72 protein-coding genes and 2 pseudogenes (1 of these 74 running past the window's edge) are annotated in these 85,249 nt (G+C 63.1%); 31 read left to right on the top strand and 43 right to left on the bottom strand.

Annotated elements, in window-relative coordinates; translation table 11 throughout:
• Nucleotides 1-195: 195 nt before the first annotated feature.
• Both A3AI_RS0113240 and A3AI_RS0113235 read left to right on the top strand, forming a co-directional pair.
• Nucleotides 196-813 (top strand): annotated as a pseudogene (locus tag A3AI_RS0113240) (arylsulfatase); the annotation flags it as partial.
• A gap of 866 nt (nt 814-1,679) precedes the next feature.
• A complete protein-coding gene (locus tag A3AI_RS0113235) occupies nt 1,680-4,007 on the top strand; it encodes a tetratricopeptide repeat protein (RefSeq protein WP_024516041.1) in 2,328 nt (775 codons plus the stop codon).
• 1 nt (nt 4,008) lies between these two features.
• Here the strand turns inward: A3AI_RS0113235 and A3AI_RS0113230 are convergent, their stop codons facing one another.
• Together A3AI_RS0113230 and A3AI_RS0113225 are read right to left on the bottom strand one after the other, a co-directional pair.
• Nucleotides 4,009-4,830: an LssY C-terminal domain-containing protein gene (locus tag A3AI_RS0113230; protein ID WP_024516040.1), complete on the bottom strand. Its 822-nt coding sequence runs from the start codon at nt 4,828-4,830 to the stop codon at nt 4,009-4,011.
• 264 nt (nt 4,831-5,094) lie between these two features.
• The gene (locus A3AI_RS0113225; RefSeq protein ID WP_024516039.1) at nt 5,095-6,186 is read right to left on the bottom strand and encodes a SphA family protein; all 1,092 of its coding nucleotides are present in this window, start codon (nt 6,184-6,186) and stop codon (nt 5,095-5,097) included.
• 386 nt (nt 6,187-6,572) lie between these two features.
• On the opposite strand from A3AI_RS0113225, the gene A3AI_RS42625 reads away from it, so the two are divergent.
• The 11 genes and pseudogenes from A3AI_RS42625 to A3AI_RS0113175 all read left to right on the top strand — a co-directional run bounded on the left by A3AI_RS42625 (nt 6,573) and on the right by A3AI_RS0113175 (nt 16,641).
• Nucleotides 6,573-6,806, top strand: a complete 234-nt coding sequence (locus tag A3AI_RS42625) for a hypothetical protein (protein ID WP_063615462.1) — start codon at nt 6,573-6,575, stop codon at nt 6,804-6,806.
• Between the two features lie 283 nt (nt 6,807-7,089).
• Nucleotides 7,090-8,988, top strand: a complete 1,899-nt coding sequence (locus tag A3AI_RS0113215) for an adenylate/guanylate cyclase domain-containing protein (RefSeq protein ID WP_024516037.1) — start codon at nt 7,090-7,092, stop codon at nt 8,986-8,988.
• Entirely contained in the window at nt 8,985-10,277 is a 1,293-nt protein-coding gene (urtA, locus tag A3AI_RS0113210) for an urea ABC transporter substrate-binding protein (protein ID WP_024516036.1), read from the top strand. The genes A3AI_RS0113215 and urtA overlap by 4 nt, the downstream gene beginning before the upstream one ends.
• 108 nt (nt 10,278-10,385) lie before the next feature.
• Nucleotides 10,386-10,613: a porin gene (locus A3AI_RS0113205; protein ID WP_198030107.1), complete on the top strand. Its 228-nt coding sequence runs from the start codon at nt 10,386-10,388 to the stop codon at nt 10,611-10,613.
• Between the two features lie 53 nt (nt 10,614-10,666).
• Nucleotides 10,667-10,804: a hypothetical protein gene (locus A3AI_RS47485; protein ID WP_156927752.1), complete on the top strand. Its 138-nt coding sequence runs from the start codon at nt 10,667-10,669 to the stop codon at nt 10,802-10,804.
• A 140-nt stretch (nt 10,805-10,944) separates the two neighbouring features.
• A pseudogene (locus A3AI_RS50225) lies at nt 10,945-11,220 on the top strand (thiamine pyrophosphate-binding protein); the annotation flags it as partial.
• 210 nt (nt 11,221-11,430) lie between these two features.
• On the top strand, nt 11,431-12,639 hold the full coding sequence (locus tag A3AI_RS0113195) for a thiamine pyrophosphate-dependent enzyme (protein ID WP_245286877.1): 1,209 nt from the start codon (nt 11,431-11,433) through the stop codon (nt 12,637-12,639).
• 306 nt (nt 12,640-12,945) lie between these two features.
• Complete coding sequence (gene dctP, locus A3AI_RS0113190; protein ID WP_036048106.1) at nt 12,946-13,950, top strand: TRAP transporter substrate-binding protein DctP; 1,005 nt, start codon at nt 12,946-12,948, stop codon at nt 13,948-13,950.
• Nucleotide 13,951: 1 nt separating this feature from the next.
• Complete coding sequence (locus A3AI_RS0113185) at nt 13,952-14,530, top strand: TRAP transporter small permease (RefSeq protein ID WP_036048103.1); 579 nt, start codon at nt 13,952-13,954, stop codon at nt 14,528-14,530.
• A 30-nt stretch (nt 14,531-14,560) separates the two neighbouring features.
• On the top strand, nt 14,561-15,841 hold the full coding sequence (locus A3AI_RS0113180; RefSeq protein WP_024516031.1) for a TRAP transporter large permease: 1,281 nt from the start codon (nt 14,561-14,563) through the stop codon (nt 15,839-15,841).
• Nucleotides 15,842-15,846: 5 nt separating this feature from the next.
• Nucleotides 15,847-16,641 (top strand): enoyl-CoA hydratase/isomerase family protein, encoded by a 795-nt coding sequence (locus tag A3AI_RS0113175; protein WP_024516030.1) that lies wholly within the window; start codon nt 15,847-15,849, stop codon nt 16,639-16,641.
• 29 nt (nt 16,642-16,670) lie between these two features.
• Here A3AI_RS0113175 and A3AI_RS0113170 read toward each other — a convergent pair whose 3' ends face one another.
• From A3AI_RS0113170 to A3AI_RS0113150, 6 genes are all read right to left on the bottom strand, one after another.
• The gene (locus A3AI_RS0113170; RefSeq protein WP_024516029.1) at nt 16,671-16,889 is read right to left on the bottom strand and encodes a hypothetical protein; all 219 of its coding nucleotides are present in this window, start codon (nt 16,887-16,889) and stop codon (nt 16,671-16,673) included.
• Between the two features lie 198 nt (nt 16,890-17,087).
• Nucleotides 17,088-17,756: a hypothetical protein gene (locus A3AI_RS0113165; protein ID WP_198030106.1), complete on the bottom strand. Its 669-nt coding sequence runs from the start codon at nt 17,754-17,756 to the stop codon at nt 17,088-17,090.
• A gap of 126 nt (nt 17,757-17,882) precedes the next feature.
• Nucleotides 17,883-19,865: a phospholipase C gene (locus tag A3AI_RS0113160; protein ID WP_198030105.1), complete on the bottom strand. Its 1,983-nt coding sequence runs from the start codon at nt 19,863-19,865 to the stop codon at nt 17,883-17,885.
• A gap of 69 nt (nt 19,866-19,934) precedes the next feature.
• Nucleotides 19,935-20,213: a hypothetical protein gene (locus A3AI_RS47480; protein WP_156927751.1), complete on the bottom strand. Its 279-nt coding sequence runs from the start codon at nt 20,211-20,213 to the stop codon at nt 19,935-19,937.
• A 66-nt stretch (nt 20,214-20,279) separates the two neighbouring features.
• Nucleotides 20,280-21,659, bottom strand: a complete 1,380-nt coding sequence (locus A3AI_RS0113155) for a cytochrome c peroxidase (protein WP_024516026.1) — start codon at nt 21,657-21,659, stop codon at nt 20,280-20,282.
• On the bottom strand, nt 21,656-22,441 hold the full coding sequence (locus A3AI_RS0113150; protein ID WP_024516025.1) for an EfeM/EfeO family lipoprotein: 786 nt from the start codon (nt 22,439-22,441) through the stop codon (nt 21,656-21,658). The genes A3AI_RS0113155 and A3AI_RS0113150 overlap by 4 nt, the downstream gene beginning before the upstream one ends.
• A gap of 380 nt (nt 22,442-22,821) precedes the next feature.
• Between A3AI_RS0113150 and A3AI_RS0113145 the strand changes: the two genes are divergently transcribed.
• On the top strand, nt 22,822-23,292 hold the full coding sequence (locus A3AI_RS0113145) for a prepilin peptidase (protein ID WP_024516024.1): 471 nt from the start codon (nt 22,822-22,824) through the stop codon (nt 23,290-23,292).
• A 112-nt stretch (nt 23,293-23,404) separates the two neighbouring features.
• Here A3AI_RS0113145 and A3AI_RS0113140 read toward each other — a convergent pair whose 3' ends face one another.
• Genes A3AI_RS0113140 through A3AI_RS0113095 form a run of 10 tightly spaced genes read right to left on the bottom strand, consistent with a single transcriptional unit; the run spans nt 23,405 to nt 31,677 of the window.
• Entirely contained in the window at nt 23,405-24,088 is a 684-nt protein-coding gene (locus tag A3AI_RS0113140) for a hypothetical protein (protein ID WP_024516023.1), read from the bottom strand.
• Nucleotides 24,085-24,642: a type II secretion system protein GspM gene (gene gspM / locus A3AI_RS0113135; RefSeq protein WP_024516022.1), complete on the bottom strand. Its 558-nt coding sequence runs from the start codon at nt 24,640-24,642 to the stop codon at nt 24,085-24,087. Before gspM ends, A3AI_RS0113140 begins: the two co-directional genes overlap by 4 nt.
• Nucleotides 24,639-25,709, bottom strand: a complete 1,071-nt coding sequence (locus tag A3AI_RS0113130; protein ID WP_024516021.1) for a PilN domain-containing protein — start codon at nt 25,707-25,709, stop codon at nt 24,639-24,641. The genes gspM and A3AI_RS0113130 overlap by 4 nt, the downstream gene beginning before the upstream one ends.
• A gap of 5 nt (nt 25,710-25,714) precedes the next feature.
• Nucleotides 25,715-26,638, bottom strand: coding sequence for a type II secretion system minor pseudopilin (locus A3AI_RS0113125; protein WP_024516020.1), 924 nt, complete (start codon nt 26,636-26,638; stop codon nt 25,715-25,717).
• Nucleotides 26,638-27,375 (bottom strand): PulJ/GspJ family protein, encoded by a 738-nt coding sequence (locus tag A3AI_RS0113120; RefSeq protein ID WP_024516019.1) that lies wholly within the window; start codon nt 27,373-27,375, stop codon nt 26,638-26,640. The genes A3AI_RS0113125 and A3AI_RS0113120 overlap by 1 nt, the downstream gene beginning before the upstream one ends.
• Complete coding sequence (locus A3AI_RS0113115) at nt 27,372-27,788, bottom strand: PulJ/GspJ family protein (protein WP_245286876.1); 417 nt, start codon at nt 27,786-27,788, stop codon at nt 27,372-27,374. Before A3AI_RS0113115 ends, A3AI_RS0113120 begins: the two co-directional genes overlap by 4 nt.
• Entirely contained in the window at nt 27,775-28,221 is a 447-nt protein-coding gene (locus tag A3AI_RS42620; protein WP_036048196.1) for a type II secretion system protein, read from the bottom strand. Before A3AI_RS42620 ends, A3AI_RS0113115 begins: the two co-directional genes overlap by 14 nt.
• 12 nt (nt 28,222-28,233) lie before the next feature.
• Nucleotides 28,234-28,725 (bottom strand): type II secretion system major pseudopilin GspG, encoded by a 492-nt coding sequence (gene gspG / locus A3AI_RS0113105; RefSeq protein ID WP_024516017.1) that lies wholly within the window; start codon nt 28,723-28,725, stop codon nt 28,234-28,236.
• Nucleotides 28,726-28,742: 17 nt separating this feature from the next.
• Nucleotides 28,743-29,954: a type II secretion system F family protein gene (locus A3AI_RS0113100; protein ID WP_024516016.1), complete on the bottom strand. Its 1,212-nt coding sequence runs from the start codon at nt 29,952-29,954 to the stop codon at nt 28,743-28,745.
• A gap of 10 nt (nt 29,955-29,964) precedes the next feature.
• Nucleotides 29,965-31,677: a GspE/PulE family protein gene (locus A3AI_RS0113095; RefSeq protein WP_024516015.1), complete on the bottom strand. Its 1,713-nt coding sequence runs from the start codon at nt 31,675-31,677 to the stop codon at nt 29,965-29,967.
• A 270-nt stretch (nt 31,678-31,947) separates the two neighbouring features.
• Here A3AI_RS0113095 and gspD point away from each other — a divergent pair, with 270 nt between their 5' ends.
• Both gspD and A3AI_RS0113085 read left to right on the top strand, forming a co-directional pair.
• Entirely contained in the window at nt 31,948-34,311 is a 2,364-nt protein-coding gene (gene gspD / locus A3AI_RS0113090) for a type II secretion system secretin GspD (RefSeq protein WP_024516014.1), read from the top strand.
• Nucleotides 34,283-34,816 (top strand): tetratricopeptide repeat protein, encoded by a 534-nt coding sequence (locus tag A3AI_RS0113085; RefSeq protein WP_084800900.1) that lies wholly within the window; start codon nt 34,283-34,285, stop codon nt 34,814-34,816. Before gspD ends, A3AI_RS0113085 begins: the two co-directional genes overlap by 29 nt.
• A gap of 133 nt (nt 34,817-34,949) precedes the next feature.
• On the opposite strand, the gene A3AI_RS0113080 is transcribed toward A3AI_RS0113085, so the two are convergent.
• The 4 genes from A3AI_RS0113080 to A3AI_RS0113065 all read right to left on the bottom strand — a co-directional run bounded on the left by A3AI_RS0113080 (nt 34,950) and on the right by A3AI_RS0113065 (nt 39,392).
• Complete coding sequence (locus A3AI_RS0113080; protein WP_024516012.1) at nt 34,950-35,732, bottom strand: alpha/beta fold hydrolase; 783 nt, start codon at nt 35,730-35,732, stop codon at nt 34,950-34,952.
• 5 nt (nt 35,733-35,737) lie between these two features.
• The gene (locus tag A3AI_RS0113075) at nt 35,738-37,033 is read right to left on the bottom strand and encodes an O-acetylhomoserine aminocarboxypropyltransferase (RefSeq protein ID WP_024516011.1); all 1,296 of its coding nucleotides are present in this window, start codon (nt 37,031-37,033) and stop codon (nt 35,738-35,740) included.
• Between the two features lie 210 nt (nt 37,034-37,243).
• Entirely contained in the window at nt 37,244-38,758 is a 1,515-nt protein-coding gene (locus A3AI_RS0113070; protein WP_024516010.1) for a Do family serine endopeptidase, read from the bottom strand.
• Nucleotides 38,759-38,927: 169 nt separating this feature from the next.
• Nucleotides 38,928-39,392, bottom strand: a complete 465-nt coding sequence (locus tag A3AI_RS0113065; RefSeq protein WP_024516009.1) for an Lrp/AsnC family transcriptional regulator — start codon at nt 39,390-39,392, stop codon at nt 38,928-38,930.
• Between the two features lie 160 nt (nt 39,393-39,552).
• Here A3AI_RS0113065 and A3AI_RS0113060 point away from each other — a divergent pair, with 160 nt between their 5' ends.
• Nucleotides 39,553-40,566: a 1-aminocyclopropane-1-carboxylate deaminase gene (locus tag A3AI_RS0113060; protein ID WP_024516008.1), complete on the top strand. Its 1,014-nt coding sequence runs from the start codon at nt 39,553-39,555 to the stop codon at nt 40,564-40,566.
• A gap of 53 nt (nt 40,567-40,619) precedes the next feature.
• On the opposite strand, the gene recQ is transcribed toward A3AI_RS0113060, so the two are convergent.
• The 4 genes from recQ to A3AI_RS0113040 form a co-directional block, all read right to left on the bottom strand.
• Nucleotides 40,620-42,461: a DNA helicase RecQ gene (gene recQ / locus A3AI_RS0113055; RefSeq protein WP_024516007.1), complete on the bottom strand. Its 1,842-nt coding sequence runs from the start codon at nt 42,459-42,461 to the stop codon at nt 40,620-40,622.
• Between the two features lie 111 nt (nt 42,462-42,572).
• Nucleotides 42,573-43,553: a homoserine O-succinyltransferase MetA gene (metA, locus tag A3AI_RS0113050; RefSeq protein ID WP_024516006.1), complete on the bottom strand. Its 981-nt coding sequence runs from the start codon at nt 43,551-43,553 to the stop codon at nt 42,573-42,575.
• Between the two features lie 14 nt (nt 43,554-43,567).
• Nucleotides 43,568-44,869: an O-acetylhomoserine aminocarboxypropyltransferase/cysteine synthase family protein gene (locus tag A3AI_RS0113045; protein WP_024516005.1), complete on the bottom strand. Its 1,302-nt coding sequence runs from the start codon at nt 44,867-44,869 to the stop codon at nt 43,568-43,570.
• Between the two features lie 198 nt (nt 44,870-45,067).
• Nucleotides 45,068-46,009: an alpha/beta hydrolase gene (locus A3AI_RS0113040; RefSeq protein ID WP_024516004.1), complete on the bottom strand. Its 942-nt coding sequence runs from the start codon at nt 46,007-46,009 to the stop codon at nt 45,068-45,070.
• 157 nt (nt 46,010-46,166) lie between these two features.
• Between A3AI_RS0113040 and A3AI_RS0113035 the strand changes: the two genes are divergently transcribed.
• A complete protein-coding gene (locus A3AI_RS0113035) occupies nt 46,167-47,054 on the top strand; it encodes a branched-chain amino acid aminotransferase (RefSeq protein WP_024516003.1) in 888 nt (295 codons plus the stop codon).
• A gap of 56 nt (nt 47,055-47,110) precedes the next feature.
• Here A3AI_RS0113035 and A3AI_RS0113030 read toward each other — a convergent pair whose 3' ends face one another.
• From A3AI_RS0113030 to A3AI_RS0113020, 3 genes are read right to left on the bottom strand one after another with little or no spacing between them, the layout of a single operon-like run.
• Nucleotides 47,111-47,995, bottom strand: a complete 885-nt coding sequence (locus tag A3AI_RS0113030; RefSeq protein WP_024516002.1) for a hypothetical protein — start codon at nt 47,993-47,995, stop codon at nt 47,111-47,113.
• Between the two features lie 27 nt (nt 47,996-48,022).
• Nucleotides 48,023-49,003, bottom strand: a complete 981-nt coding sequence (locus A3AI_RS0113025; RefSeq protein WP_024516001.1) for an amino acid--[acyl-carrier-protein] ligase — start codon at nt 49,001-49,003, stop codon at nt 48,023-48,025.
• Between the two features lie 28 nt (nt 49,004-49,031).
• On the bottom strand, nt 49,032-50,198 hold the full coding sequence (locus A3AI_RS0113020; protein WP_156927763.1) for an acyl-CoA dehydrogenase family protein: 1,167 nt from the start codon (nt 50,196-50,198) through the stop codon (nt 49,032-49,034).
• A 403-nt stretch (nt 50,199-50,601) separates the two neighbouring features.
• Here A3AI_RS0113020 and A3AI_RS0113015 point away from each other — a divergent pair, with 403 nt between their 5' ends.
• From A3AI_RS0113015 to mtnA, 3 genes are all read left to right on the top strand, one after another.
• Nucleotides 50,602-50,871: a phosphopantetheine-binding protein gene (locus A3AI_RS0113015; RefSeq protein ID WP_024515999.1), complete on the top strand. Its 270-nt coding sequence runs from the start codon at nt 50,602-50,604 to the stop codon at nt 50,869-50,871.
• Nucleotides 50,872-51,032: 161 nt separating this feature from the next.
• The gene (locus tag A3AI_RS0113010) at nt 51,033-51,935 is read left to right on the top strand and encodes an S-methyl-5'-thioadenosine phosphorylase (RefSeq protein ID WP_024515998.1); all 903 of its coding nucleotides are present in this window, start codon (nt 51,033-51,035) and stop codon (nt 51,933-51,935) included.
• Nucleotides 51,932-53,038 (top strand): S-methyl-5-thioribose-1-phosphate isomerase, encoded by a 1,107-nt coding sequence (mtnA, locus tag A3AI_RS0113005; protein ID WP_024515997.1) that lies wholly within the window; start codon nt 51,932-51,934, stop codon nt 53,036-53,038. The genes A3AI_RS0113010 and mtnA overlap by 4 nt, the downstream gene beginning before the upstream one ends.
• Before the next feature lie 104 nt (nt 53,039-53,142).
• Here the strand turns inward: mtnA and A3AI_RS0113000 are convergent, their stop codons facing one another.
• Nucleotides 53,143-53,775, bottom strand: a complete 633-nt coding sequence (locus tag A3AI_RS0113000) for an HAD-IA family hydrolase (RefSeq protein WP_024515996.1) — start codon at nt 53,773-53,775, stop codon at nt 53,143-53,145.
• Between the two features lie 119 nt (nt 53,776-53,894).
• On the opposite strand from A3AI_RS0113000, the gene A3AI_RS0112995 reads away from it, so the two are divergent.
• Entirely contained in the window at nt 53,895-54,653 is a 759-nt protein-coding gene (locus A3AI_RS0112995) for a S1 family peptidase (RefSeq protein ID WP_024515995.1), read from the top strand.
• 117 nt (nt 54,654-54,770) lie between these two features.
• Complete coding sequence (locus A3AI_RS0112990) at nt 54,771-56,273, top strand: flavin-containing monooxygenase (protein ID WP_024515994.1); 1,503 nt, start codon at nt 54,771-54,773, stop codon at nt 56,271-56,273.
• Nucleotides 56,274-56,487: 214 nt separating this feature from the next.
• Here A3AI_RS0112990 and A3AI_RS0112985 read toward each other — a convergent pair whose 3' ends face one another.
• The 11 genes from A3AI_RS0112985 to A3AI_RS0112935 all read right to left on the bottom strand — a co-directional run bounded on the left by A3AI_RS0112985 (nt 56,488) and on the right by A3AI_RS0112935 (nt 73,966).
• A complete protein-coding gene (locus tag A3AI_RS0112985) occupies nt 56,488-57,993 on the bottom strand; it encodes an HWE histidine kinase domain-containing protein (protein ID WP_024515993.1) in 1,506 nt (501 codons plus the stop codon).
• Between the two features lie 15 nt (nt 57,994-58,008).
• A complete protein-coding gene (locus A3AI_RS0112980) occupies nt 58,009-64,293 on the bottom strand; it encodes a HAMP domain-containing protein (protein WP_024515992.1) in 6,285 nt (2,094 codons plus the stop codon).
• A 334-nt stretch (nt 64,294-64,627) separates the two neighbouring features.
• Entirely contained in the window at nt 64,628-65,467 is an 840-nt protein-coding gene (locus A3AI_RS0112975; protein ID WP_036048095.1) for an MlaD family protein, read from the bottom strand.
• A 124-nt stretch (nt 65,468-65,591) separates the two neighbouring features.
• Nucleotides 65,592-66,314, bottom strand: a complete 723-nt coding sequence (locus tag A3AI_RS0112970) for an ABC transporter ATP-binding protein (protein ID WP_024515990.1) — start codon at nt 66,312-66,314, stop codon at nt 65,592-65,594.
• Complete coding sequence (locus A3AI_RS0112965; protein ID WP_024515989.1) at nt 66,311-67,060, bottom strand: ABC transporter ATP-binding protein; 750 nt, start codon at nt 67,058-67,060, stop codon at nt 66,311-66,313. The genes A3AI_RS0112970 and A3AI_RS0112965 overlap by 4 nt, the downstream gene beginning before the upstream one ends.
• A complete protein-coding gene (locus A3AI_RS0112960; protein WP_024515988.1) occupies nt 67,057-68,010 on the bottom strand; it encodes a branched-chain amino acid ABC transporter permease in 954 nt (317 codons plus the stop codon). The genes A3AI_RS0112965 and A3AI_RS0112960 overlap by 4 nt, the downstream gene beginning before the upstream one ends.
• Nucleotides 68,007-68,876 carry a branched-chain amino acid ABC transporter permease gene (locus A3AI_RS0112955; RefSeq protein WP_024515987.1) on the bottom strand — a complete coding sequence of 290 codons (870 nt, stop codon included), beginning with the start codon at nt 68,874-68,876 and terminating at the stop codon, nt 68,007-68,009. The genes A3AI_RS0112960 and A3AI_RS0112955 overlap by 4 nt, the downstream gene beginning before the upstream one ends.
• Before the next feature lie 72 nt (nt 68,877-68,948).
• The gene (locus A3AI_RS0112950) at nt 68,949-70,202 is read right to left on the bottom strand and encodes an ABC transporter substrate-binding protein (RefSeq protein WP_024515986.1); all 1,254 of its coding nucleotides are present in this window, start codon (nt 70,200-70,202) and stop codon (nt 68,949-68,951) included.
• Between the two features lie 161 nt (nt 70,203-70,363).
• Nucleotides 70,364-72,583, bottom strand: a complete 2,220-nt coding sequence (locus A3AI_RS0112945) for an acetate--CoA ligase family protein (protein WP_024515985.1) — start codon at nt 72,581-72,583, stop codon at nt 70,364-70,366.
• A 166-nt stretch (nt 72,584-72,749) separates the two neighbouring features.
• On the bottom strand, nt 72,750-73,466 hold the full coding sequence (locus A3AI_RS0112940) for a DUF1614 domain-containing protein (protein ID WP_024515984.1): 717 nt from the start codon (nt 73,464-73,466) through the stop codon (nt 72,750-72,752).
• Nucleotides 73,467-73,762: 296 nt separating this feature from the next.
• Nucleotides 73,763-73,966 (bottom strand): hypothetical protein, encoded by a 204-nt coding sequence (locus tag A3AI_RS0112935; protein ID WP_024515983.1) that lies wholly within the window; start codon nt 73,964-73,966, stop codon nt 73,763-73,765.
• Nucleotides 73,967-74,154: 188 nt separating this feature from the next.
• Here A3AI_RS0112935 and A3AI_RS0112930 point away from each other — a divergent pair, with 188 nt between their 5' ends.
• The gene (locus tag A3AI_RS0112930) at nt 74,155-74,928 is read left to right on the top strand and encodes a helix-turn-helix domain-containing protein (protein WP_024515982.1); all 774 of its coding nucleotides are present in this window, start codon (nt 74,155-74,157) and stop codon (nt 74,926-74,928) included.
• 66 nt (nt 74,929-74,994) lie between these two features.
• On the opposite strand, the gene A3AI_RS0112925 is transcribed toward A3AI_RS0112930, so the two are convergent.
• Both A3AI_RS0112925 and A3AI_RS0112920 read right to left on the bottom strand, forming a co-directional pair.
• A complete protein-coding gene (locus tag A3AI_RS0112925) occupies nt 74,995-76,218 on the bottom strand; it encodes an ABC transporter substrate-binding protein (protein WP_156927749.1) in 1,224 nt (407 codons plus the stop codon).
• 71 nt (nt 76,219-76,289) lie between these two features.
• Nucleotides 76,290-77,840 (bottom strand): acyl-CoA synthetase, encoded by a 1,551-nt coding sequence (locus tag A3AI_RS0112920; RefSeq protein WP_024515980.1) that lies wholly within the window; start codon nt 77,838-77,840, stop codon nt 76,290-76,292.
• 277 nt (nt 77,841-78,117) lie between these two features.
• Between A3AI_RS0112920 and A3AI_RS0112915 the strand changes: the two genes are divergently transcribed.
• The 7 genes from A3AI_RS0112915 to A3AI_RS0112885 form a co-directional block, all read left to right on the top strand.
• Nucleotides 78,118-79,254, top strand: coding sequence for an acyl-CoA dehydrogenase family protein (locus A3AI_RS0112915; protein ID WP_024515979.1), 1,137 nt, complete (start codon nt 78,118-78,120; stop codon nt 79,252-79,254).
• Between the two features lie 80 nt (nt 79,255-79,334).
• Nucleotides 79,335-80,489 carry an acyl-CoA dehydrogenase family protein gene (locus tag A3AI_RS0112910; RefSeq protein ID WP_024515978.1) on the top strand — a complete coding sequence of 385 codons (1,155 nt, stop codon included), beginning with the start codon at nt 79,335-79,337 and terminating at the stop codon, nt 80,487-80,489.
• Nucleotides 80,490-80,499: 10 nt separating this feature from the next.
• On the top strand, nt 80,500-81,156 hold the full coding sequence (locus A3AI_RS0112905; RefSeq protein WP_024515977.1) for a glutathione S-transferase family protein: 657 nt from the start codon (nt 80,500-80,502) through the stop codon (nt 81,154-81,156).
• Nucleotides 81,157-81,364: 208 nt separating this feature from the next.
• Complete coding sequence (locus tag A3AI_RS0112900) at nt 81,365-82,183, top strand: helix-turn-helix transcriptional regulator (protein ID WP_024515976.1); 819 nt, start codon at nt 81,365-81,367, stop codon at nt 82,181-82,183.
• Between the two features lie 54 nt (nt 82,184-82,237).
• A complete protein-coding gene (locus A3AI_RS0112895) occupies nt 82,238-83,104 on the top strand; it encodes a beta-keto acid cleavage family enzyme (protein WP_024515975.1) in 867 nt (288 codons plus the stop codon).
• 117 nt (nt 83,105-83,221) lie between these two features.
• Complete coding sequence (locus A3AI_RS0112890) at nt 83,222-84,838, top strand: acyl-CoA carboxylase subunit beta (RefSeq protein ID WP_024515974.1); 1,617 nt, start codon at nt 83,222-83,224, stop codon at nt 84,836-84,838.
• A protein-coding gene (locus A3AI_RS0112885) for an acetyl/propionyl/methylcrotonyl-CoA carboxylase subunit alpha (protein ID WP_024515973.1) crosses the window boundary here: on the top strand, nt 84,835-85,249 show its 5' end (the start). It continues 1,556 nt past the right edge of the window; 415 of the gene's 1,971 nt are visible here — the first part of the coding sequence; its start codon is at nt 84,835-84,837; its stop codon lies beyond the right edge, outside the window. The genes A3AI_RS0112890 and A3AI_RS0112885 overlap by 4 nt, the downstream gene beginning before the upstream one ends.

Genomic DNA, 85,249 nt, shown 5'->3' with positions numbered 1-85,249 from the left:
CCCTGGCGAGCAGGTCGCGCGCCCCGGCGCGGAGGATATCGGTCAGTGGATCGTCAACCGCGGAGGGCTGACGAAAAGCAAAAACGTTGGTAGTCTCGGTCATGGCGTATCGCTCTCCTTGAGGTTCTGGCAGGCTCGACACCCGCCTCGATACGCCGCCTCTCTCAACCCGTCATCACCCAGTTTCGGCCATAGCTCGTCATCAAGTGGCCGGGCGTCATCAAGCCGGGCACAGTGAAGAACCAGCTGTTCGCCGCGCTCGACTGGGTGCCCACCTTCGTCGATATCGCAGGTGGGCCCAAAGGCGATGAATTGAAGCAGCAGATCGAGGCGGGGAAGTACCCCGGCATCGTCAAGACGACCCTCGATGGCTTCGACCAGCGCGATTACCTCGAAGGCAAGTCGGAGAAATCGGCGCGCGACCATTTCTTCTATTTCTCGGGCGCAACACCGTCTGCGGTGCGTTACAAGAACTGGAAGATGTATTACACGATGTCGCAGCCCGGCCCGGCGGGTTGGCTCATGCCGCTGATCCCATTCCACTTCACCCTGGTCCAGAACATCAAGCGTGATCCCTTCGAACAGAACGTTGGCATCGACCAGAAATCGGCCATGAGTCTGGGCGGCGCACTCGGCGCCCCAGCGACCGCTATGCAGTACGACTGGAACATGCTGCCGATCGGTCAGCGGCTATGGGAGGCGCACTTGGCCTCATACGAGAAGTTCCCGCCGCTGCAGGCGCCGGAGTCCTATAACCTCAGCCAGGTCCTGGAGGAGGTCAAAAAGGCCAATGCCAGCCAGGCAAGCGACTAGGTTCTTGCGACGAAAATGATGCGATGAAGCGGGCGCTCCTGGCGGGCGCCCGCCTCTTTTTTCGGGGTAGTGACGGAGACGTCAGCGCTTGCTGGGGGCGCATGGCCCGGAAGATGTGCTTCGGCCAACCTTCCGCCGGCGTGGCTGCTCTTCGGGGTTTGCCGAATGCGCATAGCGCGTCCGGGATATTTCGACCAGCCTTCCTTCCATGAAACGCCTTCTGGGTACCTTCGGTCGCCCTCCGATTTCTAATCGTTCAGGGAGAGCACGATGAAGGCAACACTCGCATCGCGGCTAAAGGAAGTTCGGTCATGAAATGCAGCAAGCGGCCGTTTGCCGTCGTCTCCCTGCTCTTCGCGGCGCTTTTGTCGTTGAATATTGAATCACTCAATGCGCGCGACGCCGATCTCGCCTCTCGCACCTTCGCGGCAGCCCAGACGGCTAGACAGCAATGCACAAATACCTGTCGTGCGCGATATCGCGACTGTCTTCATCAGAAAAAGATACCGTCCTACGAGTGTCGGGGTGTTTATCAGGACTGCATCCGAAACACTTGTGCGGGTTTAGGACCAGGATAATCAACGTGCCTTTCTGGCGCCGTCACGGACGGCGCCAGAGCGGTGAAGGGAGCGAATTGCCGAAACTGCATAGCTCGCGCTGGCCGGATTGGTCATCTTCCCTTCGAAGCAGTTCGGCAGGTCTGACAGGCAGAGCCAGTGCCGCGCAACAAGGGACGGAACGGCAGAAGCGACAAGAGGCGGTCCGTCAAATCGTCGCCCGCCGGGATCGCAGCGAGCACTGAAACCGGCGGCGCCAGGAACCAACCCGTTCACCCGTGGAGGTCGATGCCGCGCGTAGCCGTACTCATGGCAATCGCAGCTGTCGTGGTTGGCGGTTTGGCCTGGTTGTTCGCCAGTGGCGGACTCGGCCTGCCGGAAATGCTGCGGACCACGAGCGTGGCGTCTGCCCCTGTATTCGTCGGCAGCGAAGCTTGCGCCGGATGTCACCAGACCGAAACGGCGCTCTGGAAGCAATCCCAGCACCAGCGCGCCATGCAGCACCCCAGTGCAGCTTCCGTGCTCGGTGATTTCGACAACGCCGGTTTCGACTATTACGGCGTCCATTCCCGTTTTTTCAAAACTGACGGCAAGTTCTTCGTCGAGACTGATGGTTCCGATGGCACGCTTGCAACCTTCGAGGTGAAATACACATTCGGCATCGAACCCTTGCAGCAGTATCTGATCGAATTCCCGGATGGCCGGATCCAGGCGCTTTCCATCGCCTGGGACAGCCGGCCGAAAGACCAGGGCGGCCAGCGCTGGTTTCATCTCTATCCCAATGAGGAGATCAAGCACGACGACGTGCTGCACTGGACCAAACTCAATCAGAACTGGAATTTCATGTGCGCCGAGTGCCATTCGACAGGCGTGCGGAAGAACTACGATGCGGCCAATAATCGCTTCCATACCACCTGGGCGGAAATCAGCGTCGGCTGCGAGGCCTGCCATGGCAAAGGCTCACGGCACGTCCAATGGGCGGACGATCAGCGGAGCTGGTGGCCGTTCGGGAAGGATCGAGACCCTCTCAAGGGGCTCGCCGTCTTCCTGAACGAACGGGATGGCGTCACCTGGCAGCGCGATCCAAAGACCGGCAATCCGCAACGCAGTGCCGCGCCGGCAGCGACGCGCCGGGAGGTCGAGACCTGCGGCCTGTGCCATGCGCGACGTGGACAGTTTTCCGAGGACTGGATTCCAGGGCGGCCGTTATCCGACACCCACCTTGTCTCACCTCTTGCCCGTGGCCTCTATCACGCTGATGGGCAGATGCTCGACGAGGTCTACAACTACGGCTCGTTCAAGCAGAGCAAGATGTTTGCGGCCGGCGTCACCTGCAGCGATTGTCACGAACCACATGCAGCCAAGCTCCGCGCTGAAGGCGACGGCGTCTGCCTGCAGTGCCACGCCTCCGACAAATACGAAGTTGCCTCACACAACCGACACGAAGGCGTGACGCCAAAGGTTACTTGCGTATCGTGCCATATGCCGGTCAGTACCTACATGGTGATCGACAAGCGGCACGATCACAGCTTCCGAATTCCGAGGCCTGATATCTCTGTGACGCTTGGCACGCCAAACGCCTGCAACGATTGTCATGCCGACAAATCCGCGCAATGGGCGGCCGACGCAATCGCGCGTTGGCACGGGCCGGTTCGAAAGGGCTTCCAGAATTATGCCGAGGCATTGCAGGCATCCTGGGCCGACCGTCCCGATGCCGCAGCCCTTCTTGCGCTGGTTGCAGCCGGCGCGACAACGCCGGCGATCGCGCGGGCGAGTGCGCTGAGCGAACTACATGCGCGGGTTTCGCCAGCCAACATCGATCTCGCCCGCAAGGGATTGGCTGATCCGGATCCGATGGTTCGCATCGGCGCGCTGGACATGCTCGACGGACTGCCGGGCGACCGGCTCTGGCCCGTCGTCGCCCCGCTGCTTTCCGACCCGAGCCGCGGCGTTCGCATCAGGGCGGTGTCGGTGCTGGCGGCCGTGCCGACTGCCAATCAACCCGCCGCCGATCGCGCAGCCTTCGAGCGGGTGGCCGCCGAGTTCATTGCCGCACAGCAGTTCAATGCGGATCGGCCGGAATCCCGGGCGACGCTCGGAAATTTCTATGCGCGGCGCGGGCTCACCGGCGAAGCAGAGAAGGAATACAAGGCGGCGCTGAAGCTTAGCCCGCAATACGCGCCGGCAGCGATCAATCTGGCGGATTTGTATCGGCAGCTTGGCCGGGATGGTGATGGAGAGGCCGTGCTGAGGACGGCGATCGGATCGTCAGGCCGGGACGCAGGACTGCACCATGCACTCGGGCTCACCCTGACCCGCGAGAGACGGCCAGATGACGCGCTGGCCGAATTCCGCACAGCGACCGGACTTGAGCCCGAGCGGTCTCGATACGCCTATGTTTATGCGGTGGCGCTGCATTCGTCGGGTCGCGTCGATGAAGCGATAAAAGTCCTGAAAGAGAACCTGGCTCAGCATCCCGAAGATCGCGACACCCTGTCGGCTCTGGTGACGTTCAGCCGCGATGCTGGAGATATCGCTGCTGCTCTTCAATATGCCGAGCAACTTTCCCGCATTGTTCCGAACGATCGTAATCTGGCTCGTCTCACCGACGAACTCCGCGCGCGCTTGAAGCAATAGATCAGCGGACAGACGATGATTGCGGACTGATCACGTTGCCGATCCCGTGCCATACCTCGTCCTTCGCGGCGATCAGAGGCGGCGGAGGCAGAGTCGCGGGCGGTTCGCTGCTCCTGGCGCCATCGATCACCAGGGTGGCGATGTAGATCTCGCCGTCCGTGTAATACGGATCGCCCTCACCATTTCGGCCGAACAGGGTCGGGCCGGTTCCGGAAATCTGGAAGAAGTTTTGGACCATTCCGGCGTCGCGCAAATCGTGCATCAGCAGGTCGCGCTCGGCATCAATGTCGGGTGCAATGTGATGGGTCACCTGCCCTGTATCGTGGCTCAGGCCGACCCGGCGGTCGAAGGTAACCGAACCGAGCCAGACCGGGCGACCGTCTGTCCCCTTATCCAGCACCTGCCAGAAGCGGACATGATGCCGCCGGTCCGCGCTCCTGCCATCGGGCTTCTCGAACGCAAGCTGTTCCTTCTTTCCTTCGTAATAGAGCGGACTGACAGGCGCGTCGTGGTAGGGTCGGTCAAGGACGACGCTGCCGACGATCTCGATGCTCGTTCGCAAGGTGATCGGATCAGCAGGAAACCAGCCCGCCGCCTGCATCGCACGTACAACGTCTTCCTTGCTGCCGACGAGCCCCACATTGAGAGCGTCACCCGGGATATCGCTCGCCGTGCGCGTCACCATTGGCAGGGAAGCAAGACCTGGCTCGTGTTCGTGATGACTCCACAAACGCGGCAAGACGACGTAAGCAAGAGCAAGGTAGACGGCAAGAACACCCGCAAGGACAATCCACCATCGTCGCTTGCCCGCAATCCGCTTCATGGCCGCATCCTGACGCTTCGCTTAGTGCGGTATGGACCTCATTAGCGTGGCCGTCTGGCGGAGCACGTCTGCGCCATAGGGCCTTCAAAGATAGTGTGGCTCGGCTCCAAAGAGATATATCGACGGCTGTCATAACGTTCAGCCGTGATGCCCCATCGAGCATGCTGAACGACCCGCGCGTTGTCCCGAGCGGTTGCAACAAACCCCGATCGATGGTCTTCGCAGCCCGCGCAAAGCAATGAATTCACGCGAGAGCCGGCGCCTCTACTTCGTGAACATGGGCTTAGAAGGCGTGGGCGGCGTTGCTGCCGCTGGCGAAAGATTGAATGTCAACCAGAGGTTCCAGCCCGCTGGACGATTTTCGTTGGCGAATTCGCCGTAAGCCTTCAAGTTGAGATAGCCCTGCAGCTTGTCTCCGATCGGAAAGATGTAGCCGACCTGCGGGCCGACGCCGACCACCCGCGACTGGAAACAGCCGACGCGATCGCCGGAGCCGCTGTCGCAACCGAGCTCCTGATACAGGTAACCCACGAGGCCGACCTGCCACTGCTTGGTCAGGAATTGCGACGCGGCCCAGTCGAGGTGCATGTCAACGCCGCTCTGATATTGGGTAGACGGATTGATGAAGTTGTATGTGAATCCGAGCACCGCCGAAAATTCATGCCCGGTCTTTGGGTCGAAATAGGTGTAGCCACCGCCGGTATCGAAAGCCCAGTGCCCGATACCCAAGTTCGCAAGACGCATCGAGTCGTACATGCCGGCCGGGATGTCTCCGGTGACGTAAAACATGTAGTTGTTGACGCCGGCATTCCATTTCATCTGGTAGAATGGGATCAGGTCGCCAAATCCCACGATGTTGCTGTTGATGGCATCGGTGCGCGAGAATGGAACAGTGCCGCCGAGCGGTCCTGCCAATGTCCCTGCGAGCGTTCCCGAGAGTGAGGTCGAGTTGGCGCCGTACAGTCCTAAGAGTGCGACAGAGACCTGAGCACCCAAGACCGGCGTCGCGAAAGTGTAGGTCGGGACCATCAAGTCAACATTTATGCTTGCATTGACGTTGCCGGTGAAGCTGGCCGTCAGACTGCCAGGAACGTTGCGAATCTCGAATTCTCTCGCCAGCGCCACGTTACCCGCGGCGGAGACCGTGTCATGGTAGTAGATTGAAGTGACGGACCATCCAGGGGCCTGCGAAGGGGTAGCCGCAAGGCTGCCGAAGAATCCAGGGATCCAGAAGCTGACGCCGCCTTCATCGGCGCGAGCGGTTTGAACAGGAAGCGCCAGCAGAGCGGCAATTGCTCCAAGACGCAGATTTCGCTGTAAAAAGCTGAGCCCTGACCTCGATCGAATCCACCGCATCCGCCGGCTCCCTGATTTCCCCGACGCTCTGCTGCGAGCGCCAAATAGTCGGATTCGGACACCTGTGAATAAGATGGACATCACCCCGAAACGTCTATGCAAAATCGGCAAACAAGCGGCTCCTCGTGCGCTTATTGGACAACTGTGTCTTCGGCATCACGGTCGGCGGCCGGGCTGCCTAATTGCTGGAGCCGTCGGCTGCGGCTCAAGCCTCATCCGCCGTTTCTGCATAGCGGTGTATGGTCAATCGTCGCAAAGTCAGTAGAGTGGACAAACTTGGCCGGTTTGGCCGCAAACTTTTCGGATGCAGTCGATGTGGAGCGCCTGCCATGGCAGCGTGTCGATACCCCGCAATTCTGTCTGTCGTTGTTTCCGTTGGGGCGCTATTGAGCGAAACTCATTTGTTGCCCACCGCCCTGGCGGCTGGGGAAACGCCCAAGGACGTGCTGGCAGCCCAGATCCGCACGCAGGGGTTCGCCTGCGACAAGCCGCAACGGGCGACGCGCGACGCAAAGCAGTCCCGGCCGGACCACGATGTATGGGTCCTGAAATGCGAAAACGCCACCTACCGCATCAGCCGCTACCCGGATCTCGCGGCGAAGGTTGAGCTGGTTCGATAGCATTTTCAGCACCTCGGGCCGGGAGCTGTCATCAGCCGAGGCGGCGCTTTCGACCTGAAGCGGACTGTATCGTCGTTGTTGGCGTATGACCGTTAGACCACAGTCATCCAATGTTGCCGAAGCTGCATAGTGCTGCATGCAAACTCGGCCTTAGGTTCAGATCGCATGGGTGGCCCAACTGGGGCGCCGGGGGGCCTGCTCTTGGCCCTCAGCCCGACGGACGAGTTTGGTCCCCGCGACGAGACTTGGCAGCTGCATCCTTTGCAATTGAAGAGCACGCGGGATGTTGACATTTCGAACTTCAATCACGTTCGCGGTGATGGCGTTTGTCGTCGCTCTCGCCACGTTGCTGATCGCGATTCAGGACCGGGCTCTTCGCTGGGCCACCCAGGACGCGGCGTCTGCCTACATGGACGCGTCCAGTGCGAAAGCCTTCGGGCGGCTTCAGACGCAGCTGACTGCTCTGGCTTCCCTGGTGCATGTGCTGGCGACGAGTTCCAGCTTGGCCGATTCAAACGAGAGGACCGAGACCGGCCCCGCGATTCCCCTGTTCAAGGCCGTCCTGCAGGAGCTGCCTCAATTGGACAGTGTTTATGCCGGCTTCGAAAATGGCGCCTGGTTGCAGGTGCGGCGCATCGGCGAGCTCAACGATGAACAGCGCGAGAGGTTACGTGCGACGCCTGGCGCCAGCACCGCGATCAACCTGGTTCGTCCCACCCCTGACGGCCAGCTGCCCATGCGGCGTATCTTTGAGGATCAGCAGGGCAACGAGGTCGGACAAATCGATCTATGGAAATACGGATACGACACCCGCAGGCGGTCCTGGTATCGCGACACGATGAAAGCCGACCGGTCGCTGGTCTCGTCGCCCTATCTTTCGTTCAGCATTGGCGCACCGGTGATCACGGTCAGCGCGCCCTTGCGGGGCAAAGTGCCCGGCGTCCTTGCTGCCGATCTCAAGCTGGACACCTTCAGTGATTTCGTTCAGGCGCAACGCCCCGGAGAGCACGGAATCGTCGTGATGTTCGACTCGACTGGTGCGCTCATAGCCCACCCGGATTTTGCCGAATTCATCGTCAGTGCGTTGACACATCCATCCGAACCGCAATTGCCAAACATCAAGGAGATCAAGTCCGGGATTGTGGCGGCCGTCTTGCGGAGGTCACGGGGACGCGACCAGTACGATGGAAGTATCCGTGATGACCAAGGGCGGGATTATCTGTTCAAGGTGGTGAAGTTCGCTTTGGGCGACCAGTACAGTGCAGGCATCATGTTGTTGGCGGCCCAGGAAGACTTCGCCAAAGATGTGAGGAGGCTCCACTTCACCGGACTGGTTCTGGCAACAATTGCCAGCGCCGCCTTCCTTCCGATCGTTTGGATATTCGGCAATGGGATGTCCCGGGCCCTGAAAAGGATCACGGCCGAGGCCGTTAAGCTTCAGACGCTCGCCGAGCCCGGCCCCTCACCGGTCCCGTCGCGCATCAGGGAGCTTCACGAGCTTGGTAGTGCGATGACGCTCGCGCAGCGAGCCATTTGGTCATTCGCCCACTTTGTCCCCAAAGAGCTCGTCCAGCGGGTCGTCGATAATTCCATCTCCACGGAGCTTGGTGGAGTCCGAGAGGAGATCACCGTCGTCTTCACCGACGTTCGGGATTTTACGACCATCGCGGAGTCTGCCGACCCCGACATCCTCATGCACCAAACGTCGCGCTATTTCTCCGTGCTCACCGACGCGTTCCTCGCCGAAGGCGGAACAATCGATAAGTTCATTGGCGACGCCGTGATGGTGTTCTGGAACGCGCCCAATCCACAGCCAGACCACGTCGAGCGAGCCTGCCGGGCAGCCCTTGCGGCCAGATCGGCAGGCGAGAAGCTCAACGCCGAGTTTGAAACCGAGGGTCTGAAGTCGTTCTTTACCCGGTTCGGGATTCACGTCGGGGAGGCCGTGGTCGGCAACCTCGGATCAACCGAGCGGATGAACTACACGGCGCTCGGCAATACGGTGAATCTTGCAGCGCGCCTCGAAGGCGTAAACAAGCAATTTGGGACAGCTATCCTTGTGAGCGAAGCCGTCTATTTGCGCGTTCGGCACTGCTTCCAGTTCAGAGCCTTCGAATCGGTCGTTGCCAAGGGGATGACCAGGGAAACCCGTATTTTCGAGCTCGTGGGGACGGCGACATGACATCAGCTTCGATCTCACGGGGTATCGTGCTGGGTCTACTCGCCTTGCAGTTCCTGCTCGCCTTCGTTCGCGCGGCCGGCGCGGGCGAAGATACCATCAAAATCGGCATTCTGCATTCTCTGTCCGGCACCATGGCAATCAGCGAAGCGGTACTTAAGGACACGGTTCTCATGTTGATAGCAGACCAAAACACGAAGGGTGGGCTGCTCGGACGGAAGCTGGAGCCGGTCGTCGTAGATCCGGCATCCGACTGGGACGTCTTTGCGGAAAAAGCCCGCCAGCTGCTCGCGACCGAAAAAGTCGCGGTCGTGTTCGGGTGCTGGACCTCCGCCTCCCGTAAATCCGTTCTGCCAGTCTTCGAGGAGCTGAACGGACTGCTCTTCTACCCGGTGCAATACGAGGGTGAAGAAAGCTCGCGCAACATTTTCTACACCGGAGCAGCGCCGAATCAGCAGGCAATCCCCGCCGTTCGATATCTGATGAGCAAGGAAGGAGGAGAAGTTCGCAGATGGGTTCTGCTCGGTACTGACTACGTCTATCCGCGCACGACCAACAGGATACTGAATGCGTATCTCACCGCGCAGGGGGTGTCGCAAGACGACATTACGACGATTTATACGCCATTTGGCTATTCCGAATGGAGAGACATCGTCGCGAAGATCAAGGCCTTCGGCTCGGCGGGAAAAAAGACTGCGGTGATATCAACCATAAACGGGGATGCGAATACGTACTTCTACAGGGAGCTCGCAGATCAACAGGTAGACGCCAATGCAATTCCAGTCATGGCTTTCTCCGTTGGCGAGCGCGAATTGCTCGACGCGGTCATTTTCCCCGTCGGGCACCTCGCGGCCTGGAACTACTTCCACACGATCAAGTCGCCAGAAAACGAAGCGTTCGTGAAAATGTGGGCGGACTTCACCGAGCAACGGGACAAAATAACGAATGACCCGATGGAGGCCACCTTCATTGGCTTCAGGATGTGGGCGCAAGCCGTTGCCCAGGCGGGCACCACCGAGGTAAATGCAGTCCGGCAGGCCATGTACGGTCAAAGAATTAAGGCGCCGAGCGGCTTCGAGGTGGTGATGAACACCAATCATCATCTTTCCAAGCCAGTCATGATAGGCAAAATCAATTCTGCCGGGAGCTTCGACGTCATTTGGCAGTCGATCAATCCTGTCAGGGCGGATGCGTGGAGCAGGTATATCCCCGATAGTGCCAAGCGTACGGCCGATTGGACCTTTCCCTGGGTCTGCGGGGGGTGCATAGAGCCGAGATTCAAGGATTGGTGACGGTCTCGACGGTCTTTTCCGATCGTGCGCGCCGACGCCGATCAAAAGTCGGTGGCGAAATCAGCCGGCAGGCGATAAAGAGCGGCAATGCGGACCTGCTTCCTCGCCATGCTCGTCGCCGTCCTGTCGGGTTCAGCGGTTCTGGCCGATCCGGTCAAGCGCCCGAAGCCAGATCACGCCACTCCCCTTGATCGGCTTCCGCCTGCAAAGAGCGCCGCTGATAATCGCTGCGCCGCGTTTGGTCCCGGTTTTGTGAAAATCGAGGGCACTGACAGCTGCATGAAGGTCGGCGGCTCTGTCACTGTCGATATCGGCGGCACCGTCCGGCCGCGTTGAGAGCTGGACAATTACTGTCTAAATGCTTCGCGAGCGGCGGAAGCCATCGGCAAATGGGGACATTCGCCGCGATTGTTGTGCGCGAGATCGATCGTAAATCCAGGCGCTATATTGCCCGGTTGCACGGAAAGATAGCGGTCGACACGACGCCGAGCATGCAAAAAGATGTCAAGCCGCGTTGCGAGCCGTGAGATTTCGCTTTCACAGGCGAGAAATCTCCCAGAGCAACGCGCAGAACGCCTTTGGCACACGAAAGTTACTAGCGCAATTCGCGCGGTTCGGTGAGTCTATTGCGCCAGATGTCGCAGTCGTTGGAACGAAAGGAACGCTCATGTCTCGGACAGTGGCACAAATGATTGTCGACGTGTTGGAGCAGGTCGGCGTGAGGCAGATTTTTGGATTGATCGGCGATTCGCTCAATCCCTTGGCGGATGCAGTTCGGCGCAGCGACATCGAATGGATCGGAGTCCGGCATGAGGAAGGCGCGGCACTTGCAGCAGCCGGCCAAGCGCAGTTGACCGGCCGGCTTGCGGTTTGCGCGGGCACCACGGGCCCAGGCAGCAATCATCTTGTTGCAGGACTCTATGAAGCAAGCCGCCATCATGCGCCGGTGCTGGCGCTTTCTGGCGAGATGCCGCGGCGGCTGAAGGGAATCGAGTTTTTTCAAAGCAGCGAGCCTGATCTGTTGTTCCGCGATGTGTCGCTTTACACCCAGACCATCTCGTCGGCTGCACAGGCCGCGAGCGTGGTACACCAGGCAATCGCGACAGCCTATGCGGGGCCCGGCGTCGCGCACTTGACGCTTCCGCAGGATGTGTTGTGGGAAGCGGCGCATGGCGCGCCGACGAGTCTTGCGACACTGCGGCCGCGAAATGAGGTGTCGCCTGGAGAAGCGGAAGTTGATGAGTTGGCTCGCCGCATCAATGAGGCACGCAACGTTGTTGCAATGTGTGGCTTCGGCTGCCACGGCGCCGCCGACCTGGTGCGGCAACTGTCAGATCGGCTGAAGGCGCCGCTGGTCCATACGGTGCGTGGCAAAGACATCCTGCCCTACGATGATCCGCGATGGATGGGTGGGCTTGGCATGATCGGCACTGAACCGGTTTACAGCGCTGTGCAGCACTGCGATCTACTTCTGATGCTGGGAACGGATTATCCCTATTCAAACTTCCTGCCCGCTCACGGTAATGTCGTGCAGGTCGATGAGCGCGCGGCTGCGTTAGGTCGAAGAACGCGAACCTCCTATGCGGTCGTCGGGTCGGTCAGACCTACGCTGGAACTTCTGCTGGCGAAGCTGAAGCCGAAGAATGATGCGACTTTCTTCGATCGCGTGAACAAGGAGCGGGCCAGGTGGGATGACATGCTGGACCGGCAGGCCAATCCGAGCAGGAGCCAGCACACGATTCACCCTCAGGCCGTAGCAAGAACCGTCAGCGATCTCGCAAAGCAGGATGCGGTGTTTGTTCTGGACACGGGCCTGAACACGCTTTGGTCCGGCAACTGGATTCGGCAAAGCGGCAGCCAACGAATTGTGGGCTCGTTCAACAATGCGGCCGTCGGCACCGCACTCGGTCAAGCCAATGGAATTCAAGCGCTTGATCGAGGCCGACAGGTCATCGTGCTGACCGGCGACGGTGGCTTTAACATGCTGATGGGCGAATTCATGACAACCGTTCACCACAAGCTGCCTGTCAAGGTCGTGATCTTCAACAATGCGGCACTTGGCCTTATCACGCTGGAAGCGGAAAGCGTTGGGATCGTCCCCTTCAAGGAAGCGATCGAATTTCCCAATCCCGATTTTGCCGCGCTCGCGCGAGCCTGCGGAGCGAAAGGCTTTTCAGCCAAAACGCCGGACAACCTGCTTGCTGCGATCGTCGAGGCGCTGAACTGCGAGGGGCCGGCGATCGTCGATTGCGTTGTTGCATCGGATGAGATGCCAAATATTCCGCATCTCGAATTCGAGCAGATCACGGGCTACGCCAAAGCCAAGATAAGGGAAGCCATCGCAGCCGTGATAGGCGGATGATCATGTGCCGCGTCATGGACGATACCTGCGCGATGCTGACCCCCGGTCGCCAGCGCAGGCCGTGTGGGTTCAAAAGCGGGTTGAGCCCCCGATGTTTTCCCTGAGATGTGCCACACCAGGTCAGCGGCCTGGGTCGGCCGCACCGCAGCATCATACCCGATTGGTAAAGGTCGTTTGGCCTAATGGACGATAGCGTGGGCGCCTGAATTTGGTTGTAAATTGGCGCCAGCGGCGCAATCGTTGAAAAAGCGCGAAAAGATCGTCGGGAGGAGAGCAATGGTTTCGAGATGGAATCGGCGTGCTTTCATGGGGAGCGCAGCAGGGGCGCTGGCGATGCCCTACCTGCTCCGCAACGCCTGGGCGGACGATGCGATCAAGTTGCGCTGCTCGCTTGATACGGCGCCATCGCATCCGCGCAATCGGGCGATTGTCGACTATCTGGCCAAGGTGGACGAGGCGAGCAAGGGCAAGATCAAGTCGGAAGTGTTTCATTCCGGCCAGTTGTTCGCCGATCTCAACGTGTCCAAGGCGTTGATCCAGGGGCAGGTCGACATGGCCGCTCCGGGCACCTGGACCATCACCGGGCTGGTCCCGGATGCGGATTATGCCCAGCTGCCCGCCCTCTATGGCCAGCCGATCGATGTCATTCGCCGCTGTGTCGACGGCCCTCCCGGAGAACTCGTCGAAAAGCAGATCGAGGCCAAGGTGCGCTCGCACATTCTCGGTCATTGGCTCGATCTCGGTAACGAGAATTGGTACACGACGAAAAAGGAGATTCGAACGCTCGAGGATTTCAGCGGACTGAAGATCCGCAGCCCCGGAGGTGCGGGCATTTCCTGGCGCATAGGCTTCGTCCACGCCATTCCCAACGTGACACCCTGGCCCAACGTTCCGCTCGCGCTGTCGCAAGGGACGTTCGATGGATTTGTGAGCTCAGACGAGAGCTGCACTTCGGCCAAACTTTGGGAGGCGGGCGTCAAATATTCCTACGCCGACCATCAATTCTTCGCCAATTACATCCCCATGGTCAGCGACGCGTTCTGGTCGAAGCTCGGAGAGGCGGAGCGAAAGCTGATGCGCGATGTCTGGTCGGACAACGTTGAGGGTTACCGGGCGATGTCGGCTAAATCGCAGGCCGACGCGCGCGAGACGATGACGTCGCACGGCGTTACCTTCGTCGACCCCACGCCAGAACAATTCGCCGCCGACCGCAAGCGCATGATCGCGGCGCAAGCCGACCTGATCCGCGACGCCAAGCTTTCGACCGACATGGTCAAGCTCGTGAACGATGCCGTCGGCAGTCACAGCTGAGATGGAATCCTCCGAAAGCAAACCGTTGTTGCGTGACGCGTGGTGGGACAAGGCCGAGCGCTTCCTCATCGGCCTGCTCGGCCTCTCGGCGATGCTTGTCGGCCTGGTGCAAGTGGCAGGCCGTTATATCGCTCCGCGCTACGCCATCTCCTGGGCCGAGGAGGTGATCGTCTATTTGATCGTCTGGGGCATCATGCTTGCAGCATCGCAACTGGTGCGCACGGACGGACACGTGCGGCCCGATCTCGTGCTCAGAGCCGTTCCTGCCGGTGCGCAGCGATGGATGGAAGTCCTCAACTGCATCGCTGCGCTGGTGTTCTGCATTGGACTTGCCTGGTATGGTTGGAGCATCGTTGCGACCTCCTGGCAATTGGACGAGCGCAGCTCGTCGGATCTGCAGTTTCCCATGTGGCTCTATTCCGCGGCGATCCCGACCGGGGCTTTGCTGATGACCGGACGTTACCTGGCCAGACTGTACCGCTACCTCTTCTACTTCGATTCCGAGACGATGACCGTCGGCCATATCCCCGAGCATGAACGAACCGGCGGATCGGGCGCGTTGCCGCCAGCGACAGACTGAGCGCGTTGGGGCGGACGGGGCACAGCAGTCATGTCGGTCATTCTGTTGTTGCTGTTGTTCTTCGGCCTCCTGGCCGTCGGAATGCCGATCTTCCTGGTGCTCGGACTGTGCGCGGCGGTTCTCTACATCGCGTCCGGAGAGCCGCTTGTCGGCGTCGCGCAGATTGTCATCGATCATCTCAATTCACCGACATTGATGTCGCTGCCGCTGTTCGTCATGGCGGCCACCTTCATGCGCCATGGTGGTGTCGCCAAGGCGCTGGTCGACGTATCCGCCGCCTGGCTCGGTGGTATCAGGGGCTCGCTCGGCCTCGTGACGGTCGTGGCCTGCACGCTGTTCGCGGCGATCTCGGGCTCTTCGGTTGCGACTGCGCTCGCGATGGGAACGATCCTGCTGCCGGCGATGATCGACAAGGGCTATCCGCGCAGCTTTGCGCTGGGGGTGGTCGGCGCGTCGGGCACCATCGGCATCGTGATCCCGCCGTCCCTGGCGCTCATCCTTTACGGCATCGTTGCCGAACAGTCGGTGCCGCGCCTATTCCTTGCCGGCTTATTGCCCGGTCTGTTACAGGCTGCGGTGTTCTTCTGCTGGGTCTGGTATGACGCGCGACGGCGGAAATTCCCTGTCGAGCCGAAGCTTCCGCTGGCCGAGCGCTTGCGGGTCACAGTGAGGGCGATACCGGCCCTGATCGTTCCGGTCATCGTACTCATTGGTATCTATGGCGGTATCGTCACCGTGACCGAAGCGGCGGCCATTGCCGCGGTGGTGTCGCTCATGGTCAGCCTCGTCTACTACCGCGGTTTTCATTGGTCGGAAACATTGTGGGTGGTTGCGGACGCGCTGAAAAGTGCCGGTGCGATCATGTTGATCGTCGCCGCCGCGCTGGCGTTCGGCCACTGGATGACGGCCTCGGGCGTTCCGGCCGAGCTCGTTAAATGGGTCTTGGCGCGCAATCTGGCGCCCTGGCAGTTTCTGTTGACCATCAATGTGCTGCTGCTCGTATTGGGCTGCTTTCTCGAGGTGATCGCAACGCTGCTGCTGGTGCTGCCGCTGCTCGCGCCGGTCTTGCCGGCGCTGGGCGTCGACCCGGTGCACTTCTCGATCATCTTCACCCACAATATGGAGATCGCGCTGGTCCATCCTCCGGTCGGATTGAACCTGTTCGTGCTGTCGACGATCTCGCGCGCGCCGATTGGTGAGGTCGTGCGTGGCGTTCTGCCGTTCCTGATCTTGCTGCTGATCGTCCTGATGATCATCACTTACGTGCCCGCCCTGACGCTGTGGCTGCCACACGCGGTATACGGAGACTAGAGCCGATGCGGAGCGAATTCGAGACGATCACCGTCGAGCGGCGCGACAACCACGTCCTCATCGTCACCTTGAACCGGCCGGAGGCGGCCAATGCGTTGAACACCCAGATGGGCCTTGACCTGATGGAACTGTTCGAGCGGTTTACGGTCGATCTCGAGGGGCTGAGAGCGGTCGTGTTGACCGGGCAGGGAGCCAAGGCGTTCTGCGCTGGTGGCGACTTGAAGCAGCGCAACGGCATGACGGACGAGACGTGGCAGGCGCAGCATCTCGTCTTCGAGCGCATGTTGCGTGCGATCCTGGCCTGTCCCATTCCCGTGATCGCCGCGGTGAATGGGGCGGCCTATGGCGGCGGCTGCGAGATCGCTGCTGCGGCCGACTTTGTCTATGCCTCGACCAATGCCCGATTCGCGCTGACTGAGGTGACGCTCGGCATCATGCCCGGTGCCGGCGGCACGCAGAATTTGCCGCGCGCGATCGGCGAGCGGCGCGCGAAGGAACTGATCCTTTCCGGCTTGCCGTTCTCGGCCGAGGAGGCCGAACGCTGGGGATTGGTCAACCGGGTGCTGCCGCCGGACGAGTTGCTGCAGGCAACGCTTGAGATCGCCGGCCGCATTGCCGGCAATGGTCCGATCTCCGTACGTCAGGCCAAACAGGCCATCCATCGCGGCCTGCAGATGTCCCTCGCCGATGGTCTCGCGTTCGAGATCGAGGCCTACAATCGATTGATTCCGACTGCTGATCGTCGCGAAGGCGTGCTCGCATTCAACGAGCGGCGCAAGCCGAACTTCCAGGGCAGATAGCAGGGCGCGGCATCAGCCCGCCACGCTGCTTACGGCGAAATCGGTGCGCGTGCAGAACGCGCGGCTGGCGACATCACGAAGCGGAAGGCGCGGAGCTTGCCGTCGCTGCGGCTCGCAAAGGTCTTTCCGCAGATCGTGCAGGCCTCGTTGCCGGTGGGGCCGTCAACAGGGGAGCTGTCGACCGAGGCGGACTCGGCCAACAGATACAGCGCGCCACAATGGGCGCACGTCACGTCGGAAATTTTCATGGGCCTGCACGCAAACGGAGGATCGATGCAGCGCAATTCTTATTGGAATTGTGACAATTGTTCAAACGTCCCCAGGCAGCAAGTCGGAAAGACAAGTTTTTATTGTTTGAACGTTGATTTGGGGAACATTTTCATTGGCATGCACCGGAATATGGGAAGGATTGTCACGCCGGCTGATGCGTGACCGCATCGCTCATCTCACGGCGCCGAACCGGGCGCTGCTACCCAGACGTCGCTCTGCTTGACCAGTTCGATCAACGCCTGCGGATCGAATTTGCGCGCGCCCTTCGGCAGTTCGAAGAGGCCTGACGCCTGCTGCTCGTTACGAATGCTCTCGGCGGTGATGCTAGCGCCGTCGTCGGTCCTGATACGCAACGGGAATCTGTGGACGCGGTCGATCCAGCCGACGAAGGGACGACCCGACGCGGGGGTGGCGCGATAGACCATCGTCTCGCGCGCGCCAATGGTCTCCGCTGGTGCCGGCTCGCAGTGCCAATCGCCTTGATCCGCCAGTCCCGCGACCTGCGCCATTGCCTGCCATTGCCTGCATGGATTGTCTGGATCGACCGGTACGAACAGCCGCACCAACGCGGTTGATTGCCTGGCATCCATGAATACGCCTGGTGCCGGGCGCACCAGATAGGCGGCAGGTTTGGAGCCGTCGATCAGGAAGAAGGCGTCAGGGAAGTCCGGGCTGTCAAGCCGGACCTTGTCGCCCGAAACGCGCAAGTGACCCGCCGCGGTCGTGACGCCATCCTGGGTGCGCGTCAACTCGGCAGAGAATTGCTGGGCCCGGCTCGGCGTACCGGCCGTCCACGCAACCATCAGCGCCAGCAGGCCCGATCGCAATCCGGGCGTGGCGGACATCTTCCTGGATCCGTTCTGCTTGAACATCTGGTCGTTCTCAATGAGCATCAAAAAAGCAGCGCCGGCTGAACCCGTGAAGGTCCAGCCGGCGCCAACTCAACTCACGTTACGCACGTCCCGTAGCCGTTACTCGGTGTAGGGAACGTTGACCGAAGTCGAGAAGTCGAACGCGTCGAACAGATCGGAGAGCGCCGGGCTGTTGGTCGGCACGTACTTGCTGCCGCTGGCGTAGGTCGGGTTCGGCAGGTTGTCACGGCTGCGATCCGAGAGCGGCTTCAGGTTCCAGTTGCGCTCGATGAACTTCAGGATCGAAACGTGATCGCCGTAGTTGTGGTAGATCTTGCCGCCAGTCGACCAGGGCGAGAGGATCAGCATCGGGATGCGCGGTCCGTCGCCGAAGAAGTCGATCGACTGGATGTAGCCGCCGTCCCAATAGCCGCCGGCCTCGTCCCACGTGATGATGACAGCGGTCTCGGCCTTCAGCTTGGGATTGGCTTCCAGAGCATCGAGCACGTTCTGCACATAGGCCTCGAACAGGTCGACCTTCGAGCTCTGCGGATGACCGTCGAGCAGGCCGTCAGGCTTGCCGAAGGACACCGCGGGCAGGTTGGTGTTCTTGATGGCCGAGATCAGGTTGGCTGTATCCTGGATATGAGCCTTGCGGACATTGGCGTTGGCCATGATCGAGGTCGCATACTGGAACGGATTGCAGATCTGGCAGTACATCACGCCGAGCGCGTGGGTCGGATCGGCAAGCGCCGCGGCCGACAGGTTCGGGTTGGTCGGGTTGGCGGCGACCGCCGCATCCGAGAGCGCCACGGCGTCGTTATAGGCGCCACCGTAATAGGCCCACGAGATGTTCTTCGTGATCAGCGCGTCGCCGATGGTCTTCACCGTCTGCGGCGGTAGGTTGCTGCCACCCGAGAGCGCTCCGTTCGGCAGGTATCCCGGGTTGACGTTGTTGAGCATGTAGTAGTGGTTGGGCTGGCAGTTTGACACCGCCGGGTAGGGCAGCTTCGAGAGGTAGGTCACGATCGGCCCGACGCCGGGCTGGGTCGCGTCACTGCACATGCTGAAATTACCGTCGACCGTGTACCGGTTGATGGTGCCCTTGACCGGGTTCGGGTTCGCGATCGCGTTCGAGGGCGGCACGGTCGCATTGCCCTGGCCGTCGCTCCAGTAGCCTGCGTCGCCGGTGCCGAGCATGAAGTGGTTGGCGCCGGTGCCGCCATGGAACGACTGATGGAAGTTGTCGCTCAGGGTGAAACGGTCCGCCAGCGTCTTGAGGAGGGGGGCCTCGCCCTGCTGGGCGTTATAGAAGCCCATCGAGTTGCCCTCGCTCTTGTTCGACGCCGAATAGGTCGCCATCACGAACGGGAACAGGTCGTTCATGCAGCCCGAGTTGTTCGTCGCGTTCGCGCGGTTGGTGTTGCAATCGTCCTGCTGCCAGTCCTGGTAGAAGCGATGTGTGGTGTCGCCGGTGTAGTCGTCATCGGTGATCTGCGCGCCCTGCAGCGGGAACGGGCCGGTGAGCGAGCCCGCGCCGGGGATGCGGGTGTCGGTCACGTTGGTGGCGAGACCGCTGGCGCCGGTGGTCAGGATCTGCAAGTCAGCCTTGTTCATGTCCTTCTCGACGCTCGCTTCCGCGATGGTCTTGAAGGGAGCGCCGGTGTCGCTTTGCCCGCTGGGCGTGCCGCTGGTGTTCGGCTGCGGCATCACGTTGGTCGGCGTGTAAGCGAACTTCTGCGCCACCGTCGCGCCGATATAATACGTCGACTGCGCCGGGACCGAGTATTGTTGGCCGCCGAGATAATGCGGGCCGGGCGTGCCGTCTTCATTGACGATGCCACGGGAGAGCAGGTTGTAGATGGTCTCGCCCTTGCCCTTCGGCTTGTAGACGCCGAACGTGTGGTCGAGGCCGCGGTTTTCGCCGATCAGCACGATGACATGCTTGATGGGAGAGGCGGTTGTCAGCTTGGCTGCAGCGTCCGTTCCGCTGGCCGGGCCAGAGTCGGGCCCGGCGGCATAGGCCACGTTGGTGATGGCGATGGTCGAGGCAACACAGAGTGCCGTTGTTGCTCGCAACGTCCTCTTAAAATTCAGCGTCATTTTTGACCTCAGAGATTTGCGTTAGCGCCGCGCTGTGTAGTCTGCCAACATGACGCAGACGTATCGGTGCTATGAAACAATCGGAAAAAACTGGATCGATTCCAAATTTCTGCGGAAGTGGAATCGGCGAACAGTCGTCGGACGATGCGCGCGCTTCAAACACGGCGCATGAGCTGATCTTGCAGCGGACGCTTGCTGCAAAAATAAGTCTTTGCGAGTGTCAGGAATAAGCCGCAGCGGCGTGTATTGCTGTTCGTCAGATGCGCGCGCCTGCATCGCAATCATCGTGAGCCGATGCGGCGCATGCGCGCCTGGTGACAGGGTGAGCAAAGCGATCGCGAGCCGCACGCGTAAATCTGAGTTGCTTCGCCGCTTTGCTCCTCGCAATGACCGCGGAGAGGACGCTAGCTCCCGTCAATGCGTGACGTGCTTCGACTGCAGCACCTGGCGCAGCGCTGCGTAGTGCGAGTCGTGTACAGACGGATTGAACAGCGACCATGGCTCCGCACCGGCGAGCACGGCCGGAACGGCGGCCGCCATCAAATAGCGGTAGTTCTTGAAGTCCGCTGCGGCGTCGTCGGTGCGGCCTTCTGCAACCGCCATGTCGATGCGGCGCAGCGTCAGCACCAGCTCCTTCAGGGCACTACGCGCCGTCATGCGCTGCCGCTCGCCGCCCGAAATGCTGGTGTCCTTGCGGTCGGGATATTGCTCGGTCAGCTCGCGCAGCTCATTGCCGATGGTGTCGACGGCGAGCGAAACCGTCTCCTTGTCCTGGGCGGGTATCGCGGTGGCCAGGACATTGTTGAAATCGGTGATCTCCTTAATGGTGGCGCCGGCCGCCTCGCGCTCGTAGGGCTGGGCGCCATCGCCGACCGCGGTGAGATAGGCGGCGAGGTCCTTCTGGTCTTGCGCGGACAGGCCGAGATCGAAGACGCGGTCGAAATGCGTGACCACTTGGTCGAACGTGTCGAAGCGGCCGTCGTGGAAATAGGGCGCGTTGAAATCGGCGTTGCGCAGCGTCGGCGTCTTGAACAGTCCGCCGGAGCCGACATCATGCTGCTGGTGATCGACAAAGCTGGCAGACGGAATGTGGCAGCCGGCGCAGCTCAGGCCGGGGTCGTGCGGAAACGGCCTTGAGAACAGCGCTTCGCCCCGTCGTTCGGACTCGCTGATGTTGCCGACCAGGCGTCCGGTGGGACCGAGGCTTTGGTTGGGCAGGAAATCGATGTCCTGGATGTAGGCGACGAGGGCATCGAGGATTTCGGACGACGGCTCGCGCCCGGCGAACTCGTTGACGACCACGTTGCGGACGAAATCGCGCAGCGAGGCCATGCGTCCGTCCTGGCCATAGGGGAACAGATAGCGTGCCCCGCGCAGACTCGGGATACGCACCGGGTCGAGCACGAAATTGTTGGCCTTGGGATTGAACAATGGCCCGGTGGTGTCGAAATTGCCCGGCCGCGTGGACATCTTGGGCATGAAGAATTTGGCATTGCCGGCGCCGTTGACGTGGCAGGTCCCGCAGCTGACATTGCCCTGGCGTGCAGGTCCGCCGAGTATGTTCGGCGAGTTGAAGGCAAGGTCGCCAAGACTGATCAGATAGGATTTGCCGCCGGTGATCTCGGAGCGGAACAACTCGCGCGGTTTGTCGAGCGCGTCCTCGTTCAATTCCGTTCTCGTCGGCAGCACGGTCTGGTCACCGTCGATCGGAAAGGCGACCGCCGATCCCAGCAGCGAAAGGCTCAATAGCGTGGGCGCGAGCGCGGTGGCGCAGCGGTAGCGGATGCGTGTCATCGGCTCTGGGCCTCCAGCGTGGGCCGCCGCAGGCCGAGGCGGGCCGAGGCCACCTGCAGCGCCACCACCAGCTCCTCGCTGGCGCGCCGCAACCGCAATGTATCGACATGAGGCAGGTCGGGCGCGGCAACGACCGCTTTGAGCTCTCCGATACGGTGTTCGACCTGAGCATCGAGCTTGGCGTCGATCGCCTTCAGCGCATCGGCAAACAGCGTGTGGTACGCAAAATCGATGCCGGCAACGTTGTTGCGCATGTCGTCGAGTGACGTGCCGCTGATGCGCGACTCGCCGCCGTCGGCCTTGCTCTCACCGACCTCATAGGTCAGCCGGACCGTGCCGTCCAACAGGCCCTGCGCAGTCAGCGGCATCGCACGCAGCTTGCCGTGAAGATCATCGAGATTGGTAACGAGGGCGGTCGCGTCCTTGCCGACGTCGGTCTGTCCCGCGCCGAACAGTCTTGCCTCGATGGCGTGGAATCCCGAGTCGGCGTTCGGCCAGGCGTCGATCAGCGCGTCGAGTTCGGGAACGAATCCGGCAGTGAAGACTTCCGAGCGCTCCCACCCCGCACGCGCGGCGATCCAGGCCGCTCTTGCGCCGGCGAGATCGCTTGCCGCCGCCCGCTCACGCAGCATCCTTGTCCCAGCGAGTGCGTCGCCGATTCCGTCCATGAGATAAGGCCTGTAACGCTCGACGGCATCGTCAAGCTCGCCGGCGACTGACGGGCGCGCACCGACAAGGACCGTCAGCAGGGCGAAGCACGCCGCTGCTCTCATATTGATCATTGTCGTCCATCCCCAAGTCGCGACAGCAGAAACAGTCTTCTAACGAAACTGCAATCTTGTAGTGAGGCTGCATTATTGTCGGCGTCTCTCTAAGGTTTTGTGACGAGAGGATTGCACGGGGTGATTTCCCTCGAAATCCTTCCCCTGGGGAGTCGGTGACGCGACGAACACCGACAATGAAAGAATCTGCGAACATTCAACATAGCGTCACGCGCATTTCATCGCACGATGGTCATAGTCGGGGCCTCCAGGAGCTCTTCGGTTACAAGAAAGAGTGAGTCCGATTGCCCCCGGGGTTCGGCCCCGGGGACTTTTTTTGCTGTTCTTCTTGCCAAGGACCCTGGCAAAGTGGACTCTCGCTTTGCCTCGTCGAATTCCCTATGCTTGCCGCCGCGCTCCTCGCTCTGCTCGCGTTTGCCAGCCTCGCGCTGGCCTGGATTGATTTCCGCCGCGGCATCATCCCGGATTGGCTCAACCTCCTGATCGCGTGCGGCGGCCTCGCATGGGCCTTGCTATCTGACGGCTGGGACGCGGTGCCTGCCGCGACCAGCGAGGGGCTGATCATCGGCGCCGTCGTGTTCGGGTTGCGTTGGCTCTATTTTCGATTCCGCGGGCATCACGGGCTTGGACTCGGCGACGTCAAGCTGCTCGCGGCCTCCGCCGTCTGGATCGGGGTAACAGGCGTTCCCGTGCAACTGCTGGTGGGATCGATCACGGCGTTGCTCGCGGCCGTCGCGCTGCATGTCACCGGCCGCACCATGACGCGGCAAACCGCGCTGCCGTTCGGCCCGTTTCTCGCGCTGGGACTTTTGGTGACGCTGGCGCTGCAGACGCGGGGGTGGGCGATCTAGTGCAGTCGCCAAAGTCCAGCCGAACCGCAAGCGTTCTTGCCCTCGCTCGGCTTGAGGGTGAGGCGAATAGAGCCGCTCTCCCGGCAAGACGGGGAGAGGGAGGGCGCTAAGCTTATCGCCTTGCGCCGCGTAGCCGTCGGGGCTCCGTGATTGCGTCGGTGTTTTCCGCTTGCACGGTGACCGACTGGGCCGCGTTCGCGTCCGGGGGCGGCAGGGTCAGCACCGTGGTCTGCTCGTCGTTCTCCAACGTTACCTCGCGCGGCGCCACCGCGCTCAGGCGCCAGCCCTGATAATCCTCGCCGATCTTCAATCGTAGCGCCGTCTTGGTGGTCTGGTCGACAAAGATGCCAAAGCTCTGCTCGGGGCCCGCGATGGTGCCGACCAGCGCCAGTTGCGGCCGCTCGACTTTGACGGGCTTCGGCCGCGGCGGCGGCGCAGCCACCGCAGCTACCGGCGCGACAGCGGGCGGCGGCGGCCGGCGCGACGGCGAGAAGATCGGCCGGTCGCGCGTGGTCGTGAGCGTCGCAAGCGGGATCGCCCACAAAGGATTGGCGCTTTGAACGCGCTCCGATTTTGCGGGTTTTGCCGGTGCAGCCGCGTTGACCACGACGGGAGCCGGTGAGACGGGCCGATCCCACAGCGAAGGCGCGTCCGGCGTGTCGGCGTGGCGCGGCGGGGCGTCGAGATCGCCAGCGCCGGTGGGCACGGCCGCGGTCGAGCCGGGAATGGCGAGCGCGCAAGCAAGCAGCGATGCAGCGGTGATCGCGCGCCAGTGCGTGGTGTTGCGCAGTTTCATTTGCCACCCTTCCACTGTCCGGACACGGTCAAGAGCACGCGCAGCTTGCCGTCCGTGGATGTCCCGAGGCCCGAGGATGACTGCACCACGAGCTGATCGATGAACAGGAACGGCATGCCGGCCTCGACAGCGTACAACAACTGCTGGAGACCCGGCTGGTCGATCTCGCAGCTCGCAATTACACTCAGGAAGCCGGCCTTCGCCTCGGTGCCCTGCAAGTCAACCTGCGACGACAGCACGCTGCCGCCCAGCTTCGTCACGGCCGTCGTCACGCGCTGCAGCAGGGCCGCACCTGCGACCGTGACGGTTGCGCCTTCGAGAAAGGGCGAGCCGGTCGGCGCCCCGACGTCCGTTTCGCTGCGCGCCGTTGCAGCGTGGCGGCCATCAAATTGTTCGAGCATTGCGGCGGAAGCGGTGACCTCGGCACGCTTGGAGAGCACGTCCGCCAGTGAAGAGATGACTGCAAACACCAGCAGCGCCATGACCGCGGCGAAGCAGGCGGCGGCGGCCAACGGCTGGGTCAGGAAATTGCGTAGGGTTGCGACCTGGTTCATGAGCCTGATCCGAAATAGGGCGTAATATGCGCCTCGATGTGAAAGCGTTCGCCTGGATCGTTCTGGCTGCGCGTGGTCGGCGCGAAGAAGGTTGCCCGGCTGAATTGCGGGGACTGCTCGATCAGCTTGATCAGTGACGGCGCGTCCTGGGTCAGCCCGGCCACCTGCATCTTGTCGCCCTCGACATGAAGCTCGGTGACATAGGTGGTGTCAGGCAATGCGCGGGAGATTGCCTCCAGTACCATGACGCTGGATGGCGAGGACTGCTTGCGCTTGGCGAGGAGCGTCTCCGCCGTGCCGTCGGAACGGTTGATGCGCAGCGCCGCCCGCCGCTGCGAGATCTTCTGCTGCAGCTCCTGCTGCTCGGTGGCGTATTCGCCGCCGATATAGGTCGAGATCAGAAGCGAGGCAGCAGCGGCAAGGCCCGCGCCAAGCAGTGATATGCGCAACAGCCGCGCCACATCCAGCGTGCCGCCTGCGACGCCACTCAGCGTCCTGTCGAACAGCTTTATCGACGCGGCTCCGGGCTCCGGTTCAGGTATCTGCACCAGGCCCGTGACAGAAGCGGCGCGCCAGTCGATGGCGAGTGCAAGCAGCGGCTGGATTTTCTGCCGCGAGGTTGCGGCGAGCGTCAGCGCGATGCGTTCGTTGGCGATTGGGATCGGTGCCGTCGTGCCGAACAGCGCGTCGCCGGCAACCCAGGGCGTCAGCCGGTCGATCTGCGCGCGCACCATGCCATCGAGGAAGTCGGCGGCCTGCTTGGGGAAATCGATCGCGCGGAACAGCACGTGGTCCGGGCGCACGATGACGTCGATGCGGCTGCCGCGCAACGCCGCTTGCCAGTCGGCGGTCGGCGCCGGTTGCGGGCGCCCCTGCGCCAGCTCGAATGCGAACGGCGTCAGAGTTGGACCCTGGCGCGCGGAGACCAGGCGGGCCGTGAAGTGCCCGCCCTCGCCTTCGGTCAATTCGATGCGCCGTTGCGGCACGATGCGGGCCATGATCGCCTGGATCGCCGCGGTCACGGCGACAATCCACACGCCGAACAGCTCTTTCAGCTCCGCCAACATCGCCGTCAAAACTCCGCTCGCGCGCGTTGTATCCGGGGTACGTCGTTCTGCCAGGACAGCATGCGGTAGGGATCATCCTTGGCTTTCAGGCCGATCACGACTTCGGATGTGGTCTCGCGGCCGTCCGGAAAGCGCAAGTGCACCCGGAGACGGTAGGCCTCGCTCTTTGCCACCCCGGCGCCCCCGTTGGGGCCGCCAAGCGCCGCTGACATCGCCGCGGTGTCATTGACCAGCGAGCCCCGGTCGCCGAGAAACTGCTTCAGTTTCAGCGGCGTCATGCCGGGTAGCGCCGCGATCACCTCGGGCGGGGCGACCATGGCATCGACGTCGGCGGCGCCGGAGAAAACGGTGAGATAGGGCAGCGCGCGCTCGACCATGGCCGGGCTCATGCCGAGCACCAGCGCGAGCTCGTTGACATGGGCGAACGGCGCCTGGCGCGGCGGATAGGTTCGGCCCGCGGTCTGATAAAGCGCGGTCTCCTTCGTCGCGTCACCATCGGATGCCTTGCTTCGCCAGCCGACGATGCGGTCGGCGGCTTCCTTGGCGTCGTCATCGCTGGCGCCGAGCACTGTGAGCAGGCCACTCAACAGCTCTTTCGGCGCGGCATTGAGATCGACCCGCGCCGCTTCTGTGATGAAGGATACCGATATGTCGGTGCCGCTCAGCCGGACATGGAACGCGCCCTCCGGCGGCCGCTTCTTCTCGTCGGCAGACTGCAGCCGAAAGGCCGCGAGCTCGACGCCGGCCGAGATCAGCGCCTCCGTCTTGAGCGCATCGTCATTGAGCGACACCGCGCGCGCCGATGCCGACAAATGGACGGCGAAGATTGTCACCAGCAGCGCTAGCGCGGCCAGCAGCCACAGCACGGCGACGAGCACGAAGCCTTGCTCGGAGCAAGACGCAAATCTTGAGCGGAACGGCGCTGCCATCACGAGCCCCCTCGCTTGCCGGGGCCGTTCACGGGGTTGTTGTCGTTGTTCTGAGCATCGCTGTTGTCGCCCGTGCCGTCGTCATCGGATTTGCCCGCCGGCGTATCGACATGAACCGGCGTGACGGTGGACACCGCAAGCACATGCTGGCTCGTCGTGTCGCGAACCGTGAGCCGGATCGCGACCGGCAGCTTGTCCGCGCCGTGCCAGTCGTCGTGAAACACTTTGTCGGGGCCGGCATAGGCGAAGGACAGGCGTAGCGGTGCGCGCAACAGCACCACCGGATCGGCCAGATGAAGCTGCTCGGACGGCGAGACGCCCTCGGGTAGCGGCGTGAAGCCGGTGCGCGTGCGCACGGTCACGAGCCGGCCGCGGTCGGTGGTCTCGCCGATCCTGACTACGTCGAGCCCGATGCCCGCGTTGGGACCGATGGCGGTACGCACGAAGGTGACCGACAGGGGCGTTCCCTCGAACAGCGGCTTCTTCTTCTCGTCGCTACCCGGCGGGATGAATTCGGCGGCAGCAAGGTCGGCGGCGATCCGCTGCATGGAAATGCCGATCAGCTCGCTATGCTGGATGCGGTCGATGCCGCGATTCCAGTTGGGCAGGAATTGCGCGGTCAGCGTCGCCAGCGCCGACAGCACGAGGCCGGTCAGCGCCAGCGCAACCAGCGTCTCGAGCAGCGTGAAGCCACCCTCACTGTTGTCATCGCGATCTCGGCGATCCCGCGCCGTCATTGCTGCGGCCTCGGCATCAGGCGGACGGTGGAAAGATCGAGCTGCGCGCCGGTCGGGGAACGGACATGGATCTTCACGAGTTCGGGCGTCCAGCCGACTTTGGAATCGTTGGATGGATCCCAGTCGCCGCCGACGGGTGAGACGTCGATCTGCCAGCGATAATTGCGGAGCCGGCCGGCCTTCGTCCCCGGCGCAAGTTCCTTGCGCGGCGGGATTTCGGTTGCCAGCACCGTTTGCGCGGTCTCGACCAGTGCGATGTGGTTTTCCAGCGCGGTCACGCCGCGGGAATTGGTCGACATCACCGATCCAATCGCAACAATCGACACGGCGACGATCGCGAGCGTGATCAGCACCTCCAGGATGGTGAAGCCGGCATCCGGCCGCTCACGCAGCGCTCTCTCAGCGTGAGGCAATCTCGACCCTCCCGGTCAGCCAGTTGACGCGAATTTCGTAGACCGTATCAAGCCTCGCCAGCGTAATGGCGCCACCGCAGGACATGCCGTCACCGAAGAAGTTGATGCTCGACAGTGCCGGGTGGCGCCGGCAGCTCTGCGGCAACAGCGCATCGAAACGGACGTCCGCGGGAATGCGCAGGATCTGCCCCGACGCGCCGGAGCGGATCGCGCGCGAGGGCGCATCGACCAGGGTCGCGACGTCGGCGCGGCGCGCGATCGCGGCGTTGCGGTCGTCCTTCAGCAGCGTTGCCGCCTCCAGCGCATAGGCCTGCAGCCGCGCGCGCGAGGTCTGGCGCGGCACGAGCGGCAGCAGCACGGCGGCGATCATCGCGATCAACGCGATGACACACACCATTTCCAGTAATGTGAAGCCGCGCTGCGCCTCGTTCATCGTCATCAGGTCCTAGTTGGCACTCGCGCTGGCGATGGTGTCGAGCGAGATGTCGGCAGCAACTCCGCTGCCGCCTTCCGCGCCGTCGGCGCCGAGCGAGATGATGTTAAAGGCGCCGTGCTCGCCGGGCGCGCGGTAGATGTAGTTGTGGCCCCAGGGATCGTTGGGCACATTGCCGCCCTTCAGATATGGCCCGTTCCAGGCGGCGGCGCCGGGCGTGCGATGCACCAGCGCATCGAGGCCTTCCGACGTCGACGGGTAGCGGCCGGCATCGAGATTGAAGAGATCGAGGGCGCTGGCAAAGCTCTGCATCTGGATCCTGGCCGCCTTCACTTTGGATTCGCTGAGATAGTTCAGCACACGCGGGCCGATCAGCCCCATGATGAGCCCGATGATGGCGATCACGACCAGCATCTCGACCAGCGTGAAGCCGTGCTCGCCCTCGCGGTTTGCGTTCTTGCGGCTGCGCAAGTTGAAAGATCCGCTTCCGTTCTTGTTCGACATTGTTCTTGTCCTTCGACTTACCCGACGAGTTGCGTGACAGACAAAAGCGCCGTCATGACCGAGACGATCAGCCCGCCGACGACGGTTGATATGGTGATGATGGCCAGCGGCCCGATGATGCCGACGATGCGGTCGAGGCTGCGTTGCAGCTTGGCTTCGTAGAATTCGGCGACGCGGCCGGCGAGCACCGGCAATTGCCCGGTCTCCTCGCCCAATCTCAGCATGCGCAGCGCCATTGGCGGCAGGCTGGACGAGGCGGAGAGTGCTTCCGACAGTTTGCCGCCATGCCGGACCCGGTCGGCGGCGAGCGCCCAGGCGTCGAGGCGGCCGGTCACCGCCATGATGTCGACGAGGATGCGCAAGGTGGCGGTGAGGCTGACGCCGCTGCCGAGCAGCACGCCGAGATTGCGGCAGAACAGGCTGGTCCGGTAGAACTGGAACACGCTCGACAGGCCCGGCAGCCGCGCAGCCGCGCCAACGAGCGCGGCGCGCGCCTCGCGCCGGCGCAGCACCATCCACGCGGAGACGATCGCAGCGATCGCGGTCAGCGACAACACGGTGCCGTTGGCGCGCATGAAGTCGGACAGGCGCAGGAAGTAGCTCAGCGCCGTATCCGAACTGGCGCCGAAATCCTGCAGCACAGAGGAGAATTGCGGCAGCACGAACAGGATAAAGAACAGCATCACGCAGGCGGCGGCCACCAGGACGAAGGCAGGATACTGCATGGCGTCCGTCAGCTTGCGGCGCATCTGCTCGGAGCGTGCCCGCTCCGCGCCCAGCATTTCCAGCACCTGGTCAAGTGTGCCGGAGATCTCGCCGACCTTGACCAGCGCGACATACATCGGCGGAAACAGGTCGGGATGCGCGGCGAGCGCCTCGGCAAGGCTCTCGCCGGCGAGAAGCGAGTTGCGCAGCTTGCCGACCACGGGACGCAGCCGCCCGACATCGGCATCGGCAGCAAGCAGCTCGAGCGCGTCGTCGAGCCGTGCGCCGGCTTTCAACAAAAGCGCGAGATCGCGGGTGAAGACCGTGACCTCCGCAGGTCCGGGCCGGTTGAACAGGCTGAGGCCGCCGGCGCTCGCAACGCTGCGCCTCTCCTCGACGGTCTCGATCGGCAACAGGCGCAGATATTCGATACGCGCCGCGACCTCGGCGAGCGTCGGCGCCGCTATGGTGCCGTTAACGATCTCGCCGTTCTGGGTGAGCGCGCGGTAGCGGAAATTCGGCACGGCTCACCTGCTAGCGGGTGGTGGTGACGCGGAGGATTTCCGCGGGCGAGGTCAGCCCGGCGCGGCATTTGGCGATGCCGTCGTCGAGCATGGTGGTCATGCCGTTTTTGATCGCGGTCTGGTCGATCTTCAAGCCGTCGGTCCGCTCGCCGATCAGTTCGCGCAACTCGTTGTCGAGCTCGAGCAGCTCGAACACGCCGAGCCGACCGCGATAGCCCAGTCCGCCGCAGCGCTCGCAGCCGCACGGTGCGTGGACGGTATCGTTCGCCTTGAATCCAAGCGCGCCCAGCCGCGGGTCCTCGGCGAGGTCGCTCGCTGTCAGTTGCTTCGGCGTCTTGCAGCGCTCGCAGAGCTGGCGCACCAGGCGCTGGGCGATCACCGCGCGCAAGGTCGAGCGCAGCAGATAGCCCTCGATGCCGAGATCGAGCAGGCGCGGCACTGCGGCGGCCGCAGTTTCCGTGTGCAGCGTGGTCAGCACCAAGTGGCCGGTCAGGGCCGCATGAACCGCGACATGGGCTGTCTCGGAGTCGCGCACCTCGCCGACCATGATCACGTCAGGGTCCTGGCGCACGAAGGAGCGCAAGGCGCTGGCAAAGGTCAGCCCGATCGCCGGCTTGACCTGCGATTGGTTGATGCCGGGGATCTCGTATTCGACCGGGTCCTCAATCGTGAGAACCTTGCGGGTCGGCTCGTTGAGGATCGACAGTATGGTCGCGAGCGTGGTCGTCTTGCCGCTGCCGGTCGGGCCCGTGATGACGATCATGCCATGTGGCAGCTTCAGCAGCCGCTTCAGCTTGGTTTCGTCCGGGGGGGAGAAGCCGAGCTTGTCCATGATCAGCAGGCCGCGATCCTTTGGCAGGATGCGGATGACGGCGGATTCGCCGTGCTGCGTCGGCATGATGGCGACGCGGATGTCGATGTCGGTTCGGCCGGCCCGCAATCGCGCCGCGCCGTCCTGCGGCAGGCGCCGCTCGGCGATGTTGAGGCTTGCGATGATCTTGATGCGGGAAATCACCGCCTGCGGCAACACGCCGGCGGGCGCGGCGACCGGTCGCAACAGGCCGTCGATGCGCATCCGCACGACGAGGCCGGTAGTGAACGGCTCGATATGGATGTCGCTGGCGCGCAGCTCGACCGCTTTTTCCAGGAGATCGTTGACCGCACGGACGACAGGCGCGCCGCTGGCGAGGTCGCGCAGGCTCTCGATGTCATCTTCGCGGAGTTGGGAAAAGCCGTCGGCGTCGGCGTTCGTTTCGGCGCTGTCCTCGGCCAGGCGCTGGTCGAGCACCGTGCCTAGGTCATCAAAGGCGGCGATGCGGACCTCGATATCCGGTCCGAGCACGATCTCGGCGGCGCGCTGGGTCGCGAGATCGGCCGGATCCGCCATCGCCAGCGCCACGCCATTGCCAGGGGTGCGAAAGGGGAATGCCAGGCTCTCGCGCAGGAAGCGGGGTGAGAACGATGCGGCAAGCGAAGCCGCCTGCAGCATGTCAGGCAGAGTCACGCGCGGAAGCCCGTAGAAGCGGGCCACCTCGTCAGCAAGATCGTTTGGCGAGAGTTCGGTCAGCTCCCACAACTTTCCGTTAGTCGTGGGCGGTCCGTTGCGCTGGCTGTTGCCTGACGATTGGTCAGGTGCGGCCGCGTCGCGCTTCTCATCCGTCCGTTTCAGCTGCCCGGCGCGGCGAAGGTGCTCCACGAACTGCGCCGACTGCGGACCGGTCATGCGTCCTTCGCGTTTTTCCGTTGAATGGGCGGTCGATGCGGCGAGGCGTCCAAGCCCGCTGCCCGCGGACGCGTTATCGATCCGGAATATGACACCCGTACGAAGCGGACCCGTGGCGCGCGGCACTTATGACAAAGTTGTCATCAAGTCATCAAACAGCATCGCTAAGTACGGTCCGCTGCCGCCGTTGCGTGAGCGCTGGGCCTGCCCGGGCCTGCGCGCGCGATCGGCTGCGGGTGTTGAAGTATCAAAAGTTGGATCGGCAATAACATGGTGTGCGTCGGCAAACAGGGCCGATCCCGGGCAGCCGCACGCGGCTTTGGCGCGACTGTGATCGCGCTCTTTTTGGTCGGTCTTCTGACATCCTGCAACCTGGCGACGATGAATGGGTCAACGGCGCCCGCCGACATCGACGTCCTCGACAAGGTGCGTTCCACCGACATCATGCCGCGCCAGCCCGAGACTGTCGGCGGCGTGCAGAGCAATGTGGGCCAGCGTGCCAGGGCCGCCGTCTATGAGGGGACCGAGGTCACGGATGTCGGCGATAGCAGGCTTGTGACGCAGCCGGCATCGGGCGGCCCCGGCTATGACCTCAATTTCGAGAACACGCCGGTGGCGACCGTCGCCAAGGTGGTGCTGGGCGATATCCTCAACACCGGCTACACGATCGACCCGCGGGTGCAGGGCACCGTGAGCCTGGTTTCGGTGCGTCCGGTGGCGAAATCCGACATTGTCTACGTGCTCGAAAGCGCCCTGCGCCTCTCTGGCGTCGTGCTGCTGAAGGATGCCGCCGGCTACAAGCTGACGCCGCTGGGCGACGCAGTCGGCGCCGGCCGCGTCGACAGCGCGGCGGCAACTCCCGAGCCGGGCTACGGCGTCTCGGTGGTGCCATTACAATATGTGTCGGCGCAGACCATCCTGAAGCTGATGGACTCGTTTGCCACCAAGCCGGGCAGCGTCCGCGCCGATCCGACCCGTAATATTCTTTTGATCCAGGGCACCGGTGCGGAGCGGCGCACCGCGGTCGACACGGCGCTCTCGTTCGACGTCGACTGGATGCGCGGACAGTCGGTCGGCATCTATCCGGTCTCCAACAGCGCGCCCGAGCCGATTATTGCGGAATTGGAAAAGATCATGGATTCCGGCGACGCTGGCATGAGCGCGAGCCTTGTGAAATTCCAGCCGATGAGCCGCCTCAACGCCATTCTGGTGGTCAGCCGCAAGCCTGCGCTGTTGCACACCGCGGCGACATGGATCAAGCGGCTGGATCAGGCCGACACAGCCCGCACCAGCGTCCATGTCTATCGGGTGAAATACGGCGAGGCGCGCCAGATCGCGAAGGTCCTCACCGACATGTTCATCGGCGGCTCGTCCTCCTCGCTCGACAGCGCAGACAACCAGCTCGCGCCGGGTTCGGGCCTGAGCTCGAGCTCGAGCGTGGCCGATCGCCTGTCGCTGAACTCGAACTCCGGGTCGGCTTCGAGCAATGGTTTTGGCTCGACCGGATCATCCTCGACGGGCGGCACCTCGCCTTTCGGCGCGATGCAACAGACGAGGGCAGGTGCCGGCAATAGCGGCAGCACCGGCAGCAACAACAATAACAACAACTCCGGCGCGCTCGATAGCCATACCGCAGGCAGCAACGGCCAGCCGATCATGCAGAACGTGCGCATCACCCCCGATATCGTCAACAACGAGCTCCTGATCTACGCCGATCAGCCCAATTACAAGATCATCGAGGCGACGCTGGAGCAGGTGGACCGGCCGTCTCTGCAGGTCGCGATCGATGCGACCATCGCCGAGGTCACGCTCACCAATGAATTGAGCTATGGCGTGCAGTTCTTTCTCCAGAAGCAGGGTGTCGGTTCGCTTCTGAATACGCAGTCGACGTCGGCCCCAGCCTCGGGCACGACGACGACGACTGATAGCAGCGGCAATTCGGTCGCGAGCACCGTGACCAGCGCGTTAATCAATCGCGCCTTCCCGGGCTTCAATTTCCTGCTCGGGTCGGAGACCAACCCGCACGCCATTCTCGATGCCCTGCATACGGTAACTTCGGTGAAGGTGCTGTCGAACCCTTCGCTGGTCGTCATCAACAATCAGGTAGCGACACTGCAGGTCGGCGACGTCGTACCTGTCTCGACCGGCAGCGCCACGGTGCTGACGACCAGCAACACCGTGGTCAACACCATCGACTACCGCAACACCGGCATCATCCTGCGTGTTTCACCACGGATCAGCGTCAACGGCACGGTCCGGCTCGAAGTCGAACAGGAGATCAGCAACGTCACCCAGACGACGGCCTCGAGCCTGACACCGACCGTGTCGGAGCGCCGGGTGAAGAGCTCGATTTCGGTCGCGAACGGGCAGACCGTTCTGCTTGCAGGTTTGATCAGCGAGGAGCAGGACGGCAACCGCACCGGCATTCCCGTACTGGACGAGATCAAGGGCCTTGGCGACGCGTTCTCGCATCAAGACAAGAAGGGGACCCGCACCGAGCTGATCATCTTCATTCGGCCCCAGATCATTCGCGATGGCACCGATGCGCATCACGTCGCTGAGGAACTGCGGTCGAAGCTGCGTGGCAGCGTGGGAGCGAGCACCGATGATCTCACGATTCATACCGTGCATTGAGCGCAAGGCGGTGCCCCGTGTCCTCGTCGCGGCGTTTGCGCTCTGCGCCTGCCTTGCGCTCTCGCTGCCCGCTGCACGCGCAGACACGCTCGCAAGCGCCAACGCGGCTTACGCGCGCGGCGACTACATCGGCGCCGTCAAACTGCTGACGCCGCTGGCGCTGCGGGGCAACGCCCGTGCTCAGTCCTTCCTCGGCTTCATGTACGAAAACGGCTACGGCGCTCCGCAGGCCTATACCGAGGCGGCCGATCTTTACGTTCAGGCCGCGATCAGCGGCAATCCGTTCGGCCAGGCCATGCTCGGCCTGATGTACGACAAGGGCCACGGCCTGCCGCAGGATTTCGTGCTCGCCTATAAATGGCTCAATCTCGCGGCGGCACGTGCCGCAAAGCACGAGCGCGATTATTTCCTGCGGTTGCGCAATGCAGTGGCCTCGAAGATGTCGCCGGCGCAGATCGCGGAAGGCCAGTATCTCGCTTTGTGCTGGACGCCGGGATCGCCGTAGGCGATCACGCGCGGTTTGGAACGCGAGCCCGAGAATCGTGGCGCACCAGGATCGCCTGTGTCTTCGCATCCGAGCGTGTGCCGCCGATCGCCTCGATCGCGAAGGGGCGGGACTGTGATCCCGCAGCGCTACGTCAGCCCCTGATCGCCGCCAGCAGCGCATCCGGCCGTTCCGACATCATCATATGTCCGGCGCCCGCGAGCACCACTGTGCGTGCATTGGGGATCGCTGCGGCCAACGCCTTGCCGGCCTTTGCGGGTGTCATCATGTCGCGCTCGCCGAGGATCACGGTGGTCGGCACCTTGACCATCGCGGCCGATACAGGCGCATCGAGATAGGCGTTGCATGCAGCCAGGTCGGAATAGAGCACGCCGGGCGCGCAGTATTGCAGCGTGCGTTGCGCGCCGCCATGCATCCACAGGCCCGGCGCCAGGCTGCCGCCGAGTTCGGCGGAAAACCCCAAGCCCCAGATCGAGACCATGTCGATGGCGGCCTGGTCATTGGCTTCCGCGGCTTTCAGCAGGTCGGGGCCGACGGTCATGGCCGCCGCGGTGCCGATCAGGCTGAGCGCCGACACCTTGTCGGGATGCCGTGCCGCGGTATCGAGCGCGATCAGCGAGCCCATGGAATGGCCGATCAGATGCGCCTTGCTCGCGCCGGCCGCATTCAGCAGTGCCGCCGTCCAATCGGCCATCTCGGCGATGCTGCCAAGCGCGGGGCCCGCCGAGCGGCCATGGCCTGGCAGATCGGGCACCAGCACCGAAAAGCCGTTATGCGCAAACCAGCGGCTGTGCAGCGCCCAGGCGGTGTGATCGAAGCCGGCGCCATGGATCAGCACGACGGCCGGAAGTGATCTGTCGAATTCGCGGCCGCCTGTCGCAACAAAAGCCTGCTTGCCGTTCACCTGGAGATTCATGGGCATCAAACCTTTTGCGAGGCGCGCAGCGCGAGGCCGAGATCGTCGATGATGTCCTGGGCGGCTTCGATGCCGACGGACAGCCGCACCAATTCCTCGCCGATTCCGGCCGCCTTCAACTGTGCGGCGTCCATCTGCTGATGCGTGGTCGAGGCGGGGTGGATCACCAGCGTCTTGGCGTCGCCGACATTTGCAAGGTGGCTGATCATGCGCAGGGACTCGATGAATTTGCGGCCCGCCGCTCGGCCGCCCTTGATGCCGAAGCTGACGATGGAGCCGGCGCCGCGCGGCAGCAAGCGCTTTGCCAGTTGATAGTCCGGGTGATCCTCCAGCGAGGGATGCAGCACCCATTCAACCGCCTTGTTGCTCTTGAGAGCATCCAGCACCGCGTGGGTGTTCTGCATGTGCCGGTCCATGCGTACCGCCAGCGTCTCGACGCCCTGCAGGAGCTGGAACGCATTGGTCGGCGAGATGCAGGCGCCGAAATCGCGCAGGCCTTCGGTGCGGGCGCGCATGATGAAGGCCGCCGGGCCGAACTGCTCGTCAAAGACAATGCCGTGATAACCGGCATAGGGCTCGGTCAGCACCGCGAATTTCTCCGACGCTCGCCAGTCGAAGCGGCCGCCATCGACGATGGCGCCGCCGATCGCAATGCCGTGGCCGCCCAGCCATTTTGTCACGGAGTGCATGACAATATCGGCGCCATGGTCGATCGGGCGGCTGAGATAAGGCGTCGCAAAGGTGTTGTCGATCAGGAGTGGAATCTTTGCATCATGCGCGATAGCAGCGACCGCGGATGTGTCGAGCACTTCGAGCCCGGGATTGCCGATGGTCTCGGCGATCACGAGCCGCGTGTTTGGCCGGATTGCGGCGCGGAAGGCCTGGTGATCGCGCGGCTTTACGAACGTCGTGGTGATGCCGAAGCGCGGCAGCGTATGTGCAAGCAGATTGATGGTGCCGCCATAGAGCGAGGCGGAGGCGACGATGTGGTCGCCGGCATTGAGCAAGGTCGCAATGGCCAGATGCAGCGCCGCCATGCCGCTCGCGGTGCAGATCGAGCCGACGCCATTCTCCAGCGCCGCCAGCCGCTCCTCGAGCACGGCGGTCGTCGGATTGGAGATGCGGGTATAGATGTGGCCGGCGCGCTCCAGATTGAACAGCGCCGCGGCGTGCTCGGAATCCTGGAACACATAGGAGGTCGTCTGGTAGATGGGCACCGCGCGGGCGCCGGTCGTTGGATCCGGGTGCTGGCCGGCGTGCAGGCTCAGGGTCTCGAACGCGGGTGGTTTGGGCGCGGGCATTGTGAACTCGCTGATCGGCAGGGCGCGGCGTGACCGCCCTTGTGCCACAAATTGCCGCGCGGTGGCAGCCCTTCCAGCGCCTCTGGTCTTTGGCCGCACATTCTTTGTCCGCCAGCTCTTCCCAGCGGGGAGAAGTCAAAAAAGCGCCCGCCGCCCGCGCCTGGAGAATGCGCGGACGACGGGCTCGTTTCGCCTACCTGATCGGACCGATCAGCCGATCGGCATGGCGACGAAGTGGGTGTTGTCGGCGGTCTTCACCTGCATCAACACCTGGTGCTTGCCTGCGCTCTTGGCATCGGCCAGCGCCTTGCGCAGCTCGGTGACGTTGGAGACGCTGTTGCCTCCGACGGAGAGGATCACGTCACCTGACTTGAAGCCGTGCTCAGCGGCCGGACCTTCCGGATCGACATTGGTGACGACTACACCCTTGCTGCCGGCGCCGGCGACTTCACCGGCCGGTGCGACCGAGAGCCCGAGATGCGGGGTCGACGCGGAGCCTTCCTCCTTGCCCGCATTCGCCTCACGCTGGTTCGGCATGGTGGCGAGCGTCACGTCGAAGGTCTTCGAATCGCCCTTGCGCAGCACGTCGAGCTTGACCGTGGCGCCGGGCGTCATGGTCGAGATCTCGCGGGCGAGCTCGCGCGAATCCTTCACCGCCTTGCCGTTGACTGCGGTGATGACGTCACCCGGCTGGATGCCGGCCTTCGCCGCGGGCGTGTCGGATTGCGCCTCGTCGACCAGCGCGCCTTCGGCCTTCTTCAAGCCGAGGCTTTCGGCAATTCCTGCCGTGACCGGCTGCACCTGCACGCCGATATAGGCGCGGGTCACCGAACCATGCTCCTTGAGCTGTGCGATCACGGCCTTGGCCGTCGCCGCCGGGATGTCGAAGCCGATGCCGACCGAGCCGCCGGAGGGCGAATAGATCGCGGTGTTGACGCCGATCACATTGCCATTGATGTCGAAGGTCGGGCCGCCCGAATTGCCCTTGTTGATGGGCGCGTCGATCTGGATGTAGCTGTCATAGGGGCCGGAGCCGATGTCGCGGCCTTCGGCCGAGATGATGCCGGCGGTCACGGTGCCGCCGAGCCCGTAGGGATTGCCGACCGCGACGACCCAGTCACCGATGCGCGGCTTCTGATCCTCGAAGTTGACGTAGGGAAAATCCTTCTTGCCCTTGTCGTCGACCTTGATCAGCGCAAGGTCGGTTTTCGGATCGGTGCCGATCACCTTGGCGGTATAGATGGTGCCGTCATCGGTCGTCACCTTCACCGAGGAGGCGTGATCGACAACGTGGTTGTTGGTCACCGCATAACCGTCGGCGGAAATGAAGAAGCCGGAGCCGAGACCGGTGATCTCGCGATGCTGCGGCGCCATCCGCATGCGCGGGCCGTTCTCGCCATATTGATGGAAGAATTTCTCGAACGGCGAGCCGGAGAACGGCGAGGCATCCTCATCGTCGCTCTGTCCCCCGTGCGAAGACACAGCGTCGGCGTCCACCTTGACGCTGACGGCGATCACGGCAGGCTTCACCTTGGCGACGAGATCGGCGAAGCCGGTCGGGCCTTGTTGTGCGCTCTGGATCGCGGCATGGGCGGGCGAGGCGAGGTGGTTGCCGGCGAGCGGGCCGCCCAGCATCAGGGCCGAACCGAGCACAGCGACCGAGCCGAGCAGCGCCAGGCGCCGCGCCGACAAGATCTTGCGAATGGGATGGGCGTTCTCTGTCATTTGGCTTTTGTCTCCAAAATTGGGTTGAGGCTCGTTGGCCTTGTTCGGAGAGTTAACGCGCGTGGCCTTACCGCAGCCTGTCGGCGTCATTAAAAGGTGCTTGCCGGGGAATTAATTCGAATTAATGCTCGCAAAGAGCTGCGACGGTTCACCGCAGTACATTTACGTATCAGAAATCCAGCGGCGCGTTGTCGACGACTTCCTTCATCACAAAGAAGGTGCGCGTCTGCCGGACACCGGGCAGCGCGATCAGCTGCTCGCCGTGGATGCGGTTGAAATCCTCCATGTCGCCGACGCGGATCTTGAGGAAGTAGTCGAAATCGCCGGCGACGAGGTGGCAGTCGAGCACGAATTTCAGTTTTGCCACCGCCTGCTCGAAAGCGGCAAAACTCTCGGGCGTTGAGCGGTCGAGCACGACGCCTACCATCACCAGTGCGCCCTTGCCGACGTTGCGCGGGGCGATGATGGCTCTCGCCTCGCTGATGAAACCCTCTTCGAACAGGCGCTGGGTGCGGCGATGGCAGGTGGCGGGGCTGACCCCGGCCATCCCGGCCAGCTCCGCGTTGCTGAGCCGGGCGTTATTCTGCAGCAAACGCAGCATCTTGAGGTCGATGCGATCCAGCTTGGCCGACATGGAAGATTCTTCCATCATTAGGTAGGAAGATGGCACTAGTGGCAGAGATTGTGTAAAATACTGCAAGTATTCAGGACTTTCGAGCGTAAAATTCGGGAGCACCTTTCCAGCACTTAGTGCTAGAGCTCCGGCCAGCAACCACTCATTCGGGGCAGCCAGCATGCTGGAAAAATTCGCGCGCTATCCGCTCACCTTCGGGCCCACTCACATCGAGAAGCTGGACCGGCTGTCGCGCCATCTCGGCGGCAAGGTCGAACTCTATGCGAAGCGGGAGGACTGCAACTCCGGTCTCGCTTTCGGCGGCAACAAGCTGCGCAAGCTCGAATACATAATTCCCGACGCCATCGCCTCCAACGCCGACACGCTGGTGTCGATCGGCGGCGTGCAGTCGAATCACACCCGCATGGTTGCGGCGGTTGCGGCCAAGCTCGGCATGAAGTGCCGCCTGGTGCAGGAAGCCTGGGTACCGCATGAGGACGCAGTCTATGATCGCGTCGGCAACATCCTGCTCAGCCGCATCATGGGCGCGGACGTGCGCCTGGTCGAGGACGGCTTCGACATCGGCATCCGCAAGAGCTGGGAAGAGGCGATCGAAGAGGTGAAGGCCGCGGGCGGCAAGCCCTATGCGATCCCGGCCGGCGCCTCCGTTCACAAGTTCGGCGGGCTCGGCTATGTCGGCTTTGCCGAAGAGGTGCGCGCGCAGGAGAAGGAGCTCGGCTTCAAATTCGATTATATCGTCGTCTGCACCGTCACCGGCTCGACCCATGCCGGCATGACGGTCGGCTTCGCCAAGGACGGCCGCGCGCGCCGGGTGATCGGCATCGATGCATCCTTCACGCCCAATCAGACCAAGGCGCAGGTGCTCGATATCGCGCGCAACACCGCGGCACTTGTCGAGCTTGGCCGCGACATCGAGGACGACGACGTCGTGCTGGTCGAGGATTACGCCTACCCGGCCTATGGCGTTCCCTCCGACGAGACCAAGGACGCCATCCGTCTCTGCGCGCGGCTGGAGGGCATGATCACCGACCCCGTCTATGAAGGCAAATCCATGCAGGGCATGATGGACCTGGTGAAGAAGGGCTATTTCCCTGCCGGCTCCAAGGTGCTCTACGCCCATCTCGGCGGCGCGCCCGCGATCAACGGCTATGCGTATGCGTTCAGGAATGGGTGATGCTTGAAGTTCACCTCGCGCCGCAAGCGGGGCGAGGTGAAGCGCGTTCCGCCTCACGGCTCGGCGCGATGCGCGTTGATCACTTCCATCAGCTCCGTGCCGTAGTGCTCGAGCTTCCTGTCGCCGATGCCGGCAACGCCGCGTAGTTCGGTGAGCGTGGCGGGGCGCGCGGCGGCGATACCGTCGATGGTGGAATCGTGCAGCACGACATAGGCCGGCACGCCGCGCTTCTTCGCGGTCTCGGTGCGCCAGGCCTTCAGCGCGGTATAGAGCACGGCGTCGGTCTTGCTCTGGCCGGGGGAGGCGGGCGCGAGCTCGCCGCGCCTTGACTTCGCCCGGATGGTGCGGTTGCGCGCGCCCTCCGCTTCCTCGCGCAGCCGCACCTCGGTCTCGCCACGCAACACGCCGCGCGCTGATTCAGTGAGCCTCAGCGCGCCATAGGCCTCGCTATCCGCGTGCAGATGCCCCATCGCGATCAGTTGCCGCAGCACCACGCGCCATTGCTTTTCGTTGAGCTCGCGCCCGATGCCGAACACCGAGAGCTTGTCATGCCCGAATTGCTGCACCTTCTCGGTCAGCCGGCCGACCAGCACGTCGAACACATGCATGGCGCCGAAACGCTGTCCGGTGCGATAGACGCAGGACAGCAGCTTTTGCGCCAGAATCTTGCCGTCGCGGACGCGCGGCGGTGTCAGGCAGTTATCGCAATTGCCGCAGTTCTCGGACGCGAAAGTCTCGCCAAAATACGACAACAATCGCGCGCGCCGGCAATTGACAGTTTCGGCAAGGCCCACCAGCGCATCGAGCTTCTGCGCCGACACGCGCTTGAAGCTGTCGGATGCATCCGAATCGTCGATCATGCGCCGCTGCTGCACGATGTCCTGCAGGCCGTACGCCATCCACGCCGCAGAAGGTTTGCCGTCGCGCCCGGCGCGGCCTGTCTCCTGATAATAGGCCTCGATGCTCTTGGGCAGATCGAGATGGGCGACATAGCGCACGTCGGGCTTGTCGATGCCCATGCCGAAGGCGACGGTCGCCACGATCACCACGCCGTCCTCGTTGATGAAGCGGTCTTGATGGCGCGCACGAACGCCGGCATCGAGCCCGGCATGATAGGGCAGGGCGGCAATGCCGGCGTCTTGCAGCGCGCGCGCGACGTCCTCGACCTTGGCGCGCGACAGGCAATAGATGATGCCGGCGTCGCCGGCGTGGCGCTCGGCGATGAAGGTCTTGAGCTGACCGACTGCGTTCTTCTTGTCGACGATCTCGTAGCGGATGTTGGGGCGGTCGAAGCTCGAGACGAATTGCGGCGCGTGATCGAGCGACAGCCGCTCGACGATCTCCTGCCGCGTCAGCGCATCGGCGGTTGCAGTCAGGGCCACGCGCGGCACGTCGGGAAAGCGTTCGGCGAGCACCGAGAGACCGATATATTCGGGGCGGAAATCATGCCCCCATTGCGAGACGCAATGCGCCTCGTCAATGGCAAACAGCGCGATGCGCGCCTGTTCCAGCAGTGACAGGCAGCGCGGATTGAGCAGCCGCTCCGGTGCGACATAGAGCAGATCGAGGTCGCCCGCGATCAGCCGCCGCTCGACCTCGGAAGCCTCCTGGTAGGACAGGGTCGAGTTCAGCACCGCGGCATTGACGCCGGCTTCGACAAGCCCCGCGACCTGGTCTCGCATCAACGCGATCAGCGGGGAGACCACGATACCGCAGCCATCGCGGAGCAACGCGGGCAACTGATAGCAGAGCGACTTGCCGCCGCCGGTCGGCATCAGCACCAGGCAGTTGCCGCCATCGGTGACATGCCGGATGATCGCGTCCTGCGCGCCACGAAAGGCGGTGAGTCCGAAGACGGAGCTGAGGGTCGAGTGGAGGCGGTCGGTTTCGGACACGCGGGCGGAACGGCTTGCGAAAAGGAGAGCGCGACGGGGGATTGCGGATCGCCCCCAATGTAGCGGGCTTTGCGTGCCGCCGCCACCCCGACCGGGATAAAGACGGCGTGGTTATCCCGGCTGTCGCCCGAGAAAAGCCAGCCAATTTCGCAAGATCACATGTGCGGCGACGCCCGCGGCGATATCGACGCGCAGCGTCAGACCGGGCAGTTCGGCTGCGAGGGTCGGGTCGCGCCCGGATCTGGCGCGCTTTTCAAAGCTCGTGAGCTGGGCTTCGGTCGCTGCATCGAAATAACTCGCCGGGATTGCCGGATAGTCCTCCCGCTCGCCGGCGAGGTATCGGGCGAGGTCGCGCATATATTCTCGCTGCAGCGACAGCGCGTCATATTCCGGGTGGCCCTGGAAGAAGATGAATCGGCTGTCGAATTGCTTGGCGAAAATGTCGACGCCGGCCGCGTTCGACCGGGTCAGGACCCGGTAGCCGCGATTCACAAGATCGCTCTCGCGTACCTCGTTGAGGCGCGAATGCGGGACCTTCAGCGGTCCACGCAGGCCGCGGGTCAGCCAGTCGTCAGTGGCCTTGATGCAGGTCTGGACGCCTGAGCACTTTGCCGGCAGGCGCTGCCGCTCTATGCCGTCGAGATGCAGCACGGCCGCATGCGCGGCGAGGCAGGACCAGATCGTCGATCGCGTGTTGATCTTGGCCCAATCGATGATATCGGTCAGCTCGCGCCACAAGGTTTCCTGCGGAAGAGTACAGCCATTCGGCTCGGCGCCCGTGACGATCAGGCCGTCGAGCTTCAGCCGGCCGAGATCGGCGATATCGCTATATTCCTTCTCGATATGTGCGCGCGCTTGCGAGGAACGGTTGACCGAGGGCAGCGAGAAGAAGTGGAAGTGGATCGTGGCCTGTCCCGCCGCGCCGCTCAGCAGACGCGAGAATTGTCTCTCGGTCGGTTTCAACGCGCTGTCGGGCATGTTGTTGACGAGGCCGATGGTGAGCTCGCTTCGTTCGCCGTGATCGAACGCGTCCTGCCCCGGCGCCAGCGTCGGGCTTGCGATCGACTGCTTCTTGTCGAACAGAAGGATCATGATAATCCTGCCGTCTATTCGGCGGCCTCGAGCCGGCCCCGGTCCGGGCAGGCTTTCGCCAATGCCTGGTCGATATCCTCGATGATATCGGCGACATGCTCGATGCCGACCGAGAGACGAATGGTCTCGGGAAGGATGCCTGCGATCCTTTGCTGCTCGCGCGACATCTGCCGGTGTGTGGTCGAGGCCGGATGGCAGGCGAGCGACTTGGCGTCGCCGATATTGACGAGACGCGTGATCAGCTTCAGCGCGTCATAAAAAGTCTTGCCCGCCTCCATCCCGCCCTTGATGCCGAAGGTGAACAGCGACGAGGCATTGCCGTTGAGATATTTCTGCACGAGCGGGTAATAGGGGCTGTCGGGGAATCCCGCATAGTTCACCCAGGCGACGCGCGGATCGGCCCGCAGGAATTCCGCGACCTTGCGCGCGTTTTCGACATGGCGCTCGACGCGCAGCGCCACGGTCTCGATGCCCTGCAACAGCAGGAAGGCGTTGAACGGCGACAGCACCGCGCCCATGGTGCGCTGATAGACGCTGCGCGCGCGCTCGATATAGGCCTTGGGTCCGAAGCGGTCGGCGTAGACGAGGCCGTGATAAGACACGTCTGGATCGTTGAACGCCGGGAAGCGGGCATTGCCCTTCCAGGGAAAGCGGCCGCTGTCGACGATGGCGCCGCCGAGCGTGGTGCCGTGACCGCCGAGGAATTTTGTCAGCGAATGCGCGACAATGTCGGCGCCGTAGTCAAACGGCTTGAGCAGAATCGGCGTTGCCACTGTGTTGTCTATGATCAGTGGCACGCCGTGGCGATGCGCGACTTTCGCCAGTGCCTCGATGTCGCAGACATTGCCCGCGGGGTTGCCGATGCTCTCGGCAAACACGGCCTTGGTGTTCTCGTCGATCAATCTCTCGATCGCCTCGGGACGGTCGCTCTCGGCAAAGCGGCCAGTGATGCCCTGGCGTGGCAGGATATGCGCCAGCAGCGTATGGGTCGTGCCATAGAGCTGCGGCACGGAGACGATATTGCCGCCGCCGTCGGCGACATTGACAAATGAAAAATGCAGCGCAGCCTGGCCGGTCGCGACCGCCAGCGCCCCGACGCCGCCCTCGAGCTCGGCGATGCGCTTTTCCAGCACAGCACTCGTCGGGTTGGCAATCCGGCTGTAGCGAAAACCTTCGGCTTCAAGGTTGAAGAGCGCGGCGCCGTGGTCGGCGCTGTCGAAAGCATAGGATGCGGTCTGGTAGATCGGGACGGCAACCGCCTTGGTGGTCGGGTCGGTATCGTAGCCGGCGTGAATAGCAATCGTCTCGTTGCGCATCATCGACCTCCACCTGAGCGCCTCGCTTTTCTTTCAAGGATCGCGTTTGGCGCTGGCCCCTGATTAGGAGCGAGGGGTGAAGGGAGCAATAATTCGCATAGAGATCGATGAAATAACCCTAATGAATTATCGCGGGATAGGTAAAAATTGATTCAAATTCTACCGTCGCCCCGGCGTTCACCGGGACGACGGCGAGAGCTACACCGCCCCTACCGCGCGCCTGACCTGCTCGCCGATCTGCGACAACACGAGCTGCGCCTGCGGGAGCAGGGCGCCGAGGCAATGGAAATTGTGAATCATGCCGTCGTGGCAGATGTGTTCAACGGCAACGCCGGCGGCGAGCAGCTTTCGTGCATAGGCATTGCCCTCGTCGCGCATCGGATCGTATTCCGCAGTATGGATGATCGCAGGCGCCAGGCCCGCGACATGGAATGCGCGCAACGGCGAGATGCGCGGATCGGCGGCATCGGCATCGTCAGTGACATAATCGGCAAGATCGGCCTGAAGCGTCGCCCGGTCGATCAGATGATTTTCGGCAAATTCCCGTCGCGAGGGCGAGGTCTCCTCGAAATCGAGCACCGGGCAGATCAGGCATTGTGCGGCAATTTGTGGCCAGGCATTTTGCAGCGCGTGCTGGCAGACCACGGCGGCCAACGTCGCGCCGGCGGAATCGCCGCCGACCACGATACGACCGGAATCGATGCCGAGTCTGGCGGCATTGGTGAGCACATATTGAGTCGCCGCAATCGCATCCTCCACTGCGGCCGGAAATTTGTGCTCGGGCGCGAGCCGGTAATCGACCGAAAGCAGCCGGCAGCCAGTCGCCTGCGTCAACGCCGCCGCGACGTGGTGGTGGGTCTCGATGCTGCCGGCGACCAGGCCGCCGCCGTGGAAGAACACGAAGCCGGGCGCGGGATCGCGCGCGGGTGCAGCCGGCGAATAGAGACGATAGGCGATGTCGCCGGCGGGACCCGGCAAGGCGTGGTCTTCATTCGTTACATCGGCGTGATCGGCACGGGCAAACTGCATCAGTTTTGCCAACGCCTCCCGTCGCTCATCTGGCGTCGGTCTTTTGCGATCGGCGGTCGAGGCTGCCGCCATCATGGCGAGCAGGCGTTTGGCGAGAGGATCGAGTGGCATGGCTGCACCAATTAACCAAATCGACGATCGTGACTATTCATCAAGTATAAATGGATCACCATTGCTGCGGGACAGGCAAGGGAATCCTTAAGTCTCCCATGGCGATAATGATGACACATTGTGCAGCGCGCAAGTTGCTTACGCATGGAGCGTCGTCGTGGTTTCCAAGAGCAAGCCGGTCAGCTATTCGCCCACCTGGACTTTCTTCGAGGGCGAATGGCACGAAGGCAATGTGCCGATCATGGGTCCGCGTACCCATGGGCTCTGGCTCGGCTCGACCGTGTTCGACGGCGCGCGTGCCTTTGAAGGTGCGGTGCCGGATCTTGATCGTCATTGCGAGCGCGTCAATCGGTCCGCCATCAATTTCGGGCTGAAGCCGATGGTCGATCGCGACACCTGGCTCGGCCTTGCGCGCGAAGGCGTCGCGCGTTTCGGCGCCAGGGCGGAGCTTTATATCCGCCCGATGTACTGGCCGCAGCATGGCACCGGCGGCGGCGTGCTGTTCGATCCTGAGACCACCAACTGGTGCCTGTCGATCTACGAAGCTCCGATGCCGCAGCCGACAGGCAATGCCATCACGCTGTCCCCGTTCCGCAGGCCAACCATGGAATGCGCGCCTGTCGATGCCAAGGCCGCCTGCCTCTATCCCAACAATTCGCGCGCGCTCCGCGAAGCGGCCTCGCGCGGCTTCAACAATTGCCTGATGCTCGATCTGCTCGGCAATGTCGCCGAATTTGGCAATGCCAATGTATTCATGGCGAAGGATGGTGTGGTTTATACGCCGGTGCCGAACGGCACTTTCTTGGACGGCATCACACGGCAGCGCGTGATGGAGCTGCTACGCGGCGACGGCGTCGCCGTGATCGAGTCGACGCTGTGCTATGCAGATTTTGCGCAAGCGGATGAGATTTTCTCGACCGGCAATTTCGCCAAGGTCGCGCCGGTGATCCGGATCGACGAACGTGAGTTGAAGCCGGGTCCATTCTATATGCGTGCACGGAAGCTGTATTGGGATTTCGCGCACGCGGGGAAGCTTGCGGCGTGAGAGGGTGATTCCGGGCTCAATGCTGGCGCATCGCCCCGGAATGACGCCGGAGAAAGCTACGGCCCGTAAATCACAAGCTCGGTATCCGACAAATCGCCCAGCCGCGGGCAATGCGGGCCCTTGAAATACTTGCGACCGCGCCTCTCGGTGTAGAAGCCGACCAGATCGTCCACGCGCTGATTGGCATCGAGCACCACCGAGATCTTGCCCCGCAAGAGCAGGCAGCGACCGATGGTGCCGGCGCAGGTGATGTAATCGGCGATGTCACGGCAATAGATGAGCTGCATCGCCGGCGGTGAGAGCCGCCCACGGTGGATGCGCATCGGCTGCAGGATGAAGGGGAACGCGTGGCCGTCGGCCGTCCGGCAGAGAATGCTCAGGCAGCCGCTCGCTGCATGACGCGTCAGCAGTGCGGTCTCCTTCGCGGACAAGCCCCCGAGTTCGCGGACATGGCGCGAGACGATCTCGACCGTCATGCCGCCTGCGGGCCGCGACAGCGCCGGAAGGGAAACGAACATGCCGCTGCAGTAGGGCCGAAAGCCCTGGGCTTCGATGATGCGCCAGGTCCAGCTCGCCGGGCTGATATTGACGTAGGTGACTTCCTTGTGGCGCTGCGCGATCTTGGTCAGCATCGGCGCATAGTTGCGGAACGCTGACTCCACATACCAGCTCGAAAGATTGCAGCGGATGGCGGCCTCGCCGTCCTCGTCGCGCGCGCAGTAGAGCAAGAGCAGCACGCCGACCGGCGCACCCTCATGGTCGAGCATGTAGCCGAAGCGTGGATAGCCCTCCGGCACGTCGCGCGTGGCCTGGCGCTTCAATCCGCTCATCCAATGGTCACGCGAGCGGCCGGCGAAGCCGCGCGTCAACAGCTCCGCGACCGCCTCCAGATCAGAGGCGCCGATCTCGCGGCAGCGGATCAAGGGCCTGAGCTCGGTCACGGCGTCTGCTTCGTTGATCCGGTGCTCTCAGCGCCAGCCTTCGACCTGGCCGTCGGCATGCGAATGCGGGGAAAGCCCGAGCGCCTCGCGCACCTTTGCCGGCCATTGTGAGAGATCGGTGCCGTGGGTATGGAACATTGCGACTGCGAGCCGGTCCATGCCGAAGGCGACGCAGCCGGTGTGGGCGGCCTCACCATTGGCATCCTTGATGTCCCAGGTGATGCCGAAATGGTCGCGGTGATAGTTGAAGCTCATGCAGGCGGTCGGCTGCTCCTCCGAGCGCAGCGGCACCAGCAGCTCGAACTTCAGTGACTGCTGCTTCTGGCTGACCGCTTTCATCTGGCCGACGCGGCCGAAGAAGGGATCGCTGGCGTGGTCGACCTTGAAAGTGAGGCCCAGGTCACGCGCGATGCCCTGCGCGCGTACCATCCAGCGCTCGCGGAAGGCTGCGACATCATCAGGGCTGCCGATGCAGACATATTCGCGCATCCGGAACGACTGTAGTCGGTCGAGATGACGCGACGGTTCGCGGCGGAAGCAGTCGGCGGCGACGTCGAAGCGCAGGCCGCCGGCGGGCAGCTGCCCGCGGCTCGCCGCGATCGGGTAGACCGGATAGCAGGCGGCCGGCGACAGCACGAGATCGGCCGGCGACAGCGAGGAGGTCCAGTCGCCGCCGGCATCGAAGCGGCTCACGGCAGCATGAATCTCACGCTCGGTGCCATGCAGGCCGCAGACGCAGCCGAGCAGGTTGGGAAAGCTCTTCAGGTAACCCGATTTCTCGAGCTGGGCGCGGCTCATGACCGGCGGAAAGCGCATCACCTCGGTGTCGGGCTCGCGATGCCTGGAGATCAGCGCGGCGAGCCGCTCCACCACGTCCTCATAGCGCGCGGTGCGGGCATAGACGCCATCGCTCCCCATCCTGAAAAAAAGGACATCGGCGAGATGATCGAGCGGATCGGCCGATTGCGGCGCGAGCTCAGGCGAATCGGTTTGAACGGCAATGTTCATGGCTGTCATTCCCAAATGATTTTGAGGATCAATCGCGGAGCGATGTGGGCACGCCGCTCATCAGGCTGGCTGTTGCGATATTGGCGAGGATGCGGTCATTGTTGATCATCAGCGGTGCCGACAGCGCGTCACGGAGATGGCGCCCCACGGTGAACTCGCCGTCGTTGCGATAACCCGATAGCCCACAGGCGCGCATCGCATGCATCGCGGTCTCCACGGCAAGCTCGGAGGCCTGAACTTTCAAGAGATTGATCGCCGACTGGAAGTCGAGGGACGATAGCGCGCGCTCGTCATATTCATGCGCGGCATAGAGGTCGAGATTGGCGGTGATCATGGCGCGGAGCTTGGTCAGCGCCATCTTGGCGGCGGTGTAATGCGCCGCGCCAGGAGGCATCTGGCCACCGGCGCCGCGCGCCGCCTTGCGGATGAAGCGCTGGGCGCGCTCGACCGCGGCCGCGGCAATGCCGGCCCAGGCCGACGACCAGCAGAGATGGGCGACCGGGGTCATGGTCTGGGCGTGAATTTTGTCATAGCTCTCAGGGAAGATCATCGCGGCGGGGCCGTTGATCTTCAGCTCGAAGCCCGCGCTGCAGGTGCCGCGCATGCCGAGCGTCTCCCAGCCCTGGATTCGCTGAAGCGTGTAGTTGTCCTTGGTGACGGCCAGGAGCACCTGGTCGGAGGCGGCCGCATCGTCGGCGCGGCGGGCGATGCTGACGATGCCATCGGCCTCGGCGCCGTAGGAAATCACGGTGGCGTTGCGCACCAGGGAAATCTCGGCATCGCTGTGCGCGACGGCCGCTGCGCTGGAGCGGATATTGCCGCCGTTCTGTCCCTCGGTGGTCGATGATGCGAGCAGCATTTGCTCCGCCGCCACGCGCCGCATCAACGCCTCATGATAATCGCTGCCGGTGCCATGACGGACCAGGCAGGCGACCTTGGTCTGGTGCATGGCGAAGATCATGGCGCTGGAGGCGCAGGCGCGGCCCAGCGTGTAGCAGACCTCGGTGACGTCAGGGATCGAAGCGCCGAAGCCGCCGAAGGCAACGGGGATCAGCATGCCGAGCAGCTTTTGCTCGCGCGCTGCGTCAATGGCGGCCTTGGGAAAGCGAGCCTCGCGATCGACGTCCTCTGCCTCTGCCGCAGCTGCGCTGGCGACGGCCGCCGTGCGTTGCAGAAACAGCGACCCCCCATCCATCGGCAAGCGATCGAGGTCCTTGTCGGCTGCAGGTTGTTGCTCGAACCTGGCATCCTGGACATTCATGCTCGACCTCCGTTGCTACTGGTTTGAAATCCGCGGTCAGGATATCGCCCGACGCGGATATCGACTTTCTTGATGGCGTGATTGAACCAAAAGGGTATGGATTTAACTTAAATTCGTCGATGAAATTCAGGGAATGCCGCCTCACATCGCCATGGAGAGTTAACTGCAGGTATCTCGAAACGATGAAAAAGGTGAAGGCGCGTTAGCCTTAACGACAAACGCGGCCTTTGAGGACAAGCAGCGTCAATATTTTTCAGGATTTGCCGCTATGCTCGCGGCGTGGACAGTGGCCGTCATGTCAATTGATTTTGATTTGGAAAAGCCTGGAAGGTCGGGAATGCAAAGCTTCGAAGTCGATGTGCACAGCCGAGTCACGGCTCTGGTGCAAGCGATCCTTGCGCAGAACGCGTTGTCCACTGAGCTCGGTCCCGATGCAAAGCTGGTTGATGCCGGGCTGACCTCGATGGACATGGTCAGTCTGATGCTGTCAGTCGAAGCCGAATTCGATTTCACGATTCCGCAAAACGAGATTACGCCCGAGAATTTTCAGTCGGTCGAGACGTTGCGGCGGATGGTCATGGCGCAGCTGCAGCCGACGGCGGCTTGACAGCGCTGCCATTCCGGGGGGCGCGCGCAGACGCGAGCCTGGAATCCAGAGATTGTGGCGCGAGATTCCGGGCTTCGCCTGCCCTGAAATGACGGAACCCAACAATATCGCTGGCGTCGCAAAAACCCGCTACACTGTCGCCGACAGTTCGCGGGGAGATCATGACAAAAGCAGTCCTTGGCATCATCGGCGGTTCCGGCATCTACGATCTGCCGGGCCTGGAGAACGCGCGTGACGAGGCAATCAAGAGCCCGTGGGGCGAGCCCTCGTCTTCCGTGCGGCGCGGCAGCATTGCGGGGCGGCCGATCGTGTTCCTGCCCAGGCATGACAAGGGCCACCGGCTGTCGCCGTCCGACATTAATTATCGCGCCAATATTGACGTGCTGAAGCGCGCGGGCGTGACCGACCTGATCTCGCTGTCGGCCTGCGGCTCGTTCAAACAGGAATTGCCGCCGGGCACATTTGTGCTGGTCGACCAGTTCGTTGACCGCACGCATAAGCGTGAGAGCTCGTTCTTCGGCCGGGGCTGCGTGGCGCATGTCTCGATGGCGCATCCGGTATCGCCGCGGCTGCGCATCCATCTTGCCGCCGCCGCCGAGGCGGAAGGAATCAAAATCGCGCGAGACGGCACCTATGTCTGCATGGAGGGCCCGCAATTCTCGAGCTATGCCGAGAGCATGACCTACAAGAATCTCGGCTATTCCGTGATCGGTATGACCAACATGCCCGAGGCCAAGCTCGCCCGCGAGGCCGAGATCTGCTACGCTACGGTGGCGATGGTGACGGATTTCGATTGCTGGCATCCGGACCACGATGCCGTCACTGTGCAGGACATCATCCGCGTCTTGAGCTCGAACGCCGACAAGGCCAAGGCGCTGGTGGCACGGCTTGCGCGGGATTTCCCAGGGGAGCACGAGCCGTGCCCGATCGGCTCCGACCGCGCGCTCGATACTGCGTTGATCACTGCGCCCGAGGCGCGTGATCCGGAGTTGTTGAAGAAGCTCGACGCAGTTGCTGGACGGGTGCTGGGCGTAAAGCCCGCCACGGAGATAGGCGTACCATGAAGGTCGACGGCAGGCATTATCGCAGCATCTGGCTCGAAGAGGACGGCTGGTCGGTCGGCGCCATCGATCAGCGGCGGCTGCCGCATGAGTTCGTGGTGGCGAGGTTGACCAATTGCACGGAGGCTGCGGACGCGATCAGCTCGATGCTGGTACGTGGCGCGCCGCTGATCGGCGCCACTGCCGCCTTCGGCATGGCGCTCGCCATGCGCGAGGATGCCTCCGATGCAGGGCTCGATCGCGCCTACAAGACGCTCATCGCCACGCGACCGACCGCGATCAATCTGAAATGGGCGCTCGATGGAATGCGCGGGGTGCTGCGGCCGCTCAATTCATCAACACGCGCGGATGCGGCCTATGCCCGCGCCGACGAGATCGTGGAGGAGGACGTCACGATCAACCAGGGCATCGCACAGAACGGGCTTGCGCTGATCGAGGCGATCGCCGCGCGCAAGAAGCCGGGCGAGACAGTCAATGTGCTCACCCACTGCAACGCGGGCTGGCTCGCCACCGTCGATTGGGGCACGGCGACCGCGCCGATCTATCTGGCGCATGACCGCGGGCACAAGATCCATGTCTGGGTCGACGAGACGCGCCCGCGCAACCAGGGTGCTTCACTCACCGCCTGGGAGCTCGGCCATCATGGCGTTCCGCATACCGTGATTGCCGACAACACCGGCGGGCATTTGATGCAGCATGGCATGGTCGATCTCGCCGTTGTCGGCACCGACCGCGTTGCCGCCAATGGCGATGTCTGCAACAAGATCGGCACCTATTTGAAGGCACTTGCGGCTTTCGACAATGGCGTGCCGTTCTATGTCGCGCTCCCGTCGCCGACCATCGATTTCAATATCGGCGACGGCAAGCAGGTGCCGATCGAGCAGCGTGGGGCCGAGGAGGTCGCGACCATGACCGGCCGTACCGCGGACGGGCGGATCGAGACGGTGCGCATCGTGCCTGACGGCTCGCCAGTCGCGAACTACGCCTTCGACGTGACGCCGGCGCGTCTGGTCACGGGACTTATTACCGAGCGCGGCGTGCTGAAGGCAGAGCGAGCCGCGCTGGCCGCGGCATTTCCAGAGCGGCTCGCGAGCGCGGCGGAGTAGGGCGCTGCCTCCGTCATTGCGAGGAGCGAAGCGACGAAGCAATCCAGCCTGCTCTTGCGGAGAGATTCTGGATTGATTCACTTCGCTGGCAATGACGGCCGATCTCAATCCAGCTTCAACCCTGTCGCCGCCTCGAGCTCCGCAATCGCTTGCGGGCCGCTTGCCACCTTGATCGTGGTCATGCCCATGGCGCGCGCCGGCTTCAGGTTGATGCCGAGATCGTCAAGATAGACGCAGTTCTTCGGATCGGCCTGCAGCGTCTCCACCATCATATGGTAGATGCGCGGATCCGGCTTGCGCAGGCCGATCTTGGCGGATTCGATTACATGGTCGAACAGCGCCATCACTTCGGCAATATAGAGCGTCCGGCCGGCGGCGCTGCCGATGGCATTGGCTGGCAGGTTATTGGTGATGCAGCCAGTCTTGAAATTGTCGCCGATGCGCTTCAATGCCGCAACCATCTCCGGCCGCAGATCGCCGGCGAGCAGCGGCAGCACATCCTTGCCGCGGACCTCGGCACCGAGTGCCCGGGACTCATCGGCGAATAATCGGTCGAACGCCTCAATATCGACTTCGGCGCGCTCGAATTTCGCCCAGGCGTTTTCCAAGTGATTGGCGGCATTGGTGCGGCGGATGATGTTCGCCGGCAGGCCCCGCTCGCGCTCGAACCGCGCAAATGCCTCGAAAGGTGAGGTGGTCAGCACCCCGCCGAAATCAAAGATCACCGCCTCGACCATTCAATCCCCTTGCAAATCGCCTGCGACTTCAAACGCTGTTTCAAACGGGCCAACATACGTGCGCAGAAGCGGTTCGTCCCGCCTTGGCGTATCGCCCGCGACCAGCTATGGCATGCGTCATGCGCGCTTTTCCTGCCATGATCGCGAGCGCGGCGCTGCTGGCCTCGCCCTGTTATGCCATCGTCGGCGGTGCTACGCCATCAAATGATGGACTCGCGCGTGCCGTGGTCACCATAGTCGGCTCGCGCGGTAATTTCTGTACCGGCAGCCTGATCGCGCCGGCGCTGGTATTGACCGTCGCGCATTGCGTGCAGCCGGGCGCCGAGTACAAGATCGTCGAATACGATGCCGCGCGGACGCCCGAGCTGAAGGACGTCAAGCGCGTCGCTATCGATCCCGGGTTCCAGATGCAGGCAATGCTGGCGCATCGCGCTACCGCCGATGTGGCGCTGCTGCAACTCGAAATCCCGGCGAAGGGAAAAATCCCGGCGCAGCTTGGCGCGCCGTTACAGCCCATTTCGCCGGGCGCAAAATTCACCATTGCCGGTATCGGCGTCACCGTGCGCGGCGACGGCAAGAGCGGCGGAATCATCCGCGCAGCACGCCTGGTCGCGACGGGAAATCCAGGTAGCTTGCAGATTCGCCTGGTCGATCCCGCAACGAACGGCACGCGCGAGGGGCTTGGCGCCTGCACCGGCGATTCAGGCGGGCCAGTGTTCGAGGATCAGCAGGGTGGGCCTGCGATCGTCGGGGTGATCAGCTGGTCCACCGGGCCGAACGGCAGCGGCGGTTGCGGCGGCCTGACCGGCGTCACGCCACTGACCCTCTATCGCGACTGGATCCTGCAAACCGCACGGCAATGGGGTTTTGCGCTGTGATTCCGTGAGCGGTTGATCTATGTCATTTGTCAAAGCGTGGTCGCTGGCCGACCATAGCGGAGGATGAGGCCCTCTAAGAGGCCGATCTCAAGGATTGGACAAGGACCAGAAGCAACAATGAATGTCGAAACCGCCCGCTCGATTTCCGCTTCCACCGCATCAGAACATTTCGACGTCCTGATCGTCGGTGCCGGCATCTCCGGCATCGGCAGCGCCTATCATCTGACGAAGCAGCTTCCCGGCACGAGCTTCGTGATCCTGGAGACGCAGGAAAGCTTCGGCGGCACCTGGCTCACGCATAAATATCCCGGCATCCGCTCCGACTCCGATCTCCATACTTTCGGCTACAGCTTCAAGCCCTGGGTCGGTCCGCCGATCGCGACTGCCGCGGAAATACTGTCCTACATGGGCGAAGTGATCGAGGACAGTGATCTCGCCCGGCACATCCGCTACAAGCACCGCATCCTGTCGGCGGATTGGTCGAGCAAGACCAGCCTGTGGACCATCGATGCGGAGAAGATCGACAGCGGCGAGCGCGTGACCTTCACCGCGAATTTCCTTTGGATGTGTCAGGGCTACTATCGGCACACCGAAGGCTACACGCCGGAATGGCCCGGAATGAAGGATTTCGCCGGTCGCATCGTGCATCCGCAGCTGTGGCCTGACGACATCGAACTCGCTGACAAAAAGGTCGTGGTGATCGGCTCTGGCGCGACGGCCGCGACGCTCATTCCGAACATCGCCGACAAATGCGCCGGCGTCACCATGCTGCAGCGCTCGCCGACCTATTTCAGGACCGGACGCAATGCCATCGAACTTGCCGAAGAATTGCGGAAGCTCCAGGTCAAGGAAGAGTGGATCCATGAGATCGTGCGCCGCAAGATCCTGTTCGAGCAGGATGCCTTTACCAAGCGCTGCCTCGAGGAGCCGGAAAAAGTGAAGAAGGAGCTGATCGGCGCCATCAGTGCGGTGGTCGGTCCGGACTATGACGTCGGCACTCATTTCACGCCGAGTTACCGGCCATGGCGGCAGCGCATTGCTTTCGTGCCTGACGCGGACCTGTTCCAGAGCATCAAGAGCGGCAAGGCATCCGTCGTCACGGACGAGATCGAGCGTTTCACCAAGGACGGCATTCTGCTGAAATCAGGTAAGACGCTTGCGGCCGACATCATTGTCACCGCGACCGGTTTCAATCTCAATGTGCTCGGCGACATCGATTTCGTCATTGACGGCGAGCGGCTGGATTTTTCCAAGACCGTCACCTATCGCGGCATGATGTTTACGGGCGTTCCGAACATGGCCTGGGTGTTCGGTTATTTCCGCGCGAGCTGGACGCTGCGCACAGACCTGGTCGCGGACTTCGTCTGTCGCCTGCTTGGGCACATGAAGGATAAGGGCGCGAGCAAGGTCAGGGTGGCGCTGCGGCCCGAGGACCACAACATGCCGCTGCTCACCTGGATTGATCCGCAGAATTTCAATCCCGGCTATGTCATGCGCAACATGCATCTTCTGCCCAAGCGCGGCGACAAGCCGGAATGGCAGCACAGCCAAGACTACTGGACCGAGAAGGACGCGATCCCGGCAACGGATCTGGATGACAAGGCATTCGTGTACAGCTGATTGTTGACGTCTGTGCTTGCCACAAACTCCGCCGTCGCCCCGGCGCCGGGACGACGTGGCGAGACACACTATCGCCGTCGCCCTGAGGCGGCCGCGAATCGGGGTCGTCTCGAAGGGCGGCGGCGAGCTCTCGCAACGGGGCCGTGTATCCTTCGAGGTTCGCTTCGCGCGCACATCAGGATGACGGATCGACAGACGGTCCGCCGCGTCCCGGCTACTCCGCCGCGCCGGCGGATCGCAACATCGGCTCGGCATCGCTGACCTTGAAGCTGGCTCGCGCATCGACTGCTCGCACGTCGAGCTCCCTGCCGAGTGGCACAGTGAGCCGGCAGATCAGTCCTTCCACGCGCCAGTCGAAATCGGCGCGGCCGCCGAGCTGCGATTCGATCGAGGCAATGACGCTGCGTGTGCCGAAGCCCCGCGCGATCGGTTGCTCGACCTTGGGTCCGTCGCGCTCCTCCCAGATGAATTGCAGGCCGTCGCCCTGCACCTCCCATTTGACCCCGAGCCGGCCCGCATGCGCTGAGAGTGCGCCGTACTTGGCGGAATTGGTGATCAGCTCATGGACGGCGAGCGCAAGCGTCTGGGCAGTCGCAGGTTCGAGCTGGAGTTCGGGACCATGGAGTGTGATCTGCGCGCCGCTGGCATAAGGCGAGATTTCCTCCTCGACCAGCCGCCATATCTCCGCGCCCTGCCAGTTGGAAAGTGACAGAATGGTGTGCACGCGTGCCAGCGCGCTGATCCGCCCCTCAACCGCCTGCGTGTAGTCCTTGATGCTGCCGGCGCGTGTGAGACGGACGATGGATTGCGCCAGCGCCAGCGCATTTTTGGCGCGATGATCGACCTCACGCGCCAATAGATTCTGGCGCTCCTCGGCGCGTTTGCGCTCGGTAATGTCGATGGTGACGCCGCTTAATCGCACAACGCGGCCGTCTCTGTCGGTGCTTGCGGCCGCCGTGCCGGTGCACCAGCGTTCCTCGCCGTCCGGCAGCCTGATGCGGAATTCTGTTTCAAAGGAGCGCGCGCCGCGCTCCAGATCCGGCATTGCCTTGCGGAGCTGTTCGGCATCGTCGGGATGCAGCAACTTCCTTATGTTCTCCGAGGTGACTTCGAATGTCCCGGGATCGACGCCGAAAATCCGGTACTGGCCCTCGTCCCACATCCAGTCGCCATTGACCCAGTCCCAGTCCCAGGAGCCCATCTTGCCGGCGGCAATCGCCATGCTGCGGCGCTGCTCGCTCTCGACGAGCTTGGTAGTCGAACGTTCGAGCTCGGCGGTGCGGGCGCGGACGCGGTCCTCAAGCTCGGTGTTGAGCCGTTCGAGCTGGCGCGTCTTGCGATAGAGCTCGGCGAAGACCTTTATCTTGGCCCGCAGCACTTCGGGCACCACGGGCACCGGAACATAATCCACTGCGCCCATCTCGTAGCCGCGCAGGCGGTCGATATCGGAGACCTGGATCGCCGAGATGAAGATCATCGCGGTCTTCTGGAAGCGTGGATGCTCGCGGATCATGGCGGCAAGCTCGAAGCCGTCGAGTTCCGGCATGCAGACATCGACCAGGATGACCGCGACTTCGTTCTTCAGCAGGTACTCCAACGCCTCGCGCCCGGATGTGGCGACCGCGAGGTTCTCGCCGAGTTCCTTCAGGATGACTTCGTAGGCGAGCAGCTTTGCCGGTTGATCGTCGACCAGGAGAATGTTCACCTTTTCATGGTCCATCGGGGAGGCCATTGCTCAGCGGTGCAGCCACATGCGGATCGCAAGGAGGAGTTGCTCGGTGTTGACGGGTTTGGCGAGATAGTCGGAGGCGCCCGCCTCCAGGCATTTCTCGCGGTCGCCCTTCATCGCCTTGGCGGTGAGCGCAATGATCGGCAAGCGTCCGAAGGACGGGTTCTGCCTGATCGCGCCGATCGTCTGATAGCCATCCATCTGCGGCATCATGATGTCCATCAATACGATCGCAATTTCCGGATTCGATTCGACCAGCGCCACTGCTTCGCTTCCAGTCGTAGCGGTGAGCACCTTCATGCCACGGCGCTCCAGCACGCTCGAGAGCGCAAAGATGTTCCGCGCGTCGTCGTCGACGAGAAGTGCGGTCTTGCCGACGAGGTCCTCGTCGGAACTGTTGAGCTTCTCCAGCATACGCTGCTTTTCGAGCGGCAGTTCCGTGATCACCCTGTGCAGGAACAAGGCGGTTTCGTCCAGGAGTCGTTCCGGCGATTCGACACCCTTGACCACGATGCTGCGCGCCATGGTGTGAAGTTCCGCATCCTCCTCCGCGGACAGTTCGCGTCCGGTGAACACGACAACCGGAACGTTGGAAAGTGACTCGTCATTGCGGATATGGTCCAGTACCTCGAACCCGCTCATGTCGGGGAGCCGCAAATCGAGAACCACGCAATCGCATGACTGTTCCCGCAGCATCGACAGGGCACTGGCGCCGGTGTCGGTGGCGAGTATCTCGATGTCGTCGTGATGCAGGAGCTCTCGGATCGAGAGCTGCTCCGCCTCGTTGTCCTCGACGATCAGGAGCCGCTTGCGGCGCGGCTTTGCATATTCCTTGATCTGTGCCAGCGCCGCCGCAACGCCTTCGGTGGTGGTCGGTTTGTTGACAAAGGAGAAGGCACCGCGCGCCAGCGCATGCTGACGATCCTCGTCGAGCGTGATGATCTGCACCGGGATGTGACGCGTCAGCGGGTTGTGCTTGAGTTGGCTCAGCACCGTCCAGCCGAGCATATCGGGCAGGAACACGTCGAGCGAGACCGCCGCCGGCTGGTATTGCTTGGCCAGATCCAGCGCCTCGGCGCCGCGTGCCGCGACCAGCACCTTGAAGCCCTTGTCGCGCGCAAGATCGATCAGCACACGCGCATAATGCGGGTCGTCCTCGACGATCAAAAGAATTGTGTCGCCGGGCTCGAGGTTGAGCCGGTCATCGGGCAGCTGCTCGATGATCCGCTCGTCCTTTGCGGTCTGCAGCACCGGCGTCAGATTGTGCGACGGCAGCGCGACTTGCGTGCGCGGTGCGATCGTCGGGCCGGAATATTTCAGCGGCAGATAGAGCGTGAAGGTCGAGCCCTTGCCGGGCGCGCTCCTCAGGTGAATTTCGCCGCCGAGCAGGCTTGCGAGCTCGCGGCTGATGGCGAGCCCGAGGCCCGTGCCGCCATATTTGCGGCTCGTGCCGGCATCTGCCTGCTGGAACGCCTCGAAGATCAGCTTCTGCTTCTCGAGCGGAATGCCGATTCCACTGTCCGTCACTTCGAAGGCGATCACGGCAGGTGCGGAGTTCAGCACCGGATGATCGCTGCTCCAGCCGGCATGCACAGCTGCGACTTTCAACCGCACGCCGCCTTCGGCAGTGAACTTGAAGGCGTTGGAGAGCAGGTTCTTCAACACCTGCTGCAGGCGCTTGGAGTCGGTAACGATACTCCGCGGCAGGCTGGAATCGACGTCAATGGTAAAGGTCAGCTGGCGGTTTTCCGCCTCGTGCCGGAACGGCCGGCCCACGGTCTCCAGCAGATTGCCGGTGAGGATTTCCTCGGCGTCCACCGTCACCGTCCCCGACTCGATCTTGGAGAGATCGAGAATGTCCGAGATCAGGTTCAACAGATCGGTGCCGGCGCCGTGGATGGTGCGGGCGAACTCGACCTGCTTGAGCGTGAGGTTGCCGTCGGGATTTTCCGTAAGCTGCTGGCCCAGGATGAGGATCGAGTTGAGCGGCGTACGCAGCTCGTGCGACATGTTGGCCAGGAACTCGGACTTGTATTTCGAGGTCAGCGCCAGCTCGGTCGCTTTTTCCTCCAGCGCGCGCCGCGCCTGCTCGATTTCCTGGTTCTTGCGCTCGACCTCGACATTGCGTTCGGCGAGCTGCTGCGCCTTCTGCTCGAGTTGTTCGTTGGTCTGCTGCAATTCCCGCTGCTGCGCCTGCAATTCGCCGGCGAGCTGCTGCGACTGCTTGAGCAGACCCTCGGTCTGCATCGTCGCTTCGATCGAGTTGAGCACGATGCCGATGGAATCTGTGAGCTGCTCGAGGAAGGTCATCTGCGAAGTCGTGAAGCTCGACAAGGAAGCGAGCTCGATTACCGCCTTGACCTGGTTCTCGAACAGCACCGGCAGCACGACCAGGTTTCGCGGCACCGCGTGCAGCAGTGCCGAGCGGACCGGCACGGTATCGGTCGGGATGTCGGAGACCAGCCGCTGGCGCTTGTCCACCGCGCATTGGCCGACCAGGCCCTCGCCGAGCTGCAATACCTCGGGATGCGGATGGTTGCCGCCGCTGGCATAGCCGGAAAGCAGATGCAGTCGCGGGCTGTCCTCGTTCTCGACCTGATAGATCACGCCCACATGCGCATTCACCAGCGGCGTCAGTTCGGTCAGTAACAGTCGGCCGACGGTCGTGAGGTCGCGCTGGCCCTGTAGCATGTTGGTGAAGCGGGCAAGGTTCGTCTTCAGCCAATCCTGCTCGGTATTGAGGTCGGTGGTGAGCCGCAGGTTGGTGATCATGGTGTTGATGTTGTCTTTCAGCTCGGCGACTTCGCCGCGCGCATCGACCTGGATCGATCGGGTGAGATCGCCCTTGGTCACGGCGGTCGCGACCTCGGCGATCGCTCGTACCTGCGAGGTCAGGTTGGCCGCCAGCAAGTTGACGTTGCCGGTCAGGTCCTTCCAGGTGCCGGCGGCGCCGGGCACGTTGGCCTGGCCGCCGAGCCGGCCCTCGACGCCGACCTCGCGCGCGACGCTGGTCACCTGATCGGCGAAGGTCGCCAGCGTCTCGGTCATGTTGTTGATGGTGTCGGCAAGTGCCGCGACCTCGCCCTTCGATTTCACCGTGAGGTTCTGCTTGAGGTCGCCGTTGGCGACCGCTGTAACGACCTTGACGATGCCGCGTACCTGCTCGGTCAGGTTGGCGGCCATGAAGTTCACGGTGTCGGTCAAGTCCTTCCACGTACCGGCGACGCCCGGCACTTGGGCCTGACCGCCGAGCTTGCCTTCGGTGCCGACCTCGCGCGCCACGCGCGTGACTTCGCCGGCGAAGGCGTTGAGTTGGTCCACCATTGTGTTGATGGTGTTTTTCAGCTCGAGGATCTCGCCCTTCACGTCGACCGTGATCTTGCGCGACAGATCGCCGCGCGCCACGGCGGTGGTGACTTCGGCGATGTTGCGCACCTGCGTGGTCAGGTTCGCTGCCAGCAGGTTGACGTTGTCGGTGAGGTCCTTCCAGGTGCCGCCGACGCCGGGCACGACGGCCTGGCCACCGAGCCGGCCTTCGGTGCCGACCTCGCGCGCCACGCGGGTCACTTCGGCGGCGAAGGAGCGCAGCTGCTCCACCATGGTGTTCAAGGTGTCCTTGAGCAGCAGGATCTCGCCGCGCACGTCCACGGTGATCTTCTTGGAGAGATCGCCGCCGGCAATCGCGGTCGCGACCTCCGCGATGTTGCGCACCTGCGCGGTCAGGTTCGATGCCATGAAGTTGACGTTGTCGGTCAGGTCTTTCCAGGTGCCCGCGACTTCCGGCACCTGGGCCTGTCCGCCGAGCTTGCCCTCGGTGCCGACCTCGCGCGCCACGCGTGTCACTTCGGAGGCGAAGGCGTTGAGCTGGTCCACCATGGTGTTGATGGTGTTCTTCAGCTCCAGGATTTCGCCCTTCACGTCCACCGTGATCTTGCGCGACAGGTCGCCGCGTGCCACGGCAGTGGTAACTTCGGCGATGTTGCGGACCTGAGCCGTCAGGTTGCCGGCCATGGAGTTGACGCTATCAGTCAGGTCCTTCCAGGTGCCGGCGACGCCGGGCACGTTGGCCTGACCGCCGAGCCTGCCTTCGGTGCCGACCTCGCGCGCGACGCGCGTCACCTCGCCCGCGAAGCGGTTGAGCTGGTCGACCATGGTGTTGAGCGTTTCCTTCAGCTGAAGAATCTCGCCGCGGACGTCCACGGTGATCTTGCGCGACAGGTCGCCGTTGGCAATCGCGGTCGCGACCTCCGCGATGTTGCGCACCTGTGCGGTCAGGTTGCCGGCCATGGAGTTGACACTGTCGGTGAGGTCCTTCCAGGTGCCGGCGACACCGGGCACCTCGGCCTGACCACCCAGCTTGCCGTCGGTACCGACTTCGCGGGCGACGCGCGTGACTTCGCCGGCAAAGGCGTTGAGCTGGTCGACCATGGTGTTGAGCGTTTCCTTCAATTGAAGAATTTCGCCCGACACGTTCACCGTGATCTTCTTGGACAGGTCGCCCTTGGCGACCGCGGTCGCGACTTCGGCGATGTTGCGAACCTGGCCGGTCAGGTTGGAGGCCATGGAGTTGACGCTGTCGGTGAGGTCTTTCCAGGTGCCGGCGACGCCGCGCACGTTCGCCTGGCCGCCAAGCTTGCCCTCGGTTCCGACCTCGCGCGCGACGCGCGTGACTTCGCCGGCAAAGGCGTTGAGCTGGTCCACCATGGTGTTGATGGTGTTTTTCAGTTCGAGGATTTCGCCGCGCACGTCGACCGTGATCTTCTTGGAGAGGTCGCCGCCGGCGACCGCGGTGGTCACCTCCGCGATGTTGCGCACCTGCGCCGTCAGGTTGCCCGCCATCGAGTTGACGCTCTCGGTCAGGTCTTTCCAGGTGCCGGCAACGCCGAGCACGTTCGCCTGTCCGCCCAGCCGGCCCTCGGTGCCGACCTCGCGTGCGACGCGCGTAACTTCGCCGGCAAACGCATTGAGCTGGTCCACCATGGTGTTGAGCGTTTCCTTCAGCTGAAGGATCTCACCCGACACGTTCACCGTGATCTTCTTCGAGAGGTCGCCGCCGGCGATCGCGGTCGCGACGTCGGCGATGTTGCGCACCTGCGCGGTCAGGTTGGACGCCATGAAGTTGACGTTGTCGGTCAGGTCCTTCCAGGTGCCGGCGACGCCGGGCACCTGGGCCTGTCCGCCGAGCTTGCCTTCGGTGCCGACCTCGCGCGCGACACGCGTCACTTCCGAGGCGAAGGAGTTGAGCTGGTCGACCATCGTATTGATGGTGTCCTTCAGCTCCAGGATCTCGCCGCGCACGTCGACCGTGATCTTGCGGGAAAGGTCGCCGCGGGCGACCGCGGTCGTGACGTTGGCGATGTTGCGCACCTGTGCGGTCAGGTTGCCGCACATCGCGTTGACGGAGTCGGTCAGGTCTTTCCAGGTGCCGGCGACGCCGGGCACGATGGCCTGTCCGCCGAGCTTGCCGTCGGTGCCGACCTCGCGCGCCACGCGCGTCACTTCGGACGCGAAGGAGCGCAGCTGGTCCACCATGGTGTTGATGGCTTCCTTGAGCTGCAGGATCTCGCCGCGCACGTCGACGGTGATCTTTTTCGACAGGTCGCCGTTGGCGACCGCGATCGTCACCTCGGCAATGTTGCGCACCTGGTTGGTCAGGTTGTTGGCCATGGAGTTGACGCTCTCGGTCAAATCCTTCCAGACACCCGTCACCTCGGGCACCTGGGCCTGTCCGCCAAGCTTGCCTTCGGTGCCGACCTCGCGCGCCACGCGCGTCACCTCGGACGTGAATACCGAGAGTTGCTTGATCATGGTGTTGACGATGTTTGCCGACTGCAGGAACTCGCCGCCGAGCGGCCGGCCGTCGACATCGAGCCGCACGGTCTGCAAGAGGTCGCCTTGCGCCACCGCGGCGACCGCGCGCGTCACCTCGCGGGTCGGCCAGAGCAGGTCGTCGATCAGGGTGTTGACGGAATCCTCCATGTCGGCCCAGGAGCCGGAGGACAGACCGAACTTGACGCGCTGGCGGGTCTTGCCTTCGCGTCCCACCGACTGGCCGACGCGCTCGAGCTGCTGCGCCATGCGCTCGTTCTCGGCAACGATTTCGTTGAACAGATCGGCGATCTTGCCCTCGACGCCCTGATGGTCGCCGGTCATGCGCACGGAAAAGTCGCCGCTGCGCATCGCCTGCAGCGCGTGCAGCAGTTCCTGCTCGGAATCACGGCTTCCATTGCCGTTTGGTCGGGGTCGAGCGCGCTTGGTGCCCGATGGTGCTCCCGGATCGAGGTCGCTCATGATATCCCCCCAGCAATTGCGCGAACCGATGCGGGATCGTCGCAGGAGGCGCGCATGAAAGCTTCAGCAGCAATCCAAATCAAGCAACAACGGGACTAGGCAAAAATGGAACTCGGTCGATTTGCCCTAATTGCGATAAGCACTTAGCGACCATTCGGTTCCGTAAGCATTTGTAAAAAGCTTGCGCCTATTCCACCCGCGCACAGCGGCCCTGACGAAGGCGAAGAGAGATAACTGGCGACGCAGTTGTTAGTTCCCGCGTCTTCCAAAGGAATTTTGAGGCCAGTGGGACGGTCCGCCCGCGGGCCGGCGCTCGCTCGCCGACCTCGCGTCTCTATTGCGGCTTCGAACCCTGCCGGCGCGGGGCGGCCGGGGAGGAGGGAGCGGTGGCCGCTTGCGGGTTGAGCTTCTGGCTCATCTTGCTGGCGGCGTCGCTGACCTCGAGCAGTGTCTGGCGAGCGTCTTCCATCACGGTCGCCGATTTCTTCCTGAAGCTGTCGGCCATTTCGCGGATCGATGTGATCCTCTCAAACAGCGCGGAGGCTTTGCCGTCGGCGAGCCCTGGGATGAGCCTGTCGACCTTGTCGACCGCGTTGTTGAAGCCGTCGAGGCCGTTCTCGGCCTTGGCAATGAGGTCGTCGATCGCCTGGCCCTTGCTCTTGAGCGACGCCGTGTAGGTTTCGAAGGACAACAGCGTGTCCTTGATCGCCCCTTCATTATCGACAATGGCCTTGTCGACATTGTGCAAGGTATCGGTCATCGACTGCTGCTCGCTCAAATCGGCGGTCAGCATGGGAACGCCGTCCTGGTCCGGCGGCACCGGCGGAGCACTGGCGGCGCCGCCGACCAGCGAAATCGCCGCCACACCGGTCAGGCCCTGGAACTCGATGCCGACGGCGGTGTCTTTTCGGATCGGCGCGGAGTTGTCCAGCATCACCAGCGCGACAATCTTGCGCGGGCTCTCCAGCTTGATCGAAGTGATCTCGCCGGCCGGCACGCCGTCGAAATTCACCGGGCCGCCCTTGCGCAAGCCGCTGGCCGAACCGTCGAACACAATCCGCAACGGACTGCGCGCCTGCGCGGTGCGCAGTCTTTCGACGGTGAGCATGCCGACAAAGCCCGCGGCGATTACCGCAAGGGTCGCTGTTCCCACCAGAAGGTTCGTGACGCGCATCAGGCTTTCCGTGAATTCTCGTGCCGTACCGGGACTGCAGATTCAGGCCGTCCGTATGGTCCGATTTTACGGTTAAAGCAGGGTGGACGGAAGACGGCGGGCCGGCCGGAAAACCCCGAGCTAGCTACGCCAGCGTCCATTCTTCCGCGCTGGCGCCAGCCAACGAGCGGACGCGCGCCTCGTCCGCGGCGAGTTCCTGCGCGCCCCCCGAATAGACGATCATGCCGTCGTCCAGGACATAGGCATCGTCGGCGATCTCCAGGCTCATCCGGGCATTCTGCTCCACCAGCAGAATGGAGATACCTTCCGCCTTCATCTGCTGGATGATGCGAAACACCTCTCGCACGACCAGCGGCGCCAGCCCCTGCGACGGCTCGTCGAGGATCAAGAGCCGGGGATTGATCAGGAGCGCGCGTGCAATCGACAGCATTTCCTGCTCGCCGCCGGAGAGTTGGCGCCCGCGGTTGAGCTTGCGCTCTTCGAGGCGCGGGAACAGCTTGAAGATGCGCTCGATGGTCCAGGGACCGCCGCGCTCGAGCGGCACCTTGAGATTTTCCTCCACGCTCAGATTGGCAAAGATGCGCCGTCCTTCCGGCACATAGCCCACGCCTTGGGCGGCGATCCGGAATGTCGGCCAGCGCGTCGTGTCCTCGCCGAAGATCGTGATCTTGCCCTGGCGTGCCGGCGTCAATCCCATCAGGCTCCGCAGTGTCGTAGTCTTGCCGGCGCCGTTGCGGCCGAGCAGCGCCGTGATCCGGCCTTCGGCGACAGCAAGGCTGACGCCCTGCAGGATATGGCTCTTCCCATAATAGGTGTGCAGGCCTTCGGCGGTGAGCGCGGCGGTCATGCGGCGTTGCCCAGGTAGGCGGCCTGGACGGACTCATTGGCGGCTATTTGCTGCGGGGTACCCTGCGCCAGCATCCGACCCTGGTCGAGCACGCAGATCCGGTCCGCCAGGTTGAATACCACGCGCATGTCGTGCTCGATCAGCACGATGGAATATTGATCGTTGCGATGCAGGCGCCGGACCAGCTGCGTGATCTGGTAGGTCTCCTGGTCGCCCATGCCCGCGGTCGGTTCGTCCAGCAGCAGGAGATGCGGCTTCAGCGCCAGCGCCATGGCGATCTCGGCGGCGCGCTGGTCGCCATGGGCGAGTTCGCCGACCAGACGGTCGGCCTTGGCCTCGAGCGCGACCAGTTTCAGGGTCGTTTCGACATTGTCATGGATCTTGCTGGCCTCGGCGCGGCTGATCCACGGCCGCAGGCGGTATCCGCCGGCGACCTCGGCCGCGATCCTGATATTTTCGAACACCGTAAGCTCCGGAAAGATCTCGGTGATCTGAAAGGTTCGTGCCATGCCGCGGCTGACGCGCTCATGCGTCGATAGCCTGGTGATATCCTGGCCGTCGAACATGATCTTGCCTGAGGTCGGCGGAAAGTAGCCGCTGATCAGGTTGAAGAAGGTGGTCTTGCCGGCGCCGTTCGGTCCGATGATCGCGCAGAGCTCGCCCTTGGCCACGGTAAGCGAGACGTCGCGCACGGCGACCAGATTGCCGAAGCGCTTGGTGACGGTGTTGATCTCGAGGACGTTCACGCCTTGCTCCGTTGAAAGAAGCCAAGCAGGCCGCGTGGGAAGAACAGCACCACCAGGATGAACAGCAGGCCGACGAAGGACATCCAGTTCACCGTGATGCTGGAGAGATAGTCCTGCAGCACCACGAAGACGGCGGCGCCCAAGAGCGGTCCCCAGAAGCTGCGCATGCCGCCCATCACGGCCATCATGACGAAATCGCCGGACTGGCTGTAATGCAGTCCTCGCGGGTCGGCGAAATTGTTGACCAGTGCGTAAAGCGCGCCAGCAAATCCCATGAAAAAGCAGGACAGAGTGAAGGCGATCCAGATGTGCCGTTCGACGGGAATGCCGAGGAAGCGCGCGCGGCGCTCGTTCTCCCGGATCGCGATCATGGTGCGACCGAAGGGCGAGCGCAGGATGAAGCCCATGGTGCCGACGACGAGCGCAAAGCAGACCAGGACGAAGTAGTAGAAGATGTTGGCGTCGGAGAGGATGTCGAGCTTGAACAGGCCGAAATCGAGCGGCTGCCGGGCAAAGCCGCGCAGGCCGTCATCGCCGCCGGTCAGCGAGCTCCATTGGAAGGCGATGTAATAGAACACCTGGCCGAAAGCGATGGTCACCATGGCGAAATAGACGCCGCGGCGGCGCACCAGCAATGTGCCGAGGATTGCGCCGCAAAGGCCGCCGAGCAGCATGCCGGCGATGACCGCAAGCGGGGTGCTTAGTGCAAGATATTTCAAGGTCAGTCCCGCGCCATAGGCGCCAAGGCCGAACCAGGCCGCATGGCCGAACGACAATACGCCGGTAAATCCCAGCAGGAAATTCACCGACATCGCGGCGAGCCCGAGCACGAGCACGCGGGTCGCGAGCGCGGTGTAGCCGCCCAGCGGCGCCATCCAGTAGGGGGCCAGCAGCAGGACAACCCAGATCGCCGCCAGGACGATCAATTTGCGTGACGATGCGGCGGTCAACCCATCATTCCTTCTTCGCCGAACAAGCCGCGTGGCCGCGTCAGCAGGATCACAGCCATCAGCACGTAGATCACCGCTTCGCTCGCCGCCGGGAAGAACACGGCGGTGACGCCCGAAGCCACGCCGATCAGGAGCCCGCCGACCAGCGTTCCCGGCAGGCTGCCGATGCCGCCGACGATGATGGCGATGAAGCTCGGCATCAGAAGGCCAGTGCCCATGGTGGGTTCAAGACCGAGCTGCCCGGCGGCCAGCACGCCGGAGAGACCGGCGAGAAAGATGCCGACCGCGAAATTGAGCGAGCGCAGCAGCCGCACATTGATGCCGAGCGCTGCGACGGTCTCCAGGTCAAGCGTGCCGGCGCGGATGCGGATCCCGAGCCGCGTGTAGCGCAGCAGCACGAACAAGAGCGCAATCGCGACGAACACCATCGCCACCATGAAGAGACGATAGCCGGTGATGAAGAACAGCTCGTTGCTGAGCGGTTGCGCCAGGAAGGCCGGTATGGCGAACGGCTTGCCCTGCGGGCCGAAGATGAAACGGGTCAAATCTTCGATCATGAAAGCAAGCCCGAAGGTCAGAAGCAGGCTGTAGAGCGGATCTCGCCCGTAGAGCGGCCGGATCAGGACACGCTCGACGACCAGGCCGATCACGGCCGTCAAAGGCGGGGCGAGCAAGAGCGCACCCCAGAACCCGACATAGGGCGAGATCGCATAGGCGATATAGCCGCCGATGACGAGAAATCCGCCATGAGCGAAGTTGATGACGTTGCTTAAGTTGAGGATCAACGAGAGGCCGAGCGCCATCAGGACATAGAACGCGCCGACGATGAGACCATTGGTAATGTTGAACAGGAGTAGCAGCGTCATAATTCACCGAGGCCACATCGTTGTGCGACGCGACGCCCGGTGCCTGATGGCACCGGGCGGACGGCAATCCTGTCACGCCGGCCACTGCATCTTGCAGCCGGTTTCTTCCACCGAGCCGGCCGCCTTCTCGCCCGGCACCGGATTCCTCACCGTGAACATGTTGTCGGGGTCGCCTTGCGGCGGATGCGCCTCGCCGACGAAGACCGTGCTCATCAGTTCGTGGTCACCAGCGCGGTATGACGGCGAACCCGGCTGCAGCGCGATTTGTGGCGGCAGCTTGAAGCCGGACAGCGCGCGCGCAAGCTTGGGCGCATCGAGCGTCTTCTCCTGGTTGGCGATCAGGGCGAGCGTCTGCACCGAGGCGTAGCCGAACCAGTTGCGTGCCGTCGCAGCACCCCCGGTGATCTTCTTGATCGCGGCATTGAATTCCGCAACATGCGGAACGCCCGGCTGGTCCCACCACCATTCCATCGTCCACCAGCCGATGCGCGCGGCGTCCGGCACGGCACGAATGCTCTCGAGCTCGAACAGGGTGCCGCCGACCGCCATCTGCTTGTCCAGACCGAATTGCACGAATTGCTTGAGGCTCGCGACCTGATCGCCACCGCCCATTACGTTGATCAAGACCTGCGGATTATAGGCCTTGGCCTGGATCAGATAGGAGGAATAGTCCGGCGTTCCCAGCGGCACGAGCGAGCCCCCAGACGTGCCGCCCGCGGCTTTCAAGACTTTCTCGAAGCTCGCCTGCACCGAATGGCCGTAGGCATAGTCGGGCGTGAGGAAATACCACTTCTTGCCGAACTTCTCGATCAGCGTGGAGGCGATCGCATTGGCGTCCATGGCGGTGGCGTTGCAGACGCGAAATACGTTCCAGGAACAGCTCGTCCCGGTGACGGGATCGGTGTGGCCGCCCGAGACGATATGCAGCACCTTCTTCTCGCTGGTGACCTGCGCCATCGCGATGGCGATGCCGGAGTTGACGTCACCAATGATGAAACTGACCTGGTCGCGCTCGATGAGCTTGCGGGTCTTTTGCACGCCGGTACCGACGTCGTTGGCGGAGTCTTCGACCAGCAGCTCGATCGGCCGGCCGAGGATACCGCCGCTTTTATTGATCTCCTCGACGGCGTATTTGGCGCCCACCACCTCGCCTTGTGCGATCGCAGCATAGACGCCGGTCAGCGGATCGACCAATCCGATCCGGATTGGCGTCTCGCCGCGGGCCGTGATGATGAAGGGAGAGGTAATTTGCGCCGCAGCAATAGCGGCGCCCGATGTGAGAATGGTCCGCCGGTTGACGGACCAGGGGCGATTTCCAGTAGCCATCATATCCTCCCAGGCAAGATTGTGTTGGTCTTGTTGGGGCGGCATTCTCCGATGCCTTGTGGTGTTCCGAGGCTAGCCGTTCCTGTTCCTTTTCGCCATTGAGAAAGCCTGCAACCTTTGACCAAGTTGACCAGGCCGCGATCGTTAACGGGCGGGGCGGGTCAATGCCCGGCCGCTGCTTTGGCTGCTTCATTGTTCAGCACCACCAGCGCATCGACTGCGACCCCGGTCTTGGCGTTGATCAGGAACGGGTTGACATCGATCGAGGCGATGCGGCCATTGGCATCGGCGATCAGGTTGGACAGCCCGACCAGCGCCTTGACGGCGGAGGCCTCGTGCATCGCGGGCTTGCCACGATAGCCTCTGATCTTCACGCCCGCCTTGGTGCGGCTGATCAGCTTTTTCGCCTCATTGGCGTCGACCGGCGCGCCAGCGAGAGCCACGTCCTTCACCAGCTCGATATCGATGCCGCCGGTTCCGAACAGCACCACCGGTCCCATCTCGGCATCAAGCGAGGCGCCGACCACGAGCTCGAGATCGGCCTTGACCTGCTGCGCAATCAGAATGCCTTCGAGCTTTGGCTTGGTCTTCAGCTTCTTGACCCGCGCAATGATGTCGCTGAACGCCTTCTTCACCTCGGCCGCGCTGTTGAGATTGAGCACCACGCCGCCGATGTCGGATTTGTGCAGGATATCCGGGCTGACCACTTTTGCGACGACGGGAAAGCCGATCTTTTTGGCGATCGTTGCGGCTTCAGCAGCGGTCTGCGCAATCGCCTCCTTCGAGATCGGGATGCCATAGGCCTTGAGCAGCTTCTTCGAGGCGACCTCGTCGAGCGCGGCGCCGCTGGCATTCTTCAGCGTCTTTTCCAGCAGCGAGCGGGCCTGCGCGGTGGAGCTCGAGACGAGGTCCGGCACGTTCTTGTCGAGCGCGGCATAGTCGATCAGTTCCCTGATCGCGCCGACCGCGCGGTCCAGGCCCTGCATCACCACGATGTTGGGCACGGATTTGCGTAAGCCCTTGGTGTGCTCGGTAAAACCGACGGACATCGTACTGATATAGATCACGGGCTTGGACGCCTCGCCCGCCATGTCGTTGACGATGCGGATGTTGCGCTCGCGCAATTCATGCGGCGCCTTCGGAAACTCGGAATCGACGATGACGATATCGGTGTCGGGATCGTCGATCATGATCTTGATCGATTTCATGTAGACCGACGGATCGACCACCGCGGCAAAGCCGGCGTCGAGTGGATTGCCGACGATCGAACCCGGTCCGAGCATTGCCGCCAGCTTTCCGCTCGCATCCTCGCTGAGTGGTGCAAAATTCAGTCCCGCCGAATAGAATGCGTCGATCAGAAGCCCGCGCTTGCCGCCCGACAGCGTCACCCCGGCGAGCCGGTTGCCCTTGGGGACCTCGGTATGAACGAAGCATTCGGTGGTCTCGATGAGTTCATCGAGCCCGCGTACCCGGATCACGCCCTCGCGGGTCGAGATCGCGTCGAAGGTTTCGATCGAGCCGGCCAGAGCGCCGGTATGCGCCATGGCGGCGGCGCGCCCGCCTTCGGACGTCCCGAGCTTGAGCGCGATCACGGGCTTGCCGGCGGCACGTGCGGCCTTGCAGGCATCGCGGAACGCCTTGGTGTTGCGCACGCCTTCGAGATAAACCACGATCACGCGAATGGAGGGATCGGCGGCGAAATAGGCCATCAGGTCCGGTGTTTCCAATCCGGCCTCGTTGCCCGTCGTGACCATGTAGCCGACGCCGATGCCGCGATCCTCGAGTGCCTGCCGGATCGCCATCACGATGGCGCCGGACTGGCCGGCGATCGCCACCGCGCCCTGCTCCATGCTGACGGCGCGGTCGTCGATGTTGGTGAAGAGCTTTTCGCCCGCGCTCAAGTTTCCGAGGCAATTGGGCCCCGTGACCGCGAGCCCGGTCTCCCGCACCGCGGCCTCCAGCTCGGCGGCAAGCCGCTGGCTCTCCTCGTCCTGCAATTCGGAAAAGCCTGAGGTGACGATCGTCGCCGAGCGCGCGCCCGCGGCGGCCGCCTCGCGCACCACCTGGACGGCGAAGCGCGCCGGCACCAGCACCAGCACATGATCGGGCTTTTCGGGCAGGGAGGCAAAATCCTTGTAGCAGGCCACGCCCCAGACCGTGTCGCGCTTGGCGTTGATGGGATAGAGCCCGCCTTCGTATTTGTACTTGATCAGATTGTTCCAGATGCGCTCGGCATAGTTGCCCGGCTTGTCAGTGGCGCCGACCAGCACGATGTTGCGCGGATGCAGCATCGCGTGGATGCCGGCAATGACCGGGCCCGCGTCGGGGGAAGGTGACCACGTTTCAGATAAGATGGAGCCGGTCGAGACATGCGCTTCCATAGGCGAACTCTTCCCTTTGTTATTTGATTATTGGGCCGTGTCGTTTTTCCGCTCGACGAATTATGCGATCGCCGTCTACAGCGATGTTCCGAGGTTTTATGGGCAGATGAATGACGTGGCAACTCACGTCATGCCATGGCAGGCATGGCTGTGCGTCGTTTTCGCATTACCAGGACGGTCGTGGTCGCGCGGGAGATGCGATGCCGGCAAGCAGCACGGCCAGAATGCCGGTCAGGAAAATACCGTCGAACGTTCCAGCGCCGCCGATCGAGGCGACCGGTGCGCCGAGCCCATTGATCTTGCCGAGATTCATCAGGTCGGCGCCGATCAGCGTGCCCATGGAGCCGCCGATATAGGCGAGTGGCGCGGCATATTCGCGCGACAGGATGAAGGCGAGGATCGCGGTGACCACGACCGGCACAAACACGGGTACGGCGATGCCGACGCCCCGCACGGGTGTCGCGCTGGAATGGATGACGAGGGCGATGACGATCACTGCGATCGCCGCGCGCAGGAACAGCTGATAGCGCAGCACCAGGTAGATCGACATCAGCGTCGGAATGACGGCGCCGCCGACATTCACTGCCAGCACGGTCCCGGGATAGGACGTCACCAGCGGTACGACATAACGCATGCCGAAGAAATCGACGATCTCGCCGGTGTGCACTGTCTGACCCGGCAGCACGCTGATCGGGATGTTGAAGTAGCTGCCGACCAGCGAGCCGAACAGCAGGAGCAGGGCGGCGCCTGGCCCGACGCCGAGCTTCATATAGGCGTAGCGCAGGATGCGAAGCTGGATCAGCACGATCAGTACGGCAAACAGCAGCACCAGGACCGAGAACGGGCCTGGCGTCAGCGGCAGGTAATGAATCTGCGGGTCCATTATCGCAACAATTCGATTGAACTTGTGGTCCGGGTTCGACCGTCAGCCAGGCAAGCATCTCACGGGACGGGCCGCAACACAAACAACGAAGACAGGGCAAGCGCGTAGCGCAACATGCGATCACGAAACAGCCGCGATCATCGTGGCGTGCAGCAGACAGCGCTCCGGTTAGACGTAAGTAGCTTTCATCCAATTCTGCGTCGGGTTGCGGAACAGCTGGGTGACGCGGGCGCGAGGCGTCGGGCCGGGGACCGTGATATCGACGTCTATGCCGAGCCGGGAATTGTCGCGGTCCTTCAGGAGCAGCGAGCCGGCCCGGGCATCGCCGGCTTGACGAGCGCGGCGCGCTGGACTTCCGCCGCCTGCGTTGGGCTTATCGCCAGCGCCACGGATCCGATCAAGAGCGCGGCCACGACTTGTGCCAACAGGAAAAGGAGGACGGTTATGAGTTTCGACGGGACCGAAAAACGCTCGATCTCGGTGTGGTCGCGGGTCGTCATTTGAGTAGCTCCGGAAAGTCAGTTTTCCGGTCACCATTTCTTTAGAAACCGCCTCTCCGCCGCGAGCAGAATGATCGACAATGTTCGGCCGCCCGCCGTCCGGCCGCGCCGCGACCCGGGCGCCGATGTGCGGTTTTGTGCCGAATTGTGCGTCTGCTACAGTGATGGCGAGTCGAGCAGGGATCACGATGACAACGCCGGACCACCAGCTTTCCGCCGGGCAAAGCCGGCAAATCGCAGAGACCATTCGTGAGGAGATCGCGCGGCGCCGGATCTCCCGGCAGACGCTGGCCGAACAGGCCAAGCTCAGCCTGTCGACTTTGGAAAAGGTCCTGGGCGGGCGTCGGCCATTCACGCTCGCCACGACCGTGCGCCTGGAGCAGGCGCTCGGCGTCTCCTTGCGCAAGGGCGGAGATAAGGCCGAGGTCGCGACGGTCAAGCCGGCCGCTGGCGGAGATATCGCGCCCGACAGTTTAGGTGCCTATTCGCACCGTGCGGCGAGCCGGCTGGAAGGCGTCTACCTGACGCTGCGTCCCTCTTTTGGTGACAAGGACGCGGTCTACGCCTATCGCACCGAGATCGTCTGGGACGCCGCGGCCTCATCGCTGGTGTTTCGCGAGGGCGAACGACAGGATTCGGCCTACACCCAATGGGGCGAGGTGGCTCTGCCAAACGAGTCCGGCTTCATCTATCTCGTCACCAACCGCAATGGGCAGCACCGGCTGATCACGGTGTCGCGTCCGACCATCACCGGTGAGATGTACGGCATCATCACCACACTTCTCGCCGGACGCGGCTCGACCCTGACCCCGATCGCCGCAGCCATCGCCTTCCTGCCGATCAAGACCGTTGCAAGCCCCACCATGGGACGGATTTCGGCAAGCGATCCGAACTACGAACTCTACCGCCGGCACCTGCGCCGCACGACCGAGGAGCCGTTCGCGTTGTTCTTGCCGGGGTAGCGTATTCCGTCATTCCGGGTCTGCGCCTTGCGGCGCATCCCGGAATGACGTCACTGCGGCTAACTACTAGCCCCCCGTCTCGGCGCTGATGATGTCGCCGAAGAGATCCCACTTACCGTTGGTGAAGCGCATCATCTTGAGCTGCTCGATCGGCGCGAAGTCGGTCGGGCTGGTCGATACGGTGATGCCGGGGATCAAAGTGTCAGGCGCAAAGCCCTTCAGGCTCGCCGCCTGCTTCATGACATTCTCACGCGTGAGATTGTCGCCGCATTGCTGCAACACCTGCACCATGGTCTGCGCCGCCGCAAAGCCGTAGACCAGGTTGGCGTCGGAGACGTTGGCGCCTGGCATGTACTTGTCGATAAAGGCCATGAACTTCTTCATGCCGGCGTCGTCCTTCCATTGCGGATCGGAGGCGTCCTTGAGGTAGCCGGCCGACAACACGCCCTCGGACGCATCAAGCCCGGCAGGCTTCATCACCGCGCCGATCGAGATGGAAACGTCCGTCATCAGGTGCATCGGCTTCCACTCGAGCTCCGCCATCTTCTTGATCGCTTGTGCTGCGAATTTCGGCGTCGAGATATTGACGAACACGTCGGCGCCGGTGCCCTTCAGCTTGACGATATGGGAATCGATCGAAGGCTCGGTGGTCTCATAGCTCTCTTCCGCCACGATCAGGCTTGAGGCCTTGTCGCCGAAGACATCCTTGAGGCCTGCAACATAGTCCTTGCCGAAATCGTCGTTCTGGTAGAACACCGCGACCTTGGCGTTCGGCTTTTCCTTCAGAATATATTTGGCGAAGATCCGCGCCTCGACCCGGTAGCTCGGCTGGAAGCCCATGGTCCAGGGGAAGTCCTTCGGATCATTCCACTTGCTGGCGCCGGTGGCGAGGAAGAGCTGCGGCACCTTCTTGGTGTTTTGATATTTCTGCACCGCGGTTTGCGTCGGCGTTCCCAGTGCATTGAACACGAGGAATACCTCGTCGCTCTCGATCAGCTTGCGGATCTGCTCCACGGTCTTCGGCGGGCTGTAGCCGTCGTCATAGGAAATGAAGTTGATCTTGCGGCCGTTGATGCCGCCATTGTCGTTGATCATCTTGAAATAGGCGTCCTCGGTCTTGCCGATGATGCCGTAGGCGGAAGCAGGGCCGCTATAGGCTTCGACATTGCCGATCTTGATCTCGGTGTCGCCGGCGCCGGTGTCGTATTTCTTTTGCGCAAATGCGCCCTGGGTCGTGAGTAGCGTGAAAGCGGCGGCCGCCGCGAGCAAAGTGATTTTGTTGTTCTTCATCGAGAGCATTCCCTGGACTTTCATTGTTGTTGAGACAGGCATCAAAAAACGAAACCGGCGGGATACGCCGGTCACGAGGCAGCTCCGGCCAGGTCGGTGGCCGAGGCAATGGAAAAATTCTTGCGCAAGGTGGGCTTGTGAATCTTGCCGGTGGCGTTGCGCGGCAGCGCATCGACAAAGCGGATCAGGCGCGGGCACTTGAAGCGCGCGAGATTTTTCGCGCAATGCTCCAGGACCTCGGTTTCCGTGACCGACTGTCCCTGTTTCACCGCGACGATGGCCATGCCGATCTCGCCCCATTGCGCATCGGGCACGCCGATCACGGCGGCCTCGGCAATCGCACCAAGTTGGTGCAGGACGCTCTCGACCTCAGCCGGATAGACGTTCTCGCCGCCGGAGATGTACATGTCCTTCCAGCGGTCGACGATGTAGTAGAAGCCCTCGTCGTCGACGCGCGTGGCGTCACCTGTGTGCAGCCAGCCGTCGGTGAAGGAGGACTCATTGGCGTCCGGCCTGTTCCAGTAGCCGGGCGTGATGTTCGGGCCCTTCACCCAGAGTTCGCCAAGTTCGCCGACCGCGCAATCGGTGCCGTCGGGGCGCACCACGCGCACTTCGGTGTGCAACACCGGCTTGCCGGCGGAGCCGGCCTTGCGTGCGGCGTCTTCGCGGTCGAGGGCAAGCACGGCGGGCGAGGTCTCGGTCATGCCATAGCCCTGCTGCAGCGCGACGCCGCGTGCCTCCCAGACCTGCAACAGCGGCACCGGCATCGGCGCGCCGCCGACGCCGCCGATGATCAGCCGGCCGAAATCGGCGGCTTCGAACGCGGGATGTTGTGCCATGAACTGGTAGATCGAGGGCACGCCGAAGAACACGTTGATGCCCTGCGCGGGATCGCTGATCAGTTTCAGTGCGAGCGCCGGGTCGAACTGGCGCATGATCAGCACGGTACCGCCGGCATGCAGCACCGGATTGGTGTAGCAATTGAGCCCGCCGGTGTGAAACAGCGGCAGCACGGTGAGCAGCACCGAGGACGGGCTGATATAGGCGGGGCCGCCGAGATTGACGCAATTCCAGAAGGTCATGCCATGGTTGATGATGGCGCCCTTGGGCAGGCCTGTGGTGCCCGAGGTGTACATGATGGTCGAGATGTCATCGAGCGTGACCATTTCGCTTGCAGCGAGCGGTGTCGCCGATGCGATCGCACGCTCGTAGCTGCCGTCAGGTCCGAGCTTCAGCGTCGAGGCTGTATCGCAGAGCTTGGCGACTGCAAGCGCCGTCTCGGCGAGATCGGCGTCATGCACCATCACCTTGGGCGCGCAGTCGCCGACGATGAAATGCAGCTCGGGCACGGTGAGCCGCGTGTTGAGCGGCACGAAAACCGCGCCTAACCTGCCGCAGGCGAACTGGATTTCCAGCGTGTCGGTGGTATTGAGCGCCAGCACCGCGACGCGGTCGCCGCGCGCGACCTTGAGCTCCTCGCGCAGATGAGAGGCGAGACGCGAGATGCGCGCGTCGAACGCGGCATAGGTGAAACGGCGTTCGCTGGCGAGATCGACCGCAGCCACCTTGTCAGGCGTCCGGCGGGCAAAATGCGCAATCCAATCGTAGTGTCGAACCGGCAAAATTCTCTCCCCTCCATGACCGCGATCTTGCGCCGCGTTATGGGCCCTGCAGCATGCCTAAGCCGGGCAAAACCCGCCAGCCGGACTTTTGGGCATGGTCAACGACGTTGGCGCGGTTTGGCCCAAAGCTGTCTTGCGTTGAGTGGCTGACGCGAGCGCGTTCCGTCACGCGGAATGTGTGGTTAAGAGACCAGCCACTGGACGCAAGTTGGTCCGGCCCTTGCCGGCGCATGTTGCGGCCGGATTCGTCAGCTTGAGCTGAAGAGGCGCGCGATCGATGAACAGCCCATTCTATACCGCCGAACATGAGGCCTTTCGGCAGGTCATGCGCCGCTTTGTCGCGAAGGAGATCGAACCTCATGCCCATGAATGGGACGAGGCCGGCGAATTTCCACGCGCGCTTTATGGCAAGGCCGCCGAGATCGGCCTTCTCGGCCTCGGCTTTCCCGAAGAATTCGGCGGCAGCCCGGCCGACCAGTTCATGAAGATCGTGGCGAGCCAGGAGCTGGCGCGGGCCGGGGCCGGCGGCATCTCCGCGAGCCTGATGAGCCACACCATCGGCTCGCCGCCGATTGCGCGCGCCGCACGGGACGAGGTGAAGGCGCGGGTGCTGCCGGAAGTGCTGTCGGGCAGGAAGATCTCCGCGCTCGCCATCACCGAGCCGAGCGGCGGATCGGATGTCGCCAATTTGCGCACGTGCGCTCGCCGCGACGGCGACCATTACATCGTGAACGGCGAGAAGACCTTCATTACCTCGGGCGTGCGTGCCGATTATCTGACGGTCGCCGTGCGGACCGGCGGCGAGGGCGCCGGCGGCGTCAGCCTGCTCCTGATCGAGGGCGACACGCCGGGGCTGTCGCGGACCAAACTCAAGAAAATGGGCTGGTGGGCGTCCGACACCGCGACGCTGCATTTCGACGATTGCCGTGTGCCGGCGACGAATCTGCTCGGCCAGGAGGGGCAGGGCTTCAAGCTCATCATGCGGAATTTCAACAGCGAGCGGATGGGCATGGCGGCAAGCTGCACGGCCTATGCCCGCGTCTGCCTGGAAGAAGCTATTGCGTACGCCAAGGAGCGCAAGACCTTCGGCAAGCCGATCGCCCAGCACCAGGTCATCAGGCACAAGATCGTCGACATGGCCCAGAAGGTCGCAGCGTCGCAGGCGATGCTCGAAATGCTGGCCTGGCGGCTGGAGCAGGGCGAGAGCCCGGTCGCGGAAATCTGCATGATGAAGAACCAGGCCACGCAAACCATGGCCTTCTGCGCGTCGGAAGCGGTTCAGATTTTCGGTGGCGCCGGCTTCATGCGCGGTGTCAAGGTCGAGCGCATCTACCGCGAGGTCAAGGTCAATGCGATCGGCGGCGGCACGGAAGAGATCATGAAGGATCTCGCCAGCCGGCAGATGGGACTGTGACTGGTGTTCCGTGCTCTCTCCGTCATGGCCGGGCTTGACGTGCCCAAAACGCGAGTGCCGATTGGAGGCGAATAGAAATCATGCTCTTCACCAGCGAACACGACGAAGTCCGTCGGAGCTTGCAAAAATTAATCGCAAGCGAGATCAATCCCCATGTCGATGCGTGGGAAGAGGCCGGTGCCTTCCCGGCGCATGAGCTATTCAAGAAGCTCGGCGATCTCGGCTTTCTGGGCCTGAACAAGCCGGTGGAGTTCGGTGGCTCCGGGCTCGATTATTCCTACGCGTTGATGATGGCGGAGGAACTGGGCGCCATCAAATGCGGCGGCGTGCCGATGGCGATCGGGGTGCAGACCGATATGGCGACGCCCGCGCTCGCGCGCTTCGGCTCCGACGAGGTGCGGCGCGAGTTCCTGGCCCCCGCAATCGCAGGCGACATGGTCGCCTGCGTCGGCGTCTCCGAGCCGGGCGCCGGCTCCGACGTCGCCTCCATCAAGACCAATGCCCGCTCCGATGGCGACGACTATGTCATCAATGGCGGCAAGATGTGGATTACCAACGGCGCACAGGCCGACTGGATCTGCCTGCTTGCCAACACCAGCGACGGCCAGGTCCATCGCAACAAATCGTTGATCTGCGTTCCGATGAAGAGCAAGGGCGTTACCGTCGCGCGCACCCTCGACAAGATGGGCATGCGCTCGTCCGACACTGCGCAGATCTTCTTCGACAATGTGCGGGTGCCCAAGCGCAACCGCATCGGCGAGGAAGGCAAGGGCTTTACCTATCAGATGATCCAGTTCCAGGAGGAGCGTCTGTGGGGCGCGGCCGCCTGCCTGAAGGCGCATGAGTTCATCATCGACGAGACCATCGAATACACCCGCAACCGCAAGGCGTTCGGCCAGAGCATCCTCGACAACCAGGTGGTGCATTTCAGGCTCGCGGAGCTGCAGACCGAGGTCGAATTGTTGCGCGCGCTGATCTACCGTGCCGCCGAAGCACTTGTTGCCGGCGAGGACGTGACCAGGCTTGCCACCATGGCCAAGCTCAAAGCGGGCCGCCTCGGGCGCGAGTTGACTGACGCCTGCCTGCAATTCTGGGGCGGCATGGGTTTCATGAACGAGACGCCGGTCAGCCGCGCCTATCGCGACAGCCGTCTCACTTCGATCGGCGGCGGCGCGGACGAGGTGATGCTGATGGTGTTATGCAAGATGATGGGCACATTGCCCGCGCAAAAGTAGGACAGGGCCGATGATCACGCTTTATCATTGCGACGGCGCGCGCTCGTTCCGTCCGCTCTGGATGCTCGAGGAGATGGGGCTCGCCTATCAGCTGAAAATGCTGCTGTTCCCGCCACGCGTGTTCGCAAAGGATTATCTGGCGCTGAACCCCCTCGGCACCATTCCCCTGATGATCGACGGCGACGTCAAGATGACGGAATCTTCCGGCATCTGCCATTATCTAGGTACCAAGCACGGCCCGACACCGTTGATGGTCGGCCAGGATGAGCCGGCCTATGGCACGTTTCTCAACTGGATGTATTTCAGCGACGCCACGCTGACCTTTCCGCAGACGCTGGTGCTCCGCTACAGCCAGCTCGAGCCCGAGGAGCGCCGCAATCCGCAAGTGGCGACCGATTATGCCAAATGGTTCCTGGGCCGGCTGCGGGCGGTCGAGGCCGCGACCGCGAGTAGCGAGACGCTGTGCGCCGGCCGCTTTACTGCCGCCGACATCGTGATCGGCTACGCGTTGCGGCTTGCCGACACAATTGGTCTCGCCAAGGATTTCGGGCCGAACGTCACGGCCTATTGGGCGCGGTTGCAGGCCCGCGAGGGCTACAAGCGAGCCGTTGCGGCCGAACGCCGCGCCGGCGTCGAGCAGAACGTCGCGCCGCGGGTAAGGGCGTAGTTCAGTTGGCTCGTCATTCCGGGGCGCGCGTGAGCGCGAACCCGGAATCTCCCGCCACAAGTTCCAGATTCCGGGTTCAATGCTGTCGCATTGCCCCGGAATGACGTCCTCCGTTTTAACCTATCTCCGTGTGACAGCGGCCGAATTTGCGCTATCTTGCCTCGCAAACGCGAACGGCCAAAGAGCCGCGCGACGAGGAGCGAAACCGATGGACGAGAAGGGCACATCAGGCCACCTGATGTTGATCACGCCGGAGCGCGTCTTTTATGCGGGTCTGCTGGGCCGGCCCCGGGCGCGCTGCTCGGGCGCGTGCCATGTCTATGTCGCAATCCGCGATGGGCTGTGGCTTTCGACCGCCGACGGCCGCGAAGCTTACGGAGAATTGCTGGCGGTGGCGCCGAACGTCCGCCACACGGTAACGAGCGACCATCGCTCGGTCATCAGCGTGACCATCGAGCCGGAAAGCGTCCGTCCCGGTAGCCTCGACGATCTGATCAAGCGCCTGATGGGCGAGGAGCGTGAACTCTTCGTCCAACGTATCCGCGCCGCCTATGGCGAGTTGCTCGGCCGCGCCCGTCGCGACGACATCACGTCGCACGCGTTCGACCGCATGTGCTTTGGCGAGGCCTTGCCCGCGCGCGAGCTCGATCCGCGCGTCGTCAAGGCGATCGTGCAGATCGGCCGCTTCTGCGGCGAGCCGGTCACCGCGGCGAGCTGCGCGTCGGAAGCGGGATTATCGGCCTCGCGCTTCCTGCATCTGTTCAAGCAGGAAACCGGCATCTCCTTCCGCTCGTTCCGAGCCTGGAAGCGAGCACGCCATCTGTTGCATTTCGCCAATCAGGACCTCAATCTCGCGCATCTCGCCCAGGACATCGGCTATCCCGATTCCACCCATTTCAGCCATTCGATCCGCCGCTTCTATGGCCTGAAGCCACGCGCGATCTTCTCGGGCTCGCGGGACCTTGCGATCTATCATGCCGGCCTTATGGAGGCCGCGGGCAGCGGGTTGACGCAAGAAGCCACGTGAGGTCGTACGCATCATCGCCGGCATCGATCCCTCCATGAGATTGAAGCCGCCCGCATGAGCAACAAGGCCGTCATCACCTGCGCGCTGAACGGCGTGCTGACCGATCCCAAGCAGCATCATGTCCCGGTGACGCCGGAAGAAATGGCGCGTGAGGCCAAGCGCGCCTTTGAGGCCGGCGCCAGCATCATGCATATCCATCTGCGCCAGCAGGCGCCGAACAAGGGCCATCTGCCGTCCTGGGAGGTCAGCGTTTCCCGCGAGATCCAGCAGGCGATCCGCGAGGCCTGCCCTGGGGTGATCATCAACCACACCTCCGGCGTGTCGGGGCCCAATTATTCCGGCGCGCTCGATTGCATCCGCGAGACGAAGCCGGAGATCGCTGCCTGCAACGCCGGCTCACTGAATTATCTGAAGGTGAAGGCCGACAATACATGGGCCTGGCCGCCGATGATGTTCGACAATTCGGTGGAGAAGGTTCAGGACTATCTCAACGTGATGAAGGCGGCGAACACGATTCCGGAGTTTGAGTGTTTCGATGTCGGCATCGTGCGCTGTGTCGGCATGTATCGGCAGACCGGCATGTATGACGGCCCGCTCGAATATAATTTCGTAATGGGCGTGGCCTCAGGCATGCCCGCCGATCCCGAGCTGCTGCCGATCCTGCTGAAGCTGAAACAGCCGGACGCGCATTGGCAGGTCACCGCGATCGGCCGCGCCGAGATCTGGCCGCTGCACCAGCGCTGCGCCGAGCTCGGCGGCCATCTGCGCAGCGGGCTGGAGGACACCTTCTATCTCGGTGACGGTACCAAGGTGGAGTCGAACGGCCCGCTGGTCGAGGGGCTTGCGGCCTGCGCACGCCGTGCGGGTCGTGAGATCGCGACGCCGGCGGAGGCGCGGCAGATTTTCGGGGTGAGGAACTGAGCCGCTTTACTCCGTCATTCCGGGGCGCGCGGAACGCGCGAACCCGGAATCTCGCGCCACAACTTCTGGATTCCGGGTTCACGCTTGCGCGCCCCGGAATGACGAGCAAGGACGTCCATGGCCATCATTGAAAACACCCTCGCCCCCGGCGGTGCGGCCTTCAAGGCCAACCGCGACGGCATGCTGGCGTTGATTGCGCGCATGCGCGCGCTGGAACAGCGCACGCGCGCAGCGTCCGCCGCCGCCAAGGACCGCTTCCACAAGCGCGGCCAGCTGTTGCCGCGCGAGCGCGTGGCGCTGGTGCTCGATCCCGGCACGCCTTTTCTGGAGCTATCGACGCTCACCGGCTACATGTTCGACGTCGCCGACCCCGACAAAAGCGTCCCGGGCGGCGGCGTGATCGCCGGTATCGGCTTCGTCTCCGGCGTGCGCTGCATGGTCAGCGCCAACGACGCCGGCATCGATGCCGGCGCGCTGCAGCCCTATGGTCTCGACAAGACCCTGCGGGTGCAGGAGCTCGCGCTGGAGAACAAGCTGCCCTATGTGCAGCTGGTCGAAAGCGCCGGCGCCAATCTCTTGCGCTACCGGGTCGAGGATTTCGTCCGCGGCGGCAACATCTTTCGCAACCTCGCAAGGCTGTCGGCCGCGGGGCTTCCCGTGGTCACGGTCACGCACGGCTCGTCCACGGCGGGCGGCGCCTATCAGACTGGCCTCTCCGACTACATCGTCATGGTGCGCGGCCGCACCCGCGCGTTTCTCGCGGGACCTCCACTCCTGAAGGCCGCGACAGGGGAGATCGCAACGGAGGAAGAACTCGGCGGCGCCGAGATGCATACCTCGATCTCCGGGCTCGGCGATTATCTCGCCGAGGACGATCGCGACGCGTTGCGGATCGCGCGCGAGATCATGGCCGCGCTCGAATGGGACCGGCCACGCGCCAGCAACGACGACTATCGCCCGCCGCGCTATGACCAGGAGGAGCTGCTCGGCATCATGCCGATGGACCACAAGCGCCCGGTCGACATGCGCCAGGCGATCGCGCGCATCATCGACGATTCCGATTTCACCGAGTTCGGTCCCAACTACGGGCCTGCCACAGTCTGCGGCCACGCCCGCATCGAGGGGCAGGCCATCGGCATCGTCACCAATAACGGGCCGCTCGATCCCGCAGGCGCCAACAAGGCCACTCATTTCATCCAGGCCTGCTGCCAGTCGCGCACGCCGCTGCTCTATCTCAATAACACCACCGGCTACATGGTCGGCCGGGCCTATGAAGAGGCCGGCATGATCAAGCACGGCTCGAAGATGATCCAGGCGGTGACCTCGGCGACCGTGCCGCAGATCACGATCTACTGCGGCGCATCCTTCGGCGCGGGCAATTACGGCATGTGCGGCCGCGGCTTCCATCCGCGCTTCTGCTTCTCCTGGCCCAATGCCAAGACGGCGGTGATGGGCGGCGAGCAGGCAGCCGAGACCATGGCGATCGTGACCGAAGCCGCCGCCGCGCGGCGTGGCAAATCAATCGAGAAGGAGAAGCTGGACGCGATGAAGGCTGAGATCATCGGCGTGTTCGACGGCCAGATGGACGTGTTCTCCACCAGCGCCCGTGTGCTCGACGATGGCGTCATCGATCCCCGCGACACCCGGAGAGTCCTTGGCGAGGTGCTCGCGATCTGCCGCGAAGCCGAGGCGCGGCAGCCCCAACGCATGCAGTTCTCGGTGGCGCGGCCATGAAACTCGAGAGATCGCCGCATCGCCCGTTCTTCAAGGTGCTGATCGCCAACCGCGGCGAAATCGCGCTGCGTGTGGCGCGCACGGCGCGCCGGCTCGGGCTTGGTGTGGTCGCCGTCTATTCCGATGCCGATCGCGATGCGCGCCATGTGCGCGAGGCGGATGCGGCGGTGCGCATCGGCGAGGCGCCGCCGGCGCGGTCTTATCTCAATATCCAGGCGATCATCGCCGCTGCGAAAGCGAGCGGCGCGGACGCCCTGCATCCCGGCTATGGCTTCCTTGCCGAGAACGAGGATTTCGCCGCCGCCTGCCGCGACGCCGGCCTGGTGTTCATCGGTCCGTCGCCTGAATCCATCAAGGCAATGGGCAACAAGGCCGGCGCCAAGGACATCATGGCCCGTGCCGGCGCGCCCT

Origin of the sequence: Bradyrhizobium sp. Tv2a-2, assembly GCF_000472425.1 — a bacterium.
Taxonomy (GTDB): Bacteria; Pseudomonadota; Alphaproteobacteria; order Rhizobiales; family Xanthobacteraceae; genus Bradyrhizobium.
This window is presented reverse-complemented; position numbering and strand designations above follow the sequence as displayed.

Coding starts and splice junctions, on each gene's coding strand:
- A3AI_RS0113235 (WP_024516041.1), top strand. CDS start 1,680: ATGGCAATCGCAGCTGTCGTGGTTGGCGGTTTGGCCTGGTTGTTCGCC.
- A3AI_RS0113230 (WP_024516040.1), bottom strand. CDS start 4,830: ATGAAGCGGATTGCGGGCAAGCGACGATGGTGGATTGTCCTTGCGGGT.
- A3AI_RS0113225 (WP_024516039.1), bottom strand. CDS start 6,186: ATGCGGTGGATTCGATCGAGGTCAGGGCTCAGCTTTTTACAGCGAAAT.
- A3AI_RS0113215 (WP_024516037.1), top strand. CDS start 7,090: ATGTTGACATTTCGAACTTCAATCACGTTCGCGGTGATGGCGTTTGTC.
- urtA (WP_024516036.1), top strand. CDS start 8,985: ATGACATCAGCTTCGATCTCACGGGGTATCGTGCTGGGTCTACTCGCC.
- A3AI_RS0113205 (WP_198030107.1), top strand. CDS start 10,386: ATGCTCGTCGCCGTCCTGTCGGGTTCAGCGGTTCTGGCCGATCCGGTC.
- A3AI_RS47485 (WP_156927752.1), top strand. CDS start 10,667: ATGGGGACATTCGCCGCGATTGTTGTGCGCGAGATCGATCGTAAATCC.
- dctP (WP_036048106.1), top strand. CDS start 12,946: ATGGGGAGCGCAGCAGGGGCGCTGGCGATGCCCTACCTGCTCCGCAAC.
- A3AI_RS0113185 (WP_036048103.1), top strand. CDS start 13,952: ATGGAATCCTCCGAAAGCAAACCGTTGTTGCGTGACGCGTGGTGGGAC.
- A3AI_RS0113180 (WP_024516031.1), top strand. CDS start 14,561: ATGTCGGTCATTCTGTTGTTGCTGTTGTTCTTCGGCCTCCTGGCCGTC.
- A3AI_RS0113175 (WP_024516030.1), top strand. CDS start 15,847: ATGCGGAGCGAATTCGAGACGATCACCGTCGAGCGGCGCGACAACCAC.
- A3AI_RS0113170 (WP_024516029.1), bottom strand. CDS start 16,889: ATGAAAATTTCCGACGTGACGTGCGCCCATTGTGGCGCGCTGTATCTG.
- A3AI_RS0113165 (WP_198030106.1), bottom strand. CDS start 17,756: ATGTCCGCCACGCCCGGATTGCGATCGGGCCTGCTGGCGCTGATGGTT.
- A3AI_RS0113160 (WP_198030105.1), bottom strand. CDS start 19,865: ATGACGCTGAATTTTAAGAGGACGTTGCGAGCAACAACGGCACTCTGT.
- A3AI_RS0113155 (WP_024516026.1), bottom strand. CDS start 21,659: ATGACACGCATCCGCTACCGCTGCGCCACCGCGCTCGCGCCCACGCTA.
- A3AI_RS0113150 (WP_024516025.1), bottom strand. CDS start 22,441: ATGATCAATATGAGAGCAGCGGCGTGCTTCGCCCTGCTGACGGTCCTT.
- A3AI_RS0113145 (WP_024516024.1), top strand. CDS start 22,822: ATGCTTGCCGCCGCGCTCCTCGCTCTGCTCGCGTTTGCCAGCCTCGCG.
- A3AI_RS0113140 (WP_024516023.1), bottom strand. CDS start 24,088: ATGAAACTGCGCAACACCACGCACTGGCGCGCGATCACCGCTGCATCG.
- gspM (WP_024516022.1), bottom strand. CDS start 24,642: ATGAACCAGGTCGCAACCCTACGCAATTTCCTGACCCAGCCGTTGGCC.
- A3AI_RS0113130 (WP_024516021.1), bottom strand. CDS start 25,709: ATGTTGGCGGAGCTGAAAGAGCTGTTCGGCGTGTGGATTGTCGCCGTG.
- A3AI_RS0113125 (WP_024516020.1), bottom strand. CDS start 26,638: ATGGCAGCGCCGTTCCGCTCAAGATTTGCGTCTTGCTCCGAGCAAGGC.
- A3AI_RS0113120 (WP_024516019.1), bottom strand. CDS start 27,375: ATGACGGCGCGGGATCGCCGAGATCGCGATGACAACAGTGAGGGTGGC.
- A3AI_RS42620 (WP_036048196.1), bottom strand. CDS start 28,221: ATGAACGAGGCGCAGCGCGGCTTCACATTACTGGAAATGGTGTGTGTC.
- gspG (WP_024516017.1), bottom strand. CDS start 28,725: ATGTCGAACAAGAACGGAAGCGGATCTTTCAACTTGCGCAGCCGCAAG.
- A3AI_RS0113095 (WP_024516015.1), bottom strand. CDS start 31,677: ATGACCGGTCCGCAGTCGGCGCAGTTCGTGGAGCACCTTCGCCGCGCC.
- gspD (WP_024516014.1), top strand. CDS start 31,948: ATGGTGTGCGTCGGCAAACAGGGCCGATCCCGGGCAGCCGCACGCGGC.
- A3AI_RS0113085 (WP_084800900.1), top strand. CDS start 34,283: ATGATCTCACGATTCATACCGTGCATTGAGCGCAAGGCGGTGCCCCGT.
- A3AI_RS0113080 (WP_024516012.1), bottom strand. CDS start 35,732: ATGAATCTCCAGGTGAACGGCAAGCAGGCTTTTGTTGCGACAGGCGGC.
- A3AI_RS0113075 (WP_024516011.1), bottom strand. CDS start 37,033: ATGCCCGCGCCCAAACCACCCGCGTTCGAGACCCTGAGCCTGCACGCC.
- A3AI_RS0113070 (WP_024516010.1), bottom strand. CDS start 38,758: ATGACAGAGAACGCCCATCCCATTCGCAAGATCTTGTCGGCGCGGCGC.
- A3AI_RS0113065 (WP_024516009.1), bottom strand. CDS start 39,392: ATGTCGGCCAAGCTGGATCGCATCGACCTCAAGATGCTGCGTTTGCTG.
- A3AI_RS0113060 (WP_024516008.1), top strand. CDS start 39,553: ATGCTGGAAAAATTCGCGCGCTATCCGCTCACCTTCGGGCCCACTCAC.
- metA (WP_024516006.1), bottom strand. CDS start 43,553: ATGATCCTTCTGTTCGACAAGAAGCAGTCGATCGCAAGCCCGACGCTG.
- A3AI_RS0113045 (WP_024516005.1), bottom strand. CDS start 44,869: ATGCGCAACGAGACGATTGCTATTCACGCCGGCTACGATACCGACCCG.
- A3AI_RS0113040 (WP_024516004.1), bottom strand. CDS start 46,009: ATGCCACTCGATCCTCTCGCCAAACGCCTGCTCGCCATGATGGCGGCA.
- A3AI_RS0113025 (WP_024516001.1), bottom strand. CDS start 49,003: ATGAACATTGCCGTTCAAACCGATTCGCCTGAGCTCGCGCCGCAATCG.
- A3AI_RS0113020 (WP_156927763.1), bottom strand. CDS start 50,198: ATGGATGGGGGGTCGCTGTTTCTGCAACGCACGGCGGCCGTCGCCAGC.
- A3AI_RS0113015 (WP_024515999.1), top strand. CDS start 50,602: ATGCAAAGCTTCGAAGTCGATGTGCACAGCCGAGTCACGGCTCTGGTG.
- A3AI_RS0113010 (WP_024515998.1), top strand. CDS start 51,033: ATGACAAAAGCAGTCCTTGGCATCATCGGCGGTTCCGGCATCTACGAT.
- mtnA (WP_024515997.1), top strand. CDS start 51,932: ATGAAGGTCGACGGCAGGCATTATCGCAGCATCTGGCTCGAAGAGGAC.
- A3AI_RS0113000 (WP_024515996.1), bottom strand. CDS start 53,775: ATGGTCGAGGCGGTGATCTTTGATTTCGGCGGGGTGCTGACCACCTCA.
- A3AI_RS0112995 (WP_024515995.1), top strand. CDS start 53,895: ATGCGCGCTTTTCCTGCCATGATCGCGAGCGCGGCGCTGCTGGCCTCG.
- A3AI_RS0112990 (WP_024515994.1), top strand. CDS start 54,771: ATGAATGTCGAAACCGCCCGCTCGATTTCCGCTTCCACCGCATCAGAA.
- A3AI_RS0112985 (WP_024515993.1), bottom strand. CDS start 57,993: ATGGACCATGAAAAGGTGAACATTCTCCTGGTCGACGATCAACCGGCA.
- A3AI_RS0112980 (WP_024515992.1), bottom strand. CDS start 64,293: ATGAGCGACCTCGATCCGGGAGCACCATCGGGCACCAAGCGCGCTCGA.
- A3AI_RS0112975 (WP_036048095.1), bottom strand. CDS start 65,467: ATGCGCGTCACGAACCTTCTGGTGGGAACAGCGACCCTTGCGGTAATC.
- A3AI_RS0112970 (WP_024515990.1), bottom strand. CDS start 66,314: ATGACCGCCGCGCTCACCGCCGAAGGCCTGCACACCTATTATGGGAAG.
- A3AI_RS0112955 (WP_024515987.1), bottom strand. CDS start 68,876: ATGACGCTGCTACTCCTGTTCAACATTACCAATGGTCTCATCGTCGGC.
- A3AI_RS0112950 (WP_024515986.1), bottom strand. CDS start 70,202: ATGGCTACTGGAAATCGCCCCTGGTCCGTCAACCGGCGGACCATTCTC.
- A3AI_RS0112945 (WP_024515985.1), bottom strand. CDS start 72,583: ATGGAAGCGCATGTCTCGACCGGCTCCATCTTATCTGAAACGTGGTCA.
- A3AI_RS0112940 (WP_024515984.1), bottom strand. CDS start 73,466: ATGGACCCGCAGATTCATTACCTGCCGCTGACGCCAGGCCCGTTCTCG.
- A3AI_RS0112935 (WP_024515983.1), bottom strand. CDS start 73,966: ATGACGACCCGCGACCACACCGAGATCGAGCGTTTTTCGGTCCCGTCG.
- A3AI_RS0112930 (WP_024515982.1), top strand. CDS start 74,155: ATGACAACGCCGGACCACCAGCTTTCCGCCGGGCAAAGCCGGCAAATC.
- A3AI_RS0112925 (WP_156927749.1), bottom strand. CDS start 76,218: ATGAAGAACAACAAAATCACTTTGCTCGCGGCGGCCGCCGCTTTCACG.
- A3AI_RS0112915 (WP_024515979.1), top strand. CDS start 78,118: ATGAACAGCCCATTCTATACCGCCGAACATGAGGCCTTTCGGCAGGTC.
- A3AI_RS0112910 (WP_024515978.1), top strand. CDS start 79,335: ATGCTCTTCACCAGCGAACACGACGAAGTCCGTCGGAGCTTGCAAAAA.
- A3AI_RS0112905 (WP_024515977.1), top strand. CDS start 80,500: ATGATCACGCTTTATCATTGCGACGGCGCGCGCTCGTTCCGTCCGCTC.
- A3AI_RS0112900 (WP_024515976.1), top strand. CDS start 81,365: ATGGACGAGAAGGGCACATCAGGCCACCTGATGTTGATCACGCCGGAG.
- A3AI_RS0112895 (WP_024515975.1), top strand. CDS start 82,238: ATGAGCAACAAGGCCGTCATCACCTGCGCGCTGAACGGCGTGCTGACC.
- A3AI_RS0112890 (WP_024515974.1), top strand. CDS start 83,222: ATGGCCATCATTGAAAACACCCTCGCCCCCGGCGGTGCGGCCTTCAAG.